The organism is Geothrix sp., from assembly GCF_030219325.1.
In the GTDB taxonomy this organism is placed as follows: domain Bacteria; phylum Acidobacteriota; class Holophagae; order Holophagales; family Holophagaceae; genus Geothrix.
In genome coordinates, this window is sequence record NZ_CP126625.1 from 1015388 (window position 1) to 1127463 (window position 112076).

The 112076-nt window shown below is 67.8% G+C and carries 105 protein-coding genes, 1 tRNA gene and 1 other RNA gene (2 of these 107 running past the window's edge); 46 read left to right on the forward strand and 61 right to left on the reverse strand.

Annotated features, from left to right (window positions below):
- The 3 genes in view from QOZ81_RS04460 to QOZ81_RS04470 are tightly spaced (at most 44 nt apart) and all read right to left on the reverse strand, a layout consistent with a single transcriptional unit that may run on beyond the window.
- Positions 1-84, reverse strand: partial view of a rhodanese-like domain-containing protein gene (locus QOZ81_RS04460; RefSeq protein ID WP_291200978.1) — the start only. The gene continues 381 nt to the left of window position 1, outside the view; the window shows 84 of its 465 coding nt (coding positions 1-84); the start codon lies at positions 82-84; the stop codon falls past the left edge of the window.
- A gap of 44 nt (positions 85-128) precedes the next feature.
- A complete protein-coding gene (locus tag QOZ81_RS04465) occupies positions 129-1112 on the reverse strand; it encodes an RluA family pseudouridine synthase (RefSeq protein WP_291200975.1) in 984 nt (327 codons plus the stop codon).
- Positions 1109-1903, reverse strand: a complete 795-nt coding sequence (locus QOZ81_RS04470; RefSeq protein ID WP_291200972.1) for a prolipoprotein diacylglyceryl transferase — start codon at positions 1901-1903, stop codon at positions 1109-1111. The genes QOZ81_RS04465 and QOZ81_RS04470 overlap by 4 nt, the downstream gene beginning before the upstream one ends.
- 66 nt (positions 1904-1969) lie before the next feature.
- On the opposite strand from QOZ81_RS04470, the gene lpxD reads away from it, so the two are divergent.
- Positions 1970-2971 carry a UDP-3-O-(3-hydroxymyristoyl)glucosamine N-acyltransferase gene (gene lpxD / locus QOZ81_RS04475; protein ID WP_291200969.1) on the forward strand — a complete coding sequence of 334 codons (1002 nt, stop codon included), beginning with the start codon at positions 1970-1972 and terminating at the stop codon, positions 2969-2971.
- Positions 2972-3112: 141 nt separating this feature from the next.
- On the opposite strand, the gene QOZ81_RS04480 is transcribed toward lpxD, so the two are convergent.
- The 9 genes from QOZ81_RS04480 to QOZ81_RS04520 all read right to left on the reverse strand — a co-directional run bounded on the left by QOZ81_RS04480 (position 3113) and on the right by QOZ81_RS04520 (position 12659).
- The gene (locus QOZ81_RS04480; RefSeq protein ID WP_291200966.1) at positions 3113-5035 is read right to left on the reverse strand and encodes an ATP-binding response regulator; all 1923 of its coding nucleotides are present in this window, start codon (positions 5033-5035) and stop codon (positions 3113-3115) included.
- Entirely contained in the window at positions 5032-6990 is a 1959-nt protein-coding gene (locus tag QOZ81_RS04485) for a sensor histidine kinase (RefSeq protein WP_291200963.1), read from the reverse strand. Before QOZ81_RS04485 ends, QOZ81_RS04480 begins: the two co-directional genes overlap by 4 nt.
- Before the next feature lie 3 nt (positions 6991-6993).
- Positions 6994-7869 (reverse strand): hypothetical protein, encoded by an 876-nt coding sequence (locus tag QOZ81_RS04490; RefSeq protein ID WP_291200960.1) that lies wholly within the window; start codon positions 7867-7869, stop codon positions 6994-6996.
- Positions 7870-7881: 12 nt separating this feature from the next.
- Positions 7882-8994: a protein-glutamate methylesterase/protein-glutamine glutaminase gene (locus QOZ81_RS04495; RefSeq protein WP_291200957.1), complete on the reverse strand. Its 1113-nt coding sequence runs from the start codon at positions 8992-8994 to the stop codon at positions 7882-7884.
- Positions 8995-9003: 9 nt separating this feature from the next.
- Positions 9004-9867 (reverse strand): HDOD domain-containing protein, encoded by an 864-nt coding sequence (locus QOZ81_RS04500; protein ID WP_291200954.1) that lies wholly within the window; start codon positions 9865-9867, stop codon positions 9004-9006.
- Between the two features lies 1 nt (position 9868).
- Complete coding sequence (locus QOZ81_RS04505; protein ID WP_291200951.1) at positions 9869-10717, reverse strand: HDOD domain-containing protein; 849 nt, start codon at positions 10715-10717, stop codon at positions 9869-9871.
- A gap of 17 nt (positions 10718-10734) precedes the next feature.
- A complete protein-coding gene (locus QOZ81_RS04510) occupies positions 10735-11592 on the reverse strand; it encodes a CheR family methyltransferase (RefSeq protein WP_291200948.1) in 858 nt (285 codons plus the stop codon).
- A 216-nt stretch (positions 11593-11808) separates the two neighbouring features.
- Entirely contained in the window at positions 11809-12177 is a 369-nt protein-coding gene (locus tag QOZ81_RS04515) for a holo-ACP synthase (protein WP_291200945.1), read from the reverse strand.
- The gene (locus QOZ81_RS04520; RefSeq protein WP_291200942.1) at positions 12174-12659 is read right to left on the reverse strand and encodes a GNAT family N-acetyltransferase; all 486 of its coding nucleotides are present in this window, start codon (positions 12657-12659) and stop codon (positions 12174-12176) included. Before QOZ81_RS04520 ends, QOZ81_RS04515 begins: the two co-directional genes overlap by 4 nt.
- A gap of 69 nt (positions 12660-12728) precedes the next feature.
- On the opposite strand from QOZ81_RS04520, the gene QOZ81_RS04525 reads away from it, so the two are divergent.
- Positions 12729-13397 carry an HpcH/HpaI aldolase family protein gene (locus QOZ81_RS04525; RefSeq protein WP_291200939.1) on the forward strand — a complete coding sequence of 223 codons (669 nt, stop codon included), beginning with the start codon at positions 12729-12731 and terminating at the stop codon, positions 13395-13397.
- A 162-nt stretch (positions 13398-13559) separates the two neighbouring features.
- Here the strand turns inward: QOZ81_RS04525 and hrpB are convergent, their stop codons facing one another.
- Complete coding sequence (gene hrpB / locus QOZ81_RS04530; RefSeq protein WP_291200936.1) at positions 13560-16028, reverse strand: ATP-dependent helicase HrpB; 2469 nt, start codon at positions 16026-16028, stop codon at positions 13560-13562.
- On the reverse strand, positions 16019-17017 hold the full coding sequence (locus QOZ81_RS04535) for a hypothetical protein (RefSeq protein WP_291200933.1): 999 nt from the start codon (positions 17015-17017) through the stop codon (positions 16019-16021). Before QOZ81_RS04535 ends, hrpB begins: the two co-directional genes overlap by 10 nt.
- Positions 17018-17141: 124 nt before the next feature.
- On the opposite strand from QOZ81_RS04535, the gene QOZ81_RS04540 reads away from it, so the two are divergent.
- Genes QOZ81_RS04540 through QOZ81_RS04550 form a run of 3 tightly spaced genes read left to right on the forward strand, consistent with a single transcriptional unit; the run spans position 17142 to position 21186 of the window.
- Positions 17142-18110: a transketolase family protein gene (locus tag QOZ81_RS04540; protein ID WP_291200930.1), complete on the forward strand. Its 969-nt coding sequence runs from the start codon at positions 17142-17144 to the stop codon at positions 18108-18110.
- Entirely contained in the window at positions 18110-18412 is a 303-nt protein-coding gene (locus tag QOZ81_RS04545; protein WP_291200927.1) for a PH domain-containing protein, read from the forward strand. The genes QOZ81_RS04540 and QOZ81_RS04545 overlap by 1 nt, the downstream gene beginning before the upstream one ends.
- A gap of 5 nt (positions 18413-18417) precedes the next feature.
- Entirely contained in the window at positions 18418-21186 is a 2769-nt protein-coding gene (locus QOZ81_RS04550) for a serine/threonine-protein kinase (protein WP_291200924.1), read from the forward strand.
- A 5-nt stretch (positions 21187-21191) separates the two neighbouring features.
- On the opposite strand, the gene QOZ81_RS04555 is transcribed toward QOZ81_RS04550, so the two are convergent.
- From QOZ81_RS04555 to QOZ81_RS04570, 4 genes are all read right to left on the reverse strand, one after another.
- A complete protein-coding gene (locus QOZ81_RS04555) occupies positions 21192-21980 on the reverse strand; it encodes an enoyl-CoA hydratase/isomerase family protein (RefSeq protein WP_291200921.1) in 789 nt (262 codons plus the stop codon).
- A 93-nt stretch (positions 21981-22073) separates the two neighbouring features.
- Positions 22074-22952: a GGDEF domain-containing protein gene (locus QOZ81_RS04560; RefSeq protein ID WP_291200918.1), complete on the reverse strand. Its 879-nt coding sequence runs from the start codon at positions 22950-22952 to the stop codon at positions 22074-22076.
- A 110-nt stretch (positions 22953-23062) separates the two neighbouring features.
- Positions 23063-23515 carry an anti-sigma factor gene (locus QOZ81_RS04565; RefSeq protein ID WP_291200915.1) on the reverse strand — a complete coding sequence of 151 codons (453 nt, stop codon included), beginning with the start codon at positions 23513-23515 and terminating at the stop codon, positions 23063-23065.
- Between the two features lie 168 nt (positions 23516-23683).
- Positions 23684-24418 (reverse strand): gamma-glutamyl-gamma-aminobutyrate hydrolase family protein, encoded by a 735-nt coding sequence (locus tag QOZ81_RS04570; protein WP_291200912.1) that lies wholly within the window; start codon positions 24416-24418, stop codon positions 23684-23686.
- A gap of 98 nt (positions 24419-24516) precedes the next feature.
- Between QOZ81_RS04570 and QOZ81_RS04575 the strand changes: the two genes are divergently transcribed.
- The 5 genes from QOZ81_RS04575 to QOZ81_RS04595 all read left to right on the forward strand — a co-directional run bounded on the left by QOZ81_RS04575 (position 24517) and on the right by QOZ81_RS04595 (position 30856).
- Complete coding sequence (locus tag QOZ81_RS04575) at positions 24517-24978, forward strand: single-stranded DNA-binding protein (RefSeq protein ID WP_291200909.1); 462 nt, start codon at positions 24517-24519, stop codon at positions 24976-24978.
- 192 nt (positions 24979-25170) lie between these two features.
- Positions 25171-25560 (forward strand): BlaI/MecI/CopY family transcriptional regulator, encoded by a 390-nt coding sequence (locus QOZ81_RS04580; protein WP_291200907.1) that lies wholly within the window; start codon positions 25171-25173, stop codon positions 25558-25560.
- Positions 25557-27320, forward strand: a complete 1764-nt coding sequence (locus QOZ81_RS04585; protein WP_291200906.1) for a M56 family metallopeptidase — start codon at positions 25557-25559, stop codon at positions 27318-27320. The genes QOZ81_RS04580 and QOZ81_RS04585 overlap by 4 nt, the downstream gene beginning before the upstream one ends.
- A gap of 151 nt (positions 27321-27471) precedes the next feature.
- A complete protein-coding gene (locus QOZ81_RS04590) occupies positions 27472-29097 on the forward strand; it encodes an ATP-binding cassette domain-containing protein (RefSeq protein ID WP_291200903.1) in 1626 nt (541 codons plus the stop codon).
- Positions 29098-29245: 148 nt separating this feature from the next.
- Positions 29246-30856, forward strand: a complete 1611-nt coding sequence (locus QOZ81_RS04595; RefSeq protein ID WP_291200900.1) for a hybrid sensor histidine kinase/response regulator — start codon at positions 29246-29248, stop codon at positions 30854-30856.
- Positions 30857-30925: 69 nt separating this feature from the next.
- Here the strand turns inward: QOZ81_RS04595 and QOZ81_RS04600 are convergent, their stop codons facing one another.
- From QOZ81_RS04600 to QOZ81_RS04620, 5 genes are all read right to left on the reverse strand, one after another.
- Entirely contained in the window at positions 30926-31738 is an 813-nt protein-coding gene (locus QOZ81_RS04600) for a C-GCAxxG-C-C family protein (RefSeq protein WP_291200897.1), read from the reverse strand.
- Between the two features lie 94 nt (positions 31739-31832).
- A complete protein-coding gene (locus QOZ81_RS04605; RefSeq protein ID WP_291200894.1) occupies positions 31833-32567 on the reverse strand; it encodes a tRNA threonylcarbamoyladenosine dehydratase in 735 nt (244 codons plus the stop codon).
- Positions 32564-33259 carry a TatD family hydrolase gene (locus QOZ81_RS04610; protein WP_291200891.1) on the reverse strand — a complete coding sequence of 232 codons (696 nt, stop codon included), beginning with the start codon at positions 33257-33259 and terminating at the stop codon, positions 32564-32566. The genes QOZ81_RS04605 and QOZ81_RS04610 overlap by 4 nt, the downstream gene beginning before the upstream one ends.
- 32 nt (positions 33260-33291) lie before the next feature.
- Positions 33292-33368: transfer RNA gene (locus QOZ81_RS04615), tRNA-Arg, on the reverse strand.
- 230 nt (positions 33369-33598) lie between these two features.
- Positions 33599-34627, reverse strand: a complete 1029-nt coding sequence (locus QOZ81_RS04620; RefSeq protein WP_291200888.1) for a hypothetical protein — start codon at positions 34625-34627, stop codon at positions 33599-33601.
- Positions 34628-34836: 209 nt separating this feature from the next.
- Between QOZ81_RS04620 and QOZ81_RS04625 the strand changes: the two genes are divergently transcribed.
- Entirely contained in the window at positions 34837-35268 is a 432-nt protein-coding gene (locus tag QOZ81_RS04625; RefSeq protein WP_291200885.1) for a deoxycytidylate deaminase, read from the forward strand.
- A 2-nt stretch (positions 35269-35270) separates the two neighbouring features.
- On the opposite strand, the gene QOZ81_RS04630 is transcribed toward QOZ81_RS04625, so the two are convergent.
- The 4 genes from QOZ81_RS04630 to QOZ81_RS04645 form a co-directional block, all read right to left on the reverse strand.
- On the reverse strand, positions 35271-36218 hold the full coding sequence (locus QOZ81_RS04630) for a hypothetical protein (RefSeq protein WP_291200883.1): 948 nt from the start codon (positions 36216-36218) through the stop codon (positions 35271-35273).
- 82 nt (positions 36219-36300) lie between these two features.
- Entirely contained in the window at positions 36301-38406 is a 2106-nt protein-coding gene (locus tag QOZ81_RS04635; RefSeq protein WP_291200880.1) for a SpoIID/LytB domain-containing protein, read from the reverse strand.
- A complete protein-coding gene (locus tag QOZ81_RS04640; protein ID WP_291200877.1) occupies positions 38403-39359 on the reverse strand; it encodes a serine hydrolase domain-containing protein in 957 nt (318 codons plus the stop codon). The genes QOZ81_RS04635 and QOZ81_RS04640 overlap by 4 nt, the downstream gene beginning before the upstream one ends.
- Entirely contained in the window at positions 39356-40321 is a 966-nt protein-coding gene (locus QOZ81_RS04645) for a Gfo/Idh/MocA family oxidoreductase (protein ID WP_291200874.1), read from the reverse strand. Before QOZ81_RS04645 ends, QOZ81_RS04640 begins: the two co-directional genes overlap by 4 nt.
- 66 nt (positions 40322-40387) lie before the next feature.
- Between QOZ81_RS04645 and QOZ81_RS04650 the strand changes: the two genes are divergently transcribed.
- Both QOZ81_RS04650 and QOZ81_RS04655 read left to right on the forward strand, forming a co-directional pair.
- Positions 40388-40861 (forward strand): hypothetical protein, encoded by a 474-nt coding sequence (locus tag QOZ81_RS04650; protein WP_291200871.1) that lies wholly within the window; start codon positions 40388-40390, stop codon positions 40859-40861.
- A gap of 3 nt (positions 40862-40864) precedes the next feature.
- A complete protein-coding gene (locus QOZ81_RS04655) occupies positions 40865-42514 on the forward strand; it encodes a M14 family zinc carboxypeptidase (protein WP_291200868.1) in 1650 nt (549 codons plus the stop codon).
- Positions 42515-42564: 50 nt separating this feature from the next.
- On the opposite strand, the gene QOZ81_RS04660 is transcribed toward QOZ81_RS04655, so the two are convergent.
- The 3 genes from QOZ81_RS04660 to ybeY all read right to left on the reverse strand — a co-directional run bounded on the left by QOZ81_RS04660 (position 42565) and on the right by ybeY (position 44939).
- On the reverse strand, positions 42565-43296 hold the full coding sequence (locus QOZ81_RS04660; protein WP_291200865.1) for a YebC/PmpR family DNA-binding transcriptional regulator: 732 nt from the start codon (positions 43294-43296) through the stop codon (positions 42565-42567).
- A gap of 108 nt (positions 43297-43404) precedes the next feature.
- Positions 43405-44124 (reverse strand): hypothetical protein, encoded by a 720-nt coding sequence (locus QOZ81_RS04665; protein WP_291200861.1) that lies wholly within the window; start codon positions 44122-44124, stop codon positions 43405-43407.
- A gap of 80 nt (positions 44125-44204) precedes the next feature.
- The gene (ybeY, locus tag QOZ81_RS04670; protein ID WP_291200858.1) at positions 44205-44939 is read right to left on the reverse strand and encodes an rRNA maturation RNase YbeY; all 735 of its coding nucleotides are present in this window, start codon (positions 44937-44939) and stop codon (positions 44205-44207) included.
- A 235-nt stretch (positions 44940-45174) separates the two neighbouring features.
- Between ybeY and QOZ81_RS04675 the strand changes: the two genes are divergently transcribed.
- Complete coding sequence (locus tag QOZ81_RS04675) at positions 45175-45765, forward strand: 16S rRNA (guanine(527)-N(7))-methyltransferase RsmG (protein WP_291200853.1); 591 nt, start codon at positions 45175-45177, stop codon at positions 45763-45765.
- 50 nt (positions 45766-45815) lie between these two features.
- Here the strand turns inward: QOZ81_RS04675 and QOZ81_RS04680 are convergent, their stop codons facing one another.
- From QOZ81_RS04680 to QOZ81_RS04690, 3 genes are read right to left on the reverse strand one after another with little or no spacing between them, the layout of a single operon-like run.
- Positions 45816-46988: a LysM peptidoglycan-binding domain-containing protein gene (locus tag QOZ81_RS04680; protein WP_291200851.1), complete on the reverse strand. Its 1173-nt coding sequence runs from the start codon at positions 46986-46988 to the stop codon at positions 45816-45818.
- A gap of 33 nt (positions 46989-47021) precedes the next feature.
- Positions 47022-47933: a PfkB family carbohydrate kinase gene (locus tag QOZ81_RS04685; RefSeq protein WP_291200848.1), complete on the reverse strand. Its 912-nt coding sequence runs from the start codon at positions 47931-47933 to the stop codon at positions 47022-47024.
- A gap of 21 nt (positions 47934-47954) precedes the next feature.
- Positions 47955-48704: a hypothetical protein gene (locus tag QOZ81_RS04690; RefSeq protein ID WP_291200845.1), complete on the reverse strand. Its 750-nt coding sequence runs from the start codon at positions 48702-48704 to the stop codon at positions 47955-47957.
- 206 nt (positions 48705-48910) lie between these two features.
- Here QOZ81_RS04690 and QOZ81_RS04695 point away from each other — a divergent pair, with 206 nt between their 5' ends.
- Complete coding sequence (locus QOZ81_RS04695; RefSeq protein WP_291200842.1) at positions 48911-49582, forward strand: hypothetical protein; 672 nt, start codon at positions 48911-48913, stop codon at positions 49580-49582.
- Positions 49583-49640: 58 nt separating this feature from the next.
- Here QOZ81_RS04695 and QOZ81_RS04700 read toward each other — a convergent pair whose 3' ends face one another.
- The 3 genes from QOZ81_RS04700 to QOZ81_RS04710 all read right to left on the reverse strand — a co-directional run bounded on the left by QOZ81_RS04700 (position 49641) and on the right by QOZ81_RS04710 (position 53479).
- Positions 49641-50498: a hypothetical protein gene (locus tag QOZ81_RS04700; protein WP_291200839.1), complete on the reverse strand. Its 858-nt coding sequence runs from the start codon at positions 50496-50498 to the stop codon at positions 49641-49643.
- Between the two features lie 34 nt (positions 50499-50532).
- Complete coding sequence (locus QOZ81_RS04705) at positions 50533-51540, reverse strand: hypothetical protein (RefSeq protein ID WP_291200835.1); 1008 nt, start codon at positions 51538-51540, stop codon at positions 50533-50535.
- Between the two features lie 79 nt (positions 51541-51619).
- A complete protein-coding gene (locus QOZ81_RS04710; protein ID WP_291200833.1) occupies positions 51620-53479 on the reverse strand; it encodes an ABC-F family ATP-binding cassette domain-containing protein in 1860 nt (619 codons plus the stop codon).
- Between the two features lie 165 nt (positions 53480-53644).
- Between QOZ81_RS04710 and QOZ81_RS04715 the strand changes: the two genes are divergently transcribed.
- On the forward strand, positions 53645-54124 hold the full coding sequence (locus QOZ81_RS04715; RefSeq protein WP_291200831.1) for a MarR family winged helix-turn-helix transcriptional regulator: 480 nt from the start codon (positions 53645-53647) through the stop codon (positions 54122-54124).
- On the opposite strand, the gene QOZ81_RS04720 is transcribed toward QOZ81_RS04715, so the two are convergent.
- Both QOZ81_RS04720 and QOZ81_RS04725 read right to left on the reverse strand, forming a co-directional pair.
- Positions 54094-55851: a transglutaminase-like domain-containing protein gene (locus tag QOZ81_RS04720; protein WP_291200828.1), complete on the reverse strand. Its 1758-nt coding sequence runs from the start codon at positions 55849-55851 to the stop codon at positions 54094-54096. The two genes, QOZ81_RS04715 and QOZ81_RS04720, sit on opposite strands and share 31 nt — an antisense overlap.
- Positions 55852-55872: 21 nt before the next feature.
- Entirely contained in the window at positions 55873-56292 is a 420-nt protein-coding gene (locus tag QOZ81_RS04725; protein WP_291200825.1) for a Spy/CpxP family protein refolding chaperone, read from the reverse strand.
- Positions 56293-56369: 77 nt separating this feature from the next.
- Between QOZ81_RS04725 and recO the strand changes: the two genes are divergently transcribed.
- The 7 genes from recO (at position 56370) to QOZ81_RS04760 (ending at position 63746) form a co-directional block, all read left to right on the forward strand.
- Entirely contained in the window at positions 56370-57107 is a 738-nt protein-coding gene (recO, locus tag QOZ81_RS04730; protein ID WP_291200822.1) for a DNA repair protein RecO, read from the forward strand.
- A 135-nt stretch (positions 57108-57242) separates the two neighbouring features.
- Entirely contained in the window at positions 57243-59750 is a 2508-nt protein-coding gene (locus QOZ81_RS04735; RefSeq protein ID WP_291200819.1) for a methyl-accepting chemotaxis protein, read from the forward strand.
- Between the two features lie 214 nt (positions 59751-59964).
- On the forward strand, positions 59965-60723 hold the full coding sequence (locus QOZ81_RS04740) for an energy transducer TonB (RefSeq protein WP_291200816.1): 759 nt from the start codon (positions 59965-59967) through the stop codon (positions 60721-60723).
- A gap of 7 nt (positions 60724-60730) precedes the next feature.
- Positions 60731-61093 (forward strand): ExbD/TolR family protein, encoded by a 363-nt coding sequence (locus QOZ81_RS04745; protein WP_291200814.1) that lies wholly within the window; start codon positions 60731-60733, stop codon positions 61091-61093.
- Positions 61094-61111: 18 nt separating this feature from the next.
- Positions 61112-61476: RNase P RNA component class A (gene rnpB / locus QOZ81_RS04750), an RNA gene on the forward strand.
- Between the two features lie 326 nt (positions 61477-61802).
- Complete coding sequence (locus tag QOZ81_RS04755) at positions 61803-62561, forward strand: GNAT family N-acetyltransferase (RefSeq protein WP_291200811.1); 759 nt, start codon at positions 61803-61805, stop codon at positions 62559-62561.
- A 30-nt stretch (positions 62562-62591) separates the two neighbouring features.
- Positions 62592-63746, forward strand: coding sequence for an MFS transporter (locus tag QOZ81_RS04760; RefSeq protein WP_291200808.1), 1155 nt, complete (start codon positions 62592-62594; stop codon positions 63744-63746).
- Here the strand turns inward: QOZ81_RS04760 and QOZ81_RS04765 are convergent.
- On the reverse strand, positions 63736-64452 hold the full coding sequence (locus QOZ81_RS04765) for a class I SAM-dependent methyltransferase (RefSeq protein WP_291200806.1): 717 nt from the start codon (positions 64450-64452) through the stop codon (positions 63736-63738). The genes QOZ81_RS04760 and QOZ81_RS04765 overlap by 11 nt on opposite strands.
- 59 nt (positions 64453-64511) lie before the next feature.
- The gene (locus tag QOZ81_RS04770) at positions 64512-65066 is read right to left on the reverse strand and encodes a hypothetical protein (protein ID WP_291200803.1); all 555 of its coding nucleotides are present in this window, start codon (positions 65064-65066) and stop codon (positions 64512-64514) included.
- Between the two features lie 107 nt (positions 65067-65173).
- Here QOZ81_RS04770 and QOZ81_RS04775 point away from each other — a divergent pair, with 107 nt between their 5' ends.
- The 5 genes from QOZ81_RS04775 to QOZ81_RS04795 all read left to right on the forward strand — a co-directional run bounded on the left by QOZ81_RS04775 (position 65174) and on the right by QOZ81_RS04795 (position 69091).
- Positions 65174-65674, forward strand: a complete 501-nt coding sequence (locus QOZ81_RS04775; RefSeq protein WP_291200800.1) for a Fur family transcriptional regulator — start codon at positions 65174-65176, stop codon at positions 65672-65674.
- A gap of 68 nt (positions 65675-65742) precedes the next feature.
- Positions 65743-66810, forward strand: a complete 1068-nt coding sequence (gene add, locus QOZ81_RS04780; RefSeq protein ID WP_291200797.1) for an adenosine deaminase — start codon at positions 65743-65745, stop codon at positions 66808-66810.
- A gap of 28 nt (positions 66811-66838) precedes the next feature.
- Positions 66839-67834, forward strand: a complete 996-nt coding sequence (locus QOZ81_RS04785) for a DHH family phosphoesterase (protein WP_291200794.1) — start codon at positions 66839-66841, stop codon at positions 67832-67834.
- A 107-nt stretch (positions 67835-67941) separates the two neighbouring features.
- Entirely contained in the window at positions 67942-68601 is a 660-nt protein-coding gene (gene ribA, locus QOZ81_RS04790; RefSeq protein WP_291200791.1) for a GTP cyclohydrolase II, read from the forward strand.
- A 46-nt stretch (positions 68602-68647) separates the two neighbouring features.
- Complete coding sequence (locus QOZ81_RS04795; RefSeq protein WP_291200788.1) at positions 68648-69091, forward strand: DUF2721 domain-containing protein; 444 nt, start codon at positions 68648-68650, stop codon at positions 69089-69091.
- Positions 69092-69097: 6 nt separating this feature from the next.
- Here the strand turns inward: QOZ81_RS04795 and QOZ81_RS04800 are convergent, their stop codons facing one another.
- Both QOZ81_RS04800 and pgsA read right to left on the reverse strand, forming a co-directional pair.
- Positions 69098-70051, reverse strand: coding sequence for a pseudouridine synthase (locus QOZ81_RS04800; RefSeq protein WP_291200785.1), 954 nt, complete (start codon positions 70049-70051; stop codon positions 69098-69100).
- A gap of 42 nt (positions 70052-70093) precedes the next feature.
- The gene (gene pgsA / locus QOZ81_RS04805; protein WP_291200782.1) at positions 70094-70663 is read right to left on the reverse strand and encodes a CDP-diacylglycerol--glycerol-3-phosphate 3-phosphatidyltransferase; all 570 of its coding nucleotides are present in this window, start codon (positions 70661-70663) and stop codon (positions 70094-70096) included.
- A gap of 89 nt (positions 70664-70752) precedes the next feature.
- Here pgsA and QOZ81_RS04810 point away from each other — a divergent pair, with 89 nt between their 5' ends.
- From QOZ81_RS04810 to QOZ81_RS04850, 9 genes are all read left to right on the forward strand, one after another.
- Complete coding sequence (locus QOZ81_RS04810; RefSeq protein ID WP_291200779.1) at positions 70753-70998, forward strand: FeoA family protein; 246 nt, start codon at positions 70753-70755, stop codon at positions 70996-70998.
- The gene (feoB, locus tag QOZ81_RS04815; protein ID WP_291200776.1) at positions 70998-73169 is read left to right on the forward strand and encodes a ferrous iron transport protein B; all 2172 of its coding nucleotides are present in this window, start codon (positions 70998-71000) and stop codon (positions 73167-73169) included. The genes QOZ81_RS04810 and feoB overlap by 1 nt, the downstream gene beginning before the upstream one ends.
- Before the next feature lie 7 nt (positions 73170-73176).
- Complete coding sequence (locus QOZ81_RS04820) at positions 73177-73323, forward strand: hypothetical protein (protein WP_291200774.1); 147 nt, start codon at positions 73177-73179, stop codon at positions 73321-73323.
- 50 nt (positions 73324-73373) lie between these two features.
- Entirely contained in the window at positions 73374-74027 is a 654-nt protein-coding gene (locus QOZ81_RS04825) for a hydroxyacylglutathione hydrolase family protein (protein WP_291200772.1), read from the forward strand.
- A gap of 195 nt (positions 74028-74222) precedes the next feature.
- Entirely contained in the window at positions 74223-74393 is a 171-nt protein-coding gene (locus QOZ81_RS04830) for a hypothetical protein (RefSeq protein ID WP_291200770.1), read from the forward strand.
- A 203-nt stretch (positions 74394-74596) separates the two neighbouring features.
- Entirely contained in the window at positions 74597-77338 is a 2742-nt protein-coding gene (gene napA, locus QOZ81_RS04835) for a nitrate reductase catalytic subunit NapA (RefSeq protein WP_291200767.1), read from the forward strand.
- A gap of 10 nt (positions 77339-77348) precedes the next feature.
- Positions 77349-77804 carry a nitrate reductase cytochrome c-type subunit gene (locus QOZ81_RS04840; RefSeq protein WP_291200764.1) on the forward strand — a complete coding sequence of 152 codons (456 nt, stop codon included), beginning with the start codon at positions 77349-77351 and terminating at the stop codon, positions 77802-77804.
- Between the two features lie 137 nt (positions 77805-77941).
- Positions 77942-79162 (forward strand): glucose-1-phosphate adenylyltransferase, encoded by a 1221-nt coding sequence (gene glgC / locus QOZ81_RS04845; protein WP_291200761.1) that lies wholly within the window; start codon positions 77942-77944, stop codon positions 79160-79162.
- A gap of 25 nt (positions 79163-79187) precedes the next feature.
- Positions 79188-79901: a nitroreductase gene (locus tag QOZ81_RS04850; protein ID WP_291200758.1), complete on the forward strand. Its 714-nt coding sequence runs from the start codon at positions 79188-79190 to the stop codon at positions 79899-79901.
- Between the two features lie 21 nt (positions 79902-79922).
- Here QOZ81_RS04850 and QOZ81_RS04855 read toward each other — a convergent pair whose 3' ends face one another.
- Both QOZ81_RS04855 and QOZ81_RS04860 read right to left on the reverse strand, forming a co-directional pair.
- Complete coding sequence (locus QOZ81_RS04855; protein ID WP_291200756.1) at positions 79923-80156, reverse strand: MoaD/ThiS family protein; 234 nt, start codon at positions 80154-80156, stop codon at positions 79923-79925.
- A gap of 1 nt (position 80157) precedes the next feature.
- Positions 80158-81888 (reverse strand): aldehyde ferredoxin oxidoreductase family protein, encoded by a 1731-nt coding sequence (locus QOZ81_RS04860; RefSeq protein ID WP_291200753.1) that lies wholly within the window; start codon positions 81886-81888, stop codon positions 80158-80160.
- 289 nt (positions 81889-82177) lie between these two features.
- Between QOZ81_RS04860 and QOZ81_RS04865 the strand changes: the two genes are divergently transcribed.
- From QOZ81_RS04865 to QOZ81_RS04880, 4 genes are all read left to right on the forward strand, one after another.
- Complete coding sequence (locus QOZ81_RS04865; RefSeq protein WP_291200750.1) at positions 82178-84181, forward strand: sigma-54-dependent Fis family transcriptional regulator; 2004 nt, start codon at positions 82178-82180, stop codon at positions 84179-84181.
- 469 nt (positions 84182-84650) lie between these two features.
- Positions 84651-85256, forward strand: a complete 606-nt coding sequence (locus QOZ81_RS04870) for a hypothetical protein (protein WP_291200747.1) — start codon at positions 84651-84653, stop codon at positions 85254-85256.
- Positions 85253-87316: an alkaline phosphatase gene (locus tag QOZ81_RS04875; protein ID WP_291200744.1), complete on the forward strand. Its 2064-nt coding sequence runs from the start codon at positions 85253-85255 to the stop codon at positions 87314-87316. Before QOZ81_RS04870 ends, QOZ81_RS04875 begins: the two co-directional genes overlap by 4 nt.
- Positions 87317-87486: 170 nt before the next feature.
- The gene (locus tag QOZ81_RS04880; protein ID WP_291200741.1) at positions 87487-89640 is read left to right on the forward strand and encodes a phosphocholine-specific phospholipase C; all 2154 of its coding nucleotides are present in this window, start codon (positions 87487-87489) and stop codon (positions 89638-89640) included.
- 78 nt (positions 89641-89718) lie between these two features.
- On the opposite strand, the gene QOZ81_RS04885 is transcribed toward QOZ81_RS04880, so the two are convergent.
- The 6 genes from QOZ81_RS04885 to QOZ81_RS04910 all read right to left on the reverse strand — a co-directional run bounded on the left by QOZ81_RS04885 (position 89719) and on the right by QOZ81_RS04910 (position 94203).
- A complete protein-coding gene (locus tag QOZ81_RS04885; protein WP_291200738.1) occupies positions 89719-91140 on the reverse strand; it encodes an NAD(P)(+) transhydrogenase (Re/Si-specific) subunit beta in 1422 nt (473 codons plus the stop codon).
- Entirely contained in the window at positions 91137-91421 is a 285-nt protein-coding gene (locus QOZ81_RS04890) for an NAD(P) transhydrogenase subunit alpha (RefSeq protein WP_366082986.1), read from the reverse strand. Before QOZ81_RS04890 ends, QOZ81_RS04885 begins: the two co-directional genes overlap by 4 nt.
- 68 nt (positions 91422-91489) lie before the next feature.
- Complete coding sequence (locus QOZ81_RS04895) at positions 91490-92659, reverse strand: Re/Si-specific NAD(P)(+) transhydrogenase subunit alpha (RefSeq protein ID WP_291200731.1); 1170 nt, start codon at positions 92657-92659, stop codon at positions 91490-91492.
- Positions 92660-92736: 77 nt separating this feature from the next.
- A complete protein-coding gene (locus QOZ81_RS04900; RefSeq protein ID WP_291200728.1) occupies positions 92737-93282 on the reverse strand; it encodes a hypothetical protein in 546 nt (181 codons plus the stop codon).
- Positions 93272-93811 (reverse strand): glycoside hydrolase family 108 protein, encoded by a 540-nt coding sequence (locus QOZ81_RS04905; RefSeq protein ID WP_291200725.1) that lies wholly within the window; start codon positions 93809-93811, stop codon positions 93272-93274. Before QOZ81_RS04905 ends, QOZ81_RS04900 begins: the two co-directional genes overlap by 11 nt.
- Entirely contained in the window at positions 93808-94203 is a 396-nt protein-coding gene (locus QOZ81_RS04910) for a hypothetical protein (RefSeq protein ID WP_291200723.1), read from the reverse strand. Before QOZ81_RS04910 ends, QOZ81_RS04905 begins: the two co-directional genes overlap by 4 nt.
- Before the next feature lie 322 nt (positions 94204-94525).
- On the opposite strand from QOZ81_RS04910, the gene QOZ81_RS04915 reads away from it, so the two are divergent.
- The 3 genes from QOZ81_RS04915 (at position 94526) to QOZ81_RS04925 (ending at position 99644) form a co-directional block, all read left to right on the forward strand.
- On the forward strand, positions 94526-95515 hold the full coding sequence (locus QOZ81_RS04915; RefSeq protein ID WP_291200720.1) for a sigma 54-interacting transcriptional regulator: 990 nt from the start codon (positions 94526-94528) through the stop codon (positions 95513-95515).
- A 225-nt stretch (positions 95516-95740) separates the two neighbouring features.
- On the forward strand, positions 95741-96448 hold the full coding sequence (locus tag QOZ81_RS04920) for a hypothetical protein (RefSeq protein WP_291200717.1): 708 nt from the start codon (positions 95741-95743) through the stop codon (positions 96446-96448).
- 16 nt (positions 96449-96464) lie between these two features.
- Complete coding sequence (locus QOZ81_RS04925) at positions 96465-99644, forward strand: hypothetical protein (RefSeq protein ID WP_291200715.1); 3180 nt, start codon at positions 96465-96467, stop codon at positions 99642-99644.
- Between the two features lie 6 nt (positions 99645-99650).
- Here the strand turns inward: QOZ81_RS04925 and QOZ81_RS04930 are convergent, their stop codons facing one another.
- Positions 99651-100562: a sulfurtransferase gene (locus QOZ81_RS04930; protein ID WP_291200713.1), complete on the reverse strand. Its 912-nt coding sequence runs from the start codon at positions 100560-100562 to the stop codon at positions 99651-99653.
- 138 nt (positions 100563-100700) lie between these two features.
- Here QOZ81_RS04930 and QOZ81_RS04935 point away from each other — a divergent pair, with 138 nt between their 5' ends.
- On the forward strand, positions 100701-101096 hold the full coding sequence (locus QOZ81_RS04935) for a nuclear transport factor 2 family protein (protein ID WP_291200710.1): 396 nt from the start codon (positions 100701-100703) through the stop codon (positions 101094-101096).
- Positions 101097-101106: 10 nt separating this feature from the next.
- On the opposite strand, the gene QOZ81_RS04940 is transcribed toward QOZ81_RS04935, so the two are convergent.
- Both QOZ81_RS04940 and QOZ81_RS04945 read right to left on the reverse strand, forming a co-directional pair.
- Positions 101107-101979, reverse strand: coding sequence for a radical SAM protein (locus QOZ81_RS04940; protein ID WP_291200707.1), 873 nt, complete (start codon positions 101977-101979; stop codon positions 101107-101109).
- Between the two features lie 36 nt (positions 101980-102015).
- Complete coding sequence (locus QOZ81_RS04945) at positions 102016-102996, reverse strand: AEC family transporter (RefSeq protein ID WP_291200705.1); 981 nt, start codon at positions 102994-102996, stop codon at positions 102016-102018.
- 212 nt (positions 102997-103208) lie between these two features.
- Between QOZ81_RS04945 and QOZ81_RS04950 the strand changes: the two genes are divergently transcribed.
- Positions 103209-104444, forward strand: coding sequence for an SPOR domain-containing protein (locus QOZ81_RS04950; RefSeq protein WP_300715352.1), 1236 nt, complete (start codon positions 103209-103211; stop codon positions 104442-104444).
- 16 nt (positions 104445-104460) lie between these two features.
- Here QOZ81_RS04950 and QOZ81_RS04955 read toward each other — a convergent pair whose 3' ends face one another.
- The 8 genes from QOZ81_RS04955 to QOZ81_RS04990 all read right to left on the reverse strand — a co-directional run.
- Entirely contained in the window at positions 104461-105453 is a 993-nt protein-coding gene (locus QOZ81_RS04955; RefSeq protein ID WP_291200700.1) for a sulfate/molybdate ABC transporter ATP-binding protein, read from the reverse strand.
- Positions 105450-106298, reverse strand: a complete 849-nt coding sequence (cysW, locus tag QOZ81_RS04960; RefSeq protein ID WP_291200696.1) for a sulfate ABC transporter permease subunit CysW — start codon at positions 106296-106298, stop codon at positions 105450-105452. Before cysW ends, QOZ81_RS04955 begins: the two co-directional genes overlap by 4 nt.
- Positions 106291-107100 (reverse strand): sulfate ABC transporter permease subunit CysT, encoded by an 810-nt coding sequence (cysT, locus tag QOZ81_RS04965; RefSeq protein WP_300715353.1) that lies wholly within the window; start codon positions 107098-107100, stop codon positions 106291-106293. Before cysT ends, cysW begins: the two co-directional genes overlap by 8 nt.
- Before the next feature lie 6 nt (positions 107101-107106).
- Positions 107107-108105, reverse strand: a complete 999-nt coding sequence (locus QOZ81_RS04970; protein ID WP_291200690.1) for a sulfate ABC transporter substrate-binding protein — start codon at positions 108103-108105, stop codon at positions 107107-107109.
- Between the two features lie 114 nt (positions 108106-108219).
- Complete coding sequence (locus tag QOZ81_RS04975) at positions 108220-109497, reverse strand: sulfate adenylyltransferase subunit 1 (protein ID WP_291200687.1); 1278 nt, start codon at positions 109495-109497, stop codon at positions 108220-108222.
- A complete protein-coding gene (gene cysD, locus QOZ81_RS04980; RefSeq protein WP_291200684.1) occupies positions 109497-110402 on the reverse strand; it encodes a sulfate adenylyltransferase subunit CysD in 906 nt (301 codons plus the stop codon). The genes QOZ81_RS04975 and cysD overlap by 1 nt, the downstream gene beginning before the upstream one ends.
- Positions 110403-110406: 4 nt before the next feature.
- On the reverse strand, positions 110407-111117 hold the full coding sequence (locus tag QOZ81_RS04985) for a phosphoadenylyl-sulfate reductase (protein WP_291200680.1): 711 nt from the start codon (positions 111115-111117) through the stop codon (positions 110407-110409).
- 2 nt (positions 111118-111119) lie between these two features.
- Positions 111120-112076, reverse strand: the 3' portion of a protein-coding gene (locus QOZ81_RS04990) for an NADPH-dependent assimilatory sulfite reductase hemoprotein subunit (RefSeq protein ID WP_291200677.1). The gene runs 678 nt beyond the window's last position; the window shows 957 of its 1635 coding nt (coding positions 679-1635); its start codon lies beyond the right edge, outside the window; the stop codon is at positions 111120-111122.

Genomic DNA, 112076 nt, shown 5'->3' on the forward strand with positions numbered 1-112076 from the left:
GGCTGCCAGCAGGATCCCAGGCAGGTGGGGATGGGCATTCAGCCAGCCTTCCAGGGTCGTGGGTGCGAGCGCGGTGCCGAACATGGATCCCCCGGGTATGGATGCCCTGCCGGGATGATGCCCCCGGCTCAGAACCCAGGCAAGCCCAGGGCGGCCGCCAGGGCGCGGAAGGCGTCGGGGATGGGGGCCTCCGCATCGATCCGGGCCCCGGTCAGGGGGTGGTCCACGGACAGCTTCCAGGCGTGGAGGGCCGGGTGGGGCAGCAGCAGCGGCTGGCCGTCCACGTCCTTCCACTTGCCGGGGCCGCCGTAGAGGGGATCGCCCATGAGCGGCGCCCGCAGGTGGGCGAGGTGGACGCGGATCTGGTGTGTGCGGCCCGTGAGCAGCTCGCACTCCACCAGGGCGGCGCTGGTGGTGCGGGCGAGAACGCGGATGCGGGTCTGGGCGGAGCGCCCGCCCGCGGCCACCACCATGCGCAGGCGGTCCCGCTTGTGGCGGGCGATGGGCTCGTCGATGAGCAGGCTGCCCAGCTGGGGCAGCTTGGGCGAGTGGCGCACGATGGCCAGGTAGCGCTTCTCCACGGTGCGGGCCTTGAACTGGTCCTGGATGGCGCGCTGGGCCTCGGCGGTCTTGGCGAGGCAGAGGCAGCCCGTGGTGTAGCGGTCCAGGCGGTGCACCAGGCCCGGCCAGCCGGTGGAGAGTTCCTCCGTGTCCTCGCTGGGCTCGTCCTCTTCAACGACCTCGACCACCACGGGTGCCTTGAGGCGGTGCAGCAGCGCGTTCACCACGGTGCCACCCTGGTGGCCAGGGCCTGGATGCACGACCATGCCCGCGGGCTTGTTGACGATCCACAGCTGGTTGTCCTCAAAGAGCGACGGCAGGTCAATGTCCTCGGCTTCCAGGTGGGCCGCGGGAGGCGCCACCGCGGGGAGCTCGGTCTCCACCACGTCGCCCGGGCGCAGCTTCACGCCGCCCTTGGTCACCGCCACGCCGTTCACCTTGATCTCGCCCGTGCGGACGTGGACATCCCAGCGGGCGCGGGGGATCTCGGGATGGCGATCCGCGAGGAAGCGATCCAGGCGGGGGGCGCCTTCTTCGGCGATCAATTTCACTTCGTCTCCTTACGCCGGCTCCAGACCAACCAGAGGCCCAGTCCCAGCAACATGAATGCAATGCCCGTGAGGCGCCCGGTGCTCAGCCAGACCCAGCCCAGCCAGCCGGTGCCGCGATCCACATCGCCCCGCCAGGTCTCGGTGATGACGCGGCCCAGGCCCTCCACCAGGAAGTAGAGGGCGAAGATCTGGCCCTGGAAGGCCCGCTTGGGCCTGGCCAGCAGCAGGACAGCCATCACGGCCAGGTTGGCCAGTGAGTTGTAGAGCTGCACGGGATGGAGCGGGATGCCCAGGGGCGTGCCGCTGAAGGCGTGGGCGATGGGGTCCGTGAAGGTGGTGGCCCAGGAGGCGTGGCTCTCGGTGCCGTAGCAGCAGCCGGCAGAGAAGCAGCCCAGGCGGCCGATGGCCTGGCCCAGGGCCACGCCGGGCACCAGGGCGTCGCCCGTGATCCGCAGGGGCAGGCCCTGGCCCTTGCGCAGCTTCCAGAAGAACACCGCCGTGGCGGCGATGATGCCCCCGTGGATGGCGCCGCCCGCCCGCAGGGTGGCGAAGGAGAACACCTCCCGCAGGGGCGCGCCGCCGATCAGGTCCACCACGATCATCAGGAGCTTGGAGCCCAGGATGGCGGAGATGAGCATGGCGATGGCGAGATCCGTGATGGCCGCGGGGGCCAGGCCATCGAGCTTGGCCTGCCGCTTGGCGAGGCCCGCGCCGGCGAAGAAGGCGATGGCCAGCAGCAGCCCGTAGGTGCCCAGGGGGAACGAGCCGATCTCGAAGAGGACAGGATGCATGGTTCGGATTCCGGGGGGAGATTGGAAACGGAGGACGGTAGGCTGATGGCTGACGAGGAGGCCCCCATGTCCCGGACCGTGACGACCCTGACCGCGCAGGATCTGGCCGAACGTCTGGGTGGCGTCCTGGAGCATTGTCCCCCGGAACGCCCCATTTCCGAAGTGAAGCCCCTGGAGGAGGCAGGGGCGGGCTCGGTGTCCTTCCTGGCCAACCCCAAATATGCGGGCAAAGCCAAGGACAGCGCCGCGGGCCTGATCTTCGTGGACGCCACCGTGGAGCTTGGCGGCCGCCCCGTGCTGCGCGTGAAGCATCCCTACTGGGCCTTTGCCCAGGCCATCGGCTGGCTGCACCCGGAACCGGCGCCGGAATGGAGTCACGCGCCGGTCAATCCCACGGCGCAGGTGGGGGAGGGCAGCCGCATCGCGCCGGGCGCCACGGTGGGGGCCCGCACGGTGCTGGGGAAGGGCTGCGTCATCCACCCGGGCGCCCACATCGGCGACGACTGTGTGCTGGGAGAGGGCTGCGAGCTGTTCCCGGGCGCCGTGCTCTACCGCCGCACCCGGCTGGGGAACCGCGTGGCCGTGCACGCCAACTCTGTGGTGGGCAGCGACGGCTACGGCTACGTGCTGGCGGAGGGCCGCCACGCCAAGATCCCGCAGGTGGGCTGGGTGGAGGTGGGCGACGACGTGGAGATCGGCGCCTGCGTCTGCATCGACCGCGGCGTGCTGGGGCCCACCCGCATTGGGACCGGCACGAAGATCGACAACCAGGTGCAGGTGGGCCACAACGTGCAGGTGGGGAGCCACTGCCTGCTGGTGAGCCAGACCGGCATCAGCGGCTCGACGAAGCTCGGGGACTACGTGACGCTGGCCGGCAAGGTCGGCGTGGTGGGCCACATCGAGATCGGCAGCCGCAGCGTGGTGGGCGGCAACAGCGTGGTGGCCAAGAGCCTGCCCGAGGGCAGCTTCGTCACCGGCTTCCCGGCCCGCCCCCACAAGGAATGGACCGAGGCCCAGGCCGCCCTGAACCGGCTGCCGCGGCTGATGAAACAGCTTCGGAGAGGCTGACCGCAAAAAGGCTGGAACCGCGAATGTCGCGAATGAACGCAAATAAGGCAGGAACTCCGATCTTCCGCTTTCTATTCGCGCGCCCGAAGGGCCATTCGCGCCATTCGCGGTTGGGTGTTTTTTCAATTTCGCGGTTTCTGGTTACTCGCCCAGGCAGCTCCGGATTTTCTGGATGAGGTCGCCCGGGTTGTAGGGCTTCTGCAGGAACTGGATGGGGGCGAAGCGCTGGAGGTTGCCCGCCACGTCTGAGCTGCTGTAGCCGCTGGAGAGCAGGACGGGCACGGCAGTCCCCGGTCCGCCTCCGGAGCGCAGCTCCGCGAGGACCTCGTCCCCGCCCAGGATGGGCATGGTGAGGTCGAGCACCACGGCGCGGATGTCGGTGGCCCGGTCGCGGTAGGCCCTGAGGCCGTCGCGGCCATTGGTGGCGACCTCGACCTGGAAGCCGCAGCGCTCCAGGGTGGCGGCGGCGACGCTGCGCACGGTCTCCTCGTCATCCACGACGAGGATGGTCCCCTGGCTCGAATAGGACAGGGAGGGGCGGTCCTGCCAGAGGTCCTGGCCATGGGTCCCTTCGGAGCGGGGGAAGAGCAGTCGGAAGGTCGTGCCCTGGCCGGGCTCGCTGAGCACCTGGATGGCGCCCTGGTGGCCATGCATGATGCCGAGGACGGCGGCCAGCCCGAGTCCGCGCCCGGTGAACTTGGTGGTGAAGAAGGGATCGAAGATCCGCCCGAGGGTGTCGTGGGCCATCCCGGAGCCGGTGTCCTTCACTTCCAGGAAGACCGACTCCCCCTCCGGCGGCGTACCCGCCAGGCAGGGGGTGAGGGGTCCGGTGGGCATGGCGCCCACGGTGATGGTGATCCGGCCGGTCCGCTCGTCCAGGGCATCCGAGGCGTTGGTGATGAGGTTCATGATCACCTGCCGGATCTGGGTGGCGTCCCCGTCGATCAGGGGCAGGTCGGGGGCATAGCGGTGCTCGAGGACGGCCTTCTTGGAGATCACGGTCTCCAGCAGGCTCTCCATCTCGTCCACCAGGCGCGACAGTGAGAGGGGCTCGACCAGGAACTTGCCACGGCCGGAGTAGGCCAGCAGCTGGTTGGTCAGTTCCGCGGCCCGGGTGGCGGCCAGCTCGATCTGGTGCAGGCGTCGCCGCAGGGGGCTGTCGACCTGGAGGTCCATGAGGGCCAGGCCCGCGTGGCCCATGATGCCCATCAGCAGGTTGTTGAAATCGTGGGCGATGCCGCCCGCCAGCACGCCCAGGCTCTCGAGCTTCTGCGCCTGCTGCACCTTGGCTTCCATGATCTGGCGGTCCAGCTCCACCTGGCGCCGCTCGGTGATGTCCCGGGCGTTGACGACGATCCCGTGCACGCCGGGCACCTCCAGGGCGTTGTGCGCCACGGCCTCCATGAGCCTCGGCGTGCCGTCCTTGTGCAGGATGCGGATCTCCAGGGTCCTGGAGGCCCCGGGGTTCTGGAGCAGTTCGGCCAGCACGCCGGCGAAGACCGCAAGGTCCTCGGGGTGGACCAACTCGATGGCCGGGGTCCCGATCCGCTCCCCGGGTCGGTAGCCCAGGATCTTCGAGGCGGAGGGGCTGCTGTAGGCGACCCGCCCCGACTGGTCGAGAATCACGACCAGGTCCAGCGCATGTTCGATGATGGCCCGCATGCGGGACTCGCTGGCCTTCAGCTCCAGCTCCATCCGGTGGCGGTAGAGGGCCATCTCGATGGTCGAATGGAGGGTCCGCTCATCGTAGGGCTTGAGGAGGTAGCCGTAGGGGCCGCTCTCCTTGGCCCGGGTGAGCGTCGTCTCGTCCGCGAAGGCGGTGAGGTACACCACGGGCAGGCCCAGGTCCTGCATGTGGTGGGCGGCCTCGATGCCATCCATCCCGGCCCCGAGCGAGATGTCCATGAGCACCAGGGAGGGTCTCGTGCTCGCCGCCATGGCCACCGCCTCTTCGCCGGTGGAGGCCAGTCCGGACACGCCGTAGCCCAGGTCCTGGAGGTGCAGACGGAGGTCCATGGCCACGATGGCCTCGTCTTCGACGATCAGGATCCGGGGTTGGCTCATGGGTGGCGGCTGGGGGGGAAGCTCAGGAGGAAGGAGGCACCCCGGCGCCGTTCGAGCTCCAGGGTTCCCCCCAGCTGATCGGTCAGGGCCCGGACCAACTGGAATCCCAGGCCGCCGCTGTCCAGATCCACGGATTCCGGCAGGCCCTGTCCCGAGTCGGCCACGCGGAGCGTGACCCGGCCCTGGGCGTCCGGTTCGATCTGGATGTCCAGGCTGCCGCCCTGTCCAACCGGAAATGCGTGCTGGAGGGCATTGGCCACCAGCTCGTTCAGGATCAGCCCGAGCGGGACCGGGGCGTCCGGTCCGAGCTCCACGCTGGCCACCTGCACCCGCAGGTCGATGAGGGCGGGCACGCTGGCGTAGCTCCGGACCAGGCGTTCCGCCAGGGTCTGCACGTAGCCGGGCAGGTCGAGCTGAGAGAAATCGGGGGCGTGCTTGAGCTTCTGGTGGATGAGGGCGATGGCCTGGACGCGCTCCTGGGCCTCCTGGAGGGCCAGGTGGACCGCCGGATCCTCCTGCGTGGAGGCCTGCAGCCGCAGCAGGCTGGAGACCACCTGGAGGTTGTTCTTCACCCGGTGGTGGATCTCGCGCAGCAGGAGGTCCTTCTCCCTCAGGGTGGCCCGGAGGGCGTTCTCCTCGGCGTGCTTGTGGGCGTGGATGTCGAACAGGAAGCCCATGACCCGCCCCTGTCCCCGCCTGGATTCCAGGCCGCCCGCCACCCGCACCCAGTGCTCGCCGCCCGCGGGGCTCCGCAGCCTGAATTCGAGCTGGCGATCCCCCTCGGGACGGCTGATCTCCAGGAGGAACCTAAGGAAGGCGAGCTGATCCTCAGGATCGATCACCTCGCCCCAGAAGGGCTGCTTCAGCCACTGTTCCGGCGGCCAGCTGAAGTGGGTTTCGACGGCGCTGCCCAGGTAGCTGCAGCGTCCCGTGTTGAGGTCCATCTCCCAGGGGATGGCCCCGGTGACCTCCATGAGCTGGTTCAGGTGGCGGCTCCGGCGGTCGCGGATGCCCAGCGCCGCCCGCTGCGCATCCATGGCGGAGCCCAGGAACATGGCCATCCCGAACAGGACGCCGAGGAAGGACTGGATCCCCAGCTGCGCCTCCACAGGCAGGTCATTCCGCAGGATGAGAATGATCAAGGCCAGGCCCAGGATCGGGAAACCCAGGCTGGCGGCGCGGAGTCCCCCCCGCACCACCAGCCAGGTCATGGGCAGGAAGAGCAGGTACTTCAGGTGCAGGGTGCCGGGTTCGCTGAACCGCACCACCAGGACCGTGATCAGGAACAGGCCGAGGGCCTGGGCCAGGAACTCCAGGGGCCGGAGGGCCGGAGCGAGGGGCTTGAGCCGGGCACTCCCGAGGTTCAGCCAGGGCCGCACCCACAGGAGCAGGGCGGGCCCCAGGGTGAGCACCCCGAGGGCGTCGCTCAGGAGCAGAATCCGCACGCCATTCGCGAGGTGGATGCCCTGGAGGAGGCCCAGGCTGCGCAGCAGGGCGTACACGGGCAGGGAGGCCAGCAGGGGGCCGAAGAAGACGAGAAGCAGGAAGCCGCCCACATCCTGGGTGCGATGGAGGCGGATCGACAGCCGCGCCTTGCGGAAGGCCAGGACGGCCAGGGCGTGGCCGCCGGCATAGAGACCCGACACGGCCAGGATGGTCCAGGGCCCCATTCCCATGGGGCGGAGCCACAGGTCCACGGGCAGCGGCGCCAGGATGACCGCGGGCAGGACCTTCGGCCCGTAGGCCAGCAGCAGCGCGACGCTCAGCGCCGCCGGGAGGTACCAGACCGAGACCCCGTCCTTCGTGCTCAGGGCGGAGGCCACCAGGTGCAGCAGGATGAAGGCGGCCCAGTAGCCGGCCAGCACGGTCATCAGACCCGGTCGTCGGCCCCGGACCCCGGACTGGGCCGAGAAGGCTTCTGTCACGGAAGAGGGTTGAAGGGTGGTTTCAGTCACGGCTCACCCCATGGCCTGGAGGGGGCTGCCGCCGGCCAGCGCCCTCAGATCCGGCGCATCCGGGGGAAGGGCGAACACCTGGAGATCCACGGGCCGCCCCAGCGAGACGAGCTCGGCCTCCAGGTCCTGGCGCAGGGCCGGGACCTGCCCGGGGTCCTGCAGCCACAACCGGACCCTCAATCCGGCGCTGCGCTGTTCCAGCCCCAGCCGCACCTCGCCAAGGGTGGAGAAGGGGACGCTCAGGAACACGCGGTGGACCGCGTCGGTCCCGGATCCGGCGGGATCTCCCTCCCCTTCGATCCAGAGCCGCATGGGCTCTGCGCCTGGCGCCCAGGGCAGGGGGATCTCGAACCAGCCGGTGCCTTCCTTGGCCTGCAGCTGGTGGAAGGCCGACTCGGCGGGGGAAACGGCCGGGTCGGCGAGGGCCTTCATGGCTTCCTTCAGCCAGGACGACCAGGCTTCCGGCTGTTCCGCCACGGCCAGGCCCGCCTGCAGCAGCTGACCCAGCAGCTGACCGAGCGGCGTCTGGGCGGCGCTGGACTGGAGCCGGGCCAGCAGGGGGCCGGCCTCGCCGAAGACCAGGGGGGCGAGCAGGGCCGGGCTGGGCGGTGGCGTGGCCCGGACCACCTGGAGGCGTAGGCCGGCACCCTCCGGCAGCGGCACCCCGCGCAGGGCGAGGGTGCTGCCGGGCGGGAAGGGCAGGCTGCCCTGGGCCTGGAGTTGCCTGCCGTCCGCCAGGCGCAGAAGGAGGCCCTCCGGCAGGACGGCCTCGAGGGTGGCCTCGATGGTCTGTCCCGTGAGGGCGCTGAAGAGGGCCGGGGCGGAGGGGGCCGCGGAGGCCGGGATCCGCAGGGATCCCAGGATCGCGGGAGTCAGCACGTGGGCATGCTCCTAAATGTGGAAGTGGCGCCGCAGGTGGCCGGGGATGTCGCCCAGAGGGGCGACCACGTCCACGCAACCGCGCTCCACGGCGGCCCGAGGCATGCCGTAGACCACGCAGCTCTCCTCGGATTCGGCCAGGGTGTGGGCCCCCTTCCGCTTCAGCTGTTCCATGCCCTTGGCGCCATCCGCGCCCATGCCCGTGAGAATGCCCGCGAGCACCTGGCCCCGGAACAGTTCCGCCACGCTGAGGAAGAGGACGTCCACGCTGGGACGGTGGAGGGAGGACACGGGTTCGGCGCTCAGCTCGATGCAGCCCTTCGGGCCGCGGGCGCCGTAGGTCATGTGGATGCCGCCGGGCGCGATGTAGACTGTGCCCGCCTTGAGGGGCTCGCCCTGCTCGGCCTCCTTCACGTGCACCTGGCAGAGGCCGTTCAGCCGGTCAGCGAAGGGCTTGGTGAAGGTGCTGGGCATGTGCTGGACGATGAGGCAGGCCACCGGCAGGCTGGCGGGAATGGTCGGCAGGATGTCCTGCAGGGCCTTGGGGCCGCCAGTGGAGCTGCCGATCAGCAACAGCTCCGCCTGGGGAGAGCCGAGGCCCATCCCCAAGGGGGGCGCCGCCTTGGGCGGAGCGGCCGGTTTGGGGGGCGCGCCCGCCGCCGGAGGCGGTGGCGTCGAGGGGGTGGGGGCGGGCGTGGCAGAGGCCGGCGCCGTCTTGTGGAAGCGCGGGCTGGTGGCCAGGCGCCGCACCTTCTCCTGCAGGTCGTGCTGGATCTGCAGGATGCTCATGCTGGCGAAGCCGCTCTCCTTGGGGATGAAGTCGAGGGCACCGAGCGAAAGCGCATCCAGGGTGGCCTGGGCGCCCTCCTGGGTGAGGCTGGACACCATGAGCACCGGCATGGGGTGCTCCGCCATGATCTTCTTCAGGCAGGTGAGGCCGTCCATCCGCGGCATCTCGATGTCGAGAGTGACGATGTCGGGCTTGTGCTCCGCGATCTTTTCAAGGGCGTCGATGCCGTCGCGGGCCGTGGCGATCACGCGCAGGTCGGGTGCCTCCTCCAGCATCTTCTGCAGGGACTTCCTCATGAAGGGGCTGTCGTCCACCACCAGGATCCGGATCGTCATGGGTTCGCCTCAAGCCTGGAATGCCACTTCGACGAAGGCCAGGGCGTGATCCACTTCGTCGTCGATGGAGAAGGTCATCCGTTCCACGTCCAGATCCTTGTGCAGGGCGCCGGCCAGGACCGCCTTGAAGGCCGGCAGGTCGTCGAGCGAGATCATCAGCCGCTCGTCGGCCGGGCCCATGGGGATGCGGGTGCGCACCAGCAGGTCGGCCAGGTGGATGAGGTTCGGCAGGAAATCCTCGGACTTGGGATCGTGGTGATCGCGGATCACGTCGACGATGCTCTCGGGGAAGGACCAGTCGGCGGCGAGCAGGGCTCCGGCCTCGGCGTGGTCCATGCCCAGCAGGGCGCGTTCCGCGTCCACGAAGTAGGCACCCTCGGCCACGGCCTTGAGCACTTCGGCGTAGTCTTCCGGGAAGCAGGTATCCAGGGCGACCTTCCCGATGTCGTGGAGCAGGCCGCAGAGGAAGGCGGTTTCCGCCTGCCCATGCCGCTTGGCCAGGATGCAGACGCCCTTGGCGGTGAGGCCCACGGCCACGCTGTGCTGCCAGAGCTTCAGTGCGTCGAGATGGGTGCCGCCCTTCAATGTCTTGATGACCGCGGCGCCGGTGCCCAGGTTGGCCACGGCATCGAAGCCCAGGCGCAGCACGGCCGTCCGGAGATCCATGACGGAATCCGAGCCGGCATACAGGGCGGAATTCGCCAGACGCAGCAGGGTGGCCGACAGGGAGGGGTCCTTCGAGAGGATGCCGAGGATGCGGTCCACGGTGCAGCGCTCGTCCTGCACGGCCTCACCCAGAGCCACCACCGTCAGGGGGAGGCTCGGAAGGGTCCTGGCCTTCAGGCGCGAGGTGAACTGCTCCCGGGAAATCATGTTAGAACTCCGCGATCATGGACTTGTCCTGCTCGATGGCCGTCCGGACGCCTTCCTTGATGCCGGTCAGGGCCTCGGGGCCCAGCTGCAGGATCTCCATGGCCTGCAGGGAGGCACCTTCGAGGTGGCGGGGGTCACCGATGCCCACCTTCTCCTCCAGGGCCAGGTGGTTGGCCAGGGCCACGATGGCGGTCAGCTCCTGGTAGTCCTCGGGGGCATGGATGGGGTCGTGGTGGAAGCGCACCGCCGCCTGCAGGCTGGGGGCCAGGTTCCACTTGTTCACCAGGGCCTCGCCCACCATGGCGTGGTCGAAGCCGAAGGTATCCAGCTCGAGGTCCAGACAGACGCCCTGCTCGTTGTAGACGGTGCGCAGCAGAGTCCCGTAGCGCTCGGGGAACTTCACGCCCATGACGGACTTGCCGATGTCGTGCAGCAGGCCGCCGATGAAGGCCTCTTCCATGCGCGGGAAGCGGAGGCTCTTCGCGAAGGCGCGGCTGGCGATGGCGGAGACCAGCGCGTGCTCCCAGATCAGCCGCTCCTGGAGGCCGACGGCGCCCCGGTGGTAGAGGTTCTTGGCGGAACTGGCGATGACCACGCTCTTGATGGTCGAGAATCCCAGGGTCATGATCGCCTGGGTGAGGGTCGTGACTTCCCGCACCATGCCGAACATGGCGGAGTTGGAGATCTTCAGGATCTGGCTGGTGAGGGCCTGGTCCATGGAGATGACCTTGCGGAGGTCCTCGGCATTGGCATCGGGATCGGCGGATACGCGCAGCACCTGGGAGGCCACCTGCGGCAGCGGCGGCAGGTCTCCGAGGTTGGCGATGAGTTCTTGGGGGGTGATGGGCATGATCCGCTCCTGGCCTTTCAGGTCCGCTTCCGGTAACCCATGGCCTTGCTGAAGTGCAGCAGCTCAAAACCGGTGTTGAAAGCATGGATGCTTTCGCTGTGTCCCACCAGCAGGTAGGCCTTGGGGTGGAGCTGGCCGTGGAAACCCTTGAGCACCTGGGATTTGACGGATTCGTCGAAGTAGATGAGGACGTTCCGGCAGAAGATCACGTCGAAAGCGCCCAACTGCCGGTAGGCCGGATAGTCCACCAGGTTGAAGTTCCTCAGGCTGGTGAGCCGCTGAAGCTCGGGCTTCACCTGGAAGAGGTCCTTCCCCAGCGGGATGAAGTGGCGCTGGAGCTGGTCCGGCGTCAGGTTGCGCAGGGTGTAGCTGTTGTAGACGCCGTCCTGGGCCTGGGCCAGCACCTTCTCGCTGATGTCCGTCCCCAGGATCTCCACCGTGAAGCCCCGCAGGACCGTGTCTTTCAGGTCCTGGCAGATCATGGCCAGGGTGTAGGGCTCCTCGCCGCTGGAGCAGGCCGCTGACCAGATGCGCAGGCGGCTCTGCCCCCGCTCGCGGGCCTGCTTGGCCGCGTCCGGGAGCACGATGTTCTGGAAGGCCTCGATCTGGGGCGGGTTGCGCCAGAAGCTGGTCTCGTTGGTGGTGATCTCCACGAAGAGCCGCTTCAGCTCCGCGGCCCCCTGGCTGCCCTGCAGCAGGGAGAGGTAGTCGCCGTAGGTGCGCAGCTTCAGCTCTCCGATCCGCTTGCTCAGCCGGTTCTCCAGGAAGTACTGCTTGGACTCGCTGAAGAAGATGCCCGACTTGGCATAGATGAAGTCCCGGAGGCTCCGGAACTCGGCAAGGGTCATCTGCTGTTTGGCCTGGAGTGGATCCATCGGGTCGTCCTGCCCGCGGGATCGGCCTCGGATCCAAAGGCTTGAGTTTGGGTCGGTATCAGGCGCCTCCACCGGGCTTTGCCCGGTGGAGGCGCGGGGGCTCCCGGGGGGACATCGCTCGCGAAGCGAGCAGGCCTCCGCCTAGCGCCTCGCTCCCGCGAGGCTCCTGCTTCCGCTATGCGGAGCGCAGAGGCGGAGCCTCCCCCCCGGACAGCATCAGCGCTCCAGGATGACCACCGCCAGGGCCAGGTCCCCATCGTGGCTGACGCTGCCATGCAGGACCCGGATGTCCCTGGAAGTCAGTAGATCGGCCAGGCCCCCCACGGCCCAGAGGCGGCCGTTGACGTAGCGCAGCTCCTTCCAGGACCAGCCGTCCAGGCCCTGGCCCAGGGCCTTGCCGAAGGCCTCCCTCAGGGCCCAGCGCCCCGCCAGGCGCTCCGGCAGGCGTTCCCGGTTGCCCCCCAGCAGGTAGGCGGCCTCCTCCGGATGGAGGATGCGCCCGGCGCACTTCTCTGCCCCGAAGCGCTCCACCAGGTGGCGCCAGCGGCTGGGGGGACAGAGATCCGTTCCCAGGCCGACGATCACGCAAGCTCCCGGGCGAACCAGTGGTCGCAGCCCCCGTGGCCGGTGCGACCCAGGGGCGAGCAGAGGGGCTTGAAGCCGAGCTTGCCGTAGAGGCGGATGGCCTGGTCCATGCCGGAGAGGGTTTCCAAGTAGCAGGTCCGGTACCCCAGGTCCTGCGCCACCACCAGGCAGTGCCGCAGCAGGGTCTCACCCATGCCCTGTCCCCGGGTTTCCGGCAGGAAGTACATCTTCCGCAGCTCGCAGGTCCCGGGCTCGCCGCCTTCCAAGGCCGCGATGCCCGCGCCGCCCACCACTTGATCTCCCCCATCCACCACCACGAAGTAGGCCGCCCCCGGTACCGAATAGGCAGCGCTCATGTGATCCACTTCCGGGTCGTGGATGGCGAAGCCCGGGCCATCGGCGCCGAACTCCGGCATGACCTGGCGGATGATGGCCGCCACGGCGGGATCATCCTCGGGGCGGATCGGTCGGAACGTCAGCATGGCTCCTAAGGTAACTCAAAGGCCTCCCCCCGGGGCCCGGTCCAGGCCAAGCTGGATGGGGGGTATGCCATGTCGGGAGCCGCGTTCCAGGACCGCCTTCGCGCCGGTGCGCAGTTGCTGGGCACCCTCGTCCAGATTCCCCATCCCGCCGTGGCCGTCCACCTCGCCCGGCAGGGCTTCGACTGGCTCTTCCTGGACGGGGAGCACGGCGGCTACGGCCCCGCCGAGGTGGCCGCCACCCTTCGCGCCCTCGGCGGTTCGGTGCCCTGCCTGGTGCGGGTTCCCTCCTTGGATGGGGAGATCCTCGAGGCCGTGGCCACCTGCGGCGCAGAGGGTCTCATCCTGCCCCACGTGGATACGGCCGCCCAGGCCGAGGCGGTGGTCCGGCAGGTCCGGGGCCGGGGCCTGGTGGTGGTCCAAGCCGAATCCCGGGAGGCCGTGGCCCACATCGGGGCCATCGCCGGGGTGCCCGGCGTGGACGCCGTGTTCGTGGGTCCCTACGACTTGACCGACAGCCTGGGCCTCCCCGGACAGTTCGAGCACCCGGCCTTCACCGCCGCGGTGGAGGCCGTGGCGGAAGCCTGCCGGAGCGCCCACGTGCCCCTCGGCATCTTCCGCATGACGGCTCCCGAAGCCCTGACCCACGTGCCCCAGGGCTTCACCCTGCTGGCCACGGGCCTGGACACCACGCTGCTGGAGGCCGGGGCGCGGGGGATGCTCGCGGAGTTGCGGGGCTGAAAGAGTCTGGGGTCTGGAGGCTGGAGTCTGGAGGTACTGCTTTTCTGATGCGGCCCTTCGGGCCGCGCCAGTGATGGCCTTGGGGCCGTTCAGATGGGAGCGGCCGTTGGATTCACCGAGCCCTGCTCGTACCTCCGGTCTCCAGACTCCAGACTGATCCCCTCACTCCGGCCAGTGATGCTTCGGATAGCGCCGCGACAGCCCCGGGCGCAGCTCCTGGTAGACCCGCTGCCAGAAGCCGGCGAGGTCCGTGGTGACCTGCACGGCGCGCATGTTGGGGGCCAGCAGGTGCAGGACCAGCGGCACGGCGCCGCCAGCCACGGCCGGGGACTTCTTCAGACCCCAGAAGTCCTGGAGCCGTGAGGCGATCCAGGGGGGATCGTCTTCGTAGTGGACCTTGGTGGGGCGCCCCTTGGGCAGCTGGATGGCCTCCGGGGCCCAGGCGTCCAGCAGGCGCAGCGTGTCCGCCGGAAAGGCCTGGCGCAGGGCCGCGGACCAGTCCACGTCCTGGACCTCCCGCAGGGTGGACCGGCCCCGGCAGGCGCCGGCCAGGAGTGGCAGCCGCAGGTCCTCGGGCAGCTCCAGTTCCGGGCGATGCCGACGCAGGAAGGCCAGCCGGGCCAGCATGCGGGCAGGCACCTCGTCCAGCGGTCGATCCGCCAGGGCCTGCGCAAGCAGGTCCGCCACGCGTGGATCCGCCGGATCCGCGGGGCCACGGCTGACGTCGATGCTCAACCCGTCATAGCGGATCTCGGTCCTGCGCTCGACGCGACCGGCCGAGGCGTGGAACACCACGTCGTCGATGTCCTCCAGGCGCTCGGGGAAGGCCTCCAGCAGCCAGTCGGCCTCGCAGCGCGACGCCTGGCGGATGAGGGTCTGGCCGCCGGTACCCTGCTTCACGGCCTCGGCCTCCAGGGCCAGAATGAGGCCGGGCCGCCGCACGCGGCTGGCGGGGTCCAGCTTGGCGCCACCACCACCGGCGAAGGCGCAGGTGCCGTTGGCGGAGAGCTGTCCCACGCGGTCCGGATAGGCCAGGAGCAGGGCCTTCAGCAGGCGCGATTCCGCATCTGCGGGTTCGACCGGCGAGGGCAGGAGCCTGGTCAGGGATTGCACCGCCCGCCGCGCCCTCTGGACCGCCGCCACGTCCAGCCCTGCGGCCCGGCAGGCCCCGGCCCCGAAGCCGGCGGCTTCCGCCTCCTCGAACTGATCCAGGCGCAACAGCAGATCGGAGTCCGCGCCATGGCCGGTCTTCACGGGGGCCCGATCTAGTCCCTGCCGGGCCGAGAGGCTGCCGGTCTCCAGCAGGGCCGCGGCGCGCAGCGCCAGCTGGGGGATGCCCAGGTCCTCACCTGCCACGGCCAGCCGCGCCAAGCGCGAATGCAGGGGCAGGTCCGCCATGCGGCGGCCCACGGGGCTGAGGGCGCCATCCTCGAGGGCGCCGAGGCGGGTGAGGAGAATTTCCGCCGCGCCGATCGAGGTCGCGGGAGGCGCCTCGAACCAGTCCAGAGCCTCCGGATGGCCGATGCCCATGCCATGCAGGGCCAGCAGGGGCTCGGCAAGGTCCGAGCGCTGCAGCTCCGGGATGTCGAAGGCGGGCCGGGCCCCGAAGTCGGCCTCGGTGTACAGGCGCAGGCAGCGGCCCGGCCCCGTGCGGCCCGCGCGGCCCGTGCGCTGCACACAGCGGGCCTGACTGATGCGCACCGTGCGCAGGCCCGACAGACCCGACCAGGGCGAGTGCGAGGCCTCGCGTCCCAGGCCCGAATCAACCACGGCGCCGATGCCATCGAGGGTGACGGAGCTTTCCGCGACGTTGGTGCTGAGGATGATCTTGGGCGTGTCAGTGACTTCGAGGGCGTGGGCCTGGGCCTCCGGCGACAGCTCTCCATGCAGGGGCCGCAGGCTCAGGCCCCTGCGCCCCGCCACGGCCTCGCAGCCCTTCAGGCAGGCCCGGATCTCGGCGGCGCCCGGCAGGAACACCAGCGTGTGGGCCCGCAGGCCCTCCCCATAGAGGCGGTCGAGGGCCTCCGCCACCTGTTGCTCGACGGGCCGGTCATCGGGTCGCGGCAGGAAGGCCGTGTCCACGGGGAAGACCCGGCCCTCGCTCTTCATGACCGGCGCATCGAGGTAGGCGGCCACGGGGCCGGCGTCCAGCGTCGCGGACATCACCAGCAGCTTCAGATCGGGCCGCGTCTCCTGCTGGAGCCGGCGCAGCAGGGTGATGGCGAGGTCCGTGTGCAGGTGCCGCTCGTGGAACTCGTCCAGCACCACGGCACTGATGCCGCGCAGGCCAGGATCGCCGTGCAGGCGCCGCAGCAGCAGGCCCTCGGTGACGAAGCGCAGGCGCGTGGCCTTGGACACCTTCTGCTCGAAGCGCACGGCATAGCCCGCCCGCTGGCCCAGCAGCTCGCCCAACTCGTCCGCCACCCGCGTGGCGGCCAGGCGCGCAGCCAGGCGGCGGGGCTCCAGGATCCAGCACTCGCCCTCCCCCAGCAGGCCAGATTCCAGCAGGGCCGGGGGTACGCGGGTGGTCTTGCCCGCGCCGGGATCGGCCTGCAGCACCAGGTTCGGTCGCCGGCGCAGACTCTCCACGAGCCGCGGCAGCAGGGGATCGATGGGCAGGCTCAGGCGCATGACTGGCCCAGGGCAGCGAGGAAGGCGGCGGGATCGTCAACGGACACGGCCAGGCGCCGGGTCGGCCGACCCGGACCCAGCAGCCCCGTCACCTGGATGGGTTCCGAGAGCCTCAGCTCAAGAACGGCATTCCCCTTGGCCACCAGCTTCGCCACGCCCTTCATGTGGGCATGCCGGGCCCAGTCGTCTTCGAACTCGGGCAGGGGCGAGGCGGAAAGGACGCGGCTGACGGGGACGATGGCGGACTTCAGGAGGCCCAGATGCAGTTCGAGCCTGCCCTCGCGGAACTGATGCGGCCGGGCCTTGAGCGTGGCATAGAGCCCGACCAGCCAGAGCACCGCGTAGATCGTGGAGCCATGCAGCGTCCACCGCAGCCAGGGCGCCAGCCCCGTCGAGATCGCTCTCATCAGCAGGAAGTCACCGGGGATCATCAGCGGAACGGCCGGGAGAATGGCGCGCAGGGCGGCTTCGCGGTGGTGGGTGAAGCCCGCGGGCGCGGCCTCGCGGAAGCCCCCGAAGAGGAACCGGACCGCGCTGCCCAGCATCACCAGCTCCAGGGCCATGAGGCGGGCCGCGCGGGGCGGGACGAAGGCCTCGAAGGCAGTGGCGATGCGGTCCTCGGGCCAGATTCCGGGAAGCGCCCTGGCGGTCCGCCATGCCCTCATGGCCAGGATCAGGAGCAGCAGTTCAAGGATCAGCGCCGTGCCCACCCGCAGCTGGAGGGCCCGGTGCGAGGCTTGGGTGAGGACCAGCCCCAATCCCTCGGTCAGGATCAGCGCCGGAAGCAGGATCCGTGTGCCCGGGATCCGTCCAAGCCGCCAGTCGTGGACCAGCGTGACCAGTCGCATGGCCAGCAGCGTCAGCAGGGAAGTTGTGATCCAGGTCAGAGCCGGGTGCCTGGGTGCCCACAGACGCAAGACCAGAGCCACTCCGCCGAGGGCAAGGAAGAGTCCCCAGAGCAGGGACGAGGGGCGGACGCGCGAGGCCATATCTCCAGCCTAAGGCCTCCAGGCCCTTTCCTGCGGATCGCCCGGCGATCCGCCTCCCGCTGCCGCTGAGCGGCAGCGCTTCCGGGCCGCCTCGCGTAGAATGGGAGATTCGACGGGAGTGGTCATGGCAGGCATGGAAACGGCGGGCGTGGGCGGCAAGGTGGGCGGTGTCATGGACAGCCTGCGGGATGCCTACGGCGATACCCTGGTGGAGCTGGGGAACGAGGGCGCCAACATCATCGTGTTCGACGCGGATCTGGCCGGCTCCACCCGCACCAGCAAGTTCGCCAAGGCCTTCCCCGAGCGCTTCTTCAACATGGGCGCCGCCGAGCAGGGCATGGTGGCTGCCGCCGCCGGGGCCGCCACCACGGGCGTGGTGCCCTTCCTCAGCACCTTCGCCATGTTCGCCACGGGCCGCGCCTATGAGTTCGTGCGCCAGGCCGTGGGCGTGGGCCACCAGAACGTGAAGATCGTAGCCACCCACGCGGGCCTCACCGTGGGCGAGGACGGGGGCACCCACCAGTGCCTCGAGGACTTGGCCCTCATGCGGATGATCCCGGGCATGACCATTATCTCCCCCGCCGATGCCATCGAGACGAAGCAGGCCATCCGCTTCGCCTACGCCCACCAGGGCCCCGTCTATGTCCGCCTCACCCGCGACAAGTTCCCCCGCATCCACGGTTCGGACTACCGCTTCGAGGCCGGCAAGGCCGTGGTGATGCGGCCTGGCAAGGATGTCCTGCTGGTGGGCTGTGGCCTGGGCACCTCCATCTGCCTGGAGGCCGCGGAGCTGCTGGCTGTCGACGGCATCGAGGCTACCGTGCTGCACACGCCCACCATCAAGCCCTTCGACCGCGAGACGCTCATCGCGCTGGCGAAGACCCACCGGGCCGTCGTCACCTGCGAAGAGCACCAGGCCCACGGCGGCCTGGGCGGCATCGTGGCGGAGATCCTCTCGGAAGCCCACCCCATGCCCGTGCACCGCGTGGGCGTGCAGGACCAGTTCGGCCAGAGCGGCAAGCCCGAGAAGCTGCTGGCCGCCTACGGGGTCACGCCCCAGGCCGTGGCCGCCGCCGCGAAGAGCGCGCTCTGATGGCCACCGAGACGTTCAAGGCCAGCCGCTGGACCGGAGGCAACCACCTGTTCACGACGGTCATCGAAGTCACGGATGCCGCCGTCGTCCGCCGCAAGCGATCCTGGTTCACCGTGAACGAGATCAGCATCCACCTGTCCAAGGTCGCCAGCGTGCGCATCGACACGGGCCTCTTCTGGGCCGACATCCTGGTGGAAAGCACCGGTGGCAGCGATCCCCTCACCAGCCACGGCCACCGCAAGGCCGATGCCCGTCGCATCAAGGAACTCATCGAGGCGGCCCAGAGCCGGGGCATGAGGTAGCAGCCGTGAGGCCTGGGCGGACCCAGCTGGCGCCGGGCACGGAAGTCGGCCGCTTCCAGGTGCGCTCCCTCCTGGGCCAGGGCGGCATGGGGGCCGTCTACCTGGCCTGGGATCCGGTGCTGGAGCGCAAGGTCGCCCTCAAGGCCATCCGCCTGGGCCAGGCTGGAGAGGTGGCCAGTACCGCCAGGTTCCGCCGGGAGGCCATGGCCCTGGCCCAGCTCAATCACCGGAACGTCTGCCAGGTCCATGACTGGGTGGAGGCCGGCGGCAGCGCCTACATCGCCATGGAGTTCATCGAGGGTGAGACCCTCTCCGCCCGGGCCCCCACGATGGACCTCCGGCAGAAGCTCGAGGCCCTGCGGTCCATCGCCCATGCCCTGGAAGCCGCCCACGCGAAGGGGATCGTCCACCGGGACCTGAAACCGAGCAACGTGATGCTGGATGCCGGCGGCGAGGTCAAGGTGCTGGACTTCGGCCTGGCCCGCCTCGTGGACGCCACGCCCGACCCGGGCGAGACCTCCACGGACAACGTCCCGAACCTCTCCGGCATCGCCGCCCAGGTCGAGGGGGGTTTCACGCAGGCGGAGACCGCCGCGTTCCGCGCGGAGGAGAAGACCAGCCTGGGGTCTGCGCCGGGCTCCTCATCACAGCCGTCGAGCTGGGGGGAGATGACCGAGGTCGGCACCTTCATGGGCAGCCCCACCTACGCCTCGCCCGAGCAGATGCGGGGCAAGCGGGTGGGCCCTCCCAGCGATGTCTTCTCGCTGGGCGTGGTGGCCTGGGAACTGCTCCTGGGTGACCAGCCCTTCCCGGGCGAGGGGCAGGCGAGGATGGCCGCGACCATCGAAGGAGAGCTCAAGCCGCTGCGGGGCCACAAGCTCCCCCGGCGCCTGGCAGGCCTCCTGCGGGCCATGCTGCATAAGAAGGCGGACCAGCGCCCCACCAGCCAACAGGTGGCGGAGGTCCTGTCGCGTCAGCTGGCCAGCACCCCCGCCGCCTGGTGGGCCGTGGCCGCCCTCACAGGCGTCATCCTGGTGGCCGGTCCCGGCTACTACCTCTTCGGGCGGAGCATCATCGCCGACCTGGGCCGGGAACAGCCGCCCCGGATGGCGGTCATGCCCATCCGGAACCTGACGGGGGATCCAAGCCTCGATGCCCTGGTGGGCGTGGGCATGACCGAGCTGCTCTCCATGGCCCTGAACGGGTCCCAGCGCATGGCCGTGGTGGAACCCGAAGCGGTGAGCCGGGCCATCAGCGGCCTGCGGATGAACCCTTCTGAGGCACTGGAACCCACTGGCCAGGCCCGAATCGCCTCGGCCCTGGGTGCCCGCCTCCTCCTGCGGGGGACGCTGAGCCAGGATGCCTCGGGCCCGGCCCACGTGCTCAGCTACGAGCTGGTGGACCAGAGCGGGCGGACCCGGTTCACCGGCGTCGCGAGAGCCTCCCGCCAGGCGAACTTCGCCCCCTACGCCCTGGTGGATCCCGCCGCCCACGACCTGCTCCGCAAGGTGGATCCACTCCGCTCGAGCGCCACCCAGAACCTGCCGATCCCGCCCGGGGTCTTCGCCACCTATGCCAACGGGAAGGCCCTCTTCCTCAAGGGCGACTTCAAGGGCAGCGAGCCCTTCCTGCGGGATGCGGCCATGCAGGCGCCGGCCTTCTCCAGCGCCGTCTCGGGCTATGCCGCCTGCCTCCGCCGCCTGGGCCGCGAGCAGGCTCCGGCGGTGGCGAACTGGGCCCTGATGTCGGCCCGGGCCACCGGCGACCGCTGGGCGGAAGGACGCGCCCTGGGCCTGAAGGCCTACCTGGCCAAGGACCTGGGCCAGCTGGACGAGGCCCAACGGCTGCGGGAGGCCGCCTTGGTGCTGGCCCAGTCCATCGGGGACCGGGACGGCGAGACCATTTCCTTCAACCACCTCGGGCTCATCGCCGCCGAGCGGGGCCGGAACGAGGATGCCAACCGGTTCTACGAGCGCTCCCTGGCCCTCAGTCAGCAGACGGGCGACCAGGTCTACCTGTCCCTGGCGCAGAACAATCTGGCCAACCTCGCCCTGAAGCGGGGCGATCTGGGTGCGGCCGAAGCCCTGTACCGGACCAACCTGAAGCTGCAACAGGGCCTGGGCAACCGCTCGGGCGAGGCCCTGGCCCTGAACAACCTCGGCGTGGTCGCCCTCATGACGCGGGACCTGCCGGGCGCCGAGGGCCTGCTGACCCGGGCCCTGACCCTCCGCGCCGCCCTGGGCGACAAGGGCGGCCAGGTCTCCTGCCTCCGCAACCTGGGGATCCTCGCCACCATGAAGGGCCAGATCCCGGAGGCCGCCGACTTCCACCTGCGGGCCATGGACCTGGCCAAGGCCGCTGGTCTCCGGACCGTGGAGGCCGAATGCCAGTTCTACGCCGCGGACCTGGACCGGCTCCGGCAGCGGTTCAAGGAGGCCCGGGAGGGCTTCCACAGGGTCCTCGCGCTGCTTCCCGAGGGCGTGACCCCCGAGGTGCGCGTCAACGCCCAGGCGGCGCTGGCCGAGTGTCTCGTCCGGATGCCACGGCCCGATGCGAAGGAGGCGGCCAAGATCCTGGCCAGCCTGCCTCCCGGGGAAAGCGACACGCCCTACGTGTACCGGTCCCGGGCCTGGTTCGCCTTCAAGGCGGGACAGAGGGAGACGGCCCTGTCGGAGCTGGGCAAAGGCATGGCCGATCCCCGTCGGCAGGCCCCCGAGCTCCGGGCCGAGCTCGATCAGACCCGGGCCCACTTCCTCGGGAACTCCGGCCGGTAGGAATCCTAGGCGAAGTGCGGCGCCCGCTTCTCCAGGAAGGCGGCCAGTCCCTCCTTGGCATCCGGGTGCCGCATGGCGGCCTTCATCTGGGCGCCCTCGGCCTCAAGGCGGGCGCGCAGACCCTCGGCATCCAGCCCCTGGTTGCGCAGCAGCGTGGCCTTGATGCGGGCGAAGGTCCCGGCGGGGCCGGCGGCGAGGCGGCGGCCCAGGGCTTCCACCGCGGCCTCCAGCTGATCCGCCGGAACGATCTGGTTCACGAGGCCCAGGGCCTGGGCCCGCGCGGCGTCGATCGTGTCGCCGGTCATCATCAGCTCCGCGGCCAGGGCCGGGTTCACCAGACGCGACAGGCCCACGCTGCCGCCCCAGTCCGGGTGGAGGCCGAGTTTCACGAAGGCCATGCTGAACAGGGCCTCGGGCGTGGCGATGCGCAGATCGGCGCTCAGCGCCAGGCTCATGCCCGCGCCCGCGGCAGGGCCCTGCACCACCGCCACCACAGGCTTGGGCAGGGTGGCCAGGCCATGGGCCACGGAGACGCCCAGGTCGAGCAGCGCCTCCAGCTCGTTCCAGCGGCCCTCGGCCAGCGCCTTCGCCAGCCACCCGATGTCGCCGCCCGCGCAGAAGGCCCGGCCCTCGCCCCGCAGGAACAGGGCTTTCACGCCCGGCTCTGCCGACCTCGCCAGGGCCTCCTCGAAGCCCTCCGTCATCTCCGGCACCAGCGCATTCAGCTTGTCCGGCCGGTTCAGCGTTAGCGTGGCGACTCGGTCGCGCACGTCGAAAAGGATGGGCGTGGGCATGAAGGCTCCGGGAGCCCTAAGGGGCCCATCCATAGTGCCCAAAGTCGCCTGCCCCAGGGTGCCCTTCAGGTGCTGAACCCGTCTGCCGGGCCCTCAGGACGTAGATGGTTCCAGGTATCCCGAAGCCAATTTCGCGAAGGAAAACCCCGCCTTGTTTCGTTTGGCTTCATACATGGCTGCGTCTGCCCGGTGGATCAAGGCTTCGGCAGTGGTGCCATGCCTCGGGAACAGGGAGATTCCGACGCTGGCTTGGAGGCATGGGCTGATGCGATGGCCGCCCACTTCCAGGTGGCACGGCATTCTGATCGCCTCAATCAGCTTGCCCGCGATGAGAGCGACATCCCGCTCATGCTTGACCTCCATCAGCAGGTACGTGAATTCATCGCCGCCATGGCGGCTGACGGTGTCGTCGTGCCGCGTGATGTCGCGCAGGCGGTCCGCGACGGTCCGCAGAACGGTATCGCCTGCATCGTGCCCATACGAGTCGTTGATGGTCTTGAAATCGTCCAGGTCCAAGAACATCACCGCCAGGAGCCAGCCATGCCGGAGAGCCTGGGCCAGGCCATGCTCCAGTCGGTCGTTGAACAAGGCGCGGTTGGGCAGGCCCGTCAACAGGTCGTGGAGGGATGCGTGGTGATCGGCCTGCCCCTGCTCTTTGACGGCTGCCAGTTCGGCTTCCAGGTCACTGCGCTCCCTGACTTCATCTTTCAGGGCCTCATTCACGTCCGACAGTTTCTCGGATGCCTCCAGCACCTTCTCCTCGACGGCCTCGCTTTTCTCGATGGCAGACTCCATCCCAGGGCCCGTATTACCCTGCGCGAGTTCCTGCTTCAGCGCCAGGTTGACCGTGGCCAAGTCCTCGGCACTGGCCGCCACCAGTCCCTCGACGTGTTCGTTCTGCCCGAGCACATGATCCAGAGACTTGGCCGGTCGGGTGCTTGCGGAGGTCGGCGGCGGTGGAACAGTGGCCATGGGCTCCTCGACTGGGTCCGGGAGGGGTTCCGGAGGCACAGCGCCTCCCGGGAAGGCGCTGCGGGGCGTCCGGGCTTCCCCGGATGGTTCCGGGGTGGCCTGCGGGGAGCCTACTTGTTGCTCTCCACGTTGTAGGTGAAGACCGGCTCGTTGGTGGGGGAGGCCGCTTGTCCATTGGGTTCGGGCGTGACCGTGATCCGGAACCGGTGATGGGGGGTCAAGGTGTCCAGGCTGCCTTCGAGATCACTGTTCAGGACCAGGGCGCCGACATTCTGGCTGTCCCCATCCACGGGCCGGAACCAGACCACATAGACCGTGGAATCCGGTGCGATTCTCGAGGGGGGTGCCAGGTGCTTCACCCGGATGGAGACCTTGGAGTTCCCGTTGTCTCCGTTGGTGACCCTGACCGTGCCTTGGCCCGCGGGGACGTCGGAAGCGGCGTGCATCTCCTGGGGTTTGGCACGCCAGAACGCCATCTTCTGGCAACCGGACTGGGCGCCCGCCATGGCGATCACGCCGACCACCAGGGCCGCGGGGAAAAGCTTGGAGTAATGCAGGCTCATGATCTGTCTCCTCAAGGACAGAGCCAAGGGTGCAATTCTCGGTCCACGCGTTAATTTGTTTGTTATTATATTTTACGAATAAAAACCCTCGACCTGGTGGAGCTCTGGGGGCATCAGATTGAAGGACCTGGTGGCCAAATTGAATGAGTCACTGATGCATCTGGAGGATCATCCGAGGGCCTCTACAAACGCCGCGAACAGATCTCTCGCCGCGTCCCCTGCGGGGCCCTTCAGGTTGACCAGGTTCTCGGGATGCCATTGGACGCCGAAGACCCAGCGCTTCGGATCGGCGGCTTCCACGGCTTCGATGATCGGGCCGGTGTCGGGGTGGGCGGTGTCCAGGTGCCAGCCCACCGCCACCAGGGGTGGCGCCACGCGCTTCACGGCCTGGTGGTGGCGGCTGTTTACCAGGAAGACGTCCTCGCCCAGCAGCGAGCGCAGCCGCGAACCGGGGGCCAGCTGCACGCGGTGATGCATGTCAGGCACCTCCGGCGTCCCGTGCTGGTGGCGGGTGTCCTCGCAGCCGTAGTGGTCCGGCACGTCCTGGATCATGCTGCCGCCCAGGGCCACGTTGAGGATCTGCTCGCCGCGGCAGATGCCGAGGATGGGCAGGTTCCGCTCCCAGGCCGCGCGGATGAGGGGAAGCTCGAAGTCGTCGCGCTCAGCGTCCACCTCGGCCTTCGAATGCACGGGTTCGTCCGCATCCCAGTGGCGGGGGTGGATGTCGTAGCCGCCCGTGAGCAGCAGGCCCGCCGCGCCGGCCAGGTCCGGCGCGGGATCGCCAGGGGCCACCAGCAGGGTGGGGCCGGTCCAGCCCGCCGCCTCCAGCGCGGGGAGGTAATGCTTCTCCGCGCCCGACTTGTTTTTACAGCTCACGAGGAGCTTTGAGTTGCCGCTTGACATGTCCATTCCCCGGCGCAAACCTCATCACCCTACCACCCCCTCAGATGGTCTGAGTCGACGGTGAGGCGGAGAGCTCCGCCTATACAAAAGGAGGACACATGTCCGGATCCTTGAACAAAGTGCTGCTCATCGGCAACCTCGGGCGCGATCCCGAGCTGAAGTCCACCCCTTCGGGGCAGACCGTCGCCCGCTTCTCCGTGGCCACCACGGAGACCTGGAAGAACCAGAGCGGTGAGAAGCAGAGCAAGACCGAGTGGCACAACATCGTGGTGTGGGGCAAGCAGGCCGAGATCGCCGAGAAGTACCTGCGCAAGGGCAAGCAGGTGATGATCGAGGGCCGCATCCAGTACCGCGAGTACACCGACCAGGCCGGCGTGAAGAAGACCGCCTGCGACATCCGCTGCGACAACTTCGTCATGCTGGGCCGCATGGAAGACGGCAACCGCGACTCCGGCAGCTACGGCGGCAAGAACTCCGGTGGCCAGGACTTCGAGGACCACGGCGCCCCCAGCCCCGCGGGCGGCAACAACAGCTTCCCGGATGACGACATCCCGTTCTGATCGGGCGTGGTTCCGCCGCACATGTCGGCACGGTTTCAAAACGGCGCCTCAGGCGCCGTTTTGAAGTCAGGGGAAGATCTGCTTGGCGGCGCAGCCGCCTAACTCCAGGCCAGGCCTCAGAGGAAGATGTACGGAAACGTCCGTTGACAATCTACGGACGAAGCCGTAGGTTTGTGGAGCCCCGGAGTTCTCATGCCCGAACTGCCCCGTCCCTCGGATTTTGAACTGGCCATCCTGCGTGTGCTCTGGCGCCTGGGTGAGGGCACGGTCAGGCAGGTTCATGGGGCCTTGCAGGCGGAGCGCCAGCAGGGCTATACGACAGTGCTGAAGACCATGCAGATCATGGCGGAGAAGGGCCTGTTGCGCCGCGACGAGAGTGCCAAGAGCCACGTCTACCGGCCCGCTGAAGCGCCCCAGGCCACCCGGGGCAGCATGGTCCGCGATCTGGTGGACAAGGCCTTCGAGGGCTCCGCGCTCCAACTACTGGCCCACGCGCTCCACGCAAAGCGACCCAGCGCCTCGGAGCTGGACGAGATCCAGGCCCTCATCGATCAGGCGCGGTTGGAGCGGAGGCGGAAATGACCTGGATTGATCTGCCCCTGGTGCTGAGGACGGGATGGACGCTGATGCATTTCCTCTGGCAGGGCGCAGTCCTGGCGGGTGCCCTGGCCCTGATCCTGTGGTCCATCAAGGGGCGGTCACCTCGACTTCGCTATGGCTTGGCTTGCGCGGTCCTGCTGGCTATGGCAGTCGCACCCGTGGCCACCTGGTACCGATTGGGGCAGCCCCAGGCCGCGAGCCGGGTGATCCTCGAATCATCGGACCAAGTGGCACGTGCCTCCCGCCGCGCCACCCCGACGGAGTCAGCTTCCCCTATGGAGGGTGCGGCCACAACGAGCCGCACTTGGGGTGGATTCTTGCCAATGAGTGTGGGCCTGTGGCTCATTGGCGTGGCCATCATGAGCCTGCGCCTGGCCAGCGGCTGGGCTTGGCTCCAATGGCTGCGGCGCCGGCCAGACACCGTGCCTGCGTCTGACGACATCCAGCTGCGGCTGTTACGCCTCTGCCAGCGCATGAACCTGGTCAGCAACATCCGGATCCTGCTCTGCGAAAAGGTACCGGGCCCCACGGTCATGGGCTGGCTGCGGCCTGTGCTCCTGCTGCCGCCTGCGGCCCTGCTGGGGATGCCGGCCGATCAGCTGGAGCTGGTGCTGGCCCACGAACTTGCCCATATTCTGCGCCACGATTTTGCCATCAACCTCATTCAGTCCTGCGTCGAAGTGCTGCTCTTCTACCACCCGGCCGTGTGGTGGGTCTCCGCGAAGATCCGTCAGGAACGGGAGCTGTGCTGTGACGACTTGGCGGTGCGAACGACGGGGGACGCCCTGGACTACGCCGCCGCGCTCACCCGGCTGGAAGCCCTCTGCCGCCCGCCGGATCCCCCACGACATGCCGCCCAGGCCCTGGCCCTGAGCGCCACCGGAGGCTCGTTCATGCACCGCATTCGACGACTCATTTCACCTATTACCCCCACACCGCTGGCACCGAGAGCGGGTCTGGTTCTGCTACTCCTTCTGGGCGGGTTCCTTACCCTTCAAGCCCGCAACGCGTTTGGACCCGATCCCATGTCCTCGGTGACTGCGAAGCCTGTCCAGGATGCCGACAGCAACTTGGGCAATCGCTTCGTGAACGGCCAGTTGCCACCCGAAGGGACCATGTGGCTGCGGCGCTACGACCGCGATTCTGCGGACGGCAAGCGGAGGGCCGGAACCATTTATGTCCATGTGAACCGCCTGACTGCTGCAGAGATCACCGATGGGCTGACCCGTCTGGATCAGGCACCCCAGGATGAAGCCAAGGGTTATGTGGAGTTGGAGGTGAAGGCGGATCTATCCAAGCAGGGACTAGAGGCGAGAGCCGAACTGGCCAAGCAGAACCGGGATTGGCTCTATGTGTATCTCTTCCTCGGCGCGGACCCAGCCCGGGTGAAACGCGTCGTGCATGCCTGGAACACTTTCCACTTCCTCGGCCAATGGCCAGAAGACAAGAAACCCGGACAGATCATCATCCAGAGGAACAGCCAGTTCACCGCTGAAATCGGAGTGCTCTCCAGGGGCTTGAACGTCCAGGTGTGGGCCGGGGATGTGCCTGTGGAGACGGTATTCGAAGCCCTGAAAGAACTCATGGCAATGACCCCGGATGCGGGTGTGCCCCAGGAGGTTCGTCGGCGGGTCCCGCTTGGATCAGGCCTGAAGAACCATGTCTCGCTTGATTTGTCAGGCAAGAACCCTGACGAGCTCTGGAAGGAACTCGAGGCGGCAATTCAGAGAGGGCAGCACTGAGGATCTGCAGTAGGGGCAAGATCTGTTCTGCGGCGCAGCCGCCTTACTCCAGACGGTGCCCACAAGGGCATCGTCTGGAGCCCATCCTGCCAGAGAACACCCCTCGGAGAATTCACGCCGCCGCGATACAATGACCGGTTCGGGAGTCTCCATGCTTGCAGTGCAGAACGTCACCATGCGCTACGGCGCGAAGATCCTGTTCGAGGACGTCACCACGACCTTCAACCCTGGCCGCCGCTACGGCCTGACGGGGCCCAACGGATCGGGCAAGTCCACGTTCATGAAGATCCTGTCGGGCGAGTTGGAGCAGCAGATGGGGAACGTGATCCGTCCCCGCAAGATGGGCATCCTGCGCCAGGACCAGTTCGCCTTCGATGCGTTCCGCGTCATCGACACGGTGATCATGGGCAACGCGGGGCTCTGGAAGGCGCTGCAGGAGCGGGACGCCATCTATGAGAAGGCCGAGATGACCGATGAGGACGGCATGCGCGTGGCTGAGCTCGAGGGCGTGGTGGCCGACGAGGATGGCTACACGGCGGAAGCCGATGCGGCGGTGTTGCTGGACGGCCTGGGCATTCCCGAGTCCCTCCACGATCGCAAGATGAGCGAGCTGCAGGGCGGCCAGAAGGTGCGGGTGCTGCTCTCCCAGGCCCTCTTCGGCAATCCGGCGGCCCTGCTGCTGGACGAGCCCACCAACCACCTGGACCTGGATTCGATTCACTGGCTGGAGGAGTTCCTCAGCCGCTACAAGGGCACGGTGGTGGTGATCTCCCACGACCGCCACTTCTTGAACAACGTCTGCACCCACATCGCCGACATCGACTACCAGACCATCATCCAGTACACCGGCGGCTATGACGACATGGTCATGGCCAAGATCCAGGTGCGGTCGCGCATCGAGTCGGACAACGCCCAGCGGGAGAAGAAGATCGCCCAGCTCAACGAGTTCATCCAGCGCTTCGCCGCGGGCACCCGCAGCAGCCAGGTGAACAGCCGCCGCAAGGAAGTGGAGCGCCTGCAGCCCAGCGACCTGGCCCGCAGCAACATCCAGCGGCCCTTCATCAAGTTCAACATCGGCAAGCCCGGCGGCCGCTACGCCCTGGAATTCGAAGGGGTGAAGAAGGGCTATGACACGGACAAGGACGGCACCGGGGGCCGCCACGAGGTCATCAAGGGCTTTACGGCCATGGTGCAGCGGGGCGAGAAGGTGGCCCTCATGGGCCGCAACGGCATCGGCAAGACCACCCTGCTGAATGCCCTGCTGGCCAACGCGCCCCAGGTCACGGAACTGGGCCTGAAGCTGGACGGCGGCCAGGTCAAGTGGGGCCACGAGGCCAACGTGGGCTATTTCTCCCAGGACTTCGCCGAGAGCATCCCCAAGGGCTACGAGCTGGTCACCTGGCTCCATCAGTTCGACCCTGAGGCCACCAAGGAGCAGATCCGCGGCATCATGGGCCAGATGCTCTTCCGGGGCGAAGAGGGCAACAAGATGACGGACGTGCTGAGCGGCGGCGAGTCCTGCCGCCTGCTCTTCTGCAAGCTCATGCTGCAGAAACCCAACATCCTGGTGCTGGACGAGCCCACCAACCACCTGGACCTTGAAGCCGTCATCGCGCTGAACGACGCCCTGCAGCGCTACGAGGGCACCATCCTCTTCGTGACCCACGACGAGGACATCATCGACGAGGTGGCCACCCGCATCTGGCACCTCACCGACGATGGCATCGAGGATTTCCAGGGCAGCTACGAGGAGTACAACGCGCCGACGGGGCGCTGAGGCTTCCCGATCCACTGGGCCTGTCGTTTTGAGAAACTATTTCAACTATTTATAAATCAATTAATTACACTCCATTCTTGCTCTATGGGGTGAAAAAAGTATATTGAGTCCAGATCTGAATTCCCATGATCTGGAAAGTGAGCAACCCGTGACGCTGCGGCAGGGAGGCAGGGGTGCATCCTCCGATGACGGCGCGGGCCTGGGCAGGGGGACCCGTCCGCTCTCACGGGTGTCCCGGGCCATCCGGGAACTCGAGAACTTCAAGCGCGCCCTGGACGAGCACGCCATCGTGGCCGTCACCGATGCCAAGGGACGCATCACCTACGTGAACGAGAAGTTCTGCGCCATCTCCAAGTACAGCCGGGAGGAGCTGCTAGGCCAGGACCACCGGATCATCAACTCGGGCTTCCACCCGAGGGCCTTCATGGCGCAGCTCTGGAAGACCATCCTCGCAGGGGGCGTGTGGAAGGGCGAGATCCGGAATCGCGCCAAGGACGGCACCTACTATTGGGTGGACACCACCATCGTGCCCTTTCTCGGGGAGGACGGCGCCCCCGTCCAGTTCGTGGCCATCCGGGCCGACATCACGCAGCGGAAAGAGGCCGAGGACGCCCTGCGCCAGTCCCAGAAGCTGGAGAGCCTGGGGGTCCTGTCCGGGGGCATCGCCCACGACTTCAACAACCTGCTCACCATCATCCTGGGCAACGCGAACATCGGGGCCATGAGGCTGCCTCCGGAAAGTCCGGCGCAGCCCATCCTCAAGCAGATCGAGGAGGCCACCCTGCGGGCCGCCGACCTGACGCGTCAGCTGCTCGCCTATGCCGGCAAGGGGCGGCTGCAGGTCATGGAGGTCAACCTGAACCGGCTCGTGCAGGAGATGACCCAGCTCCTGACGGTCTCCATCTCCAAGCAGGCGGTGGTGCGCTACGACCTCGCCCCGGACCTGCCTTTCATCACGGCCGACCCCACCCAGATGCAGCAGCTGGTCATGAACCTCGTGACCAATGCCTCGGAAGCCATCGGGGAAGGGGCGAGCGGCCTGATCACCCTGCGGACCGGCGTCCAGACCATCGACGAGTCCTACACCAACGGCCTGCTGCCCACCCTGCCACTGGCGGCGGGAACCTACGTGACGCTGGAGGTGAGCGACACGGGGTGCGGCATGCCGCGCGAGGTGCTGGAGCGGATCTTCGATCCCTTCTTCACCACCAAGTTCACGGGCCGGGGATTGGGGCTCTCCGCCATGCTGGGCATCCTCCGGAGCCACCACGGCAGCCTCAAGGTCTACAGCGAACCGGGCCGCGGCTCGGTCTTCCGGCTCTTCCTCCCCTCCATGGCTCCCGGAGGGGCGGTGGAAGTGGCCGATCGCCAGGCCCCGGAGTGGCAGGGGCATGGCCTGCTGCTGCTGGTGGACGATGAACCATCGGCCCGGGATGTGGCCAGGAGGATGGCTGAGGGGCTCGGTTTCCACGTGCTGGAAGCCGCCGACGGCAAGGAGGCCCTGGCCATCTTCGAACTGCGCCATTCGGAACTGTCCGCGGTGTTGATGGACCTGACCATGCCCCGCATGAACGGCGGCCAGGCCTTCCTCAGCATGCACGAGGTCAACCCGGAGGTCCCGGTCATCCTGACCAGCGGCTACAGCGAACAGGATGTCCTGGCGGAGTTTCTAGGCAGGGGGCTGGCCGGGTTCCTGCCCAAGCCCTATCTGGGCTCCCAGTTCATGGCGGTGCTCCGGCGGGCGATGGAGGCCGAGTAGGGTCCTCCGCCGCCACCGGCAGCACCCGGCCCCCAAGGCCTGGGTTCCTTCCGGGTTTGTCCCGGCCTCTCAGAGCTTGATCTTCTGGTGGCCGTGCAGGCCCAGCGTCTCATCGGAATGGCAGGGGGCGCAGGCCTGCTTCGAGCGCATGTTCTCCATGGGGCCGCCCTTCTCATGGCAGCCCATGCAGGACTTGGTGCGGGCATCGACGACGGTGACCGGCGCGAATCTGCCAGCCGCCTGATCGTTCAGCAGCATGACGCACTTCCGGGCCACCGCAGCCGTGAGGACGCCGCAGCGGTCCTTCCGCTCGGGTGAGTAGGCCTTCTTGCCCGAGGCCTCGCACCATTTGGCAATGGAAGGGTGGCAGAGGGGCGACCCGGCCACGCTCTGGACGGATTTGAACTTGATGCCCTTGGGGTCGAAGTCGGGCAGGGCCGCCGTCTGGTACCACCGGTACAGCTCATCGATCACCGGCTCGGGGTTCGCACTGAGGACCTGGATGGCGGCGGCACAGCCATTGAGGCAGCCGCAGAGGGTCCCCCAGCCGTGGACGCCGCCCATGCCGTAGGTGAACATCTCGAAGGGGAAATCGGTGTACGGGGCGCCCAGCTTTTCGGCCACTGAGCCGACGATGGCCTCGAAGGTGCCGTACATGCAGTGGGCTTTGCCGTAGTCCTGGTAGGCGCGGTTGCCGATGGCCTCCGGATCCAGGGGCTTGTAGGGCCAGGGCAGCTTGGCCATGCCGCCCCTGGCTGCCGAAGGGGAAGGTTCCGGCGCGGTTCCCGCCACGAGGGACGAGGCGCCTCCGGCGGCGGCGATGCCGCCGATGCTCGCGAGGTAGAAGAGCATCTGTCTGCGGTCGAGGTCTGCGGTGGCCATGATCCATCCTCCTGAACGGCAAAAGATGACCAGTTCATCGCCAATATACGCCTGCCCTCCCCGGGGGTAAATATTAAAAATGATGTAAGGGTAGTCAATTGTTTTCGAGGAGCATCCTCAGCACCTCCTCGGCCACCCTCATCCCCACGATGGCGGGCATGTACGAGATGGTGCCCACCGGCCGGCGCTGGCGGCCGGGGCCACGGTGGGGCTCGATGTCGATGGGGTTGGCGGGGCGCTTGTTGTCGGCGGGTTCCAGCGAGTAGACGCAGCGGATGCCCTTCGTGATGCCGACCTTGCGCAGCTCCTTGCGGACGCGGGCGGCCAGGGGGCAGAGGCGGGTCTCGCTCAGGTCGCCCGCGCGGAGCAGGCTGCTGTCCGTGCGGCCGCCCGCACCCATGGCCGTGATGATGGGGATGCCCTGCTCGTGGGCGGTGCGCATGAGGGCCACCTTGCAGGTCATGGAGTCGATGGCGTCGATCATCACGTCGGGCCGGGGCATCAGCAGGTCTGGCAGCGTGTCGGTGTGGACGAAGGTCTGGCGGGGCTCTACGTCGCAGTCGGGGTTGATGTCGCGGACCCGGGCCGCCGCCACTTCCGTCTTGGGCTGGCCGATGGTGGAGCGCAGAGCGTAGAGCTGGCGGTTGAGGTTGCTGGGGCCCACCACATCGTGGTCCACCAGCCGCAGGTGGCCCACGCCCGCCCGGGCCAGGGCCTCCACGGCGAAGGACCCCACGCCGCCCAGGCCGAACACCGTCACGCGGGCGGCGCGCAGACGCTCCAGCGCCGCCTCGCCAAGCAGCAGCTCGCTGCGGGAAAACCACCTCATGCCATCAACTCCTTGAAACACCGCAGGCCATTCTTCCAGGTCCTCGCGGCCAGGTCCTCCGCCGCCACGCCGCGGAGAACCGCAGCCGTGGCAATCACCCGCTCCAGATCCCCGCCGTCATCCGTCTCCAGCAGCAAGTGGCTGGATGGCACCGCACGCAGGACCTCATGGATCTTGGTCCGCGCGGGAGCCAGTCCCTCGGCGGAAAAGGAGAGGAAGATGCCCATGGCCTGCAGGGCCGAGACTGTCTCGGGACTGCCCGAAAAGGCGTGTACCAGGGCGCCGGCCGGCGGCACGCCCTCCTCGCGCAGGAGGTCGAGCAGGCGGCCCCAGGCGCGCACGGCGTGGATGGCCACGGGGCGGTGCAGGGCGTGCGCGAGGCGCAGCTGGAGCCGGAAGGCCTGCTCCTGGGCCGGCCGGTCCGCGGCCTCCCGGGCGAAGTCCAGGCCGCACTCCCCCACGCCGGTCCGGTGCGCGCGCAGCAGAGCATCCAGCCGCGCCTCCCAGCCCGGCGCAGCCGTGGCCACGAACCAGGGATGCAGGCCCAGCATGGGGATGACGTGGGGATCGGTGGCCGCTTGGGCCAGGACCGCATCCCAGTCCGCCTCGCGAGTCCCGCAGACCACCCGGATCTGCACCGGGGAGCCGGTCCCCGTGTCTGGCAGATGACGATGGGCGTCGAACAGGAGCATCTTCGCCGCCATGACAAGGCAGATGGGGGGAGTGGTGGCCCCGAGACGATTCGAACGTCCGACCTGCTCCTTAGGAGGGAGCTGCTCTATCCAGCTGAGCTACGGGACCCCGACCCCATGTTCGCACAACTCGATCCGGGCTTCAGCCCCGGGCCGCGCAGCTCCATCGGTTATGAGGGGGAGCTGCTCCTCCGCCGATCGCATCCTGCCCCGCAGGATGCTTCTGATCACGAGTGTTCTCTGCGGCGGAGCCTCCCAGCTGAGCTACGGGACCCCGACCCCATGTTCGCACAACTCGATCCGAGCTTCAGCCCCGGGCCGCGCAGCCCCCGCCGGATGCTAATGGATCGGCGCGTAGGCCAGCCCGCCGCCCGGGGCGAGGAAGACGGCCTCGGCATCGAGGAGGCCGATCAGGCGATGCCCTTCTCCCAGGGGCGTGGGCAGCCATTCCATGGTGCCCTTCGCCAGATCGAAGCGGGCGAGGAGCAGCCCCTTGGATTCCGGCGCGCCGCAGGATTTGACCTGGCTGGGGGCGAAGACGCCGAAGATCACGTCCCGGCCGGGCCAGGGGAGAAGGGGGCCGCGTCCCACCCGTCCCAGCACCGCGCGGGCGGGGAGGGCGTCGTTGCAGGTGAAGAAGGTCTGGCCGGGCTCTTTCGGACCCTTGGCGGGATCCAGGACGGTGAAGGCCATGCTGGCCCCTTCGGCCAGGTAGACGCTGCCGTCCGTGCCGAGGGCCATGCGGTTCAGACCCACCAGCAGGGGCTGGGCCGCGGACTCCTTCAGCTGGGCTTTGTCCCCGAAGGTCCAGAGCACGGCGCCGGTCTTGAGGTCCCGCTTCTCCAGGTAGGGCTTCGGCGTGCGGTAGAGGATGAACAGGCCGTCCCGGCCGATGGCCATGTCCTCGACGAGGGCGGGCAGGGGGAGGGTGGTTTCCGGCTTGCCGTTCTTCCCCAGCACTGCCAGGCGATGGTCGCAGGCCATCCAGATGCGATCGTAGGCGTCGAGCACCCAGCGTTCGGGCACGGCCTCGCCGACGGTTGCAGACTCAACGACTTCCTTGGAGGGCGGCTTGGCTGGGGCGCCCTGGGGGCGCTGCTGCCGGGGCAGGCCATAGAGCAAAGCGCCGGCCGCATCGTAGTCCGAGGCAGCGGCGGTGGGGGTGGGAGTCGCGGCCGGGATCGCGGCGGCAGGTTTTCGGGATTCGGGCAGGATCACGGGAAGCGAGGCGAGCAGGCCGCTGCCCTTCATCCAGGTGCGGAGGGACCGCGCAGCCGGATCGTAGAAGATGAGCGAGCCATCGACTTCCTGGAAGGCCCAGCCCGAAGCCTGCCGGGTCGCGTCCCAGCCCTGGGCGCGCAGTGGCATGGGGGCGATCAGGCCGGACAGCACCAAGAGAATCAGGAATAGATTACTCATTTATCACCTGCCTATATTTTATTATGCGCATGAGCGACTCTGGTTGAATGTCGGAGGCTGTGACCGAGAGCACGACACGGACCATAGACCCCCGTGTCCATTGAATCTCCGCAGCCGCTCCGGTTCTTGCGATGATGGAGGCCCGCCCCGAGGTCGCCATGTCCCGATCGCAGCTCAAGGATGAAGTCTTCATGAACATGGCGCTGGAGCTGAGCCGGCTCGGCACCTGCTGTCGGCTGAAAGTCGGGGCGGTCCTGCTTCGGGCGGACGGCGGCGTGGCGGCGGCGGGCTTCAACGGGGCGCTGCCGGGCATGGCCCACTGCACACCGGATACCTGCAAGCCAGGCCAGCGCTGCCTGCACACCAGCCACGCCGAGGAGAACGCCCTGGGCTTCTGCGACGGCCCCGTGGCCACGGCCTACGTCACCCACGAGCCCTGCCTCATCTGCTGCCGCGCGCTGGTGCGGCGCGGCGTGCGGCGGGTGGTGTTCCGCCATCCCTACACCAGCATCGCCGAGCAGGAGCGCGCCGAGCGCCAGGGCATCCTCGACCACTTCAGCGTTCGCTGGGAGCAGCTCGACCTGGCCTAGGCCTAGATGCCGCCATGCTCCCAGAAGGGCACGGGGTCGGGGTCGATGGCGACCTCGGTGCCGTCATCCAGGACGAGCCGGGGTGGATCGCCGGCCCGCACATCGACGATGGTGCGGCCCAGCAGGCGCTCCCGTCGGCCGTGGTGCCAGGAGATGCCCACGGGGTAGGTGCGGCGGTAGGCGTCCAGGGGCGCTTCCATCCAGTGGCACAGGCGGTCCAGCGCGGCCTGGAGGGTGGCCTCGAAGCCCTTGGGCGGCTCGGGATCCAGTCCGGCGGCTGAGAGGAAGGCCTCAGAGGAATCCCGGGCGTCGAGGTTCCCGGCGGTCCAGCGGCGGGCCGCGGTCGTCGGGGAATGCCCCTCGAGCACCACCGGACGCTCGTGGTGGATGCCGAGCCAGAGCGACACCCGTCCCCCGGGGCCCGTGCCCTCGAAGTCCAGGGGCAGCTGCACGTCGTCGTGGAAGACCACGGCCCGCAGGGGCAGCCACTCGAAGGTCTCGACCACCTTGGCGCCCACGGGGCCGGAGAACTCCCGGCGCAGCGCGGCCACGGCTTCCGCGAAGGTCTGCCGCAGCTCGGCCAGGCTCAGCACCCCCTCCGGGACCCCCTGGCTGGTCAGGGCCAGGGGCGGCTCATGCCAGTCCGAGGCCAGGGCCGGTACCACCTGCTGGAAGAGGATGAGAGCCGGATCCCAGTCCCAGTGGCGGGCGGGTTCGTAGCCGAGCTCGCGGCAGAGCTCGAACCAGGCCCGCTCCGGGGCGGCGGCCCCGGGCAGGAAGATGGAGCGGCCGTCGAGGAAGAGCTCGCAGCCGGGTCCAGTGCTCGTGGCGCGCCGGCAGAGGCCCAATTCGTGGCGGCCCAGGGTGGCGAGGGTCGTCTCCCGGTAGGGATGATCCTCCTGCCGCAACACCCGCAGCGGCGCACTGAGGATCCACGCATCCAAGGCCATGCCCAGCCTCCTTAGGGAAGCCAAGCCTCGGTCGTCCCCCACCTGCCGTCAATCCCCGGATGGGAAATACCCGGGGGAATTTCTACTCAATCCGCTGGAGGTGCACGCCCGGGTAGTAGTGCTGGAGGATCTGTTCGAAAGTGGCGCCCTCCAGGGCCATGCCGTAGGCCCCGGTCTGGCACATGCCCAGGCCGTGGCCCCAGCCCCGGCCGTAGAAGATCCAGCGGCGCGTTGCCCCCTGGCCCACCGTGAGCCACCGGAAGACATTGTCCTTGAGGCCCAGCAGGCCCCGGATGTGCATGCCATGCACCCGGTGGGGCGCCCCTTTGGTGTCCACCAGGGTGAGGTCGAGTACCCGGCCCTGGCCGTCGTGTTCGGCCTTCAGGTCGCGGATGCCGGGGACATAGACGCGCTTGCGCACCATGGCCAGCAGCTCCGCCTCCGTGTATTCCACCCGCCAGTGGGCCGTGGGGTTGTAGCGGTCCCAGGCGGCGCCATCGGGATCAAGACGGCGCACCAGCACCTGGGCCGGGCCATCCTCGCCGGGAATCCACTTGAGGCGGTCGCCCACCTGGATGTCGGACTTGGCCACCAGACGCAGGCTGCCGTCGGGGCTCTCCTCGGCCAGCAGCAGGGTCGGGGCCATGGGCAGGGGCTCAGGCCCTCCGCGCTTCCGCCGGACCTGCCGATCCATGAGCAGGGAGCCCTCGCCGGGGGTGAAGGGTTCCAGTTCCTGCCAGAGGCGGCCCAGGGCCTGGAGGGCCTGGCGGAGGGTGATGGGCTCGGAGGCGGCCCAGGCCGAAGCGGGGATCACGCCCCGTCGCGTGAGGAAGGCCGCCAGCAGGCGGTCCTCGGGCAGGGAGTCCGGCAGGAAGTAGGCCGCGTCCTGGGGCCGCTCCTGACCTTCCACGATCCGCTGGAAGCCAAAGGCCCGGGCCAGGGCGAGGACGAGGTGGCCATCCCGGGCGAGGGGGCGGGCCTCAAGGGCCAGGCGCTGCTGGAGGATCCGGACCGGGCCGGCCAGGTCGTCCGGAGTCGCGGCCTTGGCCAGCCGTTCGCCGGCCAGCCACTCGGGGGGAAGGGCCACGGAGGCCAGCCGCAGCAGCTCCCAGCTGAGCCAGGGCTGCTGCCCTTCCGCGGTCACGGCGACGCCGGAGGCGTAGGGGAGGGTCAGGGGCCTGACGGGGTAGCAGGACACGGCGCTGAGGTAGGGGGCGTTGCCTCCGAAGACATGGGCCACGTCCGTGGTGTGTCCGCCGCAGTTGGCCATGAACAGGGCCTGGATGGGCTTGCCGCCGTAGGTGGCGAAGAGGCCCTCGGTCTCGGCGATGGCCCGGTCCGTGAGGGCCTGCTCACCATCGCGGCCGCCGTACACCTGGTCGGCCACGGTGTCACCCATGTCGAAGCCGTCGGCGGCGCGCTTGCCCCGGTTGGCCACGGCATAGGTGCGGGCCGCCACGGCCTGGGCTTTGAGGGCCTCGAGCGAGGGGAATTCCCAGGCGCCCATCTCCTTGGGCACCACGCCGCGCAGGTAGGTCTCCAGGTCCACGGTGTTCACCACCGTCAGGCGTCCCTGGGCATTGGGATGGATCTCGACCTTGCCCCGGTAGCGGCCCTTGCCTTGGAGGGCCGTCAATTCCCCCGCGGGCCTGAGCCAGATACCGGCAAGGGGCAGGGGGCGCCGCTCGTAGCGGTCCGTGATGGCGTACAGGGCCCGCCCCTTCCGGGGTTGGCTGGAGCGGGATTCGGAGGCCACCCAGAGCTCCTCGTAGCCCAGATCCTGGAGCTTCTGCAACACGGGCTCAGCCTCGCCGGCCTCGCGGAAGTGGCCGGTGAGCACGCGCCAGGTGTCGGCATCCGGCACCTTCACCTTGTCCGGTGCCTCACCCAGCTCCTTGAGCCGCTTCATCAGCGATGCAGCCTCTGCGCTCGCGTGGGGCTTCCCCACCTGGATGCGGTACTCAGCGGCGGGATCGGAGACGCCGCGGCTGTCCCACCAGATGCGCAGCTTCTCGTCGGGGGCCAGCTTCAGCAGGGGCTTTCCGGAGCGGTCGCAGACCTGGCCGCCGCCCTCGAGCGACACGATCCACTCCGTGGCCTGGGTGTCGATGCCGATCTTCAGCGGGGGCTGGGCGGCGATGGCGGGGACGAGCGTCAGGACCAGGGCGGGGACGGAATGGAGCTTCATCCGCCGGATTGTCCCACGAATCGCGCCAGGGTCGCCCAGCGGCGGGCCCGCAGCGACTCGGCGTCGAGCAGAACGCCGTCAGGTCCCCGGCGATGGAGGAGCAACCCGATGCAGGCCTGATCCGAGGGCCGGAAGAACAGTGCTGGGCCGGTGTAGCCGAGGTGGAACCACCAGCCCGAGGCAGGGCCCGGATCGGCCTCAAGACCAGGGGTGGGCAGCGGCGCCGCTTCGGTGGGGTCCTCCAGAATGCAGGTGCCGATCCCCGGTGGAATGCTGGACAGCAGTTGTCCAAAGCGCCCCTGACCCGCATGCGCCACCCGCAAGCCCAGACCCCACCTGGCGCCGTCCTCGCCGGGGGCCGTCTCCACCGCCATGCGCTGGGGCCACCCGGCGGCCACCCAGCGGATCAGGGCGGCGTGCAGCTGGGCGGGCGCGGCGCCCAAACCGGCGTGGCCCTGCATCCCGGCGCGGGCGTTGGCATCGTGGGGCAGCCACGGGGACCGGGCGGGCAGGGATGTCTCCGTGGCCAGCGGCCAGGCGGTGGCGTCGGGGCCATCCGGAATCACGGTCGGTGGGGTGCTCCAGGGCGCCGGATTGAGTCCCGAGGCGGCCCCGAGCTTCACGAAGGGCGCCCCGGTCTCGGCTTCCAGCAGTTCGGCGAGCAGGCGGTAGTTCAGGTCGGAGTAGGTGGCGAGACCGGGCGTGGCGGGGCGGAGCAGGGGGTGCCCCATCGCCTCGCGGCGCAGCTGCTGGGCCACGGGCTCGCCCGTGAAGGGCCGCCAGGGCGGGAGGCCCGAGCTGTGCGAGAGCAGCTGCCGGACGGTGAGTGGTGTTTCGCGGTCATGGAAGCCGAGGGGCCAACGACGGTCCGCATCGAGGTCCAGGAAGGCCAGCGCCAGGGGTGCCGTCACCAGGGGCTTGGTGAGGGAGGCGAGGTCGTAGAAGCGGGTCACGCCCGGCTCATCTCCGAAAGACTCTTGGCCACGGCCTTCTGCACCTGGTCGGCGACGCCCATGGCCTCCTGGGCCTCGACCCAGGTGACGCCCTCTTCGCTGCGGCCGAGGCAGGCGGCGTGGAAGGCCTCGATCTCCAGGCGCAGGGGCTCGCCTTCCACGATGTCGGCCGTCTCGGGCTGCACCTGGGGCCCCTCGGGGCCCATGACGAGGCGCAGCAGTTCGAGCTTCTGGGTCGCGAAGTCCAGGCTCGCGTATTCCTTGTCGCCGAAGGCGCGCAGGGTGCGCTCCTTCTTGCGGGCCACGCGGCTGGCGGTGACCGTGGCGAAGGCGCCGCCCTCGAACTTCAGGCGGGCGTTCACCAGGTCGGCGTAGGGCGTGAGCACGGGGACGCCCACCGCCTCCACGTCCACCACGGGGCGGCCCACCAGGGCCCGGAGCAGGTCGAGGTCGTGGATCATCACGTCCATCACCACGTCCACCTCGAGGCTGCGGGCGGGGAAGGGCGATACGCGGACGGCCTCCAGGAAGCGGGGCTTGAAGCCGCGTTCGCGCAGGGCGGTGACGGCGGGGTTGAAGCGCTCCAGGTGCCCCACCTGGGCCACGAGCTTCGGATGGGAGGCACGGGCTTCGCCCAGGGCTTTCAGCAGGGCCACGCCCTCGTCGAGGGTGGCGGCCAGGGGCTTCTCCATCAGCACGTGCTTGCCGGCCTTCAGGGCCTGGGTGCCGAGGGCATGGTGGAAGCCGGTGGGCGCGGCGATCTGGACGGCATCCACGTCCGCCAGCACCTCGGCCAGCGTGGCCACCCAGGGCGCAGCGAACTTGGCCGCGATCTCAGGGCCCCGGACGGGATCCGGATCCACCACGGCGGCGAGGATGGCATCCGGCGCGGAAGCCGCAATCCTGGCGTGGTGTTGACCCAGATGACCCACACCGACGACGGCGACACGGAGCTTGGACATGACTTCCTCCTGACCAATCGAGCCTAGCAGGGCTGTTACCCTGGGGGACTTCCTCACGAGGCGACCATGAATCTCAAGTTCGAAGCCGTCAACCTTGCCCTCTGGCTGCATTTCATCACGGTGACCGTGGGAGGTGGCGCGGCCATCGTGACCCTGCTGCTCTCGGGTTTCGAAGAAGGCAAGGAGGACATCCAGGGTCTGGCCGCGACCATCTGGGCCAAGGTGGTCGCCTGGGCCTTCCGGCTGGCCCTCATCGCTGGCATCGCCCTGTTGGTCCTGATGATCCAGGGTGGCCAGAACCCCTTCAAGGCGGGCACCTACTTCCACATCAAGCTGGTCCTGGTCCTCATCCTGGTGGGTCTCTCCGAGATGACGCCCAAGGCCCTGGCCCAGGGCCGGCGGGGCTCCGCCCTGCTGGTGGTGGTCTTCTTCCTCGCCGCCTCCTTCACGGTCTTCAACAAGGGCCTGTTCCTGAGGCAGACCCCCAAGGCCGGGCCTGAGGTGCCGGTGACGGCCGCCACCACGCCCGCGGCCCGCTGACCCGTGCGCCATCTGCTGCTGGCCCTGGCGGAGACGGGACTCCTCGCGGGGTGGCCCCAGACGACCCCTGAGCGGACGGAACTCCGGCGGACCTCGACCGTGGCCGAGGTCCGGGGGTTCATGGAGGCCCTCCGGAAGCAGGTCCCGGGCCTGGAGCCCTACCAGCCCAAAGGCGCGCCCCGCGCCACGGAAACGGGAAAGCCCCTGCTGGCCTGGCGCCTGAAAGGGACCGGAAAGGACCCCCTGCGGGTCTACGTGAATGCCAACATCCATGCGGGCGAGGTGGAGGGCAAGGAGGCCATCCAGCAGGTCGTGCGCGAGCTGCTGCAGGGGCAGCATCCGGCCCTGCGGCGGAACCTGGACCTGGTGGTCATGCCGGCCTACAACGCCGATGGCACTGATGCCCTCGACCCGGCCATCCGCCCCTGGCAGCCCAATCCATCGGACAGCGGCGTGGGCCGGCGCGAGAACGCTCTTGGGCTCGATCTGAACCGCGACCTGATGAAGGCCGCCGCCCCCAACACCCGCTGGCTGCTGGCCATGCTCAACGACTTCGACCCGGCGGCGGTGCTGGATCTGCACACCACCAACGGCAGCACCCACGGCTTCCACCTCACGCACGGGCCCGCCTGCACCATGGGCGCGGACGAGGCGCTGCTCGCCTTCAACCGGAAGATGCTGGTGGAGGTCCGCGAGCAGCTGAAGACCGAGGGGATGCCCACCTACGACTACGGCAACTTCGTGCCCTACAAGCCCACGGCGGAGAAACCGCCGACAGCCTGGGAGACCTACGATGCCCACCCTCGCTTGCTCACCAACTACCCAGCGCTGCGCAACCGTCTGGCAGTGCTCTCGGAAAGCTATGTCTATCGCAGCTGGCCCGACCGCATCTCGGACACGCGCCGCTTCGTCCTGGCCTGCCTCGGCTGGATGGCGGGGCACCGGGAGGAGATCCGCCAGCAGGTCCGGCAGTCCCAGTCCCGCTGGGCCGAGGGCTGGCGTCGGGGGTCAGTGACGCTGCCCCTTTCGGCGAAGCTGAAGCAGGTGGAGCGCTACACCTTCGACTGGGTGGAGCCCATCCGTGACGACCAGGGCCGTCTGACCGGCGAAAAGGGTCGGACCCGCCTGGAACTTCCAAGCTTCGTGGGTTTCGAGGGGCAGGATTTCGTGGCGATCCCGGCAGGCTACCTGGTGGACCCCGCTTTCACTCCCACCGTGCTCCCGCTGCTTCGGGCCCATGGCCTGAAGGTGTTGAAGGGCAGTGCGAGGCCTCGAGGACTGACCGTTCTGCATTTCCTGGAGACCGGACGCAAGGTCTCCCCATCGGCCTACCAGGGTGTCTTCACGCTTGAGCTGCAGGGCGCCTGGAAGGCCGAGCCCACCCTGAAGAAGCTCCAGCTCACCTGGACTCCGACTGACCTGGATCACGCCCTCTACATTCCCCTGGACCAGCCCCTGGGCCGCCTGGCCTTCTACCTGCTGGACCCGCGCAGCACGGACAGCCTGGTGTTCTGGGGCGCCTTCCACAGCGCCCTCATCCGCGGCGACGGCATGTGGGGCGAGCCGCCGCGCTTTCCCATCCTGGCGGTGGGCCGGGAGGAGGCGGTTCCCATCGTGCCCTCTCTTCCGCCTGCGCCGAAGGCGCAGGAATAGCTCGGGGCGCCGTTAGGCGCCCCGAGCACTGAGGACTTGAGGACCGAAGACTAGTCCTCGGGCTCCTCGTAGTCTGCGTTGTGCCACACATTCTGCACGTCGTCGTTGTCCTCGAGCAGGTCCACCAGCTTGAGGAAGCTGGCGAGCTTGCTGCCTTCGAGGGCGGTGCTGGTGCTGGGATCCATGATGATCTTGGCTTCGATGACGGGCAGCTTGGCGGCGTCCACGGCATCCTTCACGGCCTGGTAGGACTCGGGGCTGGTCTTGATGACCCAGGCCTCGCCCTCGTTGATCACGTCATCGGCGCCGGCCTCCAGGGCCACTTCCATGATCTGGTCCTCGGAGACTTCGGGCTCCACCACGATCTGGCCCTGCTTGGCGAACAGGTAGGCCACCGAACCCATGGCGCCCAGCTCCCCGCCGAACTTGGTGAAGTAGCTGCGAACCTCGGGGGTGGTGCGGTTCTTGTTGTCCGTCATGGCCTCGACCAGGATGGCCACGCCGCCAGGGCCATAGGCTTCGTAGATCACTTCCTCGTAGGTCACGCCTTCGAGCTCGCCGGTGCCCTTCTTGATGGCGCGTTCCCAGTTGTCCTTGGGCATGTTGCTGCCCTTGGCCTGATCCACGGCCAGGCGGAGGCGCGGGTTGCTGGCCACGTCACCACCACCGAGGCGCGCGGCCACGGTGATTTCCTTGAGGATCTTCGTGAAGACCTTGCCGCGCTTGGCATCCGCGGCGCCCTTCTTGTGCTTGATGGTGGACCATTTGCTGTGGCCGGACATGGGGTGTGCTCCTTCAATCGTTCGTTTGGTCCCGTGCAGCAACCGCTCCGCGTTTGCTGAAAAGTGTAAAAGAGTCTTTTCAATGCTGCGGAATTCCGCAGGCAGGCCTCAACCTCGCAGCGCCCGGCGCGACACACGGGCGAAAGGCGGGGCCTCCTGGCGGATCATGGGGCGCTCCAGGAGGAACTGGTACCACTGCTCGCCGTAGACCTTCATCTTGAGCGCCTTGCCGTTCTGCAGCAGGTTGCGGTTGGTGATGAGGCGCTCGTCCCCCTTGCAGATGCCTAGGCCCCGGTTGAGGGTTTCGATGGCCTTGTCGCGTTCACCCATCTCCACCAGCACATAGGCATAGACGGCATAGAGCAGGCTTTCCTTCTTGCCAGTCTTGAGGGCCAGATCGAAGGTCTCCTTGGCTTTCCTCTTCTCGCCGCGCTTCCACTGCAGGATGCCCAGCATGGCCTTGGCGATGTAGTGCTGCATGGAGGCCGAAGCCAGCAAGGGCTCGGCCTCGTCGTTCTTCTTGCGAAGGTACTGGACCACGCCGATCTGGCCGTCGATGCTGCCCTTGACCAGGAACTGCCGCGAGGAGAACTTGTAGCCCTCCTGCATGGCTTCGATGGCCTTTTCGAACTGCTGCTTCTTCAGCAACTCGCCGGCTCGCGTGAAGATCTGCTCGAGCTCCTGCTGCACTTTCCGGCCCTGCCAGATGAAGAGGGCGGCACCGGCGATGAGGCCGAGGGGCAGGCTGATCCACAGCTTGATGCTCAGCAAGCTGGAGAGCAGGATCACGGCAAGGGCGGCGCCCAGGCCGAGCAGGAGGTTGATCACGGAGGCTCCGGATGGCACGGCCCGTAGCCGGGCCAAAGGGCCATTTTATCGGCCTTCGGGCCACTTTGCCATGCGGAGGTTCAGGATATGACGCCGCTCCGGGAGGGGCTCGGACGACGCCGGCGCACCAGACGCTTCACCGGAGTGGGAGTCGTGGCCTCCTTGCGGGGACGGCCTGGTCCGCGCTTGGGCAGCGGGTCCTTGACCGGTTTGAGGACTTTCTTGACCTTGACCTTCTTGTCCTTCTTGACGCGTTCCCTACGAACCAGGGCGGCCGCGGCCCGGCCGGTCACCACGACCCGGGAGCCATCCTTGAGCTTCTTCACCTTGCTGCCGGGCTTTCGGCCCCGCTTCAGGCTCATGGCCAGCGGTTCCTCGTCGAGGAGCTCGCGTTCCAGCTGGGCCTGCAGGGTCATCATCTCGCCGCGATCCATTTCATGGTCGTGGCCGCAGAGATGGAGGAAGCCGTGGATGACCAGCGTCTCGACCTCTCGCCTGCGGCTGACGCCGAATTTCTTGGCCATCTTCTCTGCGGTGGGCAGGCTGATGACGATGTCGCCGAGGTGTGGAAAGGCACCTTTTTCAGCACTGGACGGGAAGCTGAGCACATCAGTCGTCATGTTTTTCCCGCGATGCTCACGGTTGAGTTTTCTCATGCCGCGATCGTCGACATAAGTCAGAGAGATCCCCTGTGCTTCCGGCGCGAGACGATCACGCAGGTCATGGAGCAGTTTGCCGAGGGACTGCTCACCTGGCCCGCGCATTTTGCTGCGGCTTGACCAGTCGATCATGAAAGGGGGTCGGGTCTGAGTCATGGCCTTTTCCTTTCGTAAGATCAATCAAAGGGCAATCATCCTGCATCGATTTGAAGCTTTCGTCAACATCCCATTTCTAGATGCAGGAATTAGATCGATGTTGGCAATGGATATTCTAGAAAAAATCCGCAGGCATTTCCATTTAAAACGACATCAAAATATTGCAGTTAAAAGACAAGTGAGCATCACCAATGAAATACAAGTTTTCGGTCCCCTCCCCTGGCATGCTTTGGGGATGGAGCTTCGTCTACCTTCCGAACTCAATGCCCCCCTCGGCCGGTTCCTGGTCCTGCTGGATAAGTGGAACCGCACCCACGCCCTGACGGCACTGCCGCCGGGGGAGCGGCGGGAGGAGCTCCTGCTGGATGCGGCGGCGCTGCTCCCCTCCCTGGCCCCCCTGCCGGCTGGCGCCAAGGTGGCCGATCTCGGCACGGGCATGGGGTGTCCCGCTGTGGTGCTGGCCCTGGCCCGGCCGGACCTGCAGGTGCTGGGCGTGGACGCTTCGACCAAGAAGCTGGCCTTCCTGAGGCAGGTGGCCATGGAATTGCCGGTGCCCAACCTGAAGGCGGTCCATGGGCGCCTGGAGGATCTTCCGGACCTCGATGCGGACTGGGGCACGGCCAAGGCCCTCGCCCCCCTGGGGTCCCTGGTGGCCTGGTGGGAGCGGCACGGGAAGCCGGAGGCCCCCTTCTTCGCCCTGAAGGGACCGGACTGGGAGGCCGAGCCCATGCCTGGCGGCTGGATCGCCACCCCGCATCCCTATGCGCTGCCCACCCGAGGAAGGCGGGTCATGGTCGAGATTCGCCGAGACCCGGGCGGAGGCTAGGGTCAAAAAAGGCCCCCGGGTGGGGGCCTTTGCGGTTTTCGAGACAGGCCTCAGGGAGTGATGGTGTCAGCGGTGAGGATTTCCTCGGTGGAGCGGAGCACGCGGCAGGTGACGGTCTGGGCATCCGCCCGGACCACGAGGACCTGCCCGAGGTAATGGGTGGTGGTTTCCGTGGGGGGCTTCTTCTCGGTCCCCGAGCCCACCGGGAACGTCCGGACCCGGACGGCGAGGAGCACATCACCCACCTTCAAGCCGTCATTGGCGCCTTTATCAATGATGATCATGTCGCCGCCGGCGGAGTGCAGCTTGTCATCCCGGGAATAGACGACGACGCCGGCATTGGGTGCGGTCTTGACCGGCTCGCCGGTGTCGGTGCGCAGCTGCAGTGGGATATTGGCGGGTTCCACGAACTTCACCAACCGGTCCCCGATCTCGACGGTGTCCAGGGAGCGCTCAATCACCGCGACGGATCCCTTCGACTGGGCCGTGATCACCCGGACCACGCCGACCTGCTTGATGACGTCCCCCAGGTTCTTCTTGGGGAGGGTGGGATGCATCAGCTTCCGGGCCACGGTCTTGAGGACCAGAAAACGATCCCCGACCTTGAGGCCCTGGTCGACACCGCCGTTCAGGTAGACCACCTCGCCCTCAGCCAGGTATTGACGGTCCGCCCGCTTGTTGGAGGTGATGGTGTAGGCGCCCTGGCCCTTGTAGTGGGCTTCGGCGCCCTCGGGGGCGACGTAGGGGAGCTGGATGAAGTCCTGGAAGGTGAAGCCCATTTCCGGGCGACGGACCGAACTGGGGTCAGCACGGCGCTGATCCGGCTGCAGGTTGGCGACGGCATCCGGCACGGAGCCGGCGGTGGCCACGGCCCGGGCCAAGTCGATGATCAGGGGGTCGCCGGGATAGATCCAGTGCGGGTCCTTGATCCACTGGTTCAGCTCCCAGATCTGCGGCCAGGCATAGGGGTTGCCCAGGTATTTTCCGGCGAGATCCCAGAGGGTGTCGCCCTTCTGGACCATGTGGGTCTTGGAGCCTTCAGGGATCTTGAGCTCCTTGGGATAATCCCACTTCGAGGTGTGGGCCTCGACCTTGATGGCATCTCCGGGGGCCGCCTCCTGGGCGCTCAGGCCGGTAACCGTGAACGCGAGGGCCGCGAGTAGGCAGGACGTCACCGGAAGGGAACGCATCCGGCCGGCATGCAGGCAAGTGGGCTGGTGCATCAGGAACCCCCAGTTAGGATTGGACAGCGCTGATTATAGGTCTTCGACGCGGATCATATCTGAAAATAATGACAGTCGGTTGCGAACTTCGTCCTGGCTGATCTGCTCGAGGCGTTCGGTGGAGAACTGCTCCACGGTGAAACTGGCCATCACCGAACCGACCAGGGCGGCATGCTTCAAGGCGGTCACATCGGTGCGCTCGATCCATGCGAGGTAGCCCAGGAAACCGCCGGCGAAGGTATCACCGGCTCCGGTGGGATCGAAAACGTTCTCCAGGGGATAGGCCGGCGCCGCGAAGATGCCGGTGGGGGTGAACAGGGCCACCCCGTATTCGCCGCGCTTGACGACGAGGATCCTGGGGCCGAGGGCCTGGATCTTCCGGTAGGCCTTGATGAGGCTGTGCTCCTGGGTCAGCTCGCGCACCTCGGCATCGTTCACCAGGAGGATGTCCACTTCCTTGAGGACCGCATCGAGGGCCGGCCGGGCCCCCCGGATCCAGTAGTTCATGGTGTCCAGCGCGATCCAATTGGGTCGGGTGGTCATCTGGCGGACCACGTCCAGCTGGAGCACGGGGTCGATGTTGCCCAGGAAGAGGTACTTGGATTCGCGGTAGCTGGGGGGGAGGTCGGGCCGGAAATTGGCGAAGACGTTCAGATCGGTGGCGATCGTCCTGGCCTCGTTGAGGTCGTAGCCGTAGGCCCCTTTCCAGTGGAAGCTGAGCCCCTTCACGCGGGAGAGGCCGGCGAGGTCGATGGGGCGCCGATCGAAGACCCGCATCTGGTCAGGCCCGAAGTCCTCGCCCACCACGGCCACGATCCGGACCGGGTGGAACCGGCTCGCGCTCAGGGAGAAGTAAGTGGCCGAACCACCCAGGGCATGCTCCCGCTGACCGAAGGGGGTTTCCAGGTCATCGAAGGCCACGCTTCCAACCACCAGCAGGCTCATGTTCAGGACTCCTTGCGAGGTTCAGGTCTGGGCGGGCGGTGGCCCGAGGTACAGGAGCCAAGCCTGGGTGCCACCCATGGGGACGGGGGCCTGGGCATAGCGGGCGACCATGGGGGCCTCCCCGGAGGCCAGCAGGCTCAGGAGCCCATCATGGAGGGCCTGCTCCGGGCCCAGGGTGACCTGGAGGCTGCGCCAGCCGAGGACCATGCCATCGCCCAGACGGTCTTTGAGCCGCTCCATCGCATCCGAGACAGAGTGCCCCCGGAGGTCCAGGGAGCCGTCCACGTCGATGGCCATGCCCGCCGCCAGCTGGAAGCGCAGGGGCATGACCGGCGGAAGCAGAGCCTCCGGTCCGGTCGGGGTGGGCTCGGGCTTCACCGTTTCGATGATGGGTGAAGGGAGGAGTGCCACGGGCTCGGGTGGTGCGGGAGCCTGGGCGCGGGTGGGGATCGGTGCGGGAGGGGGGGCCAAGCGGCTTTTCTCGAGCGGTTTGAGACCCTTCAGATCCTTGAGGGCCTCCTGGAACGTCTCAGGAGCAGCCTGGGGCTGGACTGTCGCAGGGACTGGCGTGCTGGCCTCAACTGGCGTGCCCGCCGGACGCGAAGCCGCGGGCTTCAACCCCATGGCGGAAAGGAAGACCGCATCCTCGTCGTCCAGGGCGGCCGGCCCCTGGGGCCTCAAGGCCGCCTTCGGCAGGGCCTTCGGAGGCGCCATGGGGGCTTCCGGGCCAAGTTGCTGCTTCAGTTTCGCCAGATCCTGCTTCCAGGCCATGAACCATCCTCGTCCTGATCAGAGTAGGCCATCCAGCGCGTTGCCCAAAGCCCGCCGTTGCAATCCCGCCACGGTCCGAGGCAAAACGCCGCGAGGATCGGCGGGCCTCAACCATGACTCCTCCCCGGACATCCAAGCATTGACGCCCTTCGGCGTAACCTGGCACATCCTTCGCTCGTATCTTTCCTGTCCCCCCTGGAGGTCCCATGCGCCGCGCCGCATCCCTGCTCATGCTCCCGCTGATCCTGGCATCCGGATCCGCCCTGAAGGCCCAGAGCCCGCACGTCGGGTTCAGCCTCAACCTGGTGTTCCCGACCGGGGATTTCGCGAGCAAGTCCTATCCCGCCTTCCTGGACCAGAGCGGCAACTTGCTCTCCCCCGCCAGCAAGGAGACCTATGACGTAGGCCTGGGTGGCAGCTTCACCGTCAGCTTCCCCGTGGATCGGAACCTCGCCATCCGTTTGAACCTCAGCGGCTCGTCCGAGAATGGCACCAACCGGGCGCCGGGCTATTCCACCATCAACCTCCGCCATTCCCAGTTCAATCTTGGCGGCGACCTGCAGATCTTCCCCCAGGGCACGGCCTTTCGCCACCGCGGCCTCTACTTCGTGGCCGGGCTTTCGGCGGACTTCGAGCAGTTCGACCGAAGTTTCGGTGACCTGAATTCGAACTACTACTACAACGACTACAATGTCGACACAACCCGCAAGAGCCGACTGGGCGGCTCGCTGGGCATCGGCCACAGCTTCGGCTACGACGCCGGGATGCGCTTCACCATGGAGGCCACCTTCCATAAGACCCTCACAAGTCACGATGTGACCGCGGGGGATCCCCCCAGCACCGATTTCGTGAAGCTGGGCTTCGGATTCGTCTTCTAGTGACGAGCCCACCATGGAAACGGCCCCGTGAGGGGCCGTTTCCATTTGGGGAGGAATGTCACGCCTTCTTGGGGGCCGGTTTCTTTTTCTTCTTGGGCTTGGCTGGTTCGGGTTCTTCCTCCTTGCCCAGGAGCCCGTTCACGAGCCGGGTGACATCCTTGTTGGCGGGATCGAGCTTCTGGAGCCGGCGGGCATAGGTGAGGCGCTCCGTCCTGGGGCGCGCGTCATCGGCTTTCACCTGCTCCAGCTTGCCTGCCACGAAGGGTGCGGTGCCTCCCGCTTCGGCCATCTCAGCCTTCTCCGCAGCCAGGAAGGCCTGCCAATCCGCAGCCGTCTTGGCGGTGGTCTCCTTGGCCTGGCGCAGCCTGGCCAAGATCCCCTCGATGTCCTTCAGGGCCCGTTCACTGTGCGTGATGGCCGCCTGCTGTTCGTCCATGAAGATCTTCAGTTGCTGCCGGAGCTTCATCTGCTCCTGAGACAGGCCGGGGGCCTCGTCGAGCTCCTTGAGGCGGGGTGCCTGCTTGGCCATGGCACTCCGGCACTCCGTCAGCTTCAGCTCATGCTCCATCCGGGTCTTGGCGAGAAAGGGTTCCGCGGTGGTGAGGTTCTCCTCGGCCGCCGACTGGGCCTTCTGGAAGTGGATGACCGCATCCTCCCAGCTGCCTTCGGAGAGGCATGCCCGGGCCGCCAGGCCCCGCAGGGCCACGAGGGCATGCATGTCGTTGTAGTCGGAGGGATTGACGGTGAGCCCCTCACGGCCGAGCAGGGCCTCGACGCCCTTCCTCACCGTGGCGGCCTCGCCGCGTTCCAGCTGGACCTCCCAGGGACCACGGACCTCCTTGAAGCGGTCGGTGAGGCTCTGGGCGCCCAGGTTCGAGGCCAGGGCGCAGGCGAGCAGAAATCCGAAGCGGGTCATGGTCGCTCCCCAATAGATCACGGGCTGGGATGGGCTACTTCTTCTTCGAGCCGCTCTTCTTCGCGGGCTTGGCCTCCTTCTCGAAGGCCTCCTTGCCGGCCTTCAGGTTGTCGAGGGCCTTCTGGGCGCCGGCGTTGCCGGGATCCAGCACCAGCAGCCGGTTCAGGAAGGCGGCCTGGTTCTGGGGCGTGCCCAGTTTGGTGACGTTCTCGGGGGCGCGCAGGACGGCATCCACCCAGTTCTTCCTGCCGACGAGCTTCACCTTCTGCATCACCTGCTTGGTGTTGAAGGCGGTGATCTCGTCGTTCTGGTCGGTCACGGCCTTCTTTGCCTTGGCGATTGCCTCATCGGCGGCCTTGACCATGCCTTCGACCTCCTTGCGGTTGTCGCTCAGGGTCTTGGTGACCTTGGGGACGTTCGCCAGGTTCTGTTTGTGGACCGGCAAGGCGGCCGAGATCTGGGCCAGCTCCTGGTCATCGAGCTGGATCTGCGCCCCCCTCGCGTTGAATTCGTCGGCCTCCTTCTTGGAGAGCTTCTTCTTGCTGGTCTTGATCTCCTCGAGCTCGGCCTTGAAGGCCGCAATCTTGGCTTCCAGCTCCTGTTTCCGCGGCTCATTCTTGGCGACGTAGTCCCCGGAGTCCTGCGCCACCTTCTTCCACTGGGCGGCGATGGGGGCCTGGGCCTTCTCGAGATCCCCAATGATGGCCCGGGCCTGCTGGGCCCGCTTCTCCTGGATCTCCAGGGCCTTCTCCCACTGGCCCGCCTCGGAGGCGACGTTGGCATGGAGGCGATACAGGTACATCAGGCCCTGGGCATTGTTCAGGCTCTGGCCCATGGCCTTGGGGCTGGACACGTCAAAGGCTGGCCGCTCGGCGGGAACCAGGCTCTGGACCTTGGCCAGGGCCTCCTGGGTCTTGAGCTCCTTGAGCATCTGATTGATGCCGGGAAGCTCGGCATTGAAAAGCTGGGCGAGATCCGTGCTGTTGGGAACCTGGGCGACCAGGGCCACCGCGGGAAAGAGCAGGAAGGGCATCGGGCGCATGGGCACTCCAGGAAAGTCCAGGTCCCAGGGTAGCGAAAAGCTCGTCCAGGGGCGCTCTTCATCGCCAACTTGTGACGGGTCAGGCCTCCGTCCGCTTCTCTTCGAGCGCCAGCCACTCAAGTTCCAGCGTCCCGAGTTGGGCCTGGGCCGCTTCGCGGTCCTTCAGGGCCTGATGGCCTGGGCTATCGGACCGGAGGAAGGCGGTGGAATCGGCCAGGGTGTCGTCGAGGCCGGTTAGGCGTGCATGGAGGACCTCTAGGGCCGCCTCCACCTCGGCCAGCCGGCGCTGCTCCTTCTGGGAGAGGCCGGGTTTCTTCGGCCTGGCCCCGTCGACGCGCGCGGCGGGACGGGAGGTCTCGGCTTTCGCCGACACCTGGGCCGCGGCCCGCGCCTCCCGCAGGCTGCGCACGGTCGTGGGAGGCCCCTCGTAGAGCTCCCAGCGGGGGGAGCCCTCTGCGTTCCAGGCCAGGGTGTGGGTGGCCACCTGGTCCAGGAAGAAGCGGTCGTGGCTCACCAGGACGAGGGTTCCGTCATAGCCGATGAGCGCTTCCTCCAGGTTCTGGAGCGTCGGGATGTCCAGGTCGTTGGTGGGCTCGTCCAGCACCAGCAGGTCGGCCGGGTTCAACATGGCCTTGGCCAGCAGGAGCCTGTTGCGCTCGCCGCCGCTGAGGCTCGAGGCGGGGCGAGCCTGCTGGTCCACGGGGAAGCCGAAGCGCGTGAGGTAGACGTGGGCCAGCACGGTGCCGTTGCCGGTGTCCACGATGGCGGCGCGATCCGCGAGGTTGTCGAGGATGCTCCGGGCGCCGTCCAGCTCGCCGCGTCCCTGGGAGATGGCCGTGACCGCGAACTTCGGGTGGCGGACCACCTCTCCGGCGGTCGGGGCGAGCTCGCCCAGCAGCACCTTGAGGAGCGTGGATTTGCCGCACCCGTTCGGGCCGAGCAGGGCGATGCGCATGCCCCGCTGGAGACCGAGATCCAGGCCGCCGAGCAGCTCCGCACCGCCAGGGTACGCGAAGCGGATCCCTTCGGCGCGGATCAGGGCGTCGCTGCGGTTGTCCCCCTTCGCGAAGGTCAGGCCCTGCCGGATGTCCACCCGGGTCCGGTCCTCCACCGTGCCCTTGAGATCCAGCACCTCCTGGATGCGGAGCTTTGATTTGCGGGTCCGGGCCTTGGCGCCGCGGCGCAGCCAGGCCATCTCGCGACGCAGGCGGTTCTGCATGTGCTCGGTGAGCCGGGCCTCGCGGAACTCGCGGTCGGATTTCTCCAGCAGGTAGTCGCTGTAGCCGCCTTCATAGCTGCGCAGCGCGCCATCCTCCAGCTCCAGCATCCGCGTCGCCACGGCATCCAGCAGGTGGCGATCGTGGGTGATGAGGAGCAGGGCGCCCTCGTAGGCCTGCAGCCAGGCTTCGAGCCGCTCCACCTGCTCGGGGTCGAGGTGGTTGGTGGGCTCGTCGAGGACGAGCACGTCCGGCTCTTTGAGCCAGGCCTGGGCCAGCGCCACGCGCTTGCGCCAGCCGCCGGACAGGGATTCCACTTCCGCGTCCAGGTCCGTCAGGCCCCAGACCGTGGCCGCCGCCTTCAGCCTTGGCGTCAGGTCCCAGCCCCAGTGGTCGAGGAGATGCTCGATGGTTTGCAGTTCGTCAAAGAATCGGGCCTCGGCCGCGGCCTCCGATCCGTGGAGCCGGTCGTGGATCTCCTGGTGCCTGGCCAGCAGGACGGCATGGTCGGCCAGGGCCGCCTCCAGCGCCTGGCGGATGCTGGCCCCGGGTGCGAAATGGGGCTCCTGGCTGAGGCGGGCGATGCGCAGTCCCTGCGTGATCACCACCTCGCCGGAGTCGGCAGTCTCATCCCCGGTCAGCAGCCGGAACAGCGTGCTCTTCCCCGCGCCATTGCGGCCGATGAGGCCGACCTTCTCACTCTGAAAGAGACCGAAACTCAATCTGTCTAGAATGGCTGTTGCGCCATATCGTTTCGTGACATTGATCAAACTCAGGGCGATGGACGGCAAGAATGGCTCCTCGGACCTTCCAGAATCCCATGGATGGGTTGATCCTTGCCCCCAAAGTATTCCGAGGCGCCCATGTCCCTACAGGAAGAACTCCAGATGTCCAAACTCCCCGCCCCGGGGGTTCAGCTCATGCTCCAGCTGATGCTGACCCGCGAGGCCGTGGTTCGCGTGCAGGAGCGGCTGTTCGAAGCCCATGGGCTGACCATCCAGCAGTACAACGTGCTCCGCATCGTGCGTGGCGGTCCCACCAAGGGGCACCCCATCTACGAGATCGAGCGGCGCATGATCTACCGCTTCGCCAACGTCACGCGCCTCGTCGATCGTCTCGAGCTGCAGGGCCTGCTGAAGCGGGTGGCGGATCCCAAGGACCGCCGGGTGAGCCGCGTGGTCATCACACCGAAGGGGCGGCGCCTCATGGAACGGCTCGACGAGCCGGTCCAGGAGATGGCGATCCGGCTCACCAGCTGCTGCGATGAGGCAGAGTGCCTGAACATGGCCGACCGTCTGGAGCGCCTCCGCGAGCACTGCACCCTGCAGGAGGGGGCTCAGGACGAACTGGTCGGAGCCGCCAACTGATCCAGCAGGTCATAGGCTTCGGATTCGGATACGCCCTCCAGCTGTAGCCAGCGGCCCTCGCCGAGGTCCATGCAGAGCAGGCGGCTTCCTGGGAGCCACCATGCCTGTCTGCGGCTCCGGGCCCCGGCCATGCGGACGGCACCCTTCAGCTGGGCCTCGCCGGGGCGGATGACGGCCTGGATCCGCCATGGCCCTGCCGTGCCAGCCCGCAGGCGAAGCAGGCCCCCCTCACTCTCCCAGCGTCCTTTCGGAAGGCGGAGCAGGATTCCCGCAGGACCGGAAACCGCATCCCCGCGGACGGAAAGGGGCGTGCCCTGTTCTGGAACCCAGCGCACACCGGAGAGCGCGGTGGCGGCCGTATCCCAGCCGACGCCTCCCAGGTCCGCCAGATCCGTGTCACCCAGCTTGATGCGCAGGGCGGAGGCGGGCGCCTGGTCGAAGGTGGGATCGATGGGCACCCAGCGATCCTGCAGGCGCACCTCCACCCAGAAATGCAGCCCGAGGAGTTCCCCGAGCCCCACCCATCCGGTGACGCCCCGGGCCGGCACCCCGAGACGCCGGAGCAGCGCGACGGCCAGGACGCCGTGTTCGGTGCAGTCCCCTCGGGGCCGGTGGCAGACCTCCAGGGCAGAGGCGAACCCCACAGAGAAATCCTTGTCAGTGATCCACTCGAACACGAAGGTGTTCACTTGGCGGGCCAGTTCCCAGCGTGACAGGCCTGCCGGAAGCGCCATGCGGCGGATCAGTCCGTCGAAGGCCTGATCGTGGAAGGGGACGAGGGGGCTGGAGGCGAGGTAGCGGGCCTCCTCCGGGGCAGGCCCCCCCTTGACGGGCGGCTGGGCGGCTTCCACCGCCGAAGGCAGAGGCGCCCGACGCAAGCGCCACCGCCCTCCGGATTGTCTGGACTGCTGGCCATCTTCCGGCAGATCCAGGAGGGCTCCCTCGGCGCGCAGGATCCACTCCGGGACCCAGGGTTGGAAGGGGTGGGGCGGAAGCCTCTGGAGCGTCCGTTCGAAGACCCCTCCTGCGGAGGGCTGGATCGAGGTCGGCGGGGGCAGTTCGGAACGCTGGGTGAGCACCTCCACACCGCCCAGTTCCGTGCGGTGCCGGACTTCCCCCGCCGTGGGGGAGATCCAGACCTCCACGGCCGTGGTGACCGGGCCTTCGCTCTCCTGCCCCGTGAACCGGACCGCATCCGGGAACCCCGCCAGCGGGGTCGCCCCCTGGGGCTCCAGCTGCAGGGTGTTCCATTGCTGGATCGGGAACGAGAAGGTGATGGCCCGGACGGGGCGCCCCAGCCGCGCAGCCTCCTTGAGACGCGCCTCCAGGTCTCCTGGCCAGAGCAGGGCCCCCTCGGGCACCTCTTTCTGGAGGGCTGGTCCGTGAGTGGGTCGGATGGACAGCAGACCGGGCGTGCGGGGAGACCACTCGGCCCGGCCCTCGAAGGGCTCGGCGGAAAGCTGCAGCCGCCAGGAGAAGGTCAGCGCCCCGTCCGACTCCCGGCGGGCCGTCTGCATGACCTCCTGGCGGATCTCCTGCCCCAGGCGGGACAGCACGATCCACTGCCGGTCCCGCACTTCCTCGGTTGCGCCGTCCCGTCTCGTCGCGTGGGTGGCGCCGCCGACCTCCTGCCCGCCCATCCACTGGCGGAAAGCCCGGGATGGGTCCTCCTGGCTGAGCAGACACAGGCATGAGAGGACCAGCAGGAAAAGGGGGGATGCGCGCATCCCCCCAGTCTATCGAGGCGGTCAGCCGGCCCGCTCGCGCATCCGCTCCCGGGCCATGCCCCGCAGCTCCGCGGCCTTCTCCCGCTGTTCGGGTGTCAGCACGGCCTGCACCTCCTGCCGGACTGCCCGCCGGGCCAGCATCATCCCGAACCGAGCGGCGGAGGCGGTGTCATACAGGGCGCGCAGCTGGGCCTCCGGAGTGGCCGCATTCCGCAGGGCGGCCCGCAGCGAGACCTGGGCCTGCCGGGCTGCGTCCCGCTTGAGGAGGAGGTCGGGGCGGTGCTTCTCGCGGATGGATCGGATGCTCGTCCGCTGCGCATCGCTCAGGTTCAGCGCCTGGGCGATCCGCCCGGGACGCTGCCCACGGCTGGTCTCCGGCTGGGCCGCCAGGGGAAGGGCCGCGAGGGCCAGGACCACGGTGGACCAAAGCAGGGGTTTCATGGGCAGCTCCTCGGGGTTTAGTGGCCTCGCTAGGTTGAGACCCCGCCCGGGCGGAAGGGTTGAGTCAGACTGGAGGGGTGATCCGGACCCATGCAGCCATCGTTCTGAAAGCCGTGCCCTATGCCGAGGGCGGGGCGGTGGTCTCATTCCTGTCGGAGCTTGGCGAACGCCTGTCCGGCGTGGCCAAGGGCGTGAAGAAGCCCACGGCCAAGTGGGTGGCGGCCTTCGAACCCCTGGGCATGGTCCGGGTAAGTTTCTTCGGGAAGGAACAGGCGGAGCTGAAGCGGGTCACCCGCTGTGAGCTGAGCTTCAGCCCCCTGACGCTGGGCCACCTGGAGTCCAGCCTGGTGATGGCCTGCCTGGCGGACCTCTTCGATCGCGTGGCGCGGGAAGGGGTCGAGGATGACCGGCTCTACCGCCTGCTCAGCGTCTGCGGGCGGGCCCTGAAGGCGGATCCGGACAATGCCCTGGGCATCCTTGCCTACGCGGAGCACTGGCTTCTCCACTGCATGGGTCTCCTGCCCCACCCCCGGGTCTGTGGCCGGTGCGGGCATGAATCCGCGCCCCTCGTCCTGCTCAGCCCCGAGGCGGGGTGGTGCTGCGCCGCCTGCACGCCGGTGGATCCCGGGGAGGCCCTGCCCCCGGGGACGCGCGAGTATCTCCGCCGCCTGAGGACCGGAGGCGCGGAGCTCGCGCCCGCCCTGGAGCCCGGGAACGGGGCCCAGGCGGCGGTCACGGCCCTGCTCCGGGCCCGCCTGCTCCAGGAGCTGGGTGGGGGGCTGCGGAGCTACGATGTGCTCTGGCGGACGGTCTGAGCCTCTGACCTGAATTCTATTTCTTGCCTCCGGACCCGGACCGGCCGATGGGACCCCATGGCTGAGGAAAAGGGCATGGGGCTGGGCAGGTCCTTATGGAGATGGGCAGCGGGGTCCAAGATCCCGATGGACGTGATGGGGCTCCCCTTCCTCGGGCTGGTGGCCTATCTGCTGTTCCGTCACGCCTCGGCCCTGGTTCCCGCGGAGGGCGCCATTTTGATCATGGCGACGGCCGGACTCGTCCGGGCGGGCCTCCGCTGGTGGGACTGGCAGCGGGGACTGGCCAGCGATGGTTCCCTCATGGACTGGGTGCAGCGGATCCTCGGGGGTGAGCGGCAGCCCATGGCCGTGCCTGAAGGCCTCCGCGAGCCGGACGAGCGGATGGCCGAGGCCCTGAACGCGGTCCTGGAGGATGTCCAGGCTGGACAGGGGGAGCTGCGGGAGCTGCGGAAGGCCCTGAGGCGCGACTGGAGTGAACTGGACGCGGCCCTGGCCTCCATCCAGCAGCTCCATGCCGCTGAGGCGGAGCACCGGAGCCAGGGAGCCGCCCGGCTGGCCACTCTGGGGCGGGAGCTGAAGACGGCCATCGAGGACACCCTCCGTCTGGATCAGATCGAGTTGAACTACCGTCTGAGGGCGGACCAGTTCCGCCTTCAGGGACAGGCCTTCCGGAGCACGCTGGATCAGCTCCGGGAGGGGCTGGACCACTTCGAGAACCTGCTGGAGGAACTCCAGGACACCTTTCCGCGCTTGCGCCGGGAAGAGGACGCCCTGGGGCGGCTGGCGGATGCCGGGCTCCGGCAGGGTGCCCGGCTCTCCCTGTCGGTGAAGGGGCTGGTCGCCCATACGCCGCGGCTCGTGGACGAGACCCAGGCGCGCACGGAAGGCCTGCGGCGGTTGCGCCACTCCGCCGATGGCGTACGGGACCAGACCGAGGCCCTGGCCCGTCGGATCGAGAGTTTCCGCGAGGAGGCCCAGGCACGCATCCGTTCCTTCGGCGGGGCCCAGGGCACTTTGAAGGAATTGGACCACGTGGCCCAGCAGACGGGCCTGCTGGCGGTAAACGCCGCGATCCTCGCCCAGCAGGAAGGAGGCAGCGCCGGGATGGCCGCCATCGGCGGACGGCTGCGCTTCCTCGCCGACCAGACCGCCGACGGTGCTTCGGGCATGGAGCGGACCCTAAGCGAGTACCAGCGCGGGCTGGAGCGCGAGACCTCGAACCTGTGGGATCTCCAGGAGGTCACCCAGAAGCTCATGGCCGACGTCCACGAACTGCTGAGGACGGTGGGGAACATGGACCACCAGGGCCACGACCTCGAGCGTGCGCTGGAGACGCACATGGGTCTGGTGGACCAGGTCCGGCAGTCCTCGGAACGGGCCGAGCTCTCCCTGCACGAGGTGGGTGCCCGGTCCATGGCCATGGAAGCCGCCCATGTCCGGCAATGGGGCGTGGAGGCGAAGATCACGCCCCAGCGGGAGCGCCTCTCCAGGATGGGCCTGCGACTCACGGAGGTCGGGGGTGAGCTGGCCCGCATCAGCCAGCAGAACATCGACGAGATCTGGGACATCCTCGCCCGGCACCAGGAGATCCGGCGCACCGGGGCCTACCGGCAGGTGACCTCCGGCGAACTGCCGCAACTGGTGGAGGTGCCAGAAAGCGCCGAGGCCTCCTGGAACGGGATCGCCTGGGCTCGTGCCGAGCGGCGTCTCAGGCTCCTGGAGCGCGATACGGCGCTCTCCCCGCCGATCGGCCGCCGGGATCCAGAAGGCGGCCTGCGGCTCCAGCTGCTCGGCCAGGATGCCCTCCACCGCCCCGAACCGTCGGCCCTGGAGGCCTGGGGGTGCGATGCCACCGGCCATGCGTGGGACCTCCACCTGCTGGGCTCCCTGAGGACGGAAAGCCATCGTCTGGCACTGCTGGCCCTGCTCAAGGAGAGCCCGCTGGTGCTCTGCTTCCCGGGAGTGGACATCCACATCGCATCTGAGGGCGCCCGGATCCGGCTGCCCCATCCCTATCCCGGGCTGCCGGCCTTCCTGGCGGGACTCCGGCTCGAGCTTCCCGTGGCCCCCGAACTGCTGGACCACCCCTTCCGCGAGGATGAGCGGAAGCCCAGGGAGATCCAGGGGTTGATCTGGATCGGACCGGGGCAGGGCGGCGGCGTGCAGAATGCCTGCATGAGGCTGGTCCATGCCTGGGTGCGGGATGACCATCGCCACGAATCGTTCCTTCCCTGGCTGCCGTACGAGGGGCATCGCCAGCCCTGCCCGTGGCTGGGCGATTCGGGCGTCGAGGAGCCGCTGCTGGGGGCGTTGCCGGTGCGTTGCCTGGACCTGGATGCGGATCCGTCCCTCTTGCTTCCGATCCGCGATCAGCTGGCCGCCGCCGGGGCCGTGGAAGCGACCGGGGGCGCGACGCTCTGCGTCGTGAGCATCGGCCACCCCCACCCGGAGGCGCTGCTGCTGAGGCTGTTCCAGCCGGATGCAGACCTCGCCGGGGCCTTCCATCCGGATCTCGTGCCCTATCAGGTCCGCCTGAGGGAGGAGGTCCTGGGTGGTGCCACCGGAGATCCCTACCGGGCCGCCTGGTCCCTCCTCGAAGATCTCCAGCGGAAGGGATGGCTGATGCCGCTCCCCCTTCTCTGAAAGAGGCGTGATAAATCTGTGACATATTTCTCGAATTAATTCATTCCAGTGGGCTTGACAGGCCCTTCGCCGTGCCGATACCTGATCCAAGCGATCTTTGGACCTCCCCAGACGGTGTGTGATCCAGGGCCCGGGACCGCCACCAACCAGCCGCCACCTCATCGTGGTGGCCGGATCCGGTGAGGCCTCTCAGGCGCCACCCACAGGAGATCCCATGTTCCATGTCGCGTTCCCGCGCGGCCAGGGGCCTGCCTACGCAGACCTGCCGCCCACCCTCCAGCCCCACGTCATCGCGGCCTCCGCGCCGCCCGCGGATCACCTGCGGACGGTCCTGCTCTCGGGCCTGATCTACTTCTCCCTCGTGGCCGCCGTGGTCGCTCTCTCCAGCCTGGCGCCGCCCCCAATCCTCATCCACCCCCAGCCGCCACCTGCGGGACCGACCATTGTCGTCGAACCACCAACCTACCGCGTGGTGTTGCCGCCACCCGTGGTGACCGGCGGCATGGCCCGCGGAAACGAGTCGGTTCCGACGGCCCCGTCGGCGCCTCCCAGCCAGGCTCCTCCCACCGAGGCTCCAGCTGGCCTGCCCACCCAAGATCGTCGGCTGGATCCTCCCGCCGGGAGTGGTCCGGGAACCGCCGCGCCGGGCGCCACCGCTCCCACGGGCTCGCCCACGGTGGGTGCCGGTCCTGTGATCCACGACTTCACGTCGGTGGGTCTCGCCGTGCTGCGTCAGGTGGATCCGATCTATCCGGACTTCGCGCGCCATGCGCGCATCCAGGGCCCGGTCGTGCTCATGATGACCGTGGACGAGCAGGGCCGGCCGATCCAGGTCCAGGTGCTCGAGGGGCATCCCGTGTTCCACGAGGCGGCCAAGCAGGCGGCACGGCAGTGGCGCTTCGAACCCGCCCGCATGAACGGCCAGCCCGTCTCCGCGGCCTTCCGCCTCACCCTCAAGTTCTCGCTGCGGTGAGGGCGCCATGGCCACCCGGCTCCGCAGCGACATCAACGTCACCCCGCTGGTGGACATCGTCCTGGTGCTCCTCATCGTCTTCATGACGCTGGTTCCGGCCCTGCCGAGGGTGCTCAAGGCCGGGCTCCCAGATCGAGGTTCCGGTGCCCCGGTTCCGTCCCTGCTGCGCCTCACGCTCGGCAGGGATGGGAGCCTGGACGTGGCCGGTCGGCCGGGTGTCTCTTTGAGCGCAGCCCTGGGAGGCCGCCCGGACCGGATCCTCCTGCGGGTCCATCCCGACCTGCCGTTCAGCGCCCCCACCCGGGTGCTGGATGAGATCGAGGGCCTCCGCCCCGGCACGAAGGTGGCCCTGGTGGCGTGGTCCGGCTGACGGCGTGCTAGGCTGGCCCTCGTGGATCAGGGCGTCGCTGTCCGCAAGGGCAGAGGAAAGTCCGGGCTCCACAGGGTACTGGGCCTGGTAACACCAGGGCGGGGCGACCCGACGGAAAGTGCAACAGAAAACAAACCGCCGATGGCCGCGAAAGCGGATCAGGCAAGGGCGAAACGGTGGGGTAAGAGCCCACCGCCGGACTGGCAACAGGACGGGCACGGCAAACCCCCCAGGGAGCAAGACCAAATAGGCCGGCGCACCGCGCAAGCGGCGAGGGTTGACCCGACCGAGCCGGCGGGTAGGTCGCACGAGGTGGGTGGCGACATCCATCCCAGAGGAATGACGCTCCACGACAGAACCCGGCTTACCGATCCACCACGGCCCCCGCAAGGGGGCCGCGTTTAGGCTCTCCGGGGGTCCCGCGCTTCGCGCACACCCCCGGACCCCCGCGCAGTCGCCCGGCGGAGCCGTGCGTCTGCTTGACGCGTTCCGGGGGACGCTGATCGTCCAGAGTCATGCCCTTTGAATGGGGCGCTGCTTGAGCTACCCTCGGTCCTGTTTCCCGAGTAGGCCTCTGACCAGCAACCGACATCTCCACCGCGACGCGCCTGGAATTGGCGCGAGAGTCCTGCGTCTCGCCTGAACCACCGATGACCTTTCGATGGACCGCGGTCTTGCGACCGGTCCGCACCCCTGCGCGGAGTTCCCCATGTCCCATGATTTTCCCTCTCTGGCCCGCCGTCTCGAGCGTGCCCAGGCCCTTCAGAACGAACGTTTCAATCAGGCTTCCGGAGGCCGCAGCCTGCCGGTGGGCGGCGGCTTCGCCCACTTCCGGGGCGAGGCCCATCCGCTCAACCAGGCTCTTGGACTGATCGAGCCGGTGACCGACGCCGAACTGGCCGCGGTGGAGGCCTTCCTGGGTTCGCCCACGGTGCTGGAACTCAGCCCCGCGGCGGATCCATCCCTGTGGCCCCTTCTCGCAGGCCGGGGCTACCGCCTGCACCAGTTCCAGCAGCTATGGGTCCGGCCTTTGGATTCCGCCGAGGCGACGGTTCCGTCACCTCAGATTCGGATCGCGGATGCCGCTGAGGCTGATCTCTACAATCAGGTCGTCTGCGCAGGGTTCATGGAACGCGACGATTGGCGCGACCTGGATCCCCCTTTCCGCGTCTCCCTTGAAGTCGCGGAGGCCTGGGGCTTCCTCGCCTTCGTGGAGGGCGAGCCTGCGGGGGGCGGCATGCTGGGCATCGTGGATGGGGTGGCGCTCCTGTCCGGGGACGGCGTGATCCCCCGCCTCCGTGGGCGGGGCCTGCAGAAGGCGCTCATCCAGACCCGGCTCTCCTTCGCGGCGGCCCGCGGGTGCGACCTGGCCTGTGCCTCGACGGCTCCCGGCACCGCGAGCCAGAGATCCTACGAGGCCTGCGGTTTCCACGCCGCCTATCCGAAGGTGGAAATGGCCAGAGGATGAATCGAAGGGCGGCGCGTGGTTCCATGGACCATGCGCCGCCCTTCGCCCCAGACCGCCGCCCTGCTGGTGACGGCCCTCGCCTTCCACGTGGACATGCTTCTCTACTATCTGCTGGTGCCGCTGCTGCCGCGGTACGCGCGGGAGCTGGACCTGAACCCGATGAAAGTGGGGATCCTCTTCGGGAGCTACGCGGTCGCCCTGCTCCTTGCGACCTTCCCGGTGGCGATCCTCACGGATCGCTACGGCCGCCGGGCGCCGATGCTCTGGGGGTTGGCCGGCCTCGCGGCGACCACGCTGGTCTTCGCCGTATCGAAACAGTACTGGCTGCTGGTGGTCGCCCGCTTCCTCCAGGGTGCCGCCGGCGCGGCCACCTGGCTGCCGGGCATGGCCCTCCTGGCGGACCATTTCCCTTCGGAATCCCGGGGCAGGGCCATGGGCACCGCCTTTGCCGCCGCGAACCTCGGCGTGCTCATCGGCCCACCCCTCTCAGGCCTTCTCGACCAGCATGCCGGTCCGGCGGCGCCTTTCGTGTTCGGCGCCGGCCTGGTGGCCCTGGATGCCGCCGGCCGGGCCTTCCTCCTGCCCGAGGTGGAGGCGGAGCGGGGTCCCAGGCTGCCCTTCCGGCAGCTGCTGGCGAATCCGGTGATCCGGTTGTTCGCCGGGGCCATGGCGCTGGGCTCGGGGCTCTGGGCCCTGCTCGAGTCGACCCTGCCCCTGGACATGGACCAGCGGCTCGGACTCAACGCCTCGATGATCGGCCTCTGTTTCGCCGCCTCGGCCCTGGCGCACACCTTCACGTCGCCCCTGATGGGCCGGCTGTCGGACCGCATCGGGAGGGTCAAGGTGCTGCGCATGGGCCTCGTCCTGGCCGTGATCCTGCTGCCCCTGCCGGTCCTGCTGCCCAGGCCCTGGATGGTGGTGCTGGCCATGATGGGGTTGGGCAGCACGGCCAGTTTCATCATGAGCCCCTGCAGCCCGGCGGTGGCGGATCAGGTGGAGCGGCAGGGGAGTTCCAGCTTCGCCTCGGCCTTCTCGATCCTCAACCTCGCCTACTCCGTGGGGCTCATGATCGGTCCCCTGGTCGGTGGCGTCCTGGTCCAGGGGCTCGGCCTGCCCGTGGCGCTCTCCCTCTGTGCCCTCACGTTTGGCGGCTACCTGTCCGCGACCCGCAGGTTCACTGTTTGACGGCCCGGTAGATCCAGCGCTCCGCGCCCTCCTCCCAGGGGCGGCCATCCAGGCCGCCGTAAGCCTGGGCCAGGGTGAAGCCGGCCTCGTCGAGGCAGTGGCGGACCTCGGCATCGGTCGGGATCCAGATGTCATGGCAGAAGGATTCGCCCTGGCAGAGACGTTCCGTCAGGATGCGACGCCCCTCCGGATCCCACCCGGCGCGCTCCTGGTAGCCCTCTTCCGAGAACTCCAGCCACTCGGATTCCACATCGGCCAGGGCCGCCTGGAGGAAGGAGCGCCCGGCGAGGTCCAGCAGCAGCACTCCCCCCTTGCGGATCACCCGGGCGAATTCCGTCAGCTGACGGAGGTTCTCCGCCTCGGTCGCGAAGTACCCCCAGCTCGTGAAGGCGCAGAACACCCCGTCGGTGCACTCCTGGCGGAAGGGCAGGGCGCGGAAGTCCAGGCGCACCAGGGGGACGGGATGGCTGGCCCGGTGCTTGGCCAGGTTCAGGGGACTGAGGTCGCCGCCGATGACTTGGAGCCCACGGGCGCGGAGGTGGGGGTTCAGGCGCCCCCAGCCGCAGGGCAGGTCCAGGATGCGGCTGCCGGAGGGGAGGTTCAGCAGCGCGGCCAGGGCAGGCCCCTCCACGGCAGCGTCCGCGGCCTTGTCGGCATAGATGGTGAAGTAGGCGGGATGGTCGAAATCCCGGACGAACCAGTCCATGGGCCGAGTGTGGCAGAGTCCCGCTGAACGGGATCAGCCCTGTGGTCGCCGGGTGGCGTTCATTCCTCTTCCGTGTCGGCCTTCACGAGCTTCACCGCGGGCAGGGTCTGAGGTGCGCTGACGATGCCCTTCCAGACATACCGGGTGCCCCGCTTCTGGCCACTCTTCGCGATGAGCTGGGCCTCTTCCAGATCTGTGAACAGGCGACGCAGGGTGGCGGGGGCCCAGTCGCATTCCTTGAGATCCAGGGCGACCTGGGCCTCGAAACTGCTGAGGGAGCCCTTGTCCTGCAGGGCTTTCATGAGCCGGGTCTTCAGGTCCTGGAGTTCGGGCTTGGACCGTCGGGCCTTGGCCTTGAAGGCGGGAACGGGGTCAGGGGTGGGGGGGGCCATGATGGGCTTGGGCGGCAGGGGAGCCTGGGTGGGGGTGAGCCCGGCCGGCTCTGTCTTCACCAGCAGTCCGTCCAGGTAGATGTCACCCCGTTCTGGCTGGAAAAGCACGACCACGGAACCCGGTGCGAGGCCTTCATGCTGGAGGGCGGTGATGACCCGTTCCCCGATGCGGGTTTTCTGGTCGGAAGTCAGACTGGGGGACTCGATAATGACAATGGCCATGTGGGCTCCAATATGTTTACGGAGCCATCATTATACTTTTGGAAATTACCTTTGTAAAATGCGAAAATCGAATCAATCAATTCGGTTAGACTTCGGCCGAGGATCCCATGCGCAAGCTCAAAATCGAACGGCCGGAAGAACAGCAACGCTTCGAGACTTTTCTCCGATCCCGCCAGCTCAAGTTGACTGGTGAGCGCTTGGAGCTGGTGGAGGAAGTCTTCGGCCAGCCGCACCATTTCGACGCGGACCAGCTGCACATGGCCCTGAAGCAGAAGGGCAAGGCCATCAGCCGGGCCACGGTATACCGAACGCTCGATCTGCTTGTGCAGTGCGGCCTGGTGCGGAAGAGCAGCTTCGGCGATCAGCACGCGCACTACGAAGCCGTCCGCAGCGACGAGCATCACGACCACCTGATCTGCCTGAACTGCGATGCCATCATCGAGTTCTTCCGCCCCGACCTGGAGGCCCTCCAGGAGCAGATCTGCCGGGAATTCTTCTTCAAGCCGATGCACCACAGCCATCAGATCTTCGGCCTCTGCAAAGCCTGCCAGAGCAAGGCCACCGATGACACGGTCCTCGCCCACCGGTTGAGCCAGCTCAGTACTTGATGCTGTCCGGGGGCTGTTGCCTGCGGCTCCGCCATAGCCGATGACTTGGTAAAGCGCTAGGCTGGGCCATGGCCAAATTGACGCTCCAGGACCTCCAGCGGCTTCCCAAGACGGACCTGCACGTCCACCTGGACGGCAGCCTCCGCATCCCGACCATCCTCGACCTGGCGGAGCAGCAGAAGGTGAAGCTGCCCGCGGATTCCATCGAAGGCCTGCGGCCCTTCGTGGAAGTGGGGGACGACTGCAAGTCCCTGGTGGAGTACCTGCGCGCCTTCGACGTGACGCTTTCGGTCATGCAGACCTACGAGAGCCTGGTCCGCACCTCTTTCGAACTGGCCGAGGACGCCGCAGAGGAGAACGTCCGCTATCTGGAGGTCCGCTACAGCCCCATCCTCCACCAGCAGAAGGGGCTCACCCTGCACGCCATCGTCCAGGCCGTGCTGGAGGGTCTCGGGCAGGCCGAGCGCAAATACAACATCAAGACCGGCGTGATCCTCTGCGGCATGCGCCACATCTCGCCGGACATCTCGCTGCGCCTCGCGGATCTCACCGTGGCCTTCAAGAACAAGGGCGTGGTGGGCTTCGACCTGGCGGGTGCCGAGGAGAACTTTCCGGCCAAGCGGCACAAGGATGCCTTCGGCCGGGTGCTGCAGAACAACATCAACTGCACCCTGCATGCCGGCGAGGCCTACGGCCCTGAGAGCATCCACCAGGCCATCCACCTCTGCGGCGCCCACCGCATCGGCCATGGCGTGCGCCTCATCGAGGACGGCGACCTGCTGAACTACGTGAACGACCACCGCATCCCGCTGGAGTGCTGCCCCTCGAGCAACGTGCAGACCAAGGCCGTGAAGAAGATGGCGGATCACCCCATCCGCCTGTTCTACGATCTGGGTCTCCGCGTCACCGTGAACACCGACAACCGCATGGTGACGAACACCACCGTCAGCAGGGAATTCCAGGTCATCCACGAAGAGCTGGGCTTCAACCTCGAGGAGATCAAGGAAGTCATCATCATGGGCTTCAAGAGCGCCTTCCTGCCCTACGCGCTCAAGCGCGCGCTGCTGGCGGAGGTCGTGCACGAGCTGAAGGCCTTCAAGCCCGGCAGCCTGGAGAGCAAACGCGAACAGCTCTGATATCCTGACTGCCGAGGTCAGGATCTTCATGCTGGATCGTTTCACCGCCTTTCTCGACCGCCACGGCAGGGTCCTGCTCACCACCCACGAGAATCCCGATGGGGATGGCGTGGGAGCGGCGGTGGCCCTGGCCTGCCACCTGAAGGCGGCGGGGAAGGAGACGCGGATCGTCGTGACGCCCTCTCTACCCGAGAATCTCCGCTTCCTGGACCCCGAAGGCTGGATCGAGACCTACGATCCGGATGGAAGCCATCGGAATCTGGCCGCCTGGCCCGATGCCTGGCTGCTCATCGATGCCTCGGAACCCCACCGCATGGGCGCCCTGTTTGCCACCTTCGAGAGCACCAAGGCGGATCGCGCCTGCCTCGACCACCACCTGAAGGATGCACCGAAGGGGTTCGATGCCGAGTTCACCGACTCGAGCGCCAGCGCCAGCACGGAACTGGTCTACGATCTGGTGCGGCTGCGCAACGGCGGCGACCTGCCACCCCTGATGGCCCAGGCCCTCTATGCGGGGCTGGTCAGCGACACGGGCAACTTCCGGCACTCCAACAGCACCCCGAAGGTCCACCATGCCGCCGCGGATCTCATCGCCCAGGGCGTCCACCCGGCGCGGACGTTCAACGCCCTCTACCAGACCGCCACGCCCGCCAAGCTCAGGCTCTTCGGCCGCGCCATGGGCGGGCTGCAGTTGCGCGATGGGGGGCGCTTCGCCTACGTGGCCGTGACGAAGCAGGACCTGGACGCCTGCGGGGCCACCCATGAGGATCTGGACGAGCTGGTGGAGGAACCCCGCAAGCTGAAGGGGGTGGAGGTGGCCGCCCTCTTTTCGGAGGCCGCGGATGGCCGCGCCAAGGTCAGCCTGCGCTCCCGCGAGCGGGTCGATGTCAATGCGGTCTGCCGGAAGTTCGGCGGGGGTGGCCATCGTCTGGCTTCCGGTGCCAAGCTCGATTTGCCGCTGGATGCCCTCATCGCCCAGGTGGAGGCGGCGGTGATCAGCCAGATCGGGCGGGATATTGTCTAAATAAAAAATTAGACCATTGGGGGTTGCCCCAACGGGACCCACACCTCAGACTTCTTGTTCCCCCGAGCGGCATCCAACCAGGTGACCGCACTTTCCCCCGGACCCCCATGTCGCCCAAAGAACCCAGCAGCGCCCCGAAGCTCGAGCTCTTCTGCAAGCTCCAGGCCGAGAAGGTGCCGTTCATCGCCAAGGCCAATGTCCCCTCCCTGTTCGGGAAGTTCACGGTCTATGGGTTCCTGGAGCACGCCACGGGCAAGGAGCACCTGGCCATCGTGGCGGGCGAGATCGATGCGCGCCGCCGCATCCCCGTGCGCGTCCACTCGGAGTGCTGGACGGGCGACGTGCTGGGCAGCCTGAAGTGCGACTGCCGGCAGCAGCTCGAAGAGGCCCTGCGGCACATTGGCGAGCACGGCGGCATGGTGCTCTACCTCCGGCAGGAGGGGCGCGGCATCGGCCTGCTGAACAAGCTCAAGGCCTACGCCCTGCAGGAGCAGGGGCTCGACACGGTGGAGGCGAACCACTCGCTGGGCTTCCCTGATGACCTGCGCACCTACGATTGTGCCGTGGAGATGCTCAAGTTCTTCGGCATCACCAAGGTGAAGCTGCTCACGAACAACCCCCGCAAGATTGGCGCGCTGGAATCCGCTGGCATCGAGGTGGAACGCGAGCGCCACCAGCTGGCTTCCAACCCCCACAACCTGCGCTACCTCAAGACCAAGGCCCGGAAGAGCGGCCACATGCTGGATTTCGAGGAAGAGGCGCTCTAGCTCCTTTCCCCTCGCGGGAAGCCGGCCATCGGTGCTAGCTATAGGTATGTCCACGCCCGTATCCGACCAGACCATCACCGACATCTCCCACGTCATCCAGCTCTCGGTGGCGCCGGTCTTCCTGCTCACGTCCATCGGGACCATCCTCGGCGTGCTCTCGACCCGCCTGGCCCGCATCGTGGACCGGGCCCGGGCCATCGGCGAGCGGCTGGAGGGCGCCACGGAGGAGAGGGCGGGGCTCATCCATGCGGAGATGCGCACCCTGGCCCAGCGCCGCCACCTGGTGAACCTGGCCATCACGGCCGGGACCACCGCCGCGCTGCTGGTCTGCGTCAGCATCGCCACGGTGTTCCTCGGCGCCGTGATGAAGGCCAACGTGGCCATGACCGTGGCCTCGCTGTTCATCCTCGCCATGGCCGCCTTCGTGGCGGCCCTGGTGTCCTTCCTGCGGGAGATCCTCCTCGCCGTCCGGAGCCTCGATCTGGTCTGAGCGGGCCTAGAGGCTCTTGATCGCCGCGATCTCCTGGGGACTCAGATACCGCCAGGCGCCCGGCTTGAGCAGGGGGTCGGCCAGGGGGCCGAACTGCACCCGGCGCAGCTTGCTGACGGGGTGGCCCACGGCGGCGAACATGCGGCGGATCTGCTGGTTCTTGCCCTCGGTGAGGGTCACCTTCAGCCAGGGATTGTCGCCCTTCTCGGCGACCTCGATGTGGCAGGGCTTCAGGCGGCGCCCGCTGAGCAGGAAGCCCTCCTGGAATTCCTTCAGCAGTTCCGGCCGCGGGTTGCGGTGCACCTTCACGAGGTACACCTTGGGGATCTCGTGCTCGGGACCCGTAAGCACCTGGGCCAGCGCACCGTCGTTGGTCATGAGCAGCAGGCCCTCGGAGTTGAAGTCGAGACGGCCCACGGGGTAGAGGCGCCCCGGAACGCCCTTCAGCAGGGCCATCACAGTGGGCCGGCCCTGGTCGTCCTTCACGGTGGTGACGTAGCCCTTGGGCTTGTTCATGAGGATGTAGACCGGGTCCTCCCGGTGGATCGGAATCAGGTCCACCGTGATCTCGTCCCGGCGGGGGTTGGCGAGGGTACCGAGTTCGCTGATGGTCCGGCCATTCACCTGGACGCGGCCATCGAGGATGATCTGCTCACAGGCCCGGCGGCTGTCGATGCCCGCTGCGGCGAGGATCTTCTGCAGGCGCTCCTGCCCGGCGGCTTTGGGGCGGGGCGCCGCGGGGCGGGCGGCCGGCTTTGCGGGAGCCTTGACGGGGGGCGGGGCAGGGCGCCGCGTGGCGGGCCGGCGGGCGGGGCGATCCGCCGGCCCGGCGTCGCTGGCGCGGCTGGCGGCACGGGCGGCGGGGCGCTCCGTTGAGCGGGCGGCGGATCGCTCGGCGGCGGTCCTCGTGGTGGTCCTGGCGGGCGCGGTTCGCGGCCCCTTCGGGGCGGGCTTTCTCATGGCGGCTCCTTCGGCGTCTCCCGACGCGGAAGCACCAGTCTATCAGGCCACCGGGGTCCGGGTCGCCCGCATGAAGTAGTGGATGCCGGAGGCCAGCACCAGGGCCGCCACGAGCCAGTACATTTCCGGCAGCAGGGGATCCATCCAGGGCCGGTATCCCAAGGCGTTGAAGAGCAGGCCCAGGGAGACCGCGCTCAGCTGGATGGCGGTGCTCAGCTTGCCCAGGAGGCTCGGGTGGAACTTGCTGTCGCTGAGGCGGTCCACCGAGGCGAAGGCGTAGAACGAGATCACCAGATCACGGGTGATGGCCAGGATCGAGACCCAGACGGGAATGGGTGCGGTCATGCCATTGGTCCGCCAGGCCATGAGGATGAAGGCGGTGGTCATCAGGAGCTTGTCCGCGGCGGGATCCATCAGGGCGCCCAGGTCCGAGCGCTGGTTGAAGGTCCGGGCGATGAAGCCGTCCAGCAGGTCGGTGAACCCCGCCGCGGCGAACAGGCCGAAGGCCTGCCAGTGGTGGCCGTACCAGACCGCGATGGCGAAAAAGGGGATCGCCAGGATCCGCAGCAGAGTCAGCGCGTTGGGGAGGGTCAGTGAATTGGATGGGTTCATCCAAATCAGTTTAGACGGAGATCACATCCGAAGGTTCCCACCTTGTTCCACGCTAGGGGTGAGCTACACTGGTCGATGGAGTTGAGACTATGACTCAAAATCTTCCGATCCCTTTAAGTCTTCTCCAGCCCGGGGATCAAGGTGAAGTTGTGCAGATCCAGGCCCAGGGGCAGGTCCGCCAGCGCCTGCTGGAGATGGGCTTCATCCGCGGCGCCAGGCTGAGGGTCGAGAAGCTCGCGCCCCTGGGCGATCCCATGGAGCTCGTGATCAAGGGCTACCACCTTTCACTGAGGCGGGACGAGAGCTCCTGCATCCTCGTCCAGCCGGTGTCCTGATGACCTTGACCGTCGCCCTCGCGGGCAATCCCAACTGCGGGAAGACCACCCTCTTCAATGCCCTCACCGGAGCCCGGCATCACGTCGGCAACTGGCCGGGCGTCACGGTGGAGCGCCGCAGCGGGACCTTCGAACACGGGGGCACCACCATGGAGGTGGTGGACCTCCCCGGCACCTACTCGCTGGCCGCCCGCAGCGAGGACGAGCGGGTGGCCGTGCACTTCCTGGCCTCGCCCGAGGTGGACCTGGTCTTGAACGTGCTGGACGCCTCCAACCTGGAGCGCAACCTCTACCTCAGCACCCAGCTGCTGGAACTCGGCAAGCCCGTGGCCTTCGTCCTGAACATGGTGGACGACGCGGAGAACCGTGGGGTGCGCATCGACGTGCCCGCTCTGGAGCTGCTGCTGGGCGGCCCGATCATCCCCACCGTGGGAAACCGGGAGCAGGGCATCGAGGAACTCAAGGAACTGCTCGGCACCATGGCCCGGGGCGAATCCAACCGCTGCCGCAGCATCACCGTGGACTACGGCCACGACATCGAAGGCGAGCTCGCGAAGCTGCAGAAGGAGATCTGCCGGGACGAGCAGCTGGAGGCCGCCATGCCGCCCCGGTGGCTGGCCCTGCAGCTGCTGGAGAACAACGTCGAAGCCAAGCGCGTGGTCGGCGAGAGCCACGCCAGCGAGGCCATCAAGCAACAGCTGGCCAAGAGCTTCGCCTTCCTGGAGCCGCACCTCGGAGCCGATGGCGCGACGCTGGTGGCCGAGCGCCGCTACGGCTTCGCCCACGGCCTGGTCAAGGAGGTGGCCACGGCGCCGGATGACAAGAAATCACCCACCGCCAAGCTGGATGCGCTCCTCACGCACCGGGTCCTCGGCATCCCCATCTTCATCGCCATCCTGGCCTTGGTGTACTCCCTTTCCTTCATTCTCGGGAAGATCCCCCAGGACTGGATCGCAGACGGTTTCAAGGCCCTCTCCACCTTCGCGGCCAACCGCCTCCCCGCCGGTGAGCTGACCAGCCTGCTGGTGGACGGGGTCATTCCCGGCGTCAGCGCGGTGATCGTCTTCGTGCCCGTGATCATGATCCTCATGGGCTGCATCGCCTTCCTGGAGGACACGGGCTACATGGCGCGGGCGGCCTTCATCATGGACAGGCTCATGCACGTCATGGGGCTGCACGGGAAGAGCTTCATCCCCCTCATCATGGGCAGCGGTTGCAATGTGCCCGCCATCCAGGCGGCCCGCACCATCGAGAGCCCCCAGGACCGCCTCATCACCATGCTGGTCACGCCCCTCGTGAGCTGCTCGGCGCGCCTGCAGGTCTATATCGTCATCGCCGGGACCTTCTTCACGCCCTTCAAGGCCGCCCTCTCCATCATCGCCATGCACTTCCTGGGGCTCGGCCTCGCGGTGCTCATGGGCCGCCTGTTGCGCAGCGCCCTGTTCAGCGGACCCAGTTCGCCCTTCGTGATGGAACTGCCACCCTACCGGCTGCCCATGCTGAAGGCCACCCTCATCCACATGTGGGAGAAGGGGTCGATCTTCCTCACCCGGGCCGGCACCACGATTTTCGCGGGGGCGACCCTGGTGTGGTTCCTTTCGCGCTACCCCGGCATCGCCAACCGGGAGTGGACCCTGGAATACCAGCAGAAGCGGCAGGCCGTGGCGGCGCTGAACCTGCCCGCCGCGGAATCCGAGGAGCGGCTCAAGGCCCTGCAGCTGGCCCATGAGAGCCGCATCGTGAACACGAGCCTAGCCGCCAGACTGGGGCAGAAGGTCGAGCCCATCCTGCGGCCCATCCTGGATCCGGATCACAAGCGGGCCGAGGCCTGGAAGGATGTCATCGCCCTCACCGCCGGCTTCGTGGCCAAGGAGATCGTGGTCTCCACCATGGCCGTCATCCACCAGGCCAGCGAGGAGCCCAAGGAGGGCGAACAGCTCAGCCCGCTCCAGGTGGCGCTGCGCGATGGCTCGGGCCTGACGCCCCTCACGGCCCTGGCCTTCATGGTATTCACCCTCATCTACACGCCCTGCCTCGGTACCATCGCCATGATCCGTCGCGAGGCCGGCAGCTGGCGTTGGGCCGCCTTCACGGTGGGCTATGGTCTGGTGCTGGGCTGGGGCCTGGCCTGGGTCACGGTGGCCGTGGGCCGCGCCTTCGGCTATGCGTGAGGTGGCCATGATCCAGACTTTTCTTGTCGTTTCCGCCGCCGGTTTTTCGGCCTTCTACTTCCTCCACGGCGCCTACCAGGACTTCTGCGGCGCCAGGGGCCGCAGTTGCGGGAAGTGCAGCTCCGGTGGGTGTCCAGCGGCCCGCAAGGGCTGACGGGTCGGAAGAACCCCAAGGTGCCATCCTGATACCCGGCAGGAGGTCCCATGCGCTTCATCTTCGAGCAGGTGCGGGTCGGCGGGGATCGCAACTTCGGCTACCTGCTGGGTGATCGGGAGGCCGGGGTCGGCGTGGTCATCGATCCCTCGTACACGCCCGAGGCCGTGGTGGAGCGGGCCCGGGTCCAGGGGCTCAAGATCACCCACATCCTCAACACCCACGGCCATCCGGACCACACCAACGGCAATGAGGTGGCCAAGACGCTCACCGGCGCCGTGGTGGCGGGCGGGCCCGGCCACCCGGGCCCCGTGGACCTCATCCTCCAGGATGGCGACCGCGTGCCCTTCGGCGCCTTCTGGATCCGCACCTGGCATGTCCCCGGCCACTACCACGACCATCTGGCCTTCCTGGTGGAGGGGCAGGATGCTGCCTTCACCGGCGACCTGCTCTTCGTGGGCAAGGTGGGCGGCACCCAGTCCGAGGCCGATGGCCGCACGGAATGGGCCAGCCTGCAGCGCCTGCTTCGGGACTGGCCCGATGGCACCACGATCTGGCCGGGCCACGACTACGGCGCCCGCCCCAGTTCCACCGTGGCCTGGGAGCGCCGCACCAACCCCTTCCTCCTGTGCCCCGATGTCGACGCCTTCCTGCAAGCGAAGCAGGCGTGGGCGGGGTTCAAGGCCAAGCATGGCCTGCGCTGAAGGATGGGCCCCTCCTCCTCCACCAAAATGCGACGCGGCTGCTTTCGGTCTGGCACCATGACACCGATCGGCGGATCAGGGCTTAGACCAAAAGATCTATATAAAGATTTAATTCATGTTAATTTAAAAAAATTGGTTGCAACACCGATCTCTGGACCTATGCTGACTCACCGGAACCCTCAAAAGGAGATCCCGATGAACCTGCTCCCCGTCTTCTCTGCCATCGCCATCGTGGCCACGGCCTACCTGGGCATCGACAATCCGGGACGGGCCATCGTCGTCCAGCTGTGCATCGCCTTCGTCACGCTCCTGGGCATGGGGATCAGTTTGTGGCGGGAGTCCAGGCTCTCTGCGAAGACCATTTGAGGTCCCCGGCCGGCCGGTCGCACCTGAACAGGATTCAGCCTCCGCTCCGCGCGGAGGCCTGAATTTGTCCGGCACCTTCCAGCGGGCACGTTCGGATTGATTGAGCGTAATTATTTAATAATAAAACGGTTGATATTTGCGATTAAAATATCCGGTTGAATATTTAGGACCAATCTATCCTAGATCATCTTCCGGAGGTCGCCATGGCCTTGATGCTCAACCGTCGGACCTTCCTGAAGGCCGGCTTCACCACCGCCACCATCGGCGCCACGGGGCTGCCGCTGGAGGCCCTGCCCGCCGAGGCGAAGGGCTGGAACTGGGAGCGGGGCGTGTGCCGCTTCTGCGGCACGGGCTGCGGCATTCGCGTCGCTTCGAAGGACGGCCGCGTGGTGGCCGTGAAGGGCGACATCCAGAACCCCGTGAACCGCGGCCTGCTCTGTGCCAAGGGCTATGCCTGCGCCCAGATCCTCTACGGCCAGGACCGGCTGACGAAGCCGCTCTTGCGCAAGAAGGACGGCAGGTTCGACAAGCAGGGCGACTTCGAGGAGGTGTCCTGGCAGGAGGCCTTCGACGTCATGAAGGCCCAGTGGTCCAAGGCCCACAAGGCCCTGGGGCCCACGGGTGTCGCCGTCATGGGCTCGGGCCAGTACACGATCATGGAGGGCTATGCCGCCGTGAAGCTGGTGAAGGCGGGCTGGCGTTCCAACAACCTGGATCCCAACGCCCGCCACTGCATGGCTTCCGCCGTGGCGGCCTTCATGCAGACCTTCGGCATCGACGAGCCTTCGGGCTGCTACGACGACATCGAGCTCACGGATACGGTGGTGACCTGGGGCGCGAACATGGCCGAGATGCATCCCATGCTCTGGGCCCGCGTCATCGATGAGCGGCTGCGGCGCGACAGCTACCGGATCTTCAACCTCACCACCTACGCCAACGCCACCTCCGAAGGCGCGGACGTGGAGATCGTCTTCAAGCCCAACACCGACCTGGCCATCTGGAACTACCTGGCCCGCGAAGTGGTGAAGCGCGGCGCCGTGGACAAGGACTACGTGGCCAAGCACTGCGTCTTCGCCGCCGGTCCCATGGACATCGGCTTCGGCCTGCGGGAGGACTCGATCAAGGCCTACACGGCCGAGAGAGACACCCAGGCCCGGCAGAAGACCGTGGTGCTGACCCGGGAGGAGGCCATCGCCCGGGGCCTGGATCCTGCCGTGCAGCATGAGAAGTCCCAGGCTGCTTCGGGCAGCCCCCAGCGCCACTGGCTGATCTCCTTCGAGGAGTTCCAGAAGGGCCTGGAGCCATACACGCTGGACTTCGTGGCCGCCCTCGCCAAGGGCGATCCCGATGAGTCCCTGGAGGCCTTCAAGGCCAAGCTGGTGCAGCTCGCTGATGAGTACGCGAACCCGGCCCGCAAGCAGGTCTCCTTCTGGACCATGGGCTTCAACCAGCACACCCGCGGCACCTGGGTGAACGAGCAGGCCTACATGCTGCACCTGCTCACGGGCAAGCAGGCCCGGCCCGGCGCCGGCGCCTTCTCGCTCACGGGCCAGCCCTCCGCCTGCGGCACGGCCCGCGAGGTGGGCACCTTCGCCCATCGCCTGCCCGCGGACATGAGCGTGGACGATCCGGCCCACCGCAAGCACTCCGAAGAGATCTGGAAGCTGCCGGCCAGCACCCTCAATCCGAAGATCGGCAGCCACATCGTGCAGATGATGCGCGACCTGGAGGACGGCAAGGTCAAGTGGCTGTGGGTTCAGGTCACCAACCCCTTCCAGTCCTCGGCCAATGCCAACCACTGGATCGAGGCCGCACGCAAGCTGGACAACTTCATCGTGGTGTCGGATGTCTATCCGACCCTCTCTTCCAAGGTGGCGGACCTCATCCTGCCCTCGGCCATGATCTACGAGAAGTGGGGCGGCTACGGCAATGCCGAGCGGCGCACCCAGCTCTGGCGCCAAGTGGTGCTGCCGCCCGGCGAGGCCCGCAGCGACGTGTGGCAGATGATGGAGTTCTCGAAGCGGTTCACGCTGGCGGAAGTGTGGGGCGAGCAGCCCGTGCCAGGGCTGGAGGCGCCGGGCTACGAGAAGGGCAAGCTCCCCTCGGTGCTTCCGGCCGCCGAAGCCCTCGGCTACAAGCCCGACAGCACCCTCTACGACGTGCTCTTCGCCACGCCGACCGCGAAGACGTTCGCATGGCCGGATCCCGTGGCCTTCGGCAAGCCGAATTCCACGGTCGCGCAGGCTGGCATCAAGTGGTTCCCGGAGAAGGCCCTGTTCGAGGAATACCGGCTATTCGGCCTGGGCCATGGGCATGACCTGGCGCCCTTCGACGTCTACTTCAAGCGCGACATCTCGGGCCTTCGCTGGCCTGTGGTGGATGGCAAGGAGACCCGCTGGCGCTTCAATGACGAGTACGATCCCTATGCCAAGAAGGGGAGCGGCATCGACTTCTATGGCACCGCCATGAAGAAGGTCCCGGCGGGCGATCTGAATGGCCCCAAGGCGGGTGATCCCGTGGCCCTGCCCGGCAAGGCCAAGATCTTCTTCCGGCCCTGGCAGGAACCGCCTGAATCCCCGGATGCCACCTATGACCTGTGGCTCTGCACGGGCCGTGTCCTGGAGCACTGGCACTCGGGTTCCATGACCCGGCGCGTGCCCCAGCTCCACGCCGCCGTGCCGGAGGCGCTGCTCTTCCTCCACGCCAAGGACGCGGAGACGCGCGGGCTCAAGGCGGGCGACCTCGCGTGGATCGAGTCCCGGCGTGGCAAGATCCAGGCCCGCGTCACCCTGGGGGGCCGCAACAAGATGCCGCGCGGGATGGCCTACGTGCCCTGGTTCGATGAGGGCGTGTTCATCAACAAGGTGACCCTCGATGCCACCTGTCCCATCTCCAAGGAAACCGACTTCAAGAAGTGCGCCGTCCGCATCTCGAAAGTCGTCTAGGAGAGCCACCATGAGCCGACTCATCCTTTCCCTGACCCTCTGCACCCTCTCCCTGTCGGCCTCCAAGCCGCCCGCCAAGCCGATCCCGGACCGCAACCTGGGTCTGTCGCGCACCTCGGTGTTCGACGTGCCCGCGCCCCCCGCCTACCGGGACGAGGCCTCGGAACCCGGCGAGAAGGCGCTGCCCAAGCGCATCAACCGGGAGTACCCGCCGGTCATTCCCCACAGCGTGGCGGACAGCCTGCCCATCACCCGGAGCACCAACCTCTGCCTGGACTGCCACGCGGTGCCCGGCCCCAAGAAGAAGGGGGAGGCCACGCCCGTCCCCGCCAGCCACTACGTGGACCTCCGCCGGGCCCCCGAGGCCAAGGGCACCCAGGTCGCCGGCACCCGCTTCGTATGCATCTCCTGCCACGTGCCCCGCACCGACGCGCCGGCCCTGATGGGGAGCAGCTACCGGCCCTAGGCGCCATTTCTGATTGATCTGCAACCTGACTTGTTTCATGTTGAGCCTGAAACAAGCAGGTGCCGGTCTGCCGCGTCCTCTCCCATCGGGGGGTCTTCGCTGCCTTGGCCCACGATTCAGGATTGGAAGGTGTCCTCATGGCGGACCAGACGTTGACCATCCTCCTCGCTGGCGGCAGCGGCTCCCGTCTGCAGCCGCTGACCGCGGATCGCGCCAAGCCCGCCGTGCCCTTCGGCGGCAAGTATCGGGTGATCGACTTCACCCTCTCCAACTGCCTGCATTCCGGCCTGCGCCGCATCCTGGTGCTGACCCAGTACAAATCCCACTCCCTGCACAAGCACCTGCGGGATGGCTGGTCCATCTTCAATCCCGAGTGTGGCGAGTACATCACCGTGGTGCCGCCGCAGATGCGCACGGGCGCCTTCTGGTACGCGGGCACGGCCGACGCCATCAACCAGAACCTGTTCCTGCTGGAGCGCAACGAGGCCGGGAAGGTGCTGATCCTGGCGGCCGATCACATCTACCGCATGGACTACGCCGCCCTCATCCAGGCCCACACCGAGACCGGCGCGGATCTGACCGTGGCCTGCATGAAGGTGCCCATCGGCGAGGCCAGCGCCTTCGGCGTCATGGCCGTGGATGGGAACGGCCGCATCGTGGAGTTCCAGGAGAAGCCCGACCAGCCCAAGTCCATGCCCGGTGACCCGGCGACGGCCCTCGTCTCCATGGGCATCTACGTCTTCACCAAGGACCTGCTCATCGAGCAGCTGCGGGCCGACAGCCTGCGCGAGGAATCCAGCCACGACTTCGGCAAGGACCTCATCCCCGGCATGATCCACTCGCACCGGGTCCATGCCTACGAGTTCGGCGGCACCCGGGGCCGGGTCACGCCGGACCGCTACTGGCGCGACGTGGGCAGCCTCGATGCCTACTACGAGGCGAACATGGATCTCCTCAAGCCCGTGCCGCCCCTGGATCTCTACCAGAACGACTGGGCCATCCGCACCTACCACGGCCAGAACCCCCCGGCCCGAATGGTGCCCGGCGGCAATGGCAAGGATGGGCTGATGACCAACTCCATCATGGGCGCCGGCACGGTGATCATCGGCGGCGTCGTGCGCCATTCCGTCCTCGCCTCCCGCGTCCACATCCACGAAGGGGCGGTGGTGGAGGACGCCATCCTCTTCGACCACGTATCCGTGGGGCAGGGCGCACAGCTGCGCCGCTGCATCGTCGACAAGCACGTGACCATCCCCCCGGGGGAGACCATCGGTTTCGACGCAGACAAGGACAGGCAGCGCTTCACCCTCTCCGACAAGGGCATCGTCGTGGTGCCGGAGGAATACCGGTTTGACTGAAGCCATGCCCAACAAGGACGAAGCCATGAACTTGTTCGACCGACCCTCTGAGGCGGATATCGCCGCCGTGGACGCCGCCATCACCAGCCGCCATTCCGTGCGCGCCTTCCTGCCGACGCCGGTGCCTCGGGAGATCGTCGAGGACATCCTGCGCGTGGCCTCGCGGGCGCCCTCCGGCACCAACACGCAGCCCTGGCAGGTCCACGTGCTGATGGGCGCCGCCCGGAGGCGCCTGTCCGACCGCATCAGCGCAGTCTATGAAAACCCCGCCGAGCTGGCCACGCACCAGCAGGAGTACGACTACTACCCGAAGGAGTGGGCTTCGCCCTACATCGACCGTCGCCGCAAGGTCGGCTGGGATCTCTACGCCCTCCTGGGCCTCGCCAAGACCGACAAGGCCGGCATGCACCGCCAGCATGGCCGCAACTACCGGTTCTTCGATGCGCCAGTCGGGTTGATCTTCAGCATCGATCGCGTGATGCAGCAGGGCAGCTGGCTGGACTACGGCATGTTCCTGCAGAGCATCATGGTGGCGGCCCGGGCCCGCGGTCTGCACACCTGCCCCCAGGCCGCCTTCACCCAGTTCCATCGCCTCATCGCCGAAGAGCTGGCCTTCAGGCCCGAGCAGATGCTGGTATGCGGCATGGCCCTGGGCTACGCCGATCCGTCAGCCGTGGAGAATAGCCTGGTGACCGAGCGGGCCCCTGTGTCCGAGTTCGCGCGGTTCATCGAGGACTAGGCGCGTCGCAGACAGCGGGCCTCACCCTCCTCCCACCAGGGGGAAGAGGGCGAGGGTGTCCCGTTCGTTCAGCTGGTAGTCGAGGGGCGCGTGCTGTCCGTTCACCATGACGATGCCCATTTCGCCCAACCGGAAACCCAGCCCGAGGATGATCTGGCGGCAGTCCACGCCCGGGGCGAATTGGTGCTCGGCCTCCTTGAACCGTCCATCCCGGAAATGGGCGAAGAGCTTGATGGTGACGTGGATCGGCTCCATGTCAGAAGTTCCAGAACGCGTCGATTTCCTCGTTCGTGAAATCCCACACGGCCTGGTGCGGCGCGACCGGATCGGAGTTGAAGAATTCGGGCAGGCGGTCGTCCGCATTGGTCATCCCGGCGGCCAGGTTGAAGGCCCGCTCGGTCTTCAGGATGGTCTTGCCCAGGCCCACCACATCATCGCCCGTCAGCGTCGCGCCGAAGCGGGCGTTGAGCATGTCGATCAGGGCCGGCAGGCACTCGGGGATGTCCAGGGCCGGGAAGGCGATGAAGATGCACATGCCCGTGGAATCGATGGCGGCGGTGGCGATCTGCAGGTTCCGGGAGAGTTCGATCTGCCCGTCCTTCTTCAGCGGATCCACCTGGCCGCCCACGTTGAGGATGTTGGTGGCGATGGTGTAGCCCGCGGTGTGGTCCGCGCCCATGGGACTGGTGCAGTAGGTGATGCCGATGCCCTTGACGGAGCGGGGATCGTAGGCCGGGATGGCCTGGTTCTTCACCACGGGCACCCGGGTGACGCCGTAGGTGCGCCCCACGGCGCCCGCGCCGGAGCCGATCACGCGGCCCAGGGCCGTGCCCTTGCCGATCTCGTCCCGCAGGATGCGGACCACTTCCTTCCCGTCGCCCCAGGGCAGGATGCCTGCCTCCATGGCCACACCGAAGGCCACGGCGGTTTCGATGGAGTCGATGCCCAGGTCGTCCATGACGTTGTCCGCCTGGGCGATGTCGTCCAGTTCCTTGATCAGGCAGTTGGCGCCCAATCCCCAGATGGTTTCGTACTCGAAGCCCGACGTCAGGTACTGGCCGTCCTTGTCGTTGTAGACCTGGGAGCACTGGATGACGCAGCCGGCATGGCAGCCGTGCCTGGGCTTGCCGCCGCGGGCCACGATGGTCTCGTGCATGGTTTCGCCGGAGATCTGCTCATGCCCGTCGAACTGGCCGTAGGTGAAGTTCCGGGTGGGCAGGCCGCCGGCCTCGTGGAGGATGTTGACGAGCACGTTCGTGCCATAGGTGGGCAGCCCCTGGCCGCTCACCGGATGGTCCATCAGGGCCTTCGTGAAGATGCGGGAGGCGGCCTTGAACTTTTCGGGCTCGGCGATCTGGATGCCGGGGGCGCCCTCGTCATCGATGGAGATGAACTTGATGCGCTTGGAGCCCATGACGGCGCCGAGGCCGCCGCGGCCATGGCTGCGGATCTTCCCCGAGGGATCCTTCACGGAGATGTTCGCCGAGGTGAGCTTCATTTCGCCCGCAGGGCCGATGGCCATCACGCCGGTCTTCTTGCCGAGGAGCGACTGGAGGGCGTCGATGACGGCGAAGTTGCCCAGGCCCAGGAGCCCCGATTCCTCCTGGATCGAAACGCCATCCTTGTTGATCCGGAGGGAGAACCACCCGTCACCCTTGGGCATGCCTTCGATGATCAGGGCGTTGATGCGGAGGCGCGCGAACATCTGGGCGGCGGTACCACCGACGTTGCTTTCCTTGATGCCCCCCGTCAGCGGGCTCTTGGCGCCGGCGGACAGGCGGCCCGAGTTGGATGCCGCGGTGCCCGACAGCAGCCCGGGCGCGAACACCAGCTTGTTGTTGGGTCCGAGGGCGTGGCAGGTGGGCGGCACCTCCTTCGCCACGATGGTCGACGTGAGGGCCCGGCCACCGAGACCGGCCCACTCCGTGGGCACCTCTTCGACCGTGGTGGTCAGGTCGTTCATGTTCACGCGCAGGATCTTGTCCATGGTGGTTTCTCCTTGAAGGCCATGAGTCGGTCGTCTGGTATTGGCAGGAGCTGTGCCGAGGTCTGAGCCATCTCGAGTTCATTCTTGACAGCAGGGTCCGTGAAGTCCCGTGGCTCGGCGGATGGGTAGAAAAAGACGTGAATGAAACGTTCGATAACGTCAAAGCTGTCTCGAATCGGTTGTGATTTTTTGCGCCAAAATGCAACTTATTGATCATTTTTGTATCGAATCGTAATAATGTGAAACAAGGTGAAGCGGCCCGTGGCATGGGTCTGCCTTCGGAGGGGCCATGGCGCACAAAGCAGGACGCACCACGGAAAGCTGGGCGACCTGGGACCGCTTCATCCGCGCCGGGAAGATCGAACCAGGTGCGCTGGGGCCTGAACTGGAAGCGTCCTGGCACCGCTGCAAGGCCGCGGGTGTGGATCCACTGGCGGGGCGGTCCACCCTGGTGCTGGGGTCCGCCGCGTTCGCCGCCCTGGCGGAACGGAAGCAGGATCTGATCCGGGTGGCCAAGCCCTTCATGGAGAACCTGTACAGCCTCGTGGCCGGCTCCAGCTTCGTGGTGCTGCTGTTCGATGAGCAGGGGTACCTGCTCGAGGCCGTGGGGGATCAGGATCGGATCCTCGCCTCCCAGGACCTGAACCTGAACAAGGGAGCCCTCTGGGCCGAAGGCGAGGTGGGGACCAACGGAGCCGGCACCCCGCTGGTCCTGGGCCGTCCCTTCCAGGTTTCAGGGGCTGAGCACTACTGCCAGAAACACCACCGGTGGACCTGCTCCGGGGCGCCCATCTTCGACCCACGCGGGAAAACCATCGGCCTCCTGGACATGACCGGGCCGGTGGATGAGACCCACATCCACACGCTCGGGCTCGTGATGGCCGCCGTGCAGGCCATCCAGCACGAACTGAAGCTGGGGCAGAAGAACCAGGAACTGACCCTGCTGAACAACCGCCTTTCCAGCATCCTCTTCACCGTCACCGACGGGGTGCTGGTGCTGGATGTCGACGGGGTCCTCAGTCAGATCAATCCCGTGGCGGAGCGTTTGCTGGGGGTCTCCAACCCGCAGGCGGCCGGCAAGCGCATGACGGACCTGGTCCAGGATCTGGGGCCCATCCGTGAGCTGCTGGAGTGGGGCCAGGAATTCCTGGACCGGGAGATGGAACTGAAATCCAGCCGGGGGGCCATCCAATGCATCGTCAGCGGCAAGCCCATCCTGGATGAAGGCGGTCTGCTCAAGGGCGCCGTGCTGTTCGTGAATCCCATCAACAAGATCAAGCGGCTCATCAACCGCTTCAGCGGGGCCCAGGCCACCTTCCGTTTCGAGGACATCCTGGGCCAGGGGGAGTCCCTGCAGCGGGCCGTCCAGCAGGGCCAGCTGGCTTCCGCCAACGAAAGCAACGTGCTGCTGACGGGGGAGAGCGGAACCGGCAAGGAAATGTTCGCCCACGCCATCCACAACCAGTCGGAGCGCCGGAAAGGGCCCTTCGTGGCCGTGAATTGCGGGGCCATCCCCCGGGAACTCATCGCCAGCGAGCTGTTCGGCTATCAGGACGGCGCCTTCACCGGCGCCGCCCGGGGCGGACGTCCGGGGAAATTCGAGCTGGCGAGCGGGGGCACCCTCTTCCTTGACGAGATCGGGGACATGCCGCTGGAGCAGCAGATCGCATTGCTCCGGGTGCTGCAGGACCGGACCATCACCCGCCTCGGCGGCGACCGCTCCTTCGTCGTGGATGTGCGGATCATTTGTGCAACCCACAAGGACCTGCGGGAGGAGATCCGGAAGGGCACCTTCCGCCAGGACCTCTACTACCGGCTTAATGTCTCCATGATCAAGCTGCCGCCGCTGAGGGAGCATCCGGAGGACATTCCCGAACTGCTGGAGGCCTTCATGTACAAGTTCGCCGCGCGCAAGGGCGTGTCGAACCTGCGCATCGATCCCAGGGTGATCGGCATCCTCCAGGGCTATGCCTGGCCCGGCAACATCCGGGAATTCCAGAATGTGGTCGAGCGGATGATCCATTCCGTCCAGGGAACGGAGCTCTCCTTGAACGACATTCCCGACGAAATCCTGCGGGTCCCGGATCCGCCACTTCCCATGGCGGCATCCCAATCTCCCGGTCACACCAGGTCCGCAGGTCCTGCCAGCCTCCGGGAACAACTGCTGGCGGAGGAGCGGGAAACGATCCAGGCCAGCCTGCGCACCTGGAAGGGGAATATGAGCAAAGCCGCCCAGGAGCTGGGGATGGCCAGGAACACTCTTTACCGGAAAGTTCAGAAACTGGGCATTTGAACCTTGAGTCCAGTCTCTGACATTGGGATGGGGCAGATCCGAGCGCCATCCACGCCAATTTCCAGAAGCGGCACAAGGCTGCCATTTTCCTCGAACTTTGTCGGGCGGCAGGTCATTGCCTGTGACCCAGCGATGCGTGGGTGTGCCCTTCACCTTGAAGGGCATTTTTGCGGTGTCCAAGGATTGCGGGTCTGAGCAGCTCAGAGGTCATCGTCCCAGGTCTAGATCGAAGGACGTAGGCAACAACGCAGCAAGCCTCCTGTGTGGGAATGGGCGCGGTGACCATCCGGGAAGTTCCAGGTGACATTGTCTAGACAGACGATACGCGACCTCCTGGATGGCAACACCGGGAGTGCCAGGCAGGGCTGGAATTACCTCTGCCACTCCAGATCCCATGCCGGAAACCTGCGTCCCTGAGGTGCGTTGACGCGGGTGGGTGGATGCCTACATATCTCGCACTGAGGCAACCATGACCATCGACCTTTTCCAACCGATCCGCCGTCTCTCCGCCTACAGGAGCCGCAGGGATGCGAGTGAAGCCGCTGTCCTGCGCCGCGCCTGGACCCCGCTGGTCCTCGCGATCACCCTCGGAATCTGCCTTGAAGCCCATGGGAAACCTCCATCTTCAGGGGGCGCATCCAAGCGCGGTGACGTTCCTCGCCTCGCCTTTGGTGACTTCTTTGACGTGTCTGCCCAGGAGCTCAAGCCCTCCGCGCGGTTGCTCGAGTTCGCTGGCCGGCGCGTGAAGCTGGCCGGTTTCATGGCGAAAATGGAGGTCGCACCCAAGGGCGCCTTCTACCTCACGCCACGGCCGGTATCCTGCGATGAGGAGGGTGGAGGCACCGCCGACCTGCCGCCTGAAGCGGTCTATGTCACAGTCCGCTCTTCCGTGGGCCAGGAGATTCCGTACACGCCCCGCGCACTCGAGGTGACCGGCCTGCTTGAGGTGGGCTATCACGTCGAGCCTGACGACCGGGTGACCCACATCCGGCTGCTGCTTGATCGCCCCCAAGACCTGCTCGGCTCTGCGCCGAAGCATCAGCACTCCCCCAACCCCCCGGAGGTACGTCCATGAACCTGAACCTTCCCCGCAGGCTATCCCGCCTGCTCGCCCTGGTCGCGGCACTCACAGCTGTGGCCGTGAGCGCCGCCCCGGCCAACGTCGCCCTCGTCCCATCGGAGGGCGCGCGCTTCCTCATCCACCAGCGCTTCGATGTCCGTGTCGAGGGCCAGGGCACCGGCCCGTATTCGGCCAAGCTCTGGATCGACGGACACCCGGCCACTTTCACCTCCGGAGCCCAGGGCACCTCTTCCACGGATGGCATCACCGCCGCTGGTTGGGGAGGCTTCAACCTTCGCGGATCCTCCCTTGCGCACAAGGGCTGGCACACCCTGAAAGCCGAGTTCACTGACGCGACCGGCACCGCAACCGTCAACTCCCGCATCCAGGTCATAGATCCCTTCGAGGCCAGGGGCGGAGACCGCCGCCTGACGAAGAACATCGTCATCATGCTCGGGGACGGCATGGGCATCGCCCACCGAACGGCCGCGCGTCTGGTGCGCCACGGCGTGACCGCGGGCAATCCCAATGGCCGGCTGGAGATGGATCAGTTCCCCGGCACGGGCCTGGTGAGCACCCACTCGCTCAACAGCATCATCACGGATTCGGCGCCGGGCATGGCGTGCTATACCACTGGCAATCACGCCAATAATGGCCAGGAAGGGGTCTACCCCGCCCATGTCACCAACCCCTTCTTCGCGCCCCGCGTGGAGTACCTGGCCGAGTACCTGCATCGAATCAAAGGGACTGTGCTTGGACTGGTGAGCACCGCCGACGTGGAGGATGCCACGCCTGCCGCCAACGCCGTTCACACGGCCAATCGCAACAATGGCACCGGCGTGGTCGATCAGTACCTGGACGAGAGCGATCCGAATGGCACCCGCGGCTTCGGCACGGGTCTGCGCGTCCTTCTCGGCGGCGGTCGGCGCTGGTTCATGCCCGCCTCCACCCTCTATTCCAGCCGCACCGCCGGTACCGGCTATGCGGGCCTACCTGCCGACCTGATCGCCGGTTGGAACCTCCCCACCACGCCCGCAGCGCAGGGCAGCGCCACCCGTGACCTGATCGCGGACTTCAAGGGCGCGGGCTTCAGCTATGCCGCCAACCAGACAGAACTGAGCGCGTTGACGAGTGGTCACGCCCCCGACAAGCTCCTCGGGCTCTTTGGCTACGGCAACATGAACGTGGCCCTGGACAAGGTCGCCAAGCGCCGGGGTGTACTGCCCGCGGGCGCCTCCACTTTTGCGGTGGATGACTACATGGCACCCGATCAGCCGATGCTGGATGAGATGTCCGAAGCGGCCTTCGAGGTGCTGTCCCGCAACCACGGCGGGTTCGTGCTGATGATCGAGGGTGCTCACATCGACAAGCAGTCCCACTTGATGGATGCGGATCGCGCCATCGGCGAGACCCTGGAGTTCGACCGGGCCGTGGGCGTCGCCCGCAAGTGGGCGGACAAGCTGGGTGATACCACCGTGCTGGTGCTCGCCGACCACGAGTGCTCGGGCTTCAGCCTGATCGGCGCCCTGTCGCTCAGTGGCGGTATCCCGGCCCTCAAGAGCCTCCCCAGCGACAGCGCCTCGCTTGATCCCTCCGTGATCCCGGCCCGCCAGAACGCCGTCGGGACCTATGACCTCGCCGGCTTCCCGAGCTACCAGATCCTTGCCGATGGCTACCCGGCGACCATGGACATCGACAACAAGGTACTGGTCGGCTTCGGCGCCAACAGCGACCGCTATGAGTCCTGGCTCTCCAAGCCCACTCCGGTGATCGACAGCCTTCTGCCCAGCGCGTTCAAGGGCACCGGCGGCCTCCTTGGCACGAAGGGGTATGCGACCATTCCCGAGTTGCGCTCGATCGACAAGGACGGCTTCTTCATCCGAGGCCAGCTCAACGGCGAGGGCCAGGCCGTGCACACCGCGGCCGACATCCCGGTCTCGGCCTACAGCAGCGGCACCAAGGCCTGGTTGCGCTTCGTCGGGGTCCAGAAGAATACCGACGTGTTTTTCAAGCTGGTGAAGGCTGCGCTCAGTGGCGACGAGCCTGCCGGGTCAGATCCTGAAGACGGCGAGTAGCTCCGCCACATTCGACTTGAAAGAAGAGGAGCGCGCGGCCTGCCGCGCGCTCTTCTCGTGTTCATGCATCCGAATCGTACCGACGAAGATGTTCACACAACCTTCACGTTCTGGAAGTGCAGTGGCGGGCGCAAAGACCGACCTTTGAAGCCTCATCCTGAGGAGGATCCATGTTGCTTCGGAACGTCGCATTTGGTTTGGTTCTGGGCCTGTCCGCGACAGGGGCCGTACCCCTCGTGGCCCAGGGGAAAGACACCGGGGATGCCTCTTCTGGGATCTCTGCCTCCGCGCTGACCGCCAGCATCCGACGCGCGCTGGCCATCCCGGCCAACAACCGCACCGGCACCATCGCGGACATCGAGCACATCGTGATCCTGACGCAGGAGAACCGATCCTTCGACCACTACTTCGGGGCCCTGAGAGGCGTGCGCGGGTTCGGCGATCCACGGGCGGTGACGCTGCCCTCGGGCAAGCCCGTGTGGCAGCAGCCCAGCGGTACCGGACATCTCATGCCCTATCGTCCCGACGTGGCCGACATGGGCATGACGTTCCTCCAGGATACGCCCCACGGCTGGAACGATTCCCATCTGGCATGGAATGCCGGCCACTACGATCAGTGGGTGCCCGCCAAGGGCCCCGTGGCGATGACCTACATGACCCGGAAGGACATCCCGTACCACTACGCCCTGGCCGATGCCTTCACCGTCTGCGACGCCTACTACTGCTCCCTGCTGGGCCCGACTGATCCCAACCGCTACCACATGTGGACGGGCTGGGTCGGCAACGACGGCAAGGCCGGTGGTCCCGTCATCACCAACGCCGAGGTGGGCTACGACTGGTCGACCTATCCCGAGCGCCTGCAGAAGGCGGGCATCACCTGGAAGGTCTACCAGGATGTGGGCACGGGGCTCGACGCTGCGGGCTACTGGGGGTGGACGGATGATCCCTACATCGGCAACTACGGCGACAACTCGCTGCTCTACTTCCATCAGTACCAGGACGCCCTGCCTGGTACGCCACTGGCCGACCGTGCGAAGACCGGAACCAACGTCACCGTGAGCGGTACGCTGCTCGATCAGTTCCGCACGGATGTGCGCAGCGGCAAGCTGCCGCAGGTGTCCTGGATCTCCGCGCCGGAAGCCTATTCCGAGCACCCCAACTGGCCCGTCAACTACGGTGCCTGGTACATCTCCCAGTTTCTCGATGCGCTGACGGAAAATCCGGAAGTGTGGAGCAAGACGGTGGTGTTCCTCAACTACGACGAGAACGGCGGCTTCTTCGACCATATGGTGCCGCCGACGCCGCCCCAGACCCGGGACCAGGGTCTCTCGACGGTGCCGACCACCCATGAAATCTTTCCGGGTGATGCGGCCGGCCACGTGAGTGCCCCCTATGGCCTGGGGGTGCGGGTCCCGATGATCGTGATTTCGCCCTGGAGCAAGGGTGGCTATGTGAATTCCCAGGTGTTCGACCACACTTCGCTCATCCGGTTCCTGGAAGCCCGCTTCGGCTCGGACGATCCAGACCTCATCGAGGGCAACATCACGCCCTGGCGGCGGGCTGTGGCCGGTGATCTCACCACGACCTTCAATTTCGAACGCCCCAACGCCACCGTGGTGCCCCTGCCGGCGACGGACGCCTACCGTCCCCAGGACCGGCTGCGCCACCCGGACTTCATGGCGGTGCCGCCCGCTGTTCAAGGCATGCCAGCCCAGGAACCGGGGGTTCGTCCAGCGCGTGCCTTGCCCTACACCCTGCATGCCACCGGCAGCATCCATCCCGTGGACAACACATTCCGGATCGGCTTTGAAAATGCCGGTGAGGCGACCGCTGTCTTCCAGGTGCGATCCGGCGATGGCAGCCTGCCCCGCAGCTACACCGTGGAGCCGGGCAAACAGCTGGCGGACAGCTGGAGCGTGACGGTGAATGGGGCCACCGGCTATGACCTCTCGGTGAACGGGCCGAATGGCTTCCTGCGCGCCTTCAAGGGCTCCGTCGCCGATCCCGACAGCACGAACCTCGATGTGAGGGCGACGTACGATGACGAAGGCGTCGGTGTCACGCTCGTCATCACGAACCACCACTCACATGTGGACAAGGTGCGCGTCCAGAACAACTACACCGGTGAGACCTTCAAGCGGACCCTGGGGCCGCGAGAAAGCGTGACGAAGCACTGGTCGTCCCCGCGCCACTCCGGGTGGTATGACCTGACGATCAAGGTCGCCGACGATCCCGGCTTCGAGTACCGGTTCGCCGGGCACGTGGAAAACGGCCGGGACAGCGTGAGTGATCCGGCCATCGGAGGCTTCAACCCGAAGGACTGAGCGAAAGTCGTGGAGAGGGCAGTGACCTGCGGAGAATCGCGGTCACTGCCCTCCTCCTGTACCGACGGGTGGTTGAGGCTAGTGCCCGCCTTCCCCCGCCAGCTTCCGGGCCAGCTCGCCCATCACGGCCTTGGCGTCGCCGAAGAGCATGAAAGTCTTGTCCAGAAAATAGAGCTCATTGTCGATGCCGGCGAAGCCTGGGGCCTTGGAGCGCTTGATGGCGTATACCGCCCTGGCCTTGTCCGCGTCGATGATGGGCATGCCGTAGATGGGGCTGCTCTTGTCCGAGCGCGCGGCCGGATTCACCACATCGTTGGCGCCGATGACCAGCACCACGTCCGCCTGGGGCATGTCGCCATTGATCTCGTCCATCTCCACCAGGTCGTCGTAGGGGATCTCAGCCTCCGCCAGCAGCACGTTCATGTGGCCAGGCATGCGACCCGCCACGGGATGGATGGCGAACTTCACGGTCACGCCCTTCTTCTTCAGCAGGTCGTAGACCTCCCGCACCTTGTGCTGGGCCTGGGCCACGGCCATGCCATAACCCGGGACGATGACCACCAGGCTCGCCTGCTCCATGACCATGGCCGCGCTTTCCACGGTGTCCGACTTGTAGGCCTTGGCCTCACCTTCCGCGCCGGCGGTGGTGGTCTGGCCGAAGGCGCCGAAGAGCACGTTGAAGAAGGAGCGGTTCATGGCCTTGCACATGATCACGGAGAGGATCAGGCCCGAGCTGCCGTCCAGGGCGCCGGCCGTGATGAGCAGCTTGTTGTTCAGCACGAAGCCCATGGCCACGGCGGAGAGGCCCGCGTAGGCGTTGAGGATGGAGATCACCGTGGGCATGTCCGCGCCGCCGATGGGGATGATCAGCAGCACGCCGAAGGCCAGGGACAGCAGGATGATGCCGCCGAAGGCCCAGGGCGCCCAGGGGGCCAGCGGGTGCAGCACCAAGGCCACGCCCAGGGCCAGGGCCAGGGCGAACAGCGCCAGGTTGCTGGCGTTCTGGCCGGGGTAGGTGACGGGCCGCTGGGGGATCCACTTCACTTCCTGCAGCTTGCCCGCCGCCAGGATGGAGCCGGTGAAGGTGAGGAAACCCAGGAGGATTTCCGCCACCAGGGCCACGACGATGAAGGGGGCCAGGGCCGCCTCGTTCTTCTGCCCGTAGTAGAGGAAGAACTTGGCCGTGCCCACCAGGCCCGCCGCCAGGCCGCCGAAGGCGTGGGACAGGGCGGTCCGCTGGGGCACCGCCGTGAGGGGCACCTGGGCCAGGGGGTAGCCCACGGCCGCGCCCAGGGCGAAGGCGCCCAGGATCCACCAGTAGTGGGTGCCGCCGGTGGCCAGGACGCCGGTGAGGGTGCCCGCCACCGCCAGGGTCATGGCGCCCACGCCGGAGAACACGCCCTTGCGGGCCGATTCCGGATCGCTCATCCACTTCAGCGAGAGGATGAAGAGGGCCGTGGAGACGAGGTAGAGAAGCTGGACGAGGGTCTCGGCAGTCACTTCGCCACCTTCTCTTGCTTCTTGAACATCTTCAGCATGCGGTCCGTGATGAGGAAGCCGCTGACGATGTTGGTGGTGGAGCAGAAGATGGCCACCAGGCCCAGGGCCGTGATGTAGCCCGGGTAGTCCTTGCCGGCGGAGACGATGATGGCGCCCACCACTGCGATGGCCGAGATGGCGTTGGTGAGGCTCATGAGGGGCGTGTGCAGCAGCCGCGATACGCGCTGGATGACCATGAGGCCGATGAAGGTGGCCAGCATGAACACGAACACGGCGCCCATGACGTCGAGCTCTCCGTGGCCGCCACCGGCGCTTGGGGCCGCATGTTCTGAAAGAGCGAGCAGCATCATCACGCCTTCCCTCCCTGTGTCTGATCCAGCGCCTTCAGCGTGGGCCCGTGGACCACCTTGCCTTCGTGGGTCACGGCGCAGCCCTTGAGGATGTCGTCGGTCCAGTCGAGGTTGAAGCGCTTGGCTTCCTTGTCCCAGAAGGCCGTCATGAAGTTCAGCAGGTTGCGTGCGAAGAGCATGCTGGCGTGGGTGGGCACCGTGGCCGGCAGGTTCAGGGGCGCGACGATCTTCACGCCGTTCACGACCACGGTCTGACCCAGTTGCGACAGCGTGCAGTTGCCTCCGCCGTCCGCGCCAAGGTCCACAATCACCGAGCCGGGCTTCATGCTCTTCACGATGGCCTCGTCAAGGAGCTTGGGCGCGAAGACGCCGCCGATGAGGGCCGTGGTGATGACCACGTCCACCGTGGCGCAATGCTCCGCCAGCATCTTCGCCTGCAGGGCCTTGTCCTCGGCGGAGAGCTCAGCGGCATAGCCACCGCCCGCGGAAGCCCCCTGCTTGAGGTCGATGCCCACGTACTTGCCGCCCACGGATTCGATCTGCTCCTTCACCTCGGGCCGCACGTCCGTGGCGGTGACACTGGCGCCCAGCCGTTTGGCGGTGGCGATGGCCTGCAGGCCCGCCACCCCCGCGCCGATGACGAAGACCTTGGCGGGCAGGGTGGTGCCCGCGGCGGTCATGAACATGGGGTAGTACTTCGGCAGCTCGATGGCGCCCAGCAGCACGCCCTTGTAGCCCACGAGGTTCGCCTGGCTGGACAGGGTGTCCATGGCCTGGGCCCGGGTCGTGCGGGGGATGCAGTCCGTGGAGAAGGCTGTGAGGTTCCGTGCGGCCATCCGCCTCACCGAATCCAGGTTGCGGGTGGGGAAGATGGACGCCAGGAGCCGGGCACCGGGCCTGAGGAGGTCCACCTCATGGGTCCCGTCGGGCCGGACCTGGGGCGCGTTCACCTTGAGCAGGAATTCCGCGGAGCCGAAGAGGGCGGGGGCATCCTCCACCACCGTCGCGCCGGCATCCCGATAGGACTGGTCGGTGAAGTTGGCGGCGGTTCCCGCCCCGGCCTCCACGGCTACCTCCATCCCAAGGGCGATCAGCTTCTTGCAGGACTCCGGGTCCAGGGCGACGCGGGTTTCATCCGCCCTGATCTCTCTGGGCACGGCAATCTTCATGGGGGCCTCGGTGCAGAATTCCGCTGGGTTGCGGAAACCTTACCATTGATTGGCATCCATGTCTTAATGCTGTTTTTTTACGATGTCGGGGTCTGCTGCTTTGCCGACATGAGCTCGGTCTTGCGGGCCGATCCCGCACTGGAGCCGAAGTAGTAGGACACCACGCCGATCCAGGCGGAGCCGAGGCTGCCCAGCATGATGTTGAGGATGTCCCGGGATCCGGTTGGGGGCTCACGCCTCATCAGGTAGGCCAGCAGCCCGAAGAACCCCAGGGTGATGAAGATGCCGAGGGCCTTGGGGGTCCAGTCCTGGGTCTTGATCTCCCGCTCCCGGGCGTTGGCGCGATCCCCGGCAGCGATGGCCTCGAGGGCCTCGAGGTTCTCGAACCCCAGCTTCTGCATCTGGACCGCGAAGTCCTGGTCGGCCTTTTTCAGGGCCAGCAGCTGATCGGGATTGGCGCCCTGGACGGCGGCGGCCAGGGCGGCATCGTCCTTGGGGGCATCGTCGCTGAGGCCCAGGGCCTTCGTCAGGGCCATGCCGGCCATGCCGCCCAGGGGCCCTCCCAGGGCCGTGCCGATGGTGGGGGCGATGCTCTTGACGAGTGCTTTCCAGTCAAATGCCATGGACGACCTCCGGGATGCGTGCGGCACGGTTGAGCCAGCCCTTCAAGAACACGGCCTGGCTGGGATCGCTGGCGACCAGCGACTGGTAGTGGTCCTTCTGGGCCTGGCAGATGGCCTGCATCAGGGCCTCCGGGGGCTGCGCATTCGCGGCGCCGAGCGTGGCAGGGCCAAGCTTCCCGTCTGCATCAATGGGGGGATTCACCAGGAGGTTGATGGCCTTCTGCAGCAGCCTGATGGAGGTGCCCGTGCCGCAGTTCACGCCGATGTCGAAGAGCTTGATGGCGATGGCGGGATCCCCGATGGCATCCCAGCGCCAGTACTCCGAGCGGTAGATGGTTCTCGCCTGATCCAGGGTCAGGTCCCTCACGCTGGCGGGAAATCCGAGCTCGGGATGGTCGGCGTTCCACTTGGCGAGGTTCTTCTGGATGATGCCGAAGTTGGTGGCGCCGCCCGGATCGGCCGGGTGGTTGACGTAGCCGCCCTCGTTGCCGAGCGTGAAGGCGAGGGCTTCTTCGAGGACGCTGCTCAAGGTCGTCTCCTGGAATCAGTGGGTGTCCATGCGGGATGTGAGCCGGAGATCTTCTCTGAGCTCTGGTACAGGACCCGGCCATCCGCGAGCTCGAAGCGGGCGACGCGATGCTCCGCCACCAGCTGGTCCAGGGCTGCCTGAACCGCCTCTGTGGTGACGGAATACCGCTCCGGCGGAAGCCACCAGGAGGCGATGCCCTCCAGGCTGTCGGCGGCGGCCGGATGATCCTGGAGGTAATGCAGGATGCCCTGGCATAGGCTGCTCGGATCGGATGTGGGGGATGCGTTCATTCGGCACCACGGGTGGCGATGGGGCTTCAAGGCAATCACCGGGCCAAGAGACTTCAACTGTTCCAAGTGCCTGTCAATGGTCGACATGTAAAAAAGCAGCATGGATGGCGCCAGTCGAGTCTTTGCCCCAGGCCCCGTTCAAGCCGCTGTCATCAAGCTTTTTGTTGACAGGTGTTTGAAGGCATCGGCTCCAGCTGGGTCCATTTGGACCCAGTGGGCTCGACCTTCCGTCCTCACCCTCCCCTGCTCCCGTCTCGTGCCGGATCAGCTGCAGGCATGATCCAAATTTAGTTCATGCGCTTCTTACATTCATTTGACAAAAACAGGCATTGTTGTCGTATTGCCAGACAATGTAATGGGTCTATATTGCCTTCTTGAACCTCGATTGAACGGTGCCGCCTCCGAAACTCACAGAGGAGTCCAGTTGATCGGCCATTCCCCAGCCCTGCGAGAGACCCTGCGACTCGTCGCCCGCATGGCGGCCTGCGATGCGCCGGTGCTCATCGAGGGCGAGACGGGCACGGGGAAGGAACTGGCTGCCCGGGCCATCCACTACCAGAGCGTGCGGAAGGATGGCCCCTTCATCCCCGTCAACTGCGGCGCGATCCCGGACACCCTCATCGAAAGTGAGCTGTTCGGACACCGCAAGGGGGCCTTCACCGATGCCAAGGACAACCAGCCGGGGCTGGTGACCTTGGCCGAAGGCGGCACCCTGTTCCTGGACGAGGTCGATGCCCTCTCCACCAAGGGCCAGGTGACCCTTCTGAGGTTCCTGCAGGATCAGGAATTCCGTCCCCTGGGGGCCCGCCAGGTCCTGCAGGGGAACGTACGCATCCTGGCGGCCAGCAATACCAGCCTGGCGCTGCTGGCCGAGCGGGGGGCCTTCCGTTCCGACCTGCTGTACCGTCTGAAGATCCTCTGCCTCGAATTGGCCCCGCTCCGGGAGCGGAGCGGTGACATCGAAGAGCTGGCCACCTGGTTCCTGGCGGCCTGCGACAAGCGCTTCGGCCTGGGGACCAGGGTCATCCATCCGGACTCCCTGGCCTGGATGGGCCACTACCACTGGCCCGGGAACATCCGTGAGCTGGAGAACCTCCTCTACCGGGAGTACCTGCTCTCGGAGGGAACGGTCATCCGCATCGACCCCCCCAAGGCCATGCACCCGATGCCCCAGGGGACTCCGGAACCCCAGGGGGGTGAGCTGACCTTCCACCGGGCCAAGGCGAGGGCGGTGGAGGCCTTCGAGCGGGCCTACCTGGTGGGCCTGCTGGGGCTGGCCGGGGGCAATGTCAGCCTCGCGGCGAAGCTGGCGGGCAAGGAGCGGCGCAGCCTGGGCAAGCTGCTCAAGAAGTACGGCCTGGGCAACTCCCCCAGGCAGGGGCGCTTCTCGCAGGAGGACCGGATCCCCATTTGACTTGGGTCCTTTTCGACCCGGAGTGGGTGGAATCCGGGAAGTCCCCGTCGTGCCATGCATTTGAGACCCCTCCCCGGGGGCGGTCTGGGATGATTTGTGTCGATATGAAATCAATGCCGACTTTTTCAAGCCAAGTCTTTTCTGATTGCTAGATATTTTTCGAGCAACTTGGCGTGCAGGTTGCCACGGATCGGGACGAACCCAACCACCCGAAGGAGGTCCCCCGTGGCCAACGCCGCCCACCCTCACCGCATCGGTCTCATCACCGAGCACGCCTCCAAGCATGGTGGGCGCCTCGGGCGCCACCTGCACTTCGACGAGCGCAGCTGGAACTTCCCGGTCCTGCTCAAGAAGGGGGCGGTCATCGAGACCCGGACCTGGAACCGGACCCTGAAGGCCTTCAACCAGGGGGAGCTGGGCTCCTGCACGGGGAATGGCGCCGTCGGCGTGGTCTGCACCGAACCCTACCGCCAGCAGGGCGTCCGCTACTCCGAGGCCCTGGCCCGCAAGGTCTACACCCAGGCTTCCCATCACGACACCATCGTGGGGGCCTGGCCGCCCCAGGACACGGGATCGACGGTACTGGCGGCCATGAAGGCCCTCACCGCCCTCGGCCTCACCAAGGGCTACCGGTGGTGCTTCAGCCTCGATGACGTCCTCAAGACGCTTTCGACCCTCGGCCCCGTGGAGGTGGGCCTGAACTGGTACGAAGGGTTCGACAAGCCCGACGCCAAGGGGCTCGTCAAGGTCGGTGGCGCCGTGCGGGGCGGCCATGCCTTCGAGCTGCTGGGCGTGGACGCCGAGCGGAAGCTGGTCTGGGCCATCAACTCCTGGGGCCCGGACTGGGGCCTGCAGGGTCGCTTCGCCTTCTCCTGGAAGGACCTGGACCGCCTGCTCCACGAGGATGGCGAGGCCTCCACGGTGACGCTCTGAATCCGGCCATGACCCCTTGAGCAAGGCCTTCTCCCCCCTCTCCCTGGGCGTCGGCTTCACGGCGCTGCTGGCCCTGGTGCCCGGTCTGGGCCTGGGCTCCAAGGCGCCCAAGCGGGAAGCGAGCCCCACCGCCAAGGTCGAGGCCGCGAAGAAGGACCGGAAGGTCGAGGCCGTCGGCGCCCTGCTGGATCAATGCCTGAAGGACCGACCCCAGGCCGCGGCCTCCACCGTGGGGGTGACCATCCTCACCCTGCCGGACCCCCAGCGGACGAACATGTCGCTCTGGTTCGACCTGCGGCTGAACGCGGTCCAGCGGGCCTTCAAGGCCGACGACTTCCTCCCCCGGGCTTTCTATCTGCCCTGGGAATCCAAGGGCCGGGAGGAGGGCGGGGCCGGCATCTCCTCCGAGTTCGCCGAGAGCGGTCCCGGGCTCATCTGGTTCGCCCGGGGCGGCGCGACCCCCGCCTACCACGCGCTGTTCATCGTGGGGGAGAGCCAGTCCCTCGGCCTCAACCGGGAGGCCTTTCGGCAGGCCCTCCAGCTGGCGTCCCTGGTGCCGGCCCCGAAGGGGGAACGCCGCCTCTCGATCCTGGGCCCCCAGTTCTCGGGCAGCCTCTCTTCCCTGGGTGCGGCCCTGGAGGCCCACTTCAAGGACCCCGCGGCGCCGGACATCAGGATCCAGGGGACCACCACCCTCGATCCCAACGGGGTCAAGATCCTCCGCACGGCCATCGGGTCCGTCGAGCCCCGGCGGTTGCAGCTGTCCCCCTGGATCTGCAACCTCTCGGGCCCTTCGAAGGATCGCCTGCTGGACTGGTACGTCGCTGAAGCCGGGTGGCCCCAGGATGCCTCCAGGATCGCCCTGTTCACTGAATCGAACACGATCTATGCCCGCGACGGGGTCGGGGCGCGGATGACCCAGATCCTGTTCCCCATGGGGCTCTCGCGCCTGCGTTCGGAGCGGCAGGCCATGGAGCACAACCTGGCGAAGGGGGGGGACTCCCAGGAGCTGGTGCTCCCCTCCACCCTGCTGGGTCCGGCCGAGGACGACTCGCTGCGGGTGCTGGACACCGTGCCCCAGTACTCGCCCGACACCGTGCGCAACACCGAGCTCACCCTGGCGGGCACCATCCTGAGCCTGGCGCGGCGCGGGTACACGCATGTGGGGATTTCCGCCAGCGACCCCCAGGACCTGCTCTTCCTGGCCGAGCGGATCCGGGCCTACCACCCCAGCTGCACGCTCTTCACCACCAGTGGCAACCACGCCCTCTTCGCCCATCCGAACCACAGCCAGGCCATGGATGGCATGGTGCTCTTCGGCGGCTACGCCGTGACGGATGCGGTGCGGGTGCTCTCGCTGAAGAAGGGGGACCTGGAATCGCCCGTGCGCTTCACCTCCGAAGGCGAGTACGCCACCTACTACGCCACCATGCTCCTGCTGGATCCCACCCGGGCGGACGATCCCGAGCGCCGCTACTGGGGCAAGCAGGGGCTGGTCTCCATCGTGAAGGGGGGCAGCATCTGGCCCCTGCGCCACGGCGGGCTGGAGGTCACCCGGGATGGGGCCGAGGTCTGGGATCAGGATGTGGAGGCGCGCTACCGGGAAGTGGCCACCCAGAGCAAGGACCTCGTCCAATACGTCCACTCCAGGCTGCGCCAGCTCGCGCTGCTGGTGTTCAGCCTGGGGCTCGCCTCCGTGCTGGTGTTCCTGCGGCCGCTGCACCAGGTGGCGGCCATCCCCGTGGGGGAGCCGGGCCTCCGGGCGTACCGCTACCTCGGCTCCGGCGCGGTGCTGGCGCTGGCGGTCCTGACTTTCCTCGCCATGGGCTACCTGCTGCCGCTGGCGGTCCTGAGGGGGAATCCCGGCCACGACCCCTACCTGTGGATGAGCGTCCTGATCTGGGTAGTCGTGCTCCTGGCGACCGGCTGGTCCCTCCGGGGCCTGGTCGGCGGCTGGCTGGCCATCCTCCTGCTCCTGATCGCCCTGCTGCCGGCGGTGGCCATCCTGATCTGGGGCCCGACCCATCTCCTGGTCTTCATACCCGCCTACCTGCGCTTCTCGTCCCCGGGCCGGGGGGTGTCGCTCATCCCCTCGATGCTGCTCCTGGCCGGGGGCGTGGCCCTGCTGCTCCGCACCTGGTTCGACGTCCGCCGCCAGAACCAGGATGCCTTCTGGCCCGAGCCCATCGGGATCACCGAGCGGAAGGTCCTGGTCATGCGCCATCTCCGGGGCCTCCACTTCCAGCCCTGGACCCTGGGGATCGCGATGGCGCTCGTGGGCTTCCAGCTCATCATGCCCGGCGGTCTCATCCGGCCCCTGATGGAGGTGCAGGGCATCACCCTGGTGGTGGTCGCCGCCGCGGCGGCCCTCTTCACCGCGTCCGCCTTCCTCTTCTGGCAGTTCCACCAGGGCTGGAAGGAGCTCCGGGGGGTGCTGGAAGTGCTGAACATGAGCTCGTACCGGGCCGCCTTCGCCGAAGTCGGAGCCCTCATCGAATGGAAGGCCATGACGGCCCTCGGCCGGGGCATGTCCACGCGCCGCTCCAGCCTCCGGGGGCGGGAGATCCTGCAGGCCCAGCAGGCGTGGGTCTCCCGGATCCTTCCGACCTTCGCCGGCTGCCTTGGGGCTTTGACGGACCTGGAGAAGAAGATCTCGCGCAGCCGCCGCAACCTGGGCGAGTACGAGAACTGGCGCAACCGCCTGGCCATCGCCCACCAGATGACCGCCTGCGGCGACGGCCTGGCCGCGGCCTGCGCCAAGGATCCCGCCGCCGCCGCCGCGCATCAGGCCGAGGTCGACGTGTTCTGCGCCCTCCGTGCCGTCCATTTCATCCGGCAGGCCTTCCTCGTGCTCCGGGCCCAGCTCATCGGTTCGCTCGGCACCATGATCCTGCTGATCCTCGGCGTGGGGGCCTTCGACTTCCAGCCCAAGAGCGACGTGCTGATCCTCCTCAGCGCGGCCCTGCTGGGGATGGCCCTGTGGGTCACCCTGGCGATCCTCGCCATGGAGCGCGATCCGCTGCTGTGCCTCATGGAGGGCACCCAGCCGGGCGAGGTGCAGTTCAGCCTGGGTCTGGTGGAGAACGGCTTCCGCTTCGTGGTGGTGCCCCTGCTCCTGCTCCTGGCGACCCTGAACCCCTCCTTCGGCGGGGTGGTGATGCAGGTCTTCAACCCGCTCATGCACCTGCTCAAATAGGCGCGTTCAGTTCGCGGGCGGCGCCGGCGGCGGGGCCGTCTTCCCGCCGCCGGTCACGGTGGGAAGCTTGGCCGCGCTCCACTCCTGGAAGGAACCATCGAACAGGGCGGCCTCATAGCCCAGGTAGCGGCAGAGGAAGTAGCCGTGGGCGGCCTGCAGGCCCACCTCGCAGTAGGTCAGAACCTTCCGGCCCGGCAGCAGTCCGCGGGCGGCCAGGAGGGCCTCCAGCTTGGCCACGGGCTGGAACACCGGGTGCTCCTCGTCCACCAGGGTCTCCTGCCAGTACACGTGGTTCGCGCCGCTGAGGTGGCCGGCCTTGTAGCGCCGCTCGGGACGGGAGTCCAGCACCTGGCCCGTGGCCTGGGCCGCGGGCGCCTCGACGACCGACTTCACCTCCTCCAGCGAGGCCCGCACCTCAGGCCTCACCTTCGGGACGAAGGCCGCCGCAGCAAAGGCGGGCAGGGCCCCGGTGACGGGCCGGTCCTCCACGAGCCACTGCTCGATGCCCCCATCCAGCAGCGCCGCGCGGTCGCCGCGGCCCAGGTAGTCCAGCGTGAAGAAGGCCCGCGCGGCATTGGGCATCCAGGCCGTGGCGTAGATGACGATGCGGCTCTTCTCGGAGATCCCCAGCTCCGAGAAGGTCTTCACCAGCGTCTCCACCGGGGGCAGCTCCGAGCCCAGCGGCCCGGCATTGTCGATGAACTTCGCCGTGGCGAGGTAGCGGGCCCCCGGGATGTGCCCCCGCTTGTAGTCCGCGAAGGTGTCGGCCACGTGCAGCAGGGCCAGGTCGGGGTCCTTGAGGTGGTCGGCCAGCCAGGCGGTGCTCACGAGCAGCTCGGGATGGAGCTTCCGCGCCGGGGCCTGGGCCAGGAGCGCGCAGGCGAGGAAGGGGACGAGGAGGTGGGGACGCATCGACATGGTGGCCTCCGGCGGGTGCTGTCCACCATACGCTCCTGCCGTGCCGGACGCGCAGGATCCGGGGCGAAGGGCGGGAGCGATGGGGCCGGTTCGCCGTTTGTGGTCCAATCTGGGGGAGACCTTCCTCCGGGAGTGCCCATGATCCGCTGGCCTGCTCTGGCTGCTTGCGTTGTCCTCTCGGCGGCGCCGCCCGCCGCAGTCCCGCCGGAAGCCGTGGTCCAGAAGCAGGTCGAGGCCTACAACGCCCACGACCTGAACGCCTTCGCGGCCTGCTACGCGCCGGACATCGAGTTCCGCACCATGGCCGGCGCCGTGAACCCCGAGAAGGGCCTGGCCGCCCTGAAGAAGGGCTACGGCGAGCTGTTCAAGGCCTACCCCACCCTGCGGGTGAAGATCCTCAAGCGCATCACCCAGGGCGCCTTCGTCATCGACCAGGAACAAGCCGAAGGCATGGGCCCGAAGCCCATCACCGTCACCGCGATCTACGAGGTTTCGGAGGGGAAGATCGTTCGGGTTTGGTTTATCGAGGGGTAGAGGAGCCTGGCTACAGCCCCCGCGCCCACTCCGGCCGTAACCTCACCTGACCCGCCAGGGCAGCGTCGATGGCGGCGAGGATGGCGTCGCGATCCCGGGGTAGGCGACCGCCGATGGGCAGGTAGTTGGAGGCGTGGTTGGAACGGAAGATGGTGGCGCTGGGCCGGGCCTCCTCCACGAACCAGCGCAGCTCCTGCAGCAGGCCGTGGACATCCGGCAGCTCGAAGCGGCCGCCGTCCTCCAGCTTTGCCATGGGCGTGCCGGGGATGACCGTGAGGGTCAGGGTGGAGAGGAAGCGGGGGTCCATGGCCGTGGCGAGGCGGCCCGAGGCCCGGGCGTGGGCCTCGCTGCGCTCGCGGCCCCCGGCGCCCAGCAGGAAGATCAGCGACTGCTCCATGCCCGCCTCACGGGCCCGGCGGGCGGCCTCCACGTGGGCGGCAGCATCGGCCCCCTTGGCGATGCGCCGCAGGGTGGCGTCGTCGCCGGACTCAGGCCCGATGTAGAGCAGAGAGAGGCCCAGCTCCCGCAGGCGCCGCAGCTCCTCCGGTGTCTTCTCCAGCAGGTTGCGGGCCGTGGCGTAGGTGCTGACGCGGCGCAGGCGGGGGAAGGCGGCGGCCAGGGCGCGCAGGATGGGCTCCCAGTGCTCTGTGGCCATGCCCAACGGATCGCCATCCGCCACGAAGACATGGCGCACGTCATCAGCGAAGCGGTCGCCCGCCTCGGCGATATCGGCGCGCACATCGTCCAGCGGCCGCACCGTGTAGCACTTGCCCCGATACATGGCGCAGTAGGTGCAGGCGTTCCAGGAGCAGCCCAGGGTGGCCTGGAGGATGAAGGAATCGGCCTCGCTGGGCGGGCGGAAGAGGGGTTCGTCGTAGCGCACGGGATCATTCTCCCGCATCGGGACCGCCCCGGGCGCTCAGGACACCAGGAAGAAGAGGGCGGGCACGGTGACGAGGCTGAGCAGCGTCGAAAGGAAGACGCTCTGGGCCGCCAGCGTGGCATCGCCGCCGAAGCGCTCGGCCATCACGCTGCAGACGATGGCCACGGGCATGGCCGAGACCAGCACCACGACCATGCGGGTGATGAGGGGCAGGTGGAACCCGGCCCGGGCGAGGAGCAGGCCCAGGCCGATGGTGGCGAGGGGGGCGACCACCAGGCGGGCCGCGGCCACACCCCAGAGCGAGGGCGGCAACCGGCGGATCGCCACGGGCAGGGCGCCCAGCTGGGCGCCGATGGCGAGGAGCGACAGGGGGATGGTGAGGCTGCCCAGCATCGCCAGGGCATCGAAGGCCGCGGCCCCGGCCATGCCGCCCAGGGTGGCCGGGGCGGGGTGCAGGTCGCCCAGGGTGCGCAGCCCCGGGAAGGCGAGGGCCAGTACCACGCCCCCGGCCGTGGCCCACAGGCCGATGTTCGAGCGGAGGTTCCGGAGGGCCTGGCCGATCTCGCCGTGGAGGATCCACACGCCGATGGACCAGAGCGCCAGCTGGGCGCCCACGTTGCAGAGGAGGACGACCCGCACCCCCGCGCTGCCGTACAGGGCCTCGGCGATGGGCAGGGGCAGGAAGACCCAGTTGGGGCTGGTGATGAGGAACAGCACGGTGTTGCGCTGGGCCTTCCCGCCGAACAGGGGCGCGATGCCCAGCCCCACCAGGTACGCGACGAGCACCAGGGGCAGGGGCAGCAGGGGGAGCAGCCAGTCCTGGCGCAGCACCGCGGCATCGACGGTCCTCAGCATCTGGGTGAAGACCAGGGCGGGAAACGCGGCGTCGACGACGATGCGGCTGAGGATGGCGCTGGCCTCCTCCTTCAGCAGGCCGCGGCGCCGGGCGGCCCACCCCGCCAGGATGAGGAGGAACATGCCGGCGATCTTGATGAGTACGACGCGGGATTCGGCCATGGATCGAACTGTAGAGGCACCTGGGCAGAGCGCCAAGCCCAGCCCCGGGCCAGCGGGTTCCGGCGCGTGTTTGCGGGGGCCCACCCAGGGCTGATATTGAGCGCAAATCTCATACAGTTAGACCTTTCGGATAGGGTCCCTCAAAGGATTTTATGGCGCGCAAAGGCCCGTGCCGCGCTAATCTCGATCACCTTCCAAGCTCGGAGAAAGTCATGGGAACCAGGCAGCTCGTACTGTGGACCGCGCTCGCCGCAAGCCTCGCCGCGCAGGAGGGGGCGCCGGGGTACAAGTGGGTGGGCCTGCAGGCGGGCAGCCTGTCCCCGGACACCCAGACGAACCTGAAGGCCTCGCCCTTCTTCGGCCTCCAGGGGGGCCTGCTCTTCGACGAGAAGCGCTACGGCCTCAGCTTCCAGGCCCTGGTGGCCAGTCCCAAGAGCGACCTGGCCCCGGGCAAGAGCCTCAGCCAGTCCGAGTTCTCCGCCACCCTGCTGACCGGTCTCTCCGGCGACGCGGCGAGCCGGTTCTGGCCCTACATCGGCCTAGGCCTGGGCGCCGTCTCCATCCCGCAGATCGACGCCGTGACCGGATTGCAGAAGACCCTCAAGGCCGGCACGGCGCACCTGTCGCTGGGCTTCCACCACCGACCGGGCCTGGGCCTCGTCTGGGGGCTGGAAGGCCGCTACCTCTTCACCTTCGCCAACGCCGACCTGAAGGAGTTCCAGGGGGCCGCGGTGGTCGGCTACGCCTGGGGCGGCCGCGCGGCCGCCCCCCGGTCTGAGCCCGAGCGGGCGCCGACCAAGGTCGAGCCCCCACCGGTGGTGGCGCCGCCCCCGCCACCGGCCCCCCTGCCGGTGGTCAGCACGGTTCCGGCGCCGCGTCCGCTCGCCAGTCCTGCGCCGCCACCCCAGGCCCCGCAGCCCGTGGCCAAGCCCGTCCCCCAGGCGCCCGTGGCCCGTCCCCTGGCGAGCCCCCCGCCCCCGGCGGCCCCCGTGACCGCGCCGCCTCCCCCGGTCACCGTGGTGGTGGCGCCCCCGCCCGCTCCCCGGCCGGCCCCCCTGCCGCCGCCCGCCCCCGCCAAAGCCACCGCCCCAGGGTCCGAGGTGACCCGGCGTCTGGATGCCCTCCGCCTGGGCGACATGCCCAAGGCCCTGGAGCTCGGGAAGAAGCACATCGACGCGCTGTCCGGCCAGCGCTGGACCCTCCGTCTGGAGATCGCCAACCTGCCCGCGACCCTGAAGAACGCCGTGGTGGCCTTCCCGGGACAGGAACCCGACCTGTTCATCGCCCCCATCAAGCTCAAGGGCGGCAAGACCGCCTACCAGCTCTTCCTCGGGGACTACGCCTCCAAGGCGGATGCAGAGCGCGCCGCCAAGGCCGTGCCCGCCTTCTTCCTCGAGGGCGGCCAGCGGCCGAGGCCGTACCAGATCAACGCCATCCCCGCCCAGTGAGGCTGACCCCGAAGCTTCAGATGCTGTAGTCCTCGGCGAAGATCTGGATCCGGCTCGGCCGGACGAAGATCCGCGTGCCCTCGATGATCTGGAGCTGCTGGAGACGCTCCCGCGTGAGGTGGACCTCCAGCTCCTGGTCCGAGGGGAGCCGCAGGCGCAGGTGGACCAGGGGCCCCATGGACACCATGCGGGCCACCCGGGCGGGCTCGCCGTCCCGAGGATCGAGGCTGATCTCCATCTCGTGGGGGCGGGCGAAGGCGGTGCCCTCGTCCACCTGGTGGAGCCGGTTCATCTGCCCCACGAACTGGGCCACGAAGGCGGTGGCGGGGTGGTCGTAGATATCCCTGGGATGGCCCACCTGCTCGATGTGCGCGCGGTTCATGACGGCCACGGTGTCGGCCACCTCCATGGCCTCCTCCTGGTCGTGGGTGACCAGCACGGTGGTGACCTTGGAGACATCGTGCAGGCGGCGCAGCCACTGGCGCAGCTCCGCGCGCACCTGGGCGTCCAGGGCGCCGAAGGGCTCGTCCAGCAGCAGCACGCTGGGTTCCACCGCCAGGGCCCGGGCCAGGGCCACGCGCTGCCGCTGGCCTCCGCTCAGCTCCGAAGGCAGGCGGTTTCCGTAGCTGTCCAGCTGGATGAGCCCGAGCAGCTCGTCCACGCGGACGCGGATGGCCTCGCGGGAGGGCCGCTGGGCGCGGGGCTTGACCTCCAGGCCGAAGGCCACGTTCTGCCGGACGCTCATGTGGGGAAAGAGCGCGTAGTGCTGGAACACGAAGCCCACGTGGCGATCCTTGGGGGCGCGGATGGTGGTGGCTTCGCCCCGCACCAGCACCTCGCCTTCATCCGGCGTCTCGAGCCCCGCGATGATGCGCAGCAGGGTGGTCTTGCCCGAGCCGCTGGGCCCCAGCAGGGCCACGAGGCTGCCCTCGGGGATGTCGAGGCTCACGCGGTCCAGGATGGTCTTGCCGCCCAGGCGCTTGGTGAGGTTCCTGACTTCGATGCTCATGCCGACTCCCGGTCCCGGCGGGCCCGCCAGGCGACGAAGGATTTCAGGGCCAGGCTCACCAGGGCCATGAGGCTCAGCAGCGAGGCGCAGGCGAAGGCCGCCCCGAACTGGTACTCGTTGTAGACGGCCTCGATGTGCAGGGGCAGCGTCATGGTCTCGCCGCGGATGTGGCCGCTGACCACGCTCACGGCCCCGAACTCGCCCATGGCGCGGCTGGCGCAGAGGATCACACCGTAGAGCAGGCCCCACTTCAGCGCGGGCAGGGTGACCCGCCAGAAGGTCTGCCAGGGCGAGGCGCCCAGCAGCCGGGCGGCCTCCTCCGCTTCGGGGCCCAGGGCCTGCACCAGCGGCAGCAGCTCCCGGGCCACGAAGGGGAAGGTCACGAAGGCCGTGGCCAGCACGATGCCCGGCTTGGCGAAGATGACCTGGATGCCGTGGCGGTCGAACCAGGGGCCCAGCCAGCCGTCCTGCCCGCAGAGCAGCACGAACATCAGGCCCGCCACCACCGGCGAGATGGCGAAGGGCAGGTCCAGGATGGCCACCCAGAGGCCATGGCCGGGGATCCGGTGGCGGCCCAAGAGCCAGGCCGCCGCCAGCCCGAACACGCCGCTGATGAGCACCGCCGATAGCGTGCTCAGGAGGCTCAGGCGAATGGCGGCCGCCGCGTTCTCGTCGTGGAGGCTGGCGAGGAACACCCTCCAACCTTCCGACAGGGCCGCGTGGAAGATGTTGGCCAGGGGCAGCAGCAGGAACACCGCCATGAAAGCCACGGCGATGGCGATGAGGCTCCGTCTTAGCCAGGCTGGCTCGCCGACTCCGTCGGCGAGAAGGTGAAGGTCAGACATGGCCGGGCCCCCCGAAGCGGCGATGCAGCAGGTGGATGCCTACCAGCACCAGGAGGGAGATGCTGAGCATGATCACGGCCAGCGCCACGGCCCCGTCGTAGTCGTACTGTTCCAGCTTCACCACGATGAGCAGGGGCGCGATCTCGGTCTTGAAGGGCAGGTTGCCCGAGACGAAGACCACGCTGCCGTACTCGCCCACGGCCCGCGCGAAGGAGAGGGCGAAGCCGCTGAGGAGCGCCGGCATGAGCTGGGGCAGCACCACCTTGCGCAGGGTGGCCCAGCGGCTGGCGCCGAGGCAGGCGGCGGCCTCCTCCATCTCGCGGGGCAGCTCCTCCAGCACGGGCTGGAGGCTGCGCACCACGAAGGGCAGGCTCACGAAGCTGAGGGCCAGCACCACGCCCAGGCGGTTGTAGATCACGGGAAACGGGATCAGGTGCCCGATCCAGCCCTTGGGGCCGTAGAGCGAGGACAGGGTGAGGCCCGCCACGGCCGTGGGCAGGGCGAAGGGCAGGTCCACCAGGGCATCTGCCAGACGCCGCCCCGGAAAGGGGTAGCGCACCAGCACCCAGGCGATGAGGGTGCCCCACACCAGGTTGAAGAGGGCCGCCGCGAAGGCGGCCCCCAGGCTGAAGAGGCAGGCCGCCACCACCCGCGGCTGGCCGAGCACCGCCCCGAACGTGCCCGCCTTGGCGTGGACCGCCTTGAGGGCAAGCGCCGCCAGGGGCAGCAGGATCATGAGGCTCGTGCCCAGCAGGGTGATGCCCGCGCTGAGGGTGAAGCCGGGGCGGCGGGTGAAGGTCACGCAGGCCTACCGGGTGGCCACGATCTGGTCGAAGCTGCCGCCGTCCTTGAAGTGGGCGTCGTGGGCGCGGTCCCAGCCGCCGAAAGTGTCGGCGATGGTGAAGAGCTTCAGCTGCGGAAACCTCGCCCCGGCGGCCTTGAGGGCCTTGGGGTCCGAGGGGCGGTAGCCGTTCTGGGCGATGAGCTTCTGGGCCTCGGGCGTGTAGAGGAACTCCAGGTAGGCCTTGGCCACGGCGGCCGTGCCCTTCTTCTGCACCACCTTGTCCACCCAGGCCACGGAGGGCTCGGCGAGGATGCTGGAGGAGGGCAGCACGATCTGGAACTTGCCCTTGCCCGTGCCCTCGGTCACCAGCAGGGCCTCGTTCTCCCAGGCCAGCAGCACGTCGCCGAGACCGCGCTCCACGAAGGTGGTGGTGGCGCCACGGGCGCCGCTGTCCAGCACCGGAACGCGCTTGAAGAGCTCTGCCACGTAGGCCCGGGCCTTGGCCTCGGAGCCATCCTTCTGCTTGAGGGCCTGGCCCCAGGCCGCCAGGTAGTTCCAGCGGGCGCCGCCGCTGGTCTTGGGGTTCGGCGTGATGATCTGGACGCCAGGCTTGAGCAGGTCGTTCCAGTCGCGGATGCCCTTGGGATTGCCGGCCCGCACCAGGAACACCACGGTGGAGAGGTAGGGCGAGCTGTTGCCGGGCAGGCGCTTCTGCCAATCCGCGGGCAGCAGCTGGCGCTGGGTGGCCAGGGCGTCGATGTCGTGGGCCAGGGCGAGGGTGACGACATCGGCCGGAAGGCCGTCGATGACGGAGCGGGCCTGCTTGCCCGAGCCACCGTGGGACTGGGCGATGGTGACGGTCTGGCCGGTCTTCGCCTTCCAGTGGGCGGCGAAGGCGGGGTTGATGGCCTGGTAGAGCTCGCGGGTGGGGTCGTAGGAGACGTTGAGGAGCTTGACTTCCTGCGCCTGGAGGGCGAGGCCCAGGGTGGCGAGGAGCAGAAGGGCGCGGAGGCGTGAGGTCATGAGGGATTCCCTGGAAGGCGGTGGGGCGATGGATGGGGTGCGGGGACGGGCGCCGGGCAGGGACGACAACAGCGGGTCATGGGCGACTCCAGGAAGATGAGATGGAAAGAGGGTTCAGTAGGATTCCTGGGCCAGCACCAGGCCCGCGGCGAGGGTCGCATGGGTGGCCTCGTCGATGAGGATGAAGGTCCCCCCGCTGCGCACCCAGGCGTGGGGATCCGCGGCGATGGGCTGCTGGAGCCGGAGGCTCACGGTGGCGATGTCGTTCATGCGCAGCTCGTCCGCGGGGATGGATTCCAGGGCCTGGAGGTCCATGCGGCCGAGGATGGCCGTGACCTTGGCCCGCACCTCGCGGGTGCCATGGCGCAGGATGAGCCGGCTCATGGGATCCAGGGGCCGCTCGCTGAACCAGCAGAGGGTGGCGTTCAGGTCGCGGCTCCGGGCCGGGGCGCCGACGCTGCCGGCGATGAGGTCGCCCCGGCTGATGTCCACGTCATCCTCCAGGTGGAGGGTCACGCTCTGCCCCACGATGCCCCGGGCCAGATCCCGCCCGAAGAACTCCACCCGCCGCACCGTGGTGCGGATGCCCGAGGGCAGGATGGTCACCACGTCGCCGCGGGCCACGGAGCCGCTTTCGATGCGCCCCTGGTAGCCGCGGTAGTCGAGGAGGGATTCCGTGCGCGGGCGGCACACCAGCTGGACGGGGAAGCGGAAGGGCGCCTCCAGGTCCTCGGCGCCCAGCTCCACGCCATCGAGGAAGGCCATCAGGGTGGGCCCCTCGTACCAGTCCAGGCGGTCGCCCCGCTCCACCACCATGTCGCCCTTGAGGGCCGACAGGGGGATGTACTGGATGTCGGCGATCCCCAGCTTGCGGGCGAGGGGTTCCACCTCGCTGCGGATGCGCTGGAAGATGCTCTCGTCGTAACCCACCAGGTCCATCTTGTTGATGGCCACCACCACGTGGCGCAGGCCCATGACCTGGGCCAGCGTCATGTGGCGCCGGGTCTGGGGCAGTACTCCTTTTCGAGCATCGATGAGGACGATGGCCAGGTCCGCCGTGGAGGCGCCGGTCACCATGTTGCGGGTGTACTGCTCGTGGCCCGGGGCGTCCGCCAGGATGTACTTGCGGGTGCCGGTGCTGAAGTAGCGGTAGGCCACGTCGATGGTGATGCCCTGCTCCCGCTCGGCGGAGAGGCCGTCGGTCAGCAGCGAGAGGTCCACCTCGTCCAGGCCGCGCTTGCGGCTCGACACTGCCAGGGCATCCAGGGCGTCCGCCAGGATGGCCTTGCTGTCGAAGAGCAGGCGTCCGATGAGGGTGCTCTTGCCATCATCCACGCTGCCGCAGGTGATGAAGCGGAGGAGGCCGTTGTCCACCAAAGTGTCGTGGCTCATCAGAAGTAGCCCTCCTTCTTGCGCTGCTCCATGGAGGCCTCGCTGGTCTGGTCGTCGAGGCGCGTGGCGCCCCGCTCCGTGAGCTCCGTGGTGGCGGTCTCCTTGACGATGGCCGCCAAGGTGCGGGCCTCGCTGAGTACGGGGGCGGTGCAGCTGATGTCGCCCACGGTGCGGAAGCGGACGGTCCTGCGGACGGCGATCGCGCCCACCGGCACGGGCGTCAGGTCCGTCACGGGCAGCAGGGCCCCGCCCGGCAGCAGCACCACCTCGCGCTCGTGGGCGAAGTAGATGGAGGGCAGCTCCAGGTCCTCCTCTTCGATGTACTGCCACACGTCCAGCTCGGTCCAGTTGGAGATGGGGAAGGCGCGGATGTGCTCGCCGGGGTGGATGCGGGCGTTGTAGAGGTTCCACAGCTCGGGCCGCTGGTTCTTGGGGTCCCACTGGCCGAACTCGTCGCGGAAGCTGAAGATGCGCTCCTTGGCGCGGGCCTTCTCCTCGTCCCGGCGGGCGCCGCCGATGAGGCAGTCGAACTTGAACTCCTCCACCGCGTCCAGCAGGGTCACGCTCTGGTGGCGGTTGCGGCTTTCGCTCGGGTGGCGCAGCACGACCCGGCCCTTGGCGATGCTCTCGTCCAGGGTGCGGACGATGAGCCGCTCGCCCAGCTCGGCGGCGCGATGATCGCGGAAGGCGATCACCTCCGGATAGTTGTGGCCCGTGTCGATGTGCACCAGGGGGAAGGGGAAGCGGCCGGGCCGGAAGGCCTTCTCCGCCAGCCGCAGCAGCACGAGGCTGTCCTTGCCGCCGCTGAAGAGCAGGGCGGGGTTCGAGCACTGGCCCGCCACCTCCCGGAGGATGTGGATGGCCTCGGATTCCAGGGCTTCGAGGTGCGTGAGGGTCTGGGTCATTCGGTCATCCCTTGCTCGGCCGGTGGTGGAGTCCGCATTCCTTGTGCTCGGGCCGTTCCCACCACCAGCGGCCCGCGCGGATATCTTCGCCGGGCTGGATGGCCCGCGTGCAGGGGGCGCAGCCGATGGAGGGATAGCCCTGGTCGTGCAGGGGGTGCGTGGGGATGCCGTGTTCGGCCACGAAGGCCCACAACCTCGCCTGGTCCCAGTCCAGCAGGGGCGCGACCTTCAGGCGCTCGGGCGTGCCCCCGTCGCCTTCGGCGGGCGCCAGGTCCGCGCGGGTGGGGCTCTGCTCGCGGCGCAGCCCCGTGAGCCAGGCCCGGGAGCCGGCGAGGGCCCGCTTCAGCGGCCGCAGCTTGCGGATCTCGCAGCAGGCCTGGCGCTGGGCCAAGCTGTCACGGAACCCGAAGAGTCCTTGCGCGTTCACCAGGGCCTCCACATCCGCGCCCTCCGGCGAGTAGACCTCGAAACGGAGTTGAGGATAGCGCCTGCGCAGCCGCTCGAAGGTGTCGTGGGTCTCGGGATGCAGGCGTCCCGTATCCAGCATGAAGACACGCAGGCTGCGACCAGTCTGGGAAGCCAAGTGGACAACCACGCTGTCCTCCACGCCCGCGCTGCAGGCCAGGGCCAGCTCGTCGCCGAAGGTATCGGCGGCCCACTGGACGAGGGCCTGGGCGTCGAGGCCCGCGGGGGGCAGGGGGAAGGTCTCGGCCATGGTCAGGCTTGCTCCTCGAGGGTGGGGCGCAGGCGCTGGGCGCCCACACGGGTCGCGAAATCCCCGAAGGCCTCGCCGGGTCGGCCCTCCTGGGCCCATGCCGAGAAGAGGTGGTCCAGGGCCGCGGGGAAGGCCTCCACCGTCACCTTGTGGGCCACGGGGAAGGCCAGGCGGGTGCCCTCGGGATCACCGCCCACGAAGAGCGCGTAGCTCTTGCCGGTCTGGCCCACCAGGGCCAGCTCGGCGGTGTAGGGGCGGGCGCAGCCATTGGCGCAGCCGGTCATGCGGAAGAGGAGGCTGCGGTCGGCGAGGCCCCGGCGGCCCAGCGCCGCGCGGATGTCCGCCAGGCGGTCGGGGAGGACCCGCTCCGCGTCGATGAGGGCCAGCCCGCAGAGGGGCAGGGCCACGCAGGCCATGGCCCGGGCCGCCAGGGGATCCGCGGCTTCCAGAGGATGGCCGTGGCTCAGGAACAGGGCCTCCACTTCGCCCCGGACTTCCGGGTTCAAGCCGAGGAGGATCAGGTCCTGATCCGGGCTGAGTTGAACCCCAGGATGGAAGGTCGTTATCACCTCACGCAGGGCGGCCTTGAGTCGCCCTGCGATGCGTCCCGCAGGAATGGAGAGTCCCAAAGCCAAGGTACCGTCGCTGCGCTCCAGCCAGCCCAGCACCGGCGTGGTGCGCCAGGGCGGCAGGGGGCGCTCCTCGAAGCGGATCCCGGCGCGGGCCTCGACCTCGGCCTTGAACCAGGGCAGGCCCTTGCGGGCGATCACGTATTTCAGGCGGGCCCGCTTGCGGTCCTCGCGGCTGCCCTCGTCCCGGTGCACGCCCACGATGGCCTCGGCCACGGGGATCGCCGCCGCCTCGGGGATCCAGCCCAGCAGGTCCGCCACCCGGGGGAAGGTGGTGTCATCGCCGTGGGTCATGCCCATGCCGCCCCCCGCCACCACGAAGAAGCCATC

Coding starts and splice junctions, on each gene's coding strand:
- QOZ81_RS04470 (WP_291200972.1), bottom strand. CDS start 1,903: ATGCATCCTGTCCTCTTCGAGATCGGCTCGTTCCCCCTGGGCACCTAC.
- lpxD (WP_291200969.1), top strand. CDS start 1,970: ATGTCCCGGACCGTGACGACCCTGACCGCGCAGGATCTGGCCGAACGT.
- QOZ81_RS04480 (WP_291200966.1), bottom strand. CDS start 5,035: ATGAGCCAACCCCGGATCCTGATCGTCGAAGACGAGGCCATCGTGGCC.
- QOZ81_RS04495 (WP_291200957.1), bottom strand. CDS start 8,994: ATGACGATCCGGATCCTGGTGGTGGACGACAGCCCCTTCATGAGGAAG.
- QOZ81_RS04500 (WP_291200954.1), bottom strand. CDS start 9,867: ATGATTTCCCGGGAGCAGTTCACCTCGCGCCTGAAGGCCAGGACCCTT.
- QOZ81_RS04505 (WP_291200951.1), bottom strand. CDS start 10,717: ATGCCCATCACCCCCCAAGAACTCATCGCCAACCTCGGAGACCTGCCG.
- QOZ81_RS04510 (WP_291200948.1), bottom strand. CDS start 11,592: ATGGATCCACTCCAGGCCAAACAGCAGATGACCCTTGCCGAGTTCCGG.
- QOZ81_RS04520 (WP_291200942.1), bottom strand. CDS start 12,659: ATGCTGACGTTCCGACCGATCCGCCCCGAGGATGATCCCGCCGTGGCG.
- QOZ81_RS04525 (WP_291200939.1), top strand. CDS start 12,729: ATGTCGGGAGCCGCGTTCCAGGACCGCCTTCGCGCCGGTGCGCAGTTG.
- hrpB (WP_291200936.1), bottom strand. CDS start 16,028: ATGCGCCTGAGCCTGCCCATCGATCCCCTGCTGCCGCGGCTCGTGGAG.
- QOZ81_RS04535 (WP_291200933.1), bottom strand. CDS start 17,017: ATGGCCTCGCGCGTCCGCCCCTCGTCCCTGCTCTGGGGACTCTTCCTT.
- QOZ81_RS04540 (WP_291200930.1), top strand. CDS start 17,142: ATGGCAGGCATGGAAACGGCGGGCGTGGGCGGCAAGGTGGGCGGTGTC.
- QOZ81_RS04545 (WP_291200927.1), top strand. CDS start 18,110: ATGGCCACCGAGACGTTCAAGGCCAGCCGCTGGACCGGAGGCAACCAC.
- QOZ81_RS04555 (WP_291200921.1), bottom strand. CDS start 21,980: ATGCCCACGCCCATCCTTTTCGACGTGCGCGACCGAGTCGCCACGCTA.
- QOZ81_RS04560 (WP_291200918.1), bottom strand. CDS start 22,952: ATGGCCACTGTTCCACCGCCGCCGACCTCCGCAAGCACCCGACCGGCC.
- QOZ81_RS04565 (WP_291200915.1), bottom strand. CDS start 23,515: ATGAGCCTGCATTACTCCAAGCTTTTCCCCGCGGCCCTGGTGGTCGGC.
- QOZ81_RS04570 (WP_291200912.1), bottom strand. CDS start 24,418: ATGTCAAGCGGCAACTCAAAGCTCCTCGTGAGCTGTAAAAACAAGTCG.
- QOZ81_RS04575 (WP_291200909.1), top strand. CDS start 24,517: ATGTCCGGATCCTTGAACAAAGTGCTGCTCATCGGCAACCTCGGGCGC.
- QOZ81_RS04580 (WP_291200907.1), top strand. CDS start 25,171: ATGCCCGAACTGCCCCGTCCCTCGGATTTTGAACTGGCCATCCTGCGT.
- QOZ81_RS04585 (WP_291200906.1), top strand. CDS start 25,557: ATGACCTGGATTGATCTGCCCCTGGTGCTGAGGACGGGATGGACGCTG.
- QOZ81_RS04590 (WP_291200903.1), top strand. CDS start 27,472: ATGCTTGCAGTGCAGAACGTCACCATGCGCTACGGCGCGAAGATCCTG.
- QOZ81_RS04600 (WP_291200897.1), bottom strand. CDS start 31,738: ATGGCCACCGCAGACCTCGACCGCAGACAGATGCTCTTCTACCTCGCG.
- QOZ81_RS04605 (WP_291200894.1), bottom strand. CDS start 32,567: ATGAGGTGGTTTTCCCGCAGCGAGCTGCTGCTTGGCGAGGCGGCGCTG.
- QOZ81_RS04610 (WP_291200891.1), bottom strand. CDS start 33,259: ATGCTCCTGTTCGACGCCCATCGTCATCTGCCAGACACGGGGACCGGC.
- QOZ81_RS04620 (WP_291200888.1), bottom strand. CDS start 34,627: ATGCCACTGCGCGCCCAGGGCTGGGACGCGACCCGGCAGGCTTCGGGC.
- QOZ81_RS04625 (WP_291200885.1), top strand. CDS start 34,837: ATGTCCCGATCGCAGCTCAAGGATGAAGTCTTCATGAACATGGCGCTG.
- QOZ81_RS04630 (WP_291200883.1), bottom strand. CDS start 36,218: ATGGCCTTGGATGCGTGGATCCTCAGTGCGCCGCTGCGGGTGTTGCGG.
- QOZ81_RS04635 (WP_291200880.1), bottom strand. CDS start 38,406: ATGAAGCTCCATTCCGTCCCCGCCCTGGTCCTGACGCTCGTCCCCGCC.
- QOZ81_RS04645 (WP_291200874.1), bottom strand. CDS start 40,321: ATGTCCAAGCTCCGTGTCGCCGTCGTCGGTGTGGGTCATCTGGGTCAA.
- QOZ81_RS04650 (WP_291200871.1), top strand. CDS start 40,388: ATGAATCTCAAGTTCGAAGCCGTCAACCTTGCCCTCTGGCTGCATTTC.
- QOZ81_RS04660 (WP_291200865.1), bottom strand. CDS start 43,296: ATGTCCGGCCACAGCAAATGGTCCACCATCAAGCACAAGAAGGGCGCC.
- ybeY (WP_291200858.1), bottom strand. CDS start 44,939: ATGACTCAGACCCGACCCCCTTTCATGATCGACTGGTCAAGCCGCAGC.
- QOZ81_RS04675 (WP_291200853.1), top strand. CDS start 45,175: ATGGAGCTTCGTCTACCTTCCGAACTCAATGCCCCCCTCGGCCGGTTC.
- QOZ81_RS04680 (WP_291200851.1), bottom strand. CDS start 46,988: ATGCACCAGCCCACTTGCCTGCATGCCGGCCGGATGCGTTCCCTTCCG.
- QOZ81_RS04685 (WP_291200848.1), bottom strand. CDS start 47,933: ATGAGCCTGCTGGTGGTTGGAAGCGTGGCCTTCGATGACCTGGAAACC.
- QOZ81_RS04690 (WP_291200845.1), bottom strand. CDS start 48,704: ATGGCCTGGAAGCAGGATCTGGCGAAACTGAAGCAGCAACTTGGCCCG.
- QOZ81_RS04695 (WP_291200842.1), top strand. CDS start 48,911: ATGCGCCGCGCCGCATCCCTGCTCATGCTCCCGCTGATCCTGGCATCC.
- QOZ81_RS04700 (WP_291200839.1), bottom strand. CDS start 50,498: ATGACCCGCTTCGGATTTCTGCTCGCCTGCGCCCTGGCCTCGAACCTG.
- QOZ81_RS04705 (WP_291200835.1), bottom strand. CDS start 51,540: ATGCGCCCGATGCCCTTCCTGCTCTTTCCCGCGGTGGCCCTGGTCGCC.
- QOZ81_RS04715 (WP_291200831.1), top strand. CDS start 53,645: ATGTCCAAACTCCCCGCCCCGGGGGTTCAGCTCATGCTCCAGCTGATG.
- QOZ81_RS04720 (WP_291200828.1), bottom strand. CDS start 55,851: ATGCGCGCATCCCCCCTTTTCCTGCTGGTCCTCTCATGCCTGTGTCTG.
- QOZ81_RS04725 (WP_291200825.1), bottom strand. CDS start 56,292: ATGAAACCCCTGCTTTGGTCCACCGTGGTCCTGGCCCTCGCGGCCCTT.
- QOZ81_RS04735 (WP_291200819.1), top strand. CDS start 57,243: ATGGGGCTCCCCTTCCTCGGGCTGGTGGCCTATCTGCTGTTCCGTCAC.
- QOZ81_RS04740 (WP_291200816.1), top strand. CDS start 59,965: ATGTTCCATGTCGCGTTCCCGCGCGGCCAGGGGCCTGCCTACGCAGAC.
- QOZ81_RS04745 (WP_291200814.1), top strand. CDS start 60,731: ATGGCCACCCGGCTCCGCAGCGACATCAACGTCACCCCGCTGGTGGAC.
- QOZ81_RS04755 (WP_291200811.1), top strand. CDS start 61,803: ATGTCCCATGATTTTCCCTCTCTGGCCCGCCGTCTCGAGCGTGCCCAG.
- QOZ81_RS04760 (WP_291200808.1), top strand. CDS start 62,592: ATGCGCCGCCCTTCGCCCCAGACCGCCGCCCTGCTGGTGACGGCCCTC.
- QOZ81_RS04765 (WP_291200806.1), bottom strand. CDS start 64,452: ATGGACTGGTTCGTCCGGGATTTCGACCATCCCGCCTACTTCACCATC.
- QOZ81_RS04770 (WP_291200803.1), bottom strand. CDS start 65,066: ATGGCCATTGTCATTATCGAGTCCCCCAGTCTGACTTCCGACCAGAAA.
- QOZ81_RS04775 (WP_291200800.1), top strand. CDS start 65,174: ATGCGCAAGCTCAAAATCGAACGGCCGGAAGAACAGCAACGCTTCGAG.
- add (WP_291200797.1), top strand. CDS start 65,743: ATGGCCAAATTGACGCTCCAGGACCTCCAGCGGCTTCCCAAGACGGAC.
- QOZ81_RS04785 (WP_291200794.1), top strand. CDS start 66,839: ATGCTGGATCGTTTCACCGCCTTTCTCGACCGCCACGGCAGGGTCCTG.
- ribA (WP_291200791.1), top strand. CDS start 67,942: ATGTCGCCCAAAGAACCCAGCAGCGCCCCGAAGCTCGAGCTCTTCTGC.
- QOZ81_RS04795 (WP_291200788.1), top strand. CDS start 68,648: ATGTCCACGCCCGTATCCGACCAGACCATCACCGACATCTCCCACGTC.
- QOZ81_RS04800 (WP_291200785.1), bottom strand. CDS start 70,051: ATGAGAAAGCCCGCCCCGAAGGGGCCGCGAACCGCGCCCGCCAGGACC.
- pgsA (WP_291200782.1), bottom strand. CDS start 70,663: ATGAACCCATCCAATTCACTGACCCTCCCCAACGCGCTGACTCTGCTG.
- QOZ81_RS04810 (WP_291200779.1), top strand. CDS start 70,753: ATGACTCAAAATCTTCCGATCCCTTTAAGTCTTCTCCAGCCCGGGGAT.
- feoB (WP_291200776.1), top strand. CDS start 70,998: ATGACCTTGACCGTCGCCCTCGCGGGCAATCCCAACTGCGGGAAGACC.
- QOZ81_RS04820 (WP_291200774.1), top strand. CDS start 73,177: ATGATCCAGACTTTTCTTGTCGTTTCCGCCGCCGGTTTTTCGGCCTTC.
- QOZ81_RS04825 (WP_291200772.1), top strand. CDS start 73,374: ATGCGCTTCATCTTCGAGCAGGTGCGGGTCGGCGGGGATCGCAACTTC.
- QOZ81_RS04830 (WP_291200770.1), top strand. CDS start 74,223: ATGAACCTGCTCCCCGTCTTCTCTGCCATCGCCATCGTGGCCACGGCC.
- napA (WP_291200767.1), top strand. CDS start 74,597: ATGGCCTTGATGCTCAACCGTCGGACCTTCCTGAAGGCCGGCTTCACC.
- QOZ81_RS04840 (WP_291200764.1), top strand. CDS start 77,349: ATGAGCCGACTCATCCTTTCCCTGACCCTCTGCACCCTCTCCCTGTCG.
- glgC (WP_291200761.1), top strand. CDS start 77,942: ATGGCGGACCAGACGTTGACCATCCTCCTCGCTGGCGGCAGCGGCTCC.
- QOZ81_RS04850 (WP_291200758.1), top strand. CDS start 79,188: ATGAACTTGTTCGACCGACCCTCTGAGGCGGATATCGCCGCCGTGGAC.
- QOZ81_RS04855 (WP_291200756.1), bottom strand. CDS start 80,156: ATGGAGCCGATCCACGTCACCATCAAGCTCTTCGCCCATTTCCGGGAT.
- QOZ81_RS04860 (WP_291200753.1), bottom strand. CDS start 81,888: ATGGACAAGATCCTGCGCGTGAACATGAACGACCTGACCACCACGGTC.
- QOZ81_RS04865 (WP_291200750.1), top strand. CDS start 82,178: ATGGCGCACAAAGCAGGACGCACCACGGAAAGCTGGGCGACCTGGGAC.
- QOZ81_RS04870 (WP_291200747.1), top strand. CDS start 84,651: ATGACCATCGACCTTTTCCAACCGATCCGCCGTCTCTCCGCCTACAGG.
- QOZ81_RS04875 (WP_291200744.1), top strand. CDS start 85,253: ATGAACCTGAACCTTCCCCGCAGGCTATCCCGCCTGCTCGCCCTGGTC.
- QOZ81_RS04880 (WP_291200741.1), top strand. CDS start 87,487: ATGTTGCTTCGGAACGTCGCATTTGGTTTGGTTCTGGGCCTGTCCGCG.
- QOZ81_RS04890 (WP_366082986.1), bottom strand. CDS start 91,421: ATGGGCGCCGTGTTCGTGTTCATGCTGGCCACCTTCATCGGCCTCATG.
- QOZ81_RS04895 (WP_291200731.1), bottom strand. CDS start 92,659: ATGAAGATTGCCGTGCCCAGAGAGATCAGGGCGGATGAAACCCGCGTC.
- QOZ81_RS04900 (WP_291200728.1), bottom strand. CDS start 93,282: ATGGCATTTGACTGGAAAGCACTCGTCAAGAGCATCGCCCCCACCATC.
- QOZ81_RS04910 (WP_291200723.1), bottom strand. CDS start 94,203: ATGCTGCTTTTTTACATGTCGACCATTGACAGGCACTTGGAACAGTTG.
- QOZ81_RS04930 (WP_291200713.1), bottom strand. CDS start 100,562: ATGTCGATGCGTCCCCACCTCCTCGTCCCCTTCCTCGCCTGCGCGCTC.
- QOZ81_RS04935 (WP_291200710.1), top strand. CDS start 100,701: ATGATCCGCTGGCCTGCTCTGGCTGCTTGCGTTGTCCTCTCGGCGGCG.
- QOZ81_RS04945 (WP_291200705.1), bottom strand. CDS start 102,996: ATGGCCGAATCCCGCGTCGTACTCATCAAGATCGCCGGCATGTTCCTC.
- QOZ81_RS04950 (WP_300715352.1), top strand. CDS start 103,209: ATGGGAACCAGGCAGCTCGTACTGTGGACCGCGCTCGCCGCAAGCCTC.
- QOZ81_RS04955 (WP_291200700.1), bottom strand. CDS start 105,453: ATGAGCATCGAAGTCAGGAACCTCACCAAGCGCCTGGGCGGCAAGACC.
- cysW (WP_291200696.1), bottom strand. CDS start 106,298: ATGTCTGACCTTCACCTTCTCGCCGACGGAGTCGGCGAGCCAGCCTGG.
- QOZ81_RS04970 (WP_291200690.1), bottom strand. CDS start 108,105: ATGACCTCACGCCTCCGCGCCCTTCTGCTCCTCGCCACCCTGGGCCTC.
- QOZ81_RS04975 (WP_291200687.1), bottom strand. CDS start 109,497: ATGAGCCACGACACTTTGGTGGACAACGGCCTCCTCCGCTTCATCACC.
- cysD (WP_291200684.1), bottom strand. CDS start 110,402: ATGACCCAGACCCTCACGCACCTCGAAGCCCTGGAATCCGAGGCCATC.
- QOZ81_RS04985 (WP_291200680.1), bottom strand. CDS start 111,117: ATGGCCGAGACCTTCCCCCTGCCCCCCGCGGGCCTCGACGCCCAGGCC.